Source organism: Nocardia sp. NBC_00881, assembly GCF_045207455.1.
Lineage (GTDB): Bacteria > Actinomycetota > Actinomycetes > Mycobacteriales > Mycobacteriaceae > Nocardia.
Genome location: NZ_CP108798.1, coordinates 6,610,951 through 6,726,293, shown reverse-complemented (window position 1 = coordinate 6,726,293; position 115,343 = coordinate 6,610,951). Strand labels below are relative to the sequence as shown.

Genomic DNA, 115,343 nt, shown 5'->3' with positions numbered 1-115,343 from the left:
CTGCGCCACCCGGCTCCACGGAGTTGTCCAATCTCCCATCCCCGCGGCAGCGATGAGCACGTCCTCACGCACATTCCGCGCGACAGCCTGTGCTTCCATCCGCACCATGGCCGATTCCGGCAGCACCCGATCGGGGAATGTCGCGGCGACTTCGGCCCGCGTCATATTCAGCACCGGGAGTGCGCAATTCCCCACTCCCACCGGGGTTCCCGGACGCAGATAGCCTGCGGTGCCCTGCGGTCCGCCGGGCACGTCGACCAGGTCGATCTGCGCCTGGATCTTCTCGGCCAGCTGACCGGGGCTGCCCGCCCGCAGGAAGCCGAGCGCATCCGCGAGGGCGTTGCCGATTCTGGGGCCGGTGCCGTTCGCGGGCCGGACCCGCCAGTGGCCTGGGTTGTCGCTTTCCAGTGTCAGGGCGATCTCGTTGCCGTCCACCTGAACCGGCAGCGTGACGCTGTCGATCGGGTTGCCGAACGGTTCGTCGAGGTGCGGTTTCTTGCGCAGACTGTCCAGCAGCGCGGCCGCATCGGGGATCGCGATCGGGACGAGACCGAACTGGGCCGCAGCCGGATCCAGGCCGTCCATGTCGAACGGCAGCTCCACCTGTTCCAGCAGTTCCTGCGCCAATACCGGTGCCGCGCAGGCATTCATAGCAATATCGACACCGGGATCGTCACCGACCAGTTCGATCCGCGGCCATGGCCTGCCGTCGAGGTCGGCGCAGAAGTTCAGTGTCCGAATGAGGTTCGCCAGCCAGGCGGCAAGCTGCGGAGGCTGCCGGTTATCGGGTTCGTGCCAGGCGATCACCGCCACTGTCGAGTCGTCCGCCACCGCCGCCCGATAACGGTCGGCGGCCCGATCGATCCGACCCGGCAATGGCTGCGCGGACACATCCACGATCACGCGCGCGGCGCCGCGGGCGTTGCCGAATCCGATCCCGGACGGGCCGACCCCGTGGTGCGGATCTTTCAGGCTGAGCCGCGAAATCTCGACGTCGGGCGCCCCCGGCAGACCTTCCGCGAGCCTTTCGGCCTCGGTCACCAAGGTCACGGTGTCGTCGATATGCCGCAGCCAGTCGCTGTCGCCGAGCGGCCGCAGCCAGAATCGGGCATGGGTCAGTCCGTCCCGCCAGGCCGAGTCGACCTGCTCCGGTGGCACACCGGGCATCAGCGCGACCTTCTCCGGGTCCACGTCGAGCAGGAGTTTCTGAACCTCGTCACCCAGCCCGTGCCATCGCAGCGGGAGCGCGGCAGGCTCCAGCCCGTCGAGCGAGTCCCACACCGGCCTCGCGTTGCCAGTGCGTTCGGTGTCGGCGGGCCGGGAGTCGGTGAGCACTCGGCGCTCCCGGTCGATGGTCAGCCTTACGGCAGCACCGAATTCGCCTTGTTCCGCGGCCGACCGGGCCACCGCGACACCGTCGTGCTGTCCCCCCAATTCCACGGTTCCGGGGTTCCCTGCGGGCCGCTGCTCCGCGCGGGCCGCCACCGATGCCGCAATCCGCTTTGCCAGCGCCGCGCCGGTCACCGCCACGGCGTCGACGGCTCGGGACGCGGCGTCGTGACTCTCGTCGATCCGGAACACCGCAACCAGCGATATGTCATCCGAACCATGCTCCGCGGCAAAGGCTTCCGAGACCTCCCGCACCCGAGCGGCGAGCGTGTCCGGCCCTGACACGGTGCCGAACACACGCCAGATCTCGTGCTCGGCGTTCTCCGCGCCCAATCCGATCGTGAACTCTGAGCGCTCCGGCGCAGTGACTTCCGCGGGCGGAGCGGGAACTTCGTCGTCGATCAGCGCACCGTTCATGTCGATGGCCGGCAGCGAATCGTGCCACAACAGTCGCACCGACACCGCACCCGCCACCCCATCCCGGGCCGTGTCCAGCACCATGTCGGCCCGGTCGAGCCGTCGGGTACGCACGACATCCTCCCCGGCGCGGACCTGGTCTTCGACCAGCAGCTGCTCGTGCAGCGCACCGCGCCGCACCCACGGCACGGTCGCATCGTTCGCGGCCACCCGCTGCGGCCGGTTCGGCTCCCGTTCCAGCAGATCCGGGATGGTGGACAGCTGCGCGTCGAACGCGGCCTCGTCCAGGACGCCCTGTCGGAGAACGGGCTGCAGGGCGTCGTAGCAGGCGACGGCGAACTGCCGTACGGCATCCAGCCGAGCCGCCATATCGACATTGCCTTCATCCAGCAGCTGGTCGCGGGCCTCCCGCAGGCTTTCCGCCAGATCCGGACTCGCGATGGCCCCGGGTTGCTGGACCTCGATGCCGATCCCTTCGTCATCGGCCCGAGCCAGCAGCCGCGCCAGCGCCGCGTCCATTTGCCGTGGGACATCGAGTACCCGCTCGGCCAGTGCGACGAGGTGCGCGCGTGCTTCCTTCAGCTGGTCATGCCACTCCTGCCAGCGCTGCTGCTGCGGTTCGTCGCGCCGGGTCGTCGCCACCTGGAGCTGCGCCTGGGCCCAGCACAGCGCGTTGTCCAACGCCTCGATCCGGTGTGCCCGGGTTTCCGCCGCGATGGCCTTCTGTACGGACTGGATTGCGATGCGCAGGATCCGCAGCACAGCCGGATCGGTATGCTCCCCGGCCTGCAAGAGGACGAGACGAGCCTCCAGCTGCTGCACCATCGTGGCATTCAGCACGCCACCCGAATCGACACCGAATGGCGCACCGTAATCCACCAGCTGTTTACGGTTGTCGCCTGCCTCTATGACCGCGGTGTCGCGGATCGCTATCAGGTCGTCGAATGGGACCGGCTCCAGCGGGATCCTGATGTCCGGGGCGGTCTCGGGACCGATGTCCATCAGTGCCAGCAGCAGCGCGGCATTGTGGTGCCGCTTGTCGCGGTCACGCCGATAGACCTCGTCGATCCGGTCGACCAGCGCCCGAGCCTCGGCGCTGTTGGGATCGGCGGCACGGATCCGCTGTTCGACCTCGTAGGTCGGGAGAATTTCCTGCGCCGGATCCCAGCCGAAGCCGAGTATGTCGAGGCCCAGATCGTCATCCTCCGGCCACAGATCCTCGTCTTCCAGACGCATGGCTTCCGCGGCCAACTCGTTCAACTGGGCCAGCGCGGTCATCAGCGGATGCAGTCGTTCGACCGGCCAGATACCGTTTTGTACCCGCGCCGCGGCGAACGCGACCAGCTTCTCCAGCGCGTTGATCGTCCAGATCTTCTCGGCATGCTCATCGCGTTCGGAGAACAATCGAGTCGATTCGGCGTCGTCGGCGAACCGGATGGCGGCACGCTCCACGAGATCCGAGGCGAGTCCGCGGGCCCGGAGGTCACGCAGCTCAACCGCGGCGCGCACCATCCCCACCGGACCGAACAAAAGCTGCCTCGGCACATCGAGATAGCGGGCGAAGTTGGTCAGTGACTGGTTGTAGCGACCAGTGGCGTGGCCCGGGATCGGCGAGTTGGACGCGAACGCGTTCTTTCCGTATTTGTCCCGCAGCGCATCGGTGAGATTCGACCATGCGATCGCCGAACGGCGACGCAGGCGGATCAGGGCGTCGCCGAGGCCGATCTTGTCCGGTTCATTCACCCGGGCAGCGATATTCGCGATCGGGTAGTCCACGCCGGCGATAGGCTCGTCGGTCGGCGCGTCCTTCGGATCGAGCAGCGGCACGAGCGCGTAGACCTTGGCGATATTGTGCGGCTTGTCCCACCGGTCATAGCGGACGAGTTTCTTGCCGGGTTCGCGGACCCATACCTCGTCGCCGAACTGCAGATAGGTCGCCGCATGCGCGCCCGGTATGCCCTTGCGCTGGTAACCCTTGTACGCGAACGCCACCGTGATGGACTTGATCCCGGCCGCTCTGGTTTTCGGGTCGAGCAGGAAGTCCCGCGGCCCGCTCAGCTCGCCCCAGCCACCGCGATACCAGTAGCCGTTGACCACGCCTTCGGCGATCTCGCCGGGAGTCCCATTGTCCGGCACCACGAATCCGGCCAGGGTATCCGGGACCGGCAGGCCCTGGGCGTGCCACATCTCGGTGGCGGCCACCGGCAGGCAGTTCACCGGATATGGCCGGTGATATCCGGCCAGGCCGTTCCTGCCGTCATCGCTGATCGCTCGGCCTGCCCGCCAGCTGCCGATCGACTCCGGGCGCAGGTCGAGGTGGATGATCTCGTGCCGCTTGGTGATCGCGATGACCTCGACCAGACCCTTGACCGGGTGGCGGCGCAGGTAGTCCGCGACATTCTCCGAGTTGGCATGGCAACGGGACAGGTTGAGCACGATCCGCTGGGTCTGCCCGCTCTTGACTTTGCGCCAGATAGTGCCGCGGATCGATTCGGCTTTATTGGTCCGCGGCGCGTAGTGATCGAATACCCGCAGTTCCTTGCCGATCAGGTAATCCGGGTTCTTCTTCAAGCCCTCGATCTCGGGGTTCTGCGCGACGTCGTAGCCGGCCTGCGCCAAGAACGCGGCGACATCGTTCTCGTCCGTGAGTTGCAGCCACGGAATCAGCGTCCAGCTGTCGGCGACATGTGTCGGAGTTCCGATGGGCTTGGTGTGCACATCGGCAAACCGCGAAGGCGCGGTGAACTCCTCGGTCGAGGTGAATTCCGGTCGCCCCAGCACCGCGGGCCCGCGCTCGGCGAGCACGTCGAGGGCATTGCGCAACAGCACATCGGCTCGCCCGTCGCGCCGCTGTCGCCGTCTGCCCGCCCCACCGGGCTGGATCAGCTGCGGGCTATCTGCATTCGGCACCGCCACCCGGATCACCGGAGCGGATCCGGCGTCCTCGCGCGTGAGGGCGTTGAGATCCGGTGTAGCCGCGCCGATCTCCAGGGTGCCCCAGCCCTGCGGGTTCACCGTTACCACCTCGGGGTCGAACGGGACCACCCGCTTCACGGCGTCGAAGATCACCGCCATCACCCGGACCACCCGGCGCTTATCCTGCGGCAGGGGTGCACCGTGCGCCAATACGAACGCGTGCCCGTCGGCCTCCAGCAGCCCCGGCTCCGGTTCCGGCTTCGGCCGCCGCCAGAGCCGCTCCCACCATTTCTCAGGAACCGTGTCCGCGGGCGGCATGTCCTCGAACACGTTCACCACGGCCGCGTGTGCCCCGGGGCCTGCCAAGTCCAGTGCCGCCTGCAACGCCGCGTGCGGGCCCTCCGGATGCTCCGGATCCACTACCAGCTCGACCAGCGGCACACCCAGGCACTCCTCGATGGCGGCCAAGGTCATGCCCCGGAGCCCCACCTCGTCCTGGCCCGGGACCCGCGCCACCGGCACGCCGAGATCCGCCAGCTGCCGCATCATCACCGGCACGCAGTGATTCGGCACCCTGCGAACATCCGGTACCACCGGGGTCGCGGTCCCGTCGACCCCACGCAGCCAGTCCGGCAGCGGCGGACGCCAGTCGGTGATCTTGCGCAGCCCGTCCGGCAACGGCTCCGCGGACTCCCTCCGTTGGCGACTCCACAGCCGGTACCGCTGACCGCCGGGCTGGTCGCCGGGCACCGAACGGACCACGAGCTGCGGCTCATCTGGGTCATAGGTCAGCGAGACCGCGGTATCGCTCGATTCGCCGATCTCGGCCAGCACCGGGTGACCGGTTACCAAGCGCCGCTGCGTTTCCGGACCGATCCACAGCTGGGTCCAGTTCGGCTGCTCGTTGGTGCCGACATTGACCCGGATGACGAACTGGTCGCCGTCCGGCTGCTCCGGGAACAACATCCCGGACACGACGAGCCGCTCATCTCCCTCGGAGTCGCGCTGGTCACCGTCCGGCTGCTCCGGCCGACCCTCGGAGTCACGCTGGTCTCCGGCCAGGTGCTCCAGGTCCATCAGCCTGGTGACGTCGAACGGACTGTCCTGGCCGTCGGATTCGTACAGGGTGTGGCTCAGCACATCGCCGGGTTCGAACCAGCGCACCGTGCCGTCGCGGTCCCGCCCGAACAGCAGCGGCGGGTCCCCGTCCGCCACGGCAGACTGGAGCTCGGCAACGGGCTGCTCGGGCAACGCCCACCCGTGGTCGAGGTCGACCTGTGCAACCGCCTCGCGCAACCGCTCGATACCGCCGACGGCTGCCAGCAGGTGTCCGTGGGCGGCGATGATCTGTTCCGGCGCATCGCGATACGGCGATCCCGGTCCCTGGTAGAACCCATAGAGCCCGATCATCGTCGCGCCGAGATCGGAAGTCCGATGGCTCGCGCCGGTCTCGATATTGGTCATCTCGTAGTTCCGCGAGCCGGTGGTCCCGTCCCGCCACGGCGACTCCTGCAGCCCGAGACTGCCGTACACAACGACCCGCTGCTGGTAGCCGCCCTCGTCGAGGTAACTATTCACCTCATATTCGTTAGCGAGGTGGATGCCCGTGCGGATCGCCTCGGCGATCTGCGCATGGGTGAGTCCGAGCGCCTGCACCAGGTCGTTGTCTCGGGCCATGATGTCGACCAGATCGTCTTCCGGCCCGAGGAAGCCGTCCCCCGATCCGACGTACACGTACTCCTCGGAGGCGTCGACCGCATCGAGGTCGAACGGCAGCATCCACTTCTTGATCTTCGTCAGCGGTATCCCGTTGACCTGGGTGATCCGCCGGATCAGCTCGGTCGGGTTCTTGCCTGCGACGACGAATCCGCTCGACTCGGTGTGCTGTGGCAACGGACTGACACCGATCTCGGCCGCGGTGATCGGCCGCACCACGGCGGTCTGGAGCGGGACCATGGCCGCGTCGTTGGCCAGCGTGTACTCCAGCCAGCCGTTGCTCAGCCGCAGACCGGTCCGGTCGTCGTCATCGCCCGGCACCGGGCACACACCCACGATCTCGGACTGCGAGATGAGCGTGCGCAGCGCGGATTGCCATACCGGCGTGTGGAATTCGACCAGTCCGGTGAGCCGCAGTTCCACGGTCAGTTCGGTGCCCTGGTGCCGCAGCCGCATGACCCGGTCCGCAATGCGGTGGAAACCAGCGGCTTCCAGCTGCTTCCGCATCGGAACCTGCCTGTCCGCCAGTTTCTGCAATTGCGAACGCACCTCGGCGGGCGGCTCGAAACCGCTACCGGCAGTGCCGCTGAAATAAGTGGTGGTGAGATCCCTGACCTCACCGGACATCGTTTCGATGCGACGGTACAGCGTGATCTGGTCCTCACGCTTGTCCACGACCACAGCCAACACCCGGCGTTCCTCGACGAGGAAGCCGAGCCGGTCGACGCGGTGCAGGCGCAGCCCGTCGCGGAGGTCCTCGATCAGGAATTCCGGGCCCCGGTGCAGGTTCTCGCCCAGCTGCTTGATCCCGAAGACGGTGCCCGGGTCACGGCGGAAGGGTGGTCCCGCGCGCGGTGGCGCGTCGGTCGGAACGCCGCGGATATTCCCTTGCAGCGCTTTGATATCGCGGATCCACTCGGCCCGGTCACGGCCCTCGACGAACGGTGCCAACTCCACGCCGTTGTCGTCGACACCGGCCGCGACCACCTCAACCACAGCGCGATCCAGCCGCGCCACTTCCTCGTCCAGCTTCGCGCCCTCGAACTCCCGCCACACCCCGTCCTTGCCGACATGCCGCAACACCACCGCGAATTCGCCGTCGCGGAGGACGCGTTCCAACCCGATCGCGTGGCCGCCCACTTCCCCGGAGCCCGCCACCAACACCCGCATACCGCCGTTGTGCAACACCTCGTCGACCGCTTCGGCGACATTGTCGAACGTCCGTGCCCAGTCCCCGACCTCCGCTGCCCGCAGGAACGCCTCTTCGGTCACGTGGCCTGCGAGTGCGAGCGCATGCACTGCCAGCCGCGGCATTGCCCGCATCCGCCGACCGGTCACCCGGGTGCGGAACGCACGCGCCATATCCACGACCGGCGGCGCGCACATACCCACCCCGACCGGGGTGCCCGGGCGGGCGTACTCGACCACATCCGGCGCCCAGCCCGGATCGACGCGGAGACGATCGAGTTCGGCCTGGATCTCACGGTCGAAGCGAGCAGTCCAGTCTTCGTGCGATGTCACAACGGCCGCGAACCGCGTCCAGTCCTCCAAGTCGGCGATCCGCTGCCAGAGGTTCATCAGGTAGCGATCGACCAGCGGCTCACGCTTATTGACCACCATGTCGAACACGTTCTGGGCCGATATGGTTTCCAGACCGACATGCAGATATAGCTTGGCCACACCGTCGAGCATCCGAATACGCCGCCCGCGGTCGAGCAGCTCGGCGCGGAGCTCGGCCAACAGCCCCGGCTCCATATCCTGCTCAGCCTCCAGCGCACGCCGATCGGCCGCCCACTGCTCGCGCAATTCCGCGACAATCCTGCGCCACCCCTGCGGATCTCTGGCCACCAGCGGCAGCCCGAGGCCGGCGGCGAGGCTGTTGAGGCGAATCTCCAGCAGACGCCGCACCTCTTCGCGCGACGGCGGCACCGACGGCATCGATTCACCAACGGCGTTCTGCTCCATCGCAGCCAGCCGTTCCTGCACATCGGGATATGCCTCGGCGAAGCCCAATCGCTCGAAGTCGGACTGTATTTCGGCGACCCGTTCGAGGGTCTCCTCGGCATTGGCCGCGGCCGCCTCGGCGACGCGCCGCACGACACGCGGGACGTCGACAGCTCCGATGCCCGACCGGCCTGCGGACGGTTCGGGATCGGTCGGTTCCGCAGCCAGCAGGGCGGCCAGGCCGGCGAGGCGTTCGTCGAACGCCGCTTCGTCCTGGTCGGCCAGGTCGGCGATCTCGAGGTAGGTGACGGCGGCCGCGAGGGTCTTGGCGAGTCCGCGAGACCGTTCGGGGTCACCGGCCGCACGGCCACCCTCGACGATGTCGCGCAGCCTGGCCATCGGCTCCGAGTCCTCGGTGAGGCCCTGCGGTCCATCGACACCGAGCAGGTCCAGGTCGACCCACTGCTCGGCCAGCGCCTCGAAGTGGTCGAAGGCCTGGTAGACGACATCCGGGGTCTGGCGCAGTTTGCCTGCCATCGTGTCGATTTCGCGACGTTCGGTCGCCAGCCGGTCGCGCCATTGCGCCCAGCGGCGCTGCCGCGGGTCGCCTGCCGGCACCGCCCGGAGCTGAGCCTCGGCCCGGCGTTGCGCTTGGTCCAGCGTCTCGATCGCCTGCACCCGGGTTCCCGCGCGGACCACGGTGGTCAGCATGCCGATAATGCCGTCGCGCTCCCGCAGCTCGTCGCCGGTGAGTTCGCCGCGCGAATCCTGAAGCCGGCGCAGCGACTCCGCGTTCACTGCCTGTGCGCCGATACCGGACATGGTCAGTTGCTTACGACGGTCGATGGCCTTCGCGCCCTCGTCGCGGCGCAGCTGGGTCAGCTCATCGCCCGGCACCATCGTGAATTCGGTCGGGATCTCCGTAGCGAATTGCGCGAGAACCTTATTCAGTCGGTCGCGCAATTCCGTGTCGTGCAGTCGCAGTTCGGCATCACGGCGGTAGATCTCGTCGATCACGGCGAGCAGCTGCGGCACCTCGAGGATCAGGTCCTCCAGCGTGGATTTCTCCAGCGCCTCGAATGCACTGGCCGGGGTCTCGAGTTCCGCGAGCCGGGCGGGGGCTTCATCAAGGCGGTTACGCAGGTACTGCTCGATCACGGTGGCGGGCAGAATGTCTTCGGGATCCCAGCCGTATTTGGCCATGAGACCGCGCAACTCCCGCACATTCGGGCGCAGCCCGGTGGCGCGGAGGTCGTTGACCACGTCGGCCAGCTGGTTCAGCCGGGTCGCCGCGGCGAGCAGCGGCCGAATCCGCTCGTCGTTCCAGATCCCTTGCTGTACCAGGGCTGTCGCATTGTGCAGCAGAATGTCGAACCGGTTGGTGAGTTCGACCAGCTCGCCGTGACGATCGTAGTTCTTGAACCTGGTCGCCTGGGTGTGGATATCACGGATCGCGGTTTGCAGCTCTTTCGGCATGGTGTCCTGATGGCGCACGTTCGCCAGCGCCCGCTGGAACGGCAGGTCGCCATCCACCTCCGATGTCCTACAGCCGAGATCGTCCGCCACCGCCTCGAGGCTTTGCCGGTATCGGCGGTCGAGGGTGTCGTGCGCCGTGGACCCGGGGTCCACTTTGTTCGTCTTGTGCACCCGCTGCAGCTCGTGGCGCCGTCTCCACCAGATCTCGTCGCTGCGCCGACGCAGTTCGGCCAGTGCCGCGCCCGGCTCGGCTGCCACGCGCAGCTCATCCAGCTCGCCCGCGATATTCGCGATCGGATAGTCGAATCCCGCGCTCGGTTCGTAGCTGGTATCCGCGATATTGCTGTCTTCCGGCAAGATCACGAACACCTTCGCCACATTGCGCGGCTTGTCCCACTCGTCGAAGGTTCTGGTGCGTTCCTCATAGGTGACGGCTCCGTCTTCGCCTACGACGCGAGCGTAGTAGTGCACCAGGACGACACGGTCGTCGAGTTCGAAGGTCACCATATGCGCACCCGGCTCACCCGGGACCTGGAATCCCAGGTGGGAGTAGATCACCGTGATCGTGGTCAGATCGTTGGTGGGATCGAGCAGCAGATCACGGGGGCCGGTGAAGGATGCCCAGCCACCGGGATACCAGACGCCCTCGGCCAGTTTCCTGGCTACCTGCGGCGGAACACCCTTCCGCGGTGCCTTATATCCCGCCAAGGACAACGGGGCGGGCAGCCCGCGGGCCTCCCAGTACTTGCCGAGGGAATACGGAACACAGTTCCCCGGGAGCGGACGGCGATAGTCGGCCACCGCCGATTCCTCGCGGCCTGCCGGAATCACCGCCCGCCAGACCGGGACATCAGTGTCGGGGTCAGCCCTCAGGTCCAGGTGCATGACCTTGCGGTCCCGAGTGATCAGCAGCACCTCATGCAGGCCCTCGATCGGGTATTCCCGCAGGGCGGCCAGGACGTTCTCCGGGTTGGCCTTGCTGCCGGTCAGGTTGAGCACGATCCGGTTGGTCTGCCCCTTGCGGATCTTCATCACCATTCCGGCGCGGATCATGACCGTCTTATTCGAGCCCGGCGCATAGTGGTCGAAGATCCGGTACAGCAGCGTCTGCCCGGTCGGGTCGTCGGGGTCCCGGTAGCCGATCAGGTAGTCCGGGTTCTTGGCACCCTCCACTTCCGGATTCTGCCAGATCTCCCAACCTTCCTTGGCCAGGAAGGCCGCAGCCCAGTTCTCCTCCTCCAGCTGCCTCCGCTGGCCCTTCTTCCAGCTCCATGGGACGCGAGTCGGCGGTCCCTGCGGGACGGCATTCGGGTCCCTCGGCCATACGGCGGTGGTGAAATCCGTTCCGGTGTCACGCGATATCCGCGGCCGCCCGGACGGTTCCGGCACGGTCATATCGCCGGCGGAAAAGACGCCGCGGAGCTTGCCTTGCAGCGTCTTGGCGTTGCGGATCGCCACCGCGCGGTCGTCCTCGATGAACTCCGCCAACTTGTTTCCGTTGCCGTCGACGCCTGCGACGATCACCTCGGTCACATCCCGGTCCAGGCGCGCGACCTCCTTGACCAGCTTCGCGCCCTCGAACTCCCGCCACCAGCCGTCTTCGTCGACGTGCCGCATGACCACCGTGTCTTTGCCGTCGCGGACCGCGCGTTCCAGTCCGATGACGTGCCCACCCTTGTCGCCGAAACCGACAACCAGTGCGCGCACACCGCCGTTGCGCCACACCTCCTCGACCGCCTCGGCAAGTGGCCCGGCTGCTTGTGCTGGGTCTGGGCCTAGTTTCGTAAACCACAGCGCCCAGTTCCCCACCATGGCCGCGGAGATGAACACGTCCTCGGTCACATTGCCCGCGGCGGCGGCGTCCTCGAGCACCAGCTGCGGCAGCGCGGCCAGCAGCGACCCGGTGTCCGCTCCGACGTGATGCCGGGTCATCGCTGCTACCGGCGCAGCGCACTTGCCGACTCCGACAAAGGTATCCGGCGCGATAACGGCGCCATTGTCCGCCGCTGCTTCCTGTTCGGTGGTGTCGGTATCGGGCTCGGTGGCCATTCCGGCGAACAGGTCGGGCAGCGCTGCCAGCCGCGTGTCCAGGGCCTCGGTGAGCCGATCGACCTTCGTCAGCAGCGTGGCCCGGGTCTTCGCCATCGTGGTCATGGCGCCGAGCTGTAGCGCCCGGTCCATCATCGACAGTTCCTGGGCGGTCATCCGCTCCAGTTCGTCGACCAGGTCCTGGCCGTCACCCAGCCCGTCCAAGGTCGTCTCGGCCTCGTCGGCGAGCTCCTCCAGCTCGGTCCAGGTCCCGTCGAGCTCGGCCACGGTGGTCTGCAATTCCTTGACCACGGTGGCGATTTCGTCGCGCTGGACATTCAGCAGACCAACCCGCGCGGCCCAGCGGCTCGCTTCGAGTGAGTCGGCCTGCGAGGTCCGGAGCTGCGAATAAGATTCGCGCAGACCGTTTTCCAGCATGTCGACGGCGATAATGTGTGCGTTGGCGCGGATCAGCGGGATCAGTTCGGCATTGGCGATATCGAGGTTGCGCAAGAGCAATGCGGTCGCCAGCAGCTCCTGGTTCGGTGCGTGCTCCTGCTCCAGCTGCTCGACCCAGTGCGTCACCTCGTCCGGCGACAGCGAACGCTGCGGTTTGGGGACCGACCGTTGTTGATGCAGCAGGTCGGAGAAGGCTGTGGCCTGCCGGACGCGTCGGACCGGCAGTTCCTGGATGGTGGCGGCGGTCACCGCCTCCGCTGCGACGCCGACCCGGGCCATGACGCCACGCCGGGCTTCACGCTGCCGCAGCGCGTCATTGCGCAGCCGAACCAGCCACTCGCCCAACACAATATCGGTACCGGTCGGGAAATCCTCGGGCAATGTCGCGGTCGCGGCCCGCACCGCCTCGGCGAATGCTTTCCGGCGCGCGGCAAGAGTGGTTTCGCGGGCGTAGATCCGGTCGATCGCGGCTTTGAGCTGGCGGGTTTCCTCGAAGACCACTCCCAGCGTGGCCAGGGTCAACTCCACCCCGCCCGCGTGTTCCGGCCGTACCTCGATGTTCCTGGTCCGCCGCGCCAGTTCCATCGGGTCGAGTTCCGCCGGATCGGTGCCGAGCGCCTCGGTGAGTTTCTCGTGGGCGTCGGTGAAGAGGTCCCGGATATGGGCTTCGATATCCGGTTCGGGCAGTTCATCGTCGGGATGCCAACCGTAGGCACCCATGACGCTCTCGATACTCATACCGCGCACTCGTGCGGGCAGTTCGCTCTCGTGCTCGACATCGAGTACCGCGGCGGCCATCCGGTTCAGCCGCGCCACCTCGGCGAGCACCTGGTCCTGTTCCGCCTGGTTCGCCAGACCGTGCCGTACCCGGGCTCGGGTGTAGTGCGCCAGCGCGTCGACCCGGTCCACCAAGGCCGTGGTGTCGGCATGGGCGTCGTGCTCGGCGAATCGCTGTGCCCGATCATGCGATTCCTCGAACTTGTCGGCCGCCTCGGCCACCGCGTCGGGCAGGTCCGCTTGGCGGCGCAGCCGCGCCAACACCAGCCGAGCCCGCAAGTCACTGGCCAGTTCGGCCGCGGTCACGTCGGTGAGGAAACTCGCCAACGTCACCCGCGCCGCACGAAGCTCGCGGGTGGTGGTCCGCCGAGTGGCCGACCCCCGGCGCACCGGCACTTCATGGTGGTGCTCGTCGACCAACGTGTCGTGTAACCGCTCCCACGCCAGGTGGGCGTGGCGGCGCATCGCCACCAGCGCTGCAACAGACGGTCGGGTGCCGGGAACCAGCGCAGGCTCCGGCGAACGACCGATAGCGAAGTCGTCCTGCGGATCCCAGGCCGGGTCGAGCCCGTCCGGACCGGCCAGCCACACCGGTTCACCGTGCCGGTCCAGCACCATCGCCGCCACTCGCCCCAGGCGATCCTCCTGCTTCGGCACGAAATTCGGGTCCAGGATGTTGCCTCTTCGGTCGCGTAGCTCGGCGAAGACCCGACCGTTCTCGACCCAGCGCACCAGCCAGCGGCCGTGGCCCATATCGCCGTCGCCGCGACGGCCTATGACCTTCGGGTCGAACAGCAAGATGCCGATTCCGTTGCCACTGCCGGGATTCCGGCGATGGCGGTCCTTGCCGACCGCCATCAGCAGGTCATAGGCGCCGCCGATGCCGGCCACCCATTGCGGAGCGACCGGCAGCTCGCCCAGGACGGCCAGATGATCCACGATCGCACTGACCAGGGTGCCCTCATCCGGATTGGCCGGGTCCAAGCCGAGGCCCTCGCGGCCGGTGACGGCGACGACATCATCGACCAGGTCCACCCCGCACTGGTTGCGCAGTGCGATACCCGGCCGCTGGTGGCCGGTGACAGCGTCGCCGCCTGCCGGGGTCCCGCCGCGCAGTGCACGGACCTTGGCCAAGGCCCGTGCGACCACACCGGCCGGCTTCTCCACAACGGGCGGCGGGTGCAGTGGGCGAGGCGGCAGCGTTGCGGGTGCACGTTCGGCCAACAGGGCATCGATCCGCCCTTCGACTCCGGCGAGCAGCACGGTGGATTCGTTGAACTCGACGGCCGCGGCATGCGCGGCGTCGATCCGGTACAGCGCCTCGACCGCCGCGAGGGCCTCGGCGTTCGCCAACCGCGGGTACCGCTGGAACTCCATCAGTAGCTCATGCACCGCTTCCGGAGTCAGCTCCTGCGGCACCTGCCCGCCGAATCGCCGGGCCAGCCAACCGGGATCGACTGCGGCGAGCAGCTGGTCGTGGCGCTGTGCGCGCAGGTATCGGAGCACGCCGGGGCGCTGCGTCGGGCTGCCCCATTCCCGCCACGGCAGCTCCTCGTGGCGAGCCACCGCGCGGATCCGTTCCCGCGCCTCGGCCCGACGGTTGCGCAGCAGCCGCTGTTCGTCCAGCAGCGCGTCGAGTCGACCGGCCAACTGTCCCAGCCGAGCCTGGCGCTTCGGCGCCATCACTTGCCACCATCGGTACTCGGCGGCCTCCAGGTCACCCAGTCCCGTGAGGCGGTCGAGCAACGCTCCGGCCCGCTCCGCGTGCTGGCCTGCGCCCAGCGCGGCGACGCGTCGGCGCAGCACCGCGGTCGTCCACTTCATCTCCGCCAGGCCGAGCAGCTGCGCCAGCTGGTTGCCGACCTCGGCTGCCCGGTCGCGCACCGGGGTCATCTCCCTCGGCGCGTTCGCCAGCACATCGGCGTCCTCGCCGAACACCGCCAGGTGAGCGTCGCGCAGCTGGTTGAACTCCGCTTCGGCCGCGGCCTGTTCCTCCTCCAGTTTCGCCAGATCCTCCAGCAGCGAGCGGATGTCGCCCGCCCGAGCCCGGGCCCGCACCAACTCGTGCGCCAGACGCAGGATTTGGATGCAGCGCAGCAGTTTTCCGTCCGTCGCGGTCCGCGGGTCGCCCGCCAGCAGCTCCAGTTCCCGGATCGCCGCCGGGTCACCGGCCAACACGGCTTCCGACGCGACCCCGAGTTCCACACAGTCGGCGGCCAGCGATTCGATCGCGTCGCGGGCGTTGCCGGCACGGGCGTCGGCGTCGGACCACAAGGCGCGCAGTTCGGTGGTGCGTGTGGTCAACGGCACCCGCACGGCATGTTCGGTCTTGGTGGATCGGACATGCGACTCGTAGCTCGGCCGGAAGGTGACGATCTGGTTGCGCAGGTTCACCGTCGGCGGTCGGGTGTCGAGATCGCGCTGTGCGACCGCCGTGATCTCGGCGGCTTCCAGATGCGTCCGGATATGGAACGTGCCGCCTGCGGCGTACGGAGTCCGATTCCGGTAGTAATCCCAGGATTCCACGACCCCGTCGAGGTCGCGGGCCAACTGGTGGCCCGCCACCGCCGGTGGGGTCTCGGGCGCCAGCCACACCAGCGCACCGCGGGTGTCGTCCCGGTCCTCCAGCCCCATTCGCGCGTACATCAGTGCCTGCGACGATTCGGACTCGGACCCCATTACGGTAGCGGTGATCTCGTTCACCTTCGGCCCGCCGAGGAAGAACATCAGCGCGCCATCCGGATCAGCGGGCCCATCGGCGGCCAGCACATACACCGGACGCCCTGTCCTGGCCGCCCAACCGTCCAAGTCGTGCAGGTCGAGATCCCGGGTTTTCAGGGTCCGCAGTCGTTCCTGTTCGTCGACGCGCAGCTCCCCTCGCTCCTGGGCGGCCAGCAGATCAGCCAGTTCCGCCGCGAACAGCGCGCGGTTCGCCTGGTCGCGCGCATCCCAGGACACGCCCGGTGTCGTGGCCACCCATTCCCGGAGTTCGGCGATCAGCAGGTTCTTCTCCTGCGCAGTCAGCAGGCGCCACCGCCGGTCGATCACCGCGGCGGACCGGCCCGGCTCGATACCGGCGAACAGACCCGCCCAGATCAGGATCGCTTGTTGCCGCGCACTGCGGACGGTCTGCGCCAGAATGGCGTGCCGGGCATGGTCGAGCTCGACCAGCTGCCAGGCGAGCTCCTCGACCGCGTCGACGACGACCTGGACGGTGGACAGGAGCGCCAGCTGTGCGGCCGCGTTCGCGCAGTGCAGCAGTTCCGCGTCGTGCTTCAGCGCATCCTCGACCTCCTGTAGCTCGGTATGACGCCAGATCCCGGTAGGGACGTCGCCGTCGAAGATCACGGCCAACAGCTTCTGGTCGATCCGGCCGATCTCGTCGATCAGCCGCTGCTGACCGTCCCGGCGGATATCGAGCAGGACCGTCGCCCGGTCCCCCAGCGGCGCCAGTCCACCCAGATCGACCCCTAAGTCTTTGGTATACGAGAGAATCTGCGATTCCCGCATCGCGATCTGCTTGCGGATCTCCTCCCGCTCCAGCGCATTGGCCTCCAGCAGGTGGGCGGTGCGGTGCAGCTGCCCGAACCTGGACGAGTTCGTTTGCCGCAGACCTTTTTCCAGTGCCTCGATGGCCTCGGCCCAGGACCGGGCCGCGACGAAGGCGCCCGCGTGATCGATGGTGTCGTCGAGCGCCTGCAGTTGCTGACCCATCGGGTCACCGGTCGGGGTCAGTTCCCGCACCCGCGCCGGGGTCAGCAACGCCGGATTCATCTGGTGCAGCTCGGCGAATCCCGCGCCGAGGCGGCCACGCAGAGCGTGCAGCCGGGCCAGGTCCTCGGGTGCCACAGTCGCGGTATCGACCTCGAAATCGACCTCGAATCGCGCTTCGGTCGCGGCGATCGCAGCCTGCGTCGCTTCCCGCTCCCACGCCGTGATAACGCGGGTCGAGGCCATCGCCGGCCCCAGTTCGCCACGCCGGATCTCGGGCAGTACCACACCCCGCTGGTCGGCCGGGGGGATCCAGCTCGGATCGGCCGGGGTCGCGCCGACCCAGAATCCCTGTGTCAGGGTGAGTTTTTCCGAGCCGGGCAGCAGGAACGACCGGCCGTCCGGGTCGGCGGCCATCGTCCAGACACCCGTGATGTCGGTGCGGTGTGTCCGGCGAGTCCGGAACTGCGCCCACGGTGTTTCGACGCCCTTCTCCTGGACGGTGACCGCACCGTGGTTGTACTCGAGCCGCAGGGTGTGGCCGCCGACCCCGTGCCTGTCGGGCGCCGCATAGCCGATCACCACCAAAACCGAGGCGCCATTGCGTTTGTCGGCGTCCAGTTTGCCGACCTGGCGGCGGAAGGCGTTCACCACCGGCTGCAGCGGGTGCAGCGCGCCGACCGGGAACTGTTGCACATCTGCCCAGGTCATATCGGCATCGGCGATATAGTCGTCGAGCCGAACACCTTGGGGGCCAGTGTATTCCGGCACGATGACATCGGGGTTTCCAGTCCGCTCCCGGTGCACCGTCAGGGTCAGCTGCACACAGTCGTTGCGACCGTCGCCCGAGTCCGGGAAGCGGTGCGCACGGTCGCCGTCCTGGAACTGCTCCGGGGTAGGTGCGGCCAGCGCCTGTGCCAAGGCGGCGTCGATCCGCTCGTCCAAGTCGCGGATCCGGTGGCGCAGCACATCGCAGGTGTTGTCCACCGCGATCATCTCGTCCAGCAGCTGGAGCCGAGCGGCCGCCACACGCAGTTTGTTGGCCACCAGCGTCTGCCGGGCCTGCGCCGCCGCCAACTGAGGCAGCTGCCCGAGTCCCGCGTTGTCGACCCCGACCAGCCGCGCGAACTTGCCGACCAGTCGCAACTGCCGATCCCACTGGTGTGCCAACGCGGCTCCGGTGGCACCGACACCGCTGTCGCGCAGTGTCTCGTTCGCCGCGTCCAGCTCCTGCTGCAGTGCGTGCCGACGGCGAGCCAGCTGTTCGATGCCCCGGATCTGCGCCACCAACTCCGGAGCGGCATCCTCACCGCGCAGATGTGCCTCGTGCAGATCGTCGGCCAGCATGCCGATCTGCCCGGCGCGCATATCGGCGGCATCGAACTGCACCCACAGTTCGATCACCGCGTCCAGCTCACGCAGCGACCGCACCGCCCCTACTACCGCCGAATCAACCAGCTGCGCCTGCAGTTTCGCAATCAGCCCGGTAAGCCGACCCGGCTCCAGGTCCACCGGCCCGATCCCGAGCTCGGTACCGAGCAGCGCGACGAAGTTGGCCGCGATCCGAGCCCGATCCCGTCGCAACTCCCCCAACCGCCCCGCCCCAACCGTCGGGTCGACCCGGAACGGCACTCCGGTTCTTTCCCCGACGCCGAGGTCGGCGGCGGGAAGCTTCGCGTCCTTCAGTGCGGCGCGCAGGTATTCGCGTTCCAGTTCCGCTTCGTCGCGGATCCGGAGCAGTTCCGCGTCCAGTTTCGGTGCGGTCGCCTCGGCCAGGACGAGGTCCAGTTCGGCTTCCAGCTGCGGCAGGGTGACGTCCCGGGCGTGGATCTTGTCGTAGAACCGGACCAGCTCCCGCAGCTCCAGGTATTCGGTGAGCGCCGCCGACCGGTCGATGGTCACCTGCCGTCCGCCGGTCACTACCTGCTTGCGCCATTCCTCCCACGCAGCTCGGTCTTCGGCACGATGCTCATCGGTTATCCCGTAGGCGCGCTGTTCGTCGGTGAGCGGTTCGGCGAGCACACCCAGGCGCCAGTCCACTTGCTCCAGCTCGCCGGTCACCTTGTCCCGGTGCATGACCGGCGCGGCCGCGGCATTCTCCAGTACCTCGTCGGCGATCAGGTCCGGATCGCCGCGCAGCCAGAGCAGCTCGACCAGCCGGGCCTTCGCACGCCGGAACCTCGCCCGGATCTCCGCTTCGTCGAACTGCTCGCCCAGCAGCACATCACCGAGCTGGTCCAGCATTGTGGCGGCGTACAGCACACTGTCCGGCGGCGACGGCACCGCGTCGCGGCGGTATTTCGCCACGTCGACGGCCATGCCGCGGACCCGCCCCAAGGCCAGGTCCTGCAGCTCGATGTCGTGGATGCGCTGAGCCAGCACCTGGAGCCGCTGCACCGCGCGACGCAGCTCTTCCGTGTCCAGACCATTCGAATTCGCCTGGTACAGCAGCGTTTCCAGCTGAGTGATCCGGTCCGCCCGGCGGCGCAGCCAGTCGGCGCGCTGGACTCGAGTCACCAGCTCGTACGGGAATTCCTGCCCGGCACTGTCCCGTTCCGCGGCGAACAGCTGTGCTCGCTCGGCGGAATCGGCGGGCAGCAGCGACCCCAGCACCCGGTCCTTGTGCAGCTCGTCCCACAGCAGCCGGTCTCGTTCGCGCATGCTCCGCAGCGCGGAACCGATATCCGTCGAATCCGACGGCGGCGGAGGTGGCGGTGGTGGTGGGGCAGGCGGCGCGGCAGCCTCGACGGCGGGTGCCGATACTGCCCCCGCGATCAACGAGTCCGGATAGTCCGCAGCGACGACAGCGTCCGAGCGTTGACCTTTGGCGAGCGGGCGGGCTGCCCGACCCGGTTGCCCCTCCTCCAGTGCCCACAGAATCACGATCAAGTGGTTCTTCTCGATCAGCGGGCCGAATAACTCCAGCCACGCCGTGAAGTGGTACAGCTTGCCACGGTCGAGCACCATCACCGGACCGTGCGGATTCTTTCGACCGTCAAGTTTCTTGAAAGTCACCATATGCGATTGCGATCCGGTCCGGTTCGCATTGACGCGGCCACGCCAGGTGACTGCCACCGCCACCGAGGCGACTTCGTTGTCCGGGTCGGCTACCAGATCGTGGGCCTGGTGCAGGGTGAGGCCGTTCTTGTCCCAGTCTGCGCGGGCCGATTCGGCACCGTGTTTGCCTTCTACCCCGCCGGCAGTTTCGACCAGATCGTCCAGTGCGCCTTCGGGTTTGCCGCCCGCGGTAGCCCAGGTATCTTCCATCGACTCCCGGAAGCAGGTCGGCTCGGCAGTCACCGGGATGGCCACCACCGGGCGGATACCGTCCCCGGCGCGCACCACCAGCGCATCGACATCGGCGGGATCCGCGGCGGCAACCATCTGCAGCCGCACCAGCTGACGCCGCTGCCAGAGCGCCGCGTTCTCGGCGACGGCCTCGACCAGATCGTCGTGCCGCATCACCTCCGTGGCCCAGTCCAGCCGATGGCGGTGCTTGACCGCCGCCTTGCCCGCACCAGGCCGCTGGTCCAGCAGCGCCTGCTGAACCCGCTGTACCTGAACCGGATTCAGTTCATCAGGCGGGTTTCCGCCGAAGAATTCGGCCAGCCACTCCGGGCCGAGCTCGGCGATCAGCTGCCGGTGCGCTTCACCACGCACCCGCTGCGCTGTCGCTTGCGCATCCGGATCGTCCAGCCGCAGCTTCGGCCGCAGTGTGCACTCCTGTAGCAGTGTCTCGATCCGCTCGCCCATCGCGAGGTGCTTGCTGCGGACCCGGCGCAGTTCGACCGCCAGAGCATGGTGTCTGTGGGCGCGGGCCAGCTGCTCGGCATCGGATTCGGCGTTCTCCTCGGGCAGTCCGCGCACGCCATGCTTCGCCAATGCGGCGCGGGCGGCGATCAGCACGGCAATGCCATCCCGATGTCCGATGAGTTCGGTGAACGGCCGGGTTCCGGGCCGGGTTCGCTTGCGCAGCGCCTGCAATGCCAGCACAACCTGAGTCAGGTCGTCGGCGGTGGCCTGCACGGTCTGCGGTGGCGCATCGTCGGGCTCGTCGTGCTGGAACATGACGAACATCGCCTCGTTCGGCCCCAACTCCCGTCCGGCGGCGGCCTCAATGACCTCCGACACGACGCGGTGCCGTTCGACCTGCGCATCGGTGCCTCGCGCCACCACCCCGAGCACCCGGGCGGCACCGGCGGCATCACCCACCACCAGACCGACGCGGCCATTCGGGAAGGTCACCAGCCGCACCGGCAACCCCTGCATCCCCTGTTCCCTGACCTGCGTGACTGCCCAGCCCCACAGACTGACCATCGACTTCAGCTGCGCAAGCCGCCTGCCCGCGATCGCATCGAGGGTTTCGTCGTTGGCGCGGTCGTGCAGGACACGCAGCTCCGCATACAGTTCCCGGAACACCTCCTCCCGCCACGGTTGCGCCGGAAGACCTTGCCGCGCATCAGGTGTCGTTTCGGCTACCTCCAACACCGAGGCCATATCGGCCATTGCGGCCTTCAACTCGGCGGTGACCACGGGGTGGAGCGCGTCGAGTGTGGCCAATTCCTGTGCGATCGGCATCATGTCGTCCAGGCGCACCAGATGGATGGCCACCTCGCGGCGCAGCGTGGTGACACTGTCCGATCTCGGGTTCCTGACGAAAAACTTCTTCATCTGCCGGGCCTGCTGCGACGTCAGCTCGGTGGGCAGGTCGCCGCCGAAATTGGTTTGCCACCATTGCTGCCCGAGCAGCTGCAACAACCACTGCTCTTGTTGCCGCCGCATGCGGCTGATAATTCCCGGCCGCCACGCAGGCGAACCCAGTTCGTCCGGCCGCAGGTGGCTTTCCACGATCAGCCTGCGCAGCTGCTGCTCGGCCTCGGCCCGCCTGGTCTGGATCTGGTGCTGCCGCAGGGCTGGGGGCGCTGCCCGGTCCGCCCAGTCGTTGAGCACCACCGGTGTATCGCCACGCCCGATCAGCCGGAACTCCGGCACCCGGACCCCGCGGCGCCGGAAGAGACCGACCAGCGCGGAAATCTCCTGTGCGAGTTGCCCGCCGGTGCCCTGCACCACCAGCACCGGCCTGGCCTGTGCGGGCTGCGACGACTCGTTCCGGTCCAGCGCCTGCTGCCGCTTCTGGTGGTCGAAGCCCCGGAATATCCCGGCGCGCAGTGTCGCGGCAGTCGGCTCACCGTCCAACAGCAGCACATCCACGTGAGTAGGTGCGTAGTCACCGGAGACCGGGTCGAGCGGTCCGAGCGCGACACAGGTCGGCTGCGTCCGGTCGCCGTTCAGGTTCAGCGCGAACGGTTGTATCGGGAGCTGGTTGCCCCAGTGCATCGCCAGACCGAGCACATCCGCGATCGTCTCCAGCCGCGCCAGCCGCCGCTTCTGCCAAGCGGTCAGCGGTTTGCCGGTGTTGTGCAGTCGGGCGATTTCCCGACGCAGCCACTCCCGATTCGCCAACTGCCGGATATGCGGCGGGACGCCCACCAGCTGAGCGATTTCCCTCGGCTTCAACCACACCAGCGCGTGACTCAGGCCGTCATGCGCATCCCACCATTGCGCGACCTCGGGTGCGGTGCGGCCGGTCAACCGCTCCCACGCCGCCTCGGCGGCCCTGGCTTCCACGGCATTGGGCTGGTCGAGCCTCAGGTTCAGCACATTCGGCAGCGGATCCGCACGCGGTGAGACAGGCACCCCATGTGCGTCCCCGTGCGCGTCCACTTGGTCGAGCAGCCGCACGGCCACGGCCGTCCGCAGCTCGAGCCGCTCGGCCGCGTACGAGTACCGATAGGAGTAGAAGATCTCGGTGATCGGTCGGTCGCCGGGCAGCGCCGCAGGCCGATCCACATTCCATCTCCGGACGGTGTCCACCAGCGCGTCGGCGTCCGCCCGCACGGCCGCGTCGTATGTTTCCGCCCGGGCCTGTCCGCTCTCGATGTCGTCGATCCGGAACATCGCGAACATCGCACCGCGATGGCCCAACGCCCATCGTTCGGCAAAGGTTTCGACAACCTCGTCCACCGTCTTGCCCAGTTCGTCGAGGGTCGACACGACGACCGGCGCATAGCCGGTCAACACCGACTCGTGCTCCGGCACACCTGCCACCATCATGATCCGACCGCGCGCGCCTTTATCACCGTGGTGGAAGGACATCAGCCCCATCGGAAGGTCGATCCCGCGCTCAGCGAGCCCGTTACGGAACCGGTCGTTCACCAACGTGACGATGTCGAGTTCCCGTTTGCGCTCTACCTCGACGTCAGCGAGAGGGCCATCCACACCGCGCAGATCGTCCCGCTCGGCATACAGCGCCGAGTAGTTCTCGGCGCACTGTTCCACTGTCCACGGCGGCGCCCGCTCCTGCGGCAGCGCACCGATGAAGTCCGGCGGAGCCTGGCCTGCCGCGACCAGCGCCGACCAGTCCGCCTCCGGGTTGAACGGCACATTCGGCACCACTTTGCCATCGACGCCGATCCTGAAGCCGATTCCCCACACCTTGCCGACCCGCAGCCCGACCCGGGATTCCAGCCATGCCGCCACTTGCTCCCGCCCGCGCCAGTACCGCAGCTTCCCGTATTCCCGCTCCCACACCACCACTTCGCCGTTCTCGTTGCGGATCCCGGCGGCATGATGCCCGCGACGCCCATCGAAGCCCAAGGCCAGCTCGAACGCTCCACCGGCTTCCGCCTGTGCGATCGCCTTTTTCATTGCTGCCCGGCCGCGCCCCAGGTACTCCCAGCCTGCCCGCAACGCCTGCGCCCGCTCCCAGCCCTGGACGCCTTGCATATCGATGCGGATGCTGTCCTCCAGCGGTGTCGTGGACAGCTCGACCCCACCCGCCGCCAGCCATGGCCGCATCTCCTGGTCGACGACCACCACGCAGTTCAGCGGGCCGTAGGCCAGGATGTCCGGCAGCGGCCCTTCGGGGCGCCGGTATTCGACCGCCACGGGATCGTCACCCGACGCGGACACCTGTACACGGTGTCGCGGCGAAATCCTCGGGTCACGACCGAAGAACACCTCCGGCCCATACTTCGGCCCCACCGGGCTCTGCCGGGTCGAACGACCCCACCACGTATCGACCGTCTGCTCCCAGAACGCGTCGACAACCTGCCACAGCCCGAAGTCCGGCCGACTGTGCCTGGTCGACGGGGGTGGCGGCGGCCCGCCCGGCGGCGCGGCCGCGACCATCGGTGCGGGCGCGCCACGCAGGCGTTGGCGCGGCATCGGGCCGGTCGGAATCTCGCCTTCACGGAGGGGGTGGCGCGGAAGGCCGTTCTGGGATTCGATGCCGAAGGAGGCTTCCGCATCGGCCATCTGCCGCTGCGCCCACGCCCGGACGTCGTCCATGCCGGTGTAGAAAAGCTCCTTACCGTCGACCCGCTCCAACACCATGATCGTGTCGAAGTCATGGTTCCAGGTGATGGTGGCGGTGTGCGCGCCCCGATTGCGGGTGTAGTCGATGCCGACCGTCACCGTCAGCCAAATCCCCTGCTGGCCAAGCTTATTGACCTCGTCGATCGGCTGCATGATGCCGTTGTCGTATTGAATCCAGTGGCCGCGCCGGGCGATCGCGACATCGACCGGATCGTCACCGTCGAGGGAGAACTCCCGCGGCTCGGTGGACGGTTCGACCGGGTCCTCGCCCCGGGCCCGGCGGTCCGCGTCCTCGGAAGTCCGCACCGCGTACGACGAGCAGGCGCCCTTCAGGCTGATCGATTCCGCGGTGGTCGGCCGCTGCGGTGTGGCGACCGACCGGTCGTCGACCAGCCCGAGCACCTGGGCCGGCGACTGGGCCAAACCCTCGGTCAGCACCCGGTCCATCGAGCGGACTTCGATGGTGGCGGTGTAGAATGTCTGCTCGGCCGCCAGCATTTGGTGGGCCCACGCGATCGCCCCGAGCCTCGCACGTTCGTCGTCCGCCAGATCCGAACGCGTCAACAACTCCCGCACCCGGTCGGCAGTCAGCTCGGATCTGTTGGCTATCTCCCACTCCGACAAACGATCCGACCCGACCAGGATCTCCAGCTTGTGCTGCTGATCCCGCAACTCGCCCTGAATGCCCGTGCGCACGCTGATGTCGTCGGGACGGTGGCTTCCCGGCCGAACTCCGTTCGCGTCGGGAAGGTAATTCCCCAACGGATACTTGTCCTTGCGGGACGGTGGCGGCTGGTCGGCGAGGTCCTTCAGCCTCTGCTCGGCGTCGTCGCGCAGCGTCACGACCCGAGCCCGCTCGCCCAGCAGGTAGTCGAACCGGCGCACCCGCTCTTCGAGACGTTCGGTCTGCGCGGTCCAATGCTGGTATTCCTCACCGCGTTCCAGCAGCTTGCCGAGGCCGATATACCGGTTGGCGGACCCCTGCCGACCGTGTTCGACCAGATCGCCCGCCGCCTGCTCGAGCAGATACCGCACCCCATCCAGGTCATGCGGTGCAGCCCACAACTCGAACTCGTCATTCGGGAACAGTTTCAGATGTGCCACCCGGGCGAGATCGAACTGCTCGCGCGCCACCACGCAACGGGCATGCCAGCGACGCAGATTCGCTTGCATCTCCTCGATCGCGCGGACGCGCCGTCGCAGGGCGAGCAGGTTGGTGACCGCCTCTTCCACGGTGTGTATGCGCAGCCACTCCTCGGCGCGGCCACGCCGGCCGCGTCCGATGGGCCCTTCGCCCTGTTTGTCACGCCACCGTCGGACCGCGTCCGGGGTCAGCTCCCCCTTCGGTTTGATCTCTTTGCCCAGCGGTTTGCGCTTGCGGGACAGCTTCCGCACGGTCTTGTCGTCGACCTTCTCCGGGTCGACGCCGAATTCCTTGCCCGTCCGCCGCAGCGTGTCGACCAGCTCTGGCTGCTCGTGTTCGGCGGTTTCAGCGTAATTCGGCAGCTCACCACCGAGGGTGTATCGGGAGCCCCGGCTCGATGCCTCGACTGCCTGGAATGCCTCGTCGAGTTCGTCCGCCCGCAGTTGCAGTGTGCGGTCACGCTCCTCGACCCGGTCATTCCAGTTGAGCAGTGACTGGATCTCGGCCCGGGTGCGCTTGTCCGCACTGTCAACGGAACTCCGCAATTCGGCGACCATCCTCGGCCCCATCCGAGGCTGCCGGTCACTGTCCAGGTCGTAGCCGTATCTCTGGATCGCGTCGACGATCACACCGCCGCGCACTCGCCCCGGCAGCACCCACTGGTCGCGCAGCCGCCGAATGTCCGTGGTCAGGATGGCGATTCGATCAGCCTGCTCGGCCAGCCGACGGTAACCGCCGACGGACCCAGCATCCTGCTCGAACAGCGCGTACGCCTCATACAGCTTGTCTTCCAACGCATCGACCCGGGCACACCAGTCCAGCAACTCGCGAATCTCGTCGAGCAGCAGCATCACCCGATGCTTCTCCAGGAACTTCTTCTCCGCCTCTCTGATGTCTTGCCGGAACTCAGCGGAGACCGGTGTCCGGGCGAGCCAGACCCGCAGGTCCGCCCGGGCCCGCTCGACCTTGATGTCGTCGTCCAGATCCTCCGGCGCGACACCCTGCAGCTTCTCGGCGAACCCTTCCCGGCGCCAAGTCAGATCCCGCTCCAGCGCCGCGAAAGCCATCCCGCCTGCCAACAGTTGGTCGACCGTCGCCCCGGGGAAGCCTTCGCTCATCACGGTGCGCAGTCGCTGCACCTCGGCAATCGCGTTGCGACGCAAGGCAACCAGCTGCTCCGGCAGTGCCCCGGCCTGCGCCTGCACCGGCGCGGGCTTGCGGGCCAGCTTTCGCAGGAACTTCCCAGCCCCGCCCGGCCGGCCATGCGCGTGCGCGGCGAAATCCTCCGCCCCATCGCCGCCGAAGGCGTTGAACACCCCGAGCTGCCGCACATCGAAACGAGCACCCTTGGGCAGCCGCTTGGGCACAAACGGCAGCACCTCCGCCGCTCCAGGGGGTTTCGGCGGTGGTGGTGCGGGAGCCGCGGCCTCTTTGTCGAAGTCCTGGATGAGTGTGCCGCGGGTGGTGTCCGTGGTGACCCTCAGATGGTCGCCGACCAGCTCCATCGTCACGGTGCCGTCGGCGTCGACACGCAGCCCACTGGTCCGGTGCTGTACCTCGCCCAGAACCTGGGTGGCCTGCCGTCCCCAGTCGAGCAGGAGCTCCGGGATCAACCGCATCCCCAGCGGCGGCCGGGTGAGCCGATCCTGCACCAGATGCGTGTGCACCGCGACCACCAGCACGCCGTCCGGCCTGCGGGTCACGTCCACATCGACCAGCGGACTGCCATCGCCGTCCAACACCGGGATCTGGCGGCCATTGTCGAGGTCGACCACCGGCCCGAACACAGCACCGTTGCGGCCCAACGCTTCTCGCAGCACCGCGAGCACCCGCGCCTGGGTGGTGGCGTCCGGCTGCAGCGCCTCGGCCAGGGTGTCCTGGATCCGGGCCAGCTGCCGGGCCTGCGTCTCGACCACCGGAGCGGTCCGCGCGTCGACGGGCGCACCGTGCGGCGCGGAACCGTCCAGGTCATGATCTTCCAGTCTCATCCACGTCAGACCGGACCCGTCGTTCAAGGACGGCGGGGGCGGCGGTCCTCCGGGCGGTGCGGGCGGGGCAGCAGGCTGAGCCGGTGGCTGGGGATCCGGCGGATTCGGAATGTTGGCCTTATCCCATGCCGCCCCGTAGAACGCGTCCCAGTCGGCCTCCTGCTCGGCGAGGGCGGCCACGAAAGCCTCGATGCCGTCGATGCGCGCGATCCGCTCCATCGGCTGTTCCGGAATCGCCACCCGGGCATCTCGAAGCTGCTGTGCTGCAGTCATTTTCCGCTGCCTGGCGTCCGACTCTCGCAGGGACATCATGCGGAGGTAATCGGCGCGCTCCCACTGCAACAGGTGTTGGATCGCCGAACCCGTGCCTTGCCGGTGATGATGTTCGACATAGGCGGCTCCCTGCACCAGGGCGAGCATCAGGTCGGCGTCCAACGCCCCGGCATCGATGACCAGGGTGTTCTCGTCCGGGTGGTACCAGGTCGGGGCATTCGACTCGAAGACGATCCGGACATCGTGGTCCAGCAGGATCTGGTTCGCCTCGCGGCCGACGGCGCTTCGGTACAGCCTCTCCCAAACATCCGACAGACGCCGCGCCGCCACGGTCTGAGCGCCCGCACCGGCTGACGCCGTCGGCAATTCGGCCAACCCGACCCCCGGATCAGCATCGGGACGAGGGATGCCGATGACCCGCACGTGCCCGTTCTCGTCAACCTCGAGCTGCAGGTACTCCGTGTCGATTCCCGAATCCGGGGCGAGCTCCGGGATTTCCGGCTCGGCCGCCGCCAGCTCCGCCAGGATCTGGAGATGATCCTGGAAGGGCGACACCACGATCCGCCGGTCACCGGGAACGAGCAGGACATGATTGCCGTATACCCGTCCCCCTGGCTCCTGTGTCTGCCTCCTGGCCAGCACATCCCGCAAGGCCGGTTCATGGAGTTCCCGCAGCGCATCCTGATGCCGAATCCCCGCCTGTCGGATGGCTTCCGCGGCATCGAGCACCATGATCTCGTTGTGTTCCGCGCGTTGCTTCTCAGCCTGCGCTCGCCGGACCATCGCGGCCGCCCGCTCCTGCTCGGTGTCACCGAGTGGCGGCTCGGATCCCTGGAGCATGGCCTGCACCGTCGCCGCCGTGAGATACAACTTGTTCGCCTGGAATTCGGTGATCGCCGTGGCGAGTTCCCGCCCGGTGATCGTCGCGTCGAACGCACGCAGCCGAAGACGCCCCGCGACCTCGTCCGTAGTCGGCCGGTGCCAACCCTGTTCCTGATGGAACAGCTGGTATTGCATTCGATACCGAGCTGTGTAGTAACTGGGGTGGCCAGCGTGCGGCGCCGCCAAAGCCTTCGCCAGCGCCTTTATACCGGCCTCGTGCCCCTTCTCCACCCGCTCAGCCTGCGAGAGCCCCGGCGACGCTTGCTTCATCCATTTCTGCCTCGCCAGGAGGTAGATGAGCCGCAAGGCCACATCCAGGCCGACATGGTCCACCTGATAGCCGAGTTTCAGCAGCTCATCGGTGAATCGGAAGACCCCGGCGAATGCCTCGGCCTCCTCCCGGATGCCCGCGGCGATGTACTCGGCCTCCGTTTGCTTCGCGGCGTTCGGGTTCCGCCCCTCCGCGAAAGCTTTGGCGTGCACTATTTCATGGAGCAGCGACAGCGTCTGGAAAACCAGGTCACGCCCCGTGGTCAAGATCTCGATGGAGAAGTCCGACCGCAGGAAGCTTCCGCGACTACCCGGCGTCGCCAGGGTGTCCCTGAACAGCACCTGGACCGGGGTGGTGTCGAGGAAGTCTGCGAAGCCGCGCCCGAACGCGGTTTGGCGCAATAGCGCACGGGCTTGGCGCTCATGGCGGTCCAGCGCGTAGCCGACCTGCAGTGGCCGGTCCGCGATCCGCGGTCGCTGTCCTGGCGCCAGCGGCTCCTCCGGCGCACCGACGAGCACCGGCGTGCCGTCCGGGCGTTGCGCGTCGGCCTGCGCCGGGCCCTTGAACACGAGCACCTCGACCCGCACCGCATCCTGCGGCTGCTGCCACTTCGCCCACGGCTTCAGCACCCCCACCCGGCCGTCGTGCTCGAACACCCACACTCGGCCGTCCACACCCTTGAACACCTCGATCTGATGCCCGCCCTGGTCCCCGGCACGCTCGAATCCCACGATCCCCAGGCCGCCATGGTCCTCGACATGCTTGGCAACCGCATCGAAGGATGAGAGCCCGCCCTCCCGGTTGTTCGCTCCCACCGCGACCGCGATCCGACCGAAATCCACACCGTGGGCATGGATATCCGAATCATCCAGCGGCAGCGACTGAACGATCTGCACCCCGAGCTGCCCGGCGAACCACACCCCGATCGGACCACAGTTCTTGATCGCCGGACCGGCCTTGCGCGCCGCCACCGCCGCCGGATCCGAGCCATCACCCACCAGCGGAACCGGCGCCCCGGAAATCTCCCGCCCCAATGCCCGAACCACGACACCCATATCCGACACCGCATCGGCGTTGCGACCCATATCCGGCCGAGTCGCGGGCGGCTGCCCGAGAAGGACCTCTTCCTTCTTGTCGAAATACAACCCCACATTGCCGCCGGTGCCCTTGACCAGGACATCCAGATGCCCGTCGGCCAGCTCCATGGTGAGCGTGCCGGTCGAGCCGACCAACTTGCCCTCAGTCCGACGGCCCACCGCAAGGAACACCCGGCCCCGCTGCCGCGGCTCCCAGTCCGGCAGGAACACCGACACCAGCCGATGCGCGAACGCGGCCCGATCCGAGCGATCCTGTTCCAGGTGCACCCGCGCCGTCACAACCCCATCCGGCCAACCGGTCACATCCACATCCAGCAGCGCACTGCCGTCGCCGTCGAGCACCCGAATGTGGTGACCGTCGTCCCGAACTTCCACCGGCGCAACGGTTGCACCCTTGCGCCGCAACGCCTCCGACAACACCGCGGCAATCCGCGCCCAGGTGTCGGGATCCAGGTTCAACGTCGCGTTGAGCACATTCCGCAGCCAGTCGAGCTCGGGCACCTGAACCGTCGGCGTCGGCTGCTCCACCGGCTTCGCCGTGATCCCGTAATCCCCACCCACCTCGACACGAGTTCCCTCGCCCACCCCAGGACGAGACCGAGAGTTTTCTTCGTCCACCCCGGCATGCTTTTCGCCGGGGCCCAGGACAAGCGTTGGCGAGCTCAGTTGTTGCGTAACAATCGAATTAACCTGCCACCTGTCCTGGGCCCCGGCCAAAAGCGCGCCGGGATGGCCGGATGAGACGGGTCGCTGGACGGTGATCGCCCCGTCGGCCTCGGCGACATCGACCACCAGCAGGACGTTGTCGTATCCGTCGACGACCTGAATTCGGTGCACGGGTGCGTCTGCGGTCCCCAGCCGCTTCGGGATCCCGAGATGGGCGCCGTTGCCCAGCCCATTGCTGATCGTCTCGATGAGGCCGAGCCGGGCGGCGGCATCGAGATTCGGTATCCAGCCGACCATCTCTTCCAATCGCGCCAGTTCAGCGGCCTGGGCCCCGGCCAGTCCGGGATGTGCCTGATCCAGTCGCCTGCCGTCATCTTCCTGCTCCTGGAACGCGCGAATCGCCACGTCGGCTTCCACACACGCGGTAGATAGTTGCCGCAGCCGCAACGCATCTTTCGGCGACAGCGGATTGTCCAACAGTCGCTGTGCATGGCCAAGCAATGCGGCTGCCTGGCTCGGGGAGATCGGATCCGTTGTCGTACCGAGGAACTCCGCCAGCTCGGCATAGGCATCGTCCCGCTGGTCATAGGTGTCGATCACCCGGAGCAACAGGCCGACTCGGGCATTCCACCGGTGGTAGGTGTCGATTCGCTCGATTAACATCGCCGACTGCGGATCGGACGCGCGCCGCAGCAGTTCCATCTGCGGCGAGGTCGGTTCATGGTCGGCCAACGCAGTGTCCGACCACCCTGCGAGCGCGGCCCGCGCCTGCGCCAGCTGAGCCCGTGCCTGGGCGAGCTGCGCACCTATCACCTCCACCTTGACCGGCTCGTCCAGCAGTCCTGTGGGCACCCCGCCGTGCGCTGTGTTCCAGAACCCGCGGTAGAACTCGGCGACGGTTTCCCCGGAGTCGCGCGATCCGACGGTTTCGATGAACGGACGCACCGCCGCACGTCCGGCCAGGAACCCAATGAGGTTCTCTCCCGCAGCCGCCAAGTCCTGCCATGGCATCCGGTGAGCGCTCTCCGGCGGGGTCGGGGGGAACGGCGCGTCATTGCCGCCGCGCGCGGTCGCTTCCTCGAACGCCATCCGGTAGGCGTACTCGAGTGGGCTCTCTGGAAGTTCGCGGTTCGCTGCCCGCAGCTGCCGGATCACTTCGGCGGTCCACGCCCGCACATCCCATTCCCGGTGGAGCATCGTCCCGATGAACTCCGGCCGGGTCGAATGCATCAGCTCTCGGACCGCGTCGCGCCTGGTGCGTTCGAGTTCCAGCTGGACCTGGCCCGCGCCCTGCACAATAGCCGCCAGCAGCTCGGTGTCGGACTTGCCGACATCGAGCACCAGCAGCCCCGCGGTCGGGTAGAACCGGTCATCTGCGACATCGAGCCGAATGCGGATTCCATTGTCGAGTAGGAACCGATCGACCGTCTGCCCGATTTCGGTCGCCCGCAGCCGCCGCCGAATCCGCCGCACTCGCCGCGTGGAGGCGTTGTCAGCTAGATTCAGCACCTCGATCTGGACCGGCGGAACGGTCACAGTCGGTTCGGGCAGCTCACTCGAGGTGACCCACATCCGGCCCCGGACATCGACATAGACATTGAGGCATTCGATGGTGATCCCCGCTGCCTGGTGATCGCGGACCAGGCTGTGCAGCTTCTGGACATCGTCACCCGTTCCCCACACGACAACGAGCCGATTCCCGCCGATCAATGCAGCATGATCACCCAATCGCTGTCCGGGCTCCTGCTGAAGCAGACCGTCCAGCACATCGCGAGCAGCTCGGGCAGCCAGCGCCTGACGAGCAGCGCTGACCCGCGCCTCAGCCTGGGCGCGCAATGCGGCCAGGTCGCGAATGATCAGGGTGCTGTGGTCACGGCGGCGTTCGTCCCACTTCGATGCCGGGGCAACCGGTCCCGCGGCCAGCCGTTCGATCTGCCGCTGCGCTGCAAGCCGTAGGTTACGCAGGTCGCGTTCTGCGGCACTGGCTTCCAACGCCTTCAGCCGGATCTTCGTGGCCACTTCAGCCGAGGTCGCCTGTCGGATGTCCTCGATGGGCTGGTTGTTGATCCAGATCCAGTGCTCCAGGTACTGCTCGGTCAGATAGCCGGACGCCTCCAGCTCGTCCTTCAGCGCACGGACACCCTTCTCGTGACCAATAGCCACCAGTTCTTCTTTGGTGCGTTCCGCATTTTCCTTCCCGGCTTCGTCGATGGCCCGGTTGCGGGCGTTCGCATAGATCGGCACATACCACTCGACCGACACGTCGTAGCCCCGCGACGCCATCTTCAGATCGAAGACGGCGTTCTCGGCGAATGCCTCGGCTTCCTCACGGAGAATCTCGTGCAGGAATGCGGTTTGCGTCAGCTTGGTGGCATCCGGAGTTTCGCCGGCGAGGAATTTCGCTTTGTGTTTCTTGTTCTCGTGCCGCTGTGTACTTCCCTGCGCCAGGAGGCTGAGTCCGCCCATAGCGATCGTGGTCGTTGCTGTGGGTGCATCGAAGAGTCCGCGGTCCCCCTCCGCCCGGCCGAAAACATAACGGGTCTCGATCAGGTTGTCACCCAGCAACGCCTGGGACCGCTTGCCGTTGTCGGCTTCGTCATGCAAAGCCTGGATCAGATCGCCTGGCGTATCCATCACCACCGCACCGAACATCCCCGAGCCCGCGTACACCGGCTCGGCTACCCGGCCCTGGTCGTCGACAGCGAGTTCCATCGGTGCAATGCCGTTGCGGCCGAATACAATCCCCTGCACCACACCGGCACGGGCGCCGACCTTGTGTTTCCATACGGTGATCTCGGGGCCGCGGATCAACCGGCCTTCGGCGCCGCCGATGACGATCGGGACACCGATTTCCTCCTCGGCGTTGTCGAAGACCACCACCTCACCGAGCTGCAGATCCTTGATGTCCCGATGTGCCTCGATGAAACGCTCGTCGACCTCGAATCCCAACGCCGCGTGCCCGAGACCCTTCCAGTGGTTGATCGCGAATACGACGATCCCACCGTGGTCGCCCACCTGCTCGAGCCCAAGCTCGATGCCATCGACCCCGGTCCCGAACGGATCCTCGTTCATGTCCGCGACAAAGCCCTTGGCAAGCTGTTTCCCGGAGATCCCTTCGCGCTCCACTTTTTTGGTGCGACGAGCCACCTTCATCTGCGGATGGGCCTTCGACCCCAGCAGCCATTTACCAGCCTTCTGCACCTGGATACCGCAGATCTTCGGCGGCTCCGCCCGAGCCGGCTCCGGCTTCTCCACCGTGTCGGCATCTCCTGCAGGCTGTTTCGCGGTGAAACCGGTGTCGGCCATGGCCTGCCGGATCCGTCGCGCTGTCTGCTCGCTCACCGAAACGGTGGTGTCACTGTTGAGTACCCGGTAGACGGTCTCGACGCTCACACCAACTCGCCGGGCGATGTCGACGACGGTGGTCTGACGCAGCACGCCCTGGTTCTCGTACAGGTCGGCCAACCCTGGTGGCAACTTCGGGGCCACCTGTCTCGCGACCCGCTTCAGCGCCCGGTCGGTCGTGCTGCGGTGCTTGCCTTTCTCGGTCGCGATCTGCGGCGCGGTCTTGCCTTTCGCGAACATCGTGAAGCATTCGATGTCGAATGGGTCGAGCCCGCCGAGATGCGGTTGCACCAGCGCCGAGTTGTTGTTCCAAGCCGCACGCACCAGCACCAGCGCGTCCTGGTCCGCTGAACGACCAGCGCCGCGACGCGCAGACGCGGGTGAAGCGTCGGGATCCCGCACTACCGGCAGCGGCGCCCGGTCCGGATCCGTGGTGCCGAGCAGTCCGGTGGCATCGGCGATTACGGCCGGCCTGCGTCGGCGCACACCGAACCGCTCGGCAACCCGAATGATCTCGGCTGCTGTCTCTTCCGGTCCGTTGTACTCGTCGGCAAAAGCCCGCCTGACGGTTTGCGGGCTTACTCCGACCGCGCCGGCCACATCCAACACCGTGCTGCGGCGCAGTCGGCCGGCGCCGGTGAAGCTCTGCTGCACACCCGCGGGCAATCGCAGGATCAGCTGGTGTACAGCGTGGTGCAGGGTGCGGTGCACGGTGGATTCCGCAACGTCCAGCTCTTCGGCGATATCGGCCTGGGTTTTCTGGTCATGCCCGAAATACTTTTCGTAGCAAGACCATTCGTCATCAGTCAGCACCGGCAGGCCGCGCAACAGCGCGCCAGGGGCATATTCGTGGATGGCTTCCAACAGCAGCAGCTCTTCGGTACTGCTCAAGATCGGCGCTTCCGCGTTCGGCAGCGGCCGTTCACCAATCGCCAGGCCAAATGCGGTGTCCCGGGAAACATCGTTCGCCACAGGCTCTTCGGTGCCGCCCGATTCCTCGCCTACCGGGGCTTCCGCTGCGCGCCCTGCCTGGGTGTAGCGGTCTGCCGGCACCACAGGTGCCGCCGCCGGCGGTTCTTCCAACTCGCTCCAGTGCAGGTCGAGGAAGGCCTCGATCAACTCGACAACATGCACCGCCTTCGGCGGACGGCCCAGTTCGTCGACCAGACGCCGCAATTCAGGCAGCCGATGCGAAATCGGCCCTTGCTCTGGCCGCCGCAACATCGGCAGAGCGAGCATTCTCATCAGATCCCGGCCCACCGTTGCGGCCGTGGCACGCCACTGCTCTTGCCACTGCAGGCGCATTGCCTCCCGCGCCACCGGATTGTGCTGCCGTTCGGCATTGTTGTCCGCTATCGCCGCCGCTTGCGGCCCCCACTCCAGCTCGATCTGGTGCCCGAGCCATTCCACGAATTTCGCAAGCTTGCCTTGGCTACGTGCTCTCGCCCATTCGCTGTCGGTCAATGTGCGCAACTGGCCCTGCAAGATGGACACCGCCGAGCTCAACCGCTGCCTACTGAGCATCATCGGCCGGATCCCGAGCAGCCCGGTCAAGTCACGAATCAACTGAAGGGCTCGGCCGTACACCACTTCGTTGAGCTGCTGCACTTCCGCATTCCGCCGGTCGTATTCGTCGACGAGCCGCTGCAGCCGGAACAGAGCCGAAAGCTCGAGGAGCAATGCGCGTAACACACCGGCAGGCAATGCCGGCACCGCGGCATCGGCCTGTGCGCCGACCTGCGCGCGGATGAAGCCCCTGACGGTCCACTGTTCCGGTGGCTGTGCCGCCAGTCGCTGCGCCAACTCCGCATCCACGTGCGGTGCGGCGCCGAGGATTTCCTGGATAACCGCAGCGATCCGGTCGGGCAACTCGGCCGGATTCGCCAGCTCGATTTCCCACGACCCGGCGAGGTTGTCGCGCTGTTGCTGAACCTCGTGGCGCGCCTGAACAGCCTCGGCGAGCTGCTGTCGCTGCGCGGCACGCGCCACCGGGTCGGCCAGATCATTGACCCGCGCCGCTTCACCTTCGGAAGCGTCGAGCAGCCCGGCAACATCCTCGACCGGTCGGCCGATCGGGCCGAGGCGTCTTGGGATTAGGTCATTTTCGGCTGCGGTCAGTTCCTCGATCTGCCTGGTTTGTTCGATCAGCCGGTGCAGCTGCAGGAATCGCTCGGCGGCCTGCTCCAGGTGCACCAAATCCGGCAGCCCGGCCGATTCGCCCAGATGCCGCAATGGTTGATCATGCTGCGTGGGCTGTTCGGATTTCGACGCGCGATGATTCCCCGATTCCGGAACATGCAGCAGCACTGCAATTTCCGCAGCCAGGTCGTCGGCTTGCTGACGCAGCTCCTCTTGATCTTCGCGGGCTGCCAGACCGAGACGGGCCAGCTGCTGGGCCGCGGCATCAAGCTCGAGCCATCGTCTCATCCAATCCGGGACCTGCCGCAGTCCCGGCAGTTGCGCCGCGAATTGCCAGCCTGCCCGGAACAGACCACCGCGCAGCTCGAGACGCACCATCCCGAGTGCTTGGCGGACTGCGCCCGGCAACGCCGGGTTGTTCGGGTGGAATTCCATACCCAGCAGCGCGCCCAGCTCCGCACCCGCCTGCTCGAAGTTCTTCGCGAGGTTCGTGACCTGGACTCCGAGTTCGGCGGCCAGATCATCACGCTCCCGAACACGCTGTTCGACCGGAGGAGCGCGTTCGGTGTCGCCTGGGATCGCGCCGACACGTTCGGGGATTTCGTCGGCGGGGACCAGGCGGTCTTTGCCGGTCAGGAAGAGGACTTCGGCGTAGCCCTCGGCGTCTGCGCCGTAGCCGAAGATGCCGCGCAGTCCGCGGCGGTGCTGCTCGAGCAGCCACTGTTCGATCGCGGCATGGCCGAAGATCGGTGGCAGTGGCTCGCCGGTTTCCTTGTCGACGTCGCAGATAACCAGCTGTTTCTGTTCGTCGGTCTCGTCGGCTTCGGCTATCTGGTCGATCTCGCCGGCCGTGGCTAGCTCGGCGATCTCGCGGGCCGTGGCCATCTGGGCGTAGAACAGGTGGCCCATGTCTCGGACGCCGCGGTAGAGCAGCAGGCCCAGCATCGCGCCACCGGTGGCTTTCAGATGGTCGAACATGTCGCGCAGGTTGCGGAATCGCTGCCGTTCCGCGTCGCCGGCCCGGGCGACCCGGATCTCGGTTACCCCGGATGTTTTGGCTGCCGTGGTGTTGGCCAGTTTCGTCCGCGAGGACAGGGTATGGCCGCGATTCTCGCGGTAGGTCCGGAACCGGTTCGTCGCGTGCACGGCGCAGTTCAACGGTCCGGTATGCGGCTGTCGCACCGGAACTTTCGCAGTGTCGCCGTTGTTCGGGAGTTCCAAGCCGTCGGTGAGTTCGTCGATGATCAGCGCGAACTGCTCGTCGAACCACTGCTGTATTTCGGTGTTGTCCTGCGCTTGTTCCGCGCGGGTGTCGACCAGGTGCATCAGCCGCTCACCGCGGTGCATCAGCCAGAATAGGCGGTTGTCCGCGCGGTCGCGGGCATCCACGGCATGGACCACCTCGCGCAGCGCGAGATACTGCATGGCCCGATTTCTGCGCTGGTCTCCCGCGTGCAATTCCTTGATCTTCCGATTCAGGAATCGCTGGGTCAGCTCTGATGGGAGCACCTCGAAGTCGTCGGCCAGTTCGCGGTGCAATGTGGTGCGCAGCACCGACAATGGCCGCAGCGCCGGGTTCTGGGCGCGTGCCTCGGCCGGGAGCTGGGCGTAAACCGGGAGCCTGGCTTCATGGGTGCGCTGCACTGCGATTATCTCGCGCCGCTGCCGCACCTGCTCGGCGTGGACGTCCCGCAGCTCGGTGAGCAGCGCATCCGCTACCCGCCACTCGTCGGGTACTGCGGCGTCCTGGTCGCCGACCTGATGGCGGAAGAAGCGGGTTTCGACATCGGCGATCTCGAACTTCGGGACCAGGATGTTCAGCCGCAGAAGTCCATCCTTGGCCTGCGCCACCCCGCCTTCCAGCAGATCGTTCAGCTCGTCGATCCGGGCACGGTTCACCTCGTGGAGGTCCACCACCATGCCCGCTTCCCCGGCCAACTCGGCGATCCGGGCCGCAAGCAGCTCGCGCCGCAGGACCGCGGCATGCAGTTCGTTCCGCAAGTCGAGATTCGCCCAGCGCTCCGGACCGTGAGTGCTCAGGTACTCGTCGAAACTCTCGACTCGGGCGTCGTTGAGGGTCTTGTGCTGTTGGCCGGGCCGCCACGCGATGGCTGCGTCCATGCGCCGCCGATAGATCTCCTCCGTAGGGTTCGGGAACCAGAAGTAGTCGTCATTGTCGCGGGCCGAATCGATGTCGCCGGCCACTTCGCCCGCTGCCACGACGTGGCGCACCGCGGCGCTACCGGTACCCATGCCGAACAGGTTGTTCTCCGGGCGCTGCTTGTCCGGATACAGGACCTGCTCGCCTGCGACTTCCGCCGCGATCTCACCGGCCATCGCATTGGCGTCGACTTCAGCTGTGTTTGCGTTGAAACCTTTGGGCGCCAACCGGACCACATAGAAATCGGACGTTTCCAGGTTCCGCCGTTCGTGGAAACCCATGACGAGGTGTCTGGTGAGCCCGCCCAGACGAGCCTCGGTGTCCATGGTTTGGGTTTCCCACCACGTCTGCTTGGTCACACCGGAAGGAGACTTGATCGCGAATCGGATCTCCAGTCGACCGTCCGGCAACCGGCGAACCGCCAACAGATGAGCCCGGATTCCGGGCACTTTCTCCTTCAATACGGCATCCATGGCGTTGATGTGGCGTGCCGCCATACCGAATTCGGCGTTCGACTGCTGCACCGCGATCCGTCCGGCCACATCCCGCGCCCGGTGCGGCCAACCGACGAAATGCAGTACGTCCTGCGGGCATTCGTTCGCGAACGCCGCACGGACATACGCGGGCAGTCGACGCCAGATCGCGGCATTGCGCGCCCCCAGCTGCCGTGCCTGTTCGACCGTCATATCGGGGCGCAGAACCAGGTCTTGGACGCCGGCCAAGCCTTCCCAGCGCAGTGCCGCCCGCACGATCGCCGCATCGTCACCGGCCGGTGCAGGCTTCTGCTCATCGACTGCTTCGGTGGCCGCGACTTCCAGGGTGTGCGGCGGCAGCTGCGCCAGCAGATGCCGCGCGCCCTCCATCATCCGCACGCCGTCCTCGTGCACGATCAGTTCCAGTTCCAGCTCCGCCGCATCGAGTTCCGCGATCAGCCGCTGGATATCCCAGAACAAGGTGGTGACATGCGCCCCGGACCACCATGCCGAGACAACCGGCCGATCGGGTGCGGCCGTGGTCAGATCGGTCATCACCGTGTCGACGGTGTGTAACGTGCCGCGGTCGTAGTGACCGTCGAACCAACGGTTTCCGTTGACATGCACGATCAGCTTCGCCCGCTGCCGCTTGACCCGACGCCGGTCGCCCGCGATGAACATGGTGCGCTCGTCGCGGCCGAACAGCCGGTGCCCCCGCAAGGTCACCGTCGGATTGCCCAGATGGGTAGCCCAGCGTTGGGCGACCTGCAGCCGGTGCTCCCAGTCGGTGATCTCCCGGAATTGCCACAGGTCCTCGGCGTCGAACGCACCCTCGCCGCGCCGCAACGTCTTCGCGATCTGCGTCCGAGTCAGCGCGTCCGCCATCGAATCCGACAGATCCGCCGCAACGGCCACCGGCGCGAACCCGTTGTTGTCGGACAGGTAATCCATCAGCAGCAGCTGATCCTGGTCGGACAGGCGCTGCCATTCCTGGTCGAGCAGCTCCGGACGAAGACGCTCCGCCGCGGTCGAATCCAACCCGCCGAGCGCGCCGTCCAACTCCTGCCGCAACTCCAGCCACAGCTGCTCGGCACGGTCATGCTGCTGCCGACCGTCTTCCTCGGGTAGCAGTTCGGGCAGCGCCGGTTGGGGCTCGACGTATTCCGGTTGTGCGACAACGCGACCCGCGATGGCGACATTGTCGTAGTCCAACCCGGCGATCGCCTGCGACTTCCCGTCGACCAGCGGGCGCCGCGGCGTGCCGCCCCGCATGATCTCGAACCCGGCGACACTGCGGATGCCCTTCTGCTCAGCTGCCCACTGCCGGAATGGGATCCATTTCCCGTGGTCGAAGACCATCACCTTGTCGCCGTCACGCACCATTCCGACGGCATGTTGACCCGGCCGAGCGGGATCGACGAATCCGAGCTGCGAAATCAGCAGTACGACACCATCACCGGTGTTCCACACATGGTCTCTGGCCTCGTAGATATCGCGGTACCCGTTCTCCCGCAGATCGGCTTCCATTAGTTCCGGCGCCAGCGGGGCCGGTATGCCCCGGGTTGCTGTCGGGTAGCGCCGCAGCCGGGCCGACACCTCGCCCCCCACCTTCTGCCGCACCGCCTCGTTCGCCTGCAACAGGCAATCCACCGCGCCGTCGACCAGATGCAGCACCAACTTGGAGTGGGGCTGCTGATAGTCGGCCAGGTCCGTCACAGTGGCCGAGCCGATGACCTTCACGACATCGACGGCCAATCCGACGGCCAACGCCTGGTGAATGCGGTCGAGTTGGGCTGCGATCCTGTCGAATTCGGCGACATCGGCGATGAGCTGTTCCAGCTCCCGGAATCGAGCGATCCGCCCGACCAGGCCGATGCGATGACGCCCGGCGAACATCTCGGGTCGGTTCGCCATCAGCTGATTCAGCTGCGCCCAAGTCAATTCCGTCTCGGAAAGCCCTGCATCGGCCAGGACATCGCGACCGATATCCACCGTCAAAACGGTCCGCTCAGTGCGCTGGAATCGGCGCAGCTGCTCCGACCGCTCGGCATCCGGCCCCAACCAGTCGAACTCGAACCCAGCTTGCACACGGATCCGCTTGTTGCGTTCGTCGAGTTCCCGTCGCAGCCGGAAGTGCTCACCCGCAAGAGACGTGAACTTGAAGTCCAGCTCTTTGAGCCACTGGATCCGCCGATCCCACAGCTGCCACTGTTCAGCGACCTCGAGCATCGTCGCCAGCGAACTCTCGATGTCGCCCAGGGCGGCCATTTCCTCGGGACGGAATTTGCGCTGCTTCGCCGTGTCCAACAGTCGCCGCAGCCGTGCGGCATCCGGTATGCCATCCGAAAGCCCGAATCCGTTGTCGGCGAGCCATTCCCGATCGGCATCAGCGAGATCCACCAGGTGCCGTCCCAACACCAGCAGCCGCGCGTTCGCCCGGGCCAGCGCCGCATGCAGCCGGTCGACGCCGCCCTGACGCTGCTGTACCGCGACGAACTCCGTCGCGTCCGGAAGCAGCCTGTCGTATGCCCGGCATTTTTCCGCGGCCGCAAGGCGCGCCTGGTCATGCTGCTGCTTCAGCTGAGCCGTCATCCCCGCGACCCGGGCCGGAGTTAGCTGCTCGGGGTGGCTGCCCACCAGCAAACCGAGTGCGGCGGCGGCCTTTTCCCTAGCTGCCCGTAACCGTTCCGGTGTGTGCGTGGAAAATGTATTCGGGTGTACGGCAACATCTTTGCGACTGCCATGCTTCAACAAAATCTGATGTAGCTGGGATCGGCGCAACGCATCGGCATCCGCGAACGCGATCAGATCCGCGCCAAGCACAAACTGCGCGCCGACTCCCTCCTCATCGGTGATCTCCCTGGCGTTGCGGAGGGTCGCCGCCAGCTCGTCGTCGAATTCTTGGTCGAGTCGACGCAGCTCCTTCGCCGTCGATTCCCGATTGCTCGCATTGATCTCTTCCGACACTTCCGCCAAAGCACGGATCCTCAGTGCCTTCTCGCTGAGCGCGACCACCTGTGCGTTAAGGGCGTCGAATTCCTCCGCGAGCAAGACTTCCTGCTCGAACCACGCTTGCGCGTGGAACAGGAGGACTTCCAACTCGTCGATCAGCCCGGGCCGCATTGCGTACCGGCCCGCGTCCATGATCATTGTCACCGAGTCGTACAGCGAGACGTAATCCGTGGCCCGCCCCCGCACCTCGGCAGGCGTATCAGACTTCTCGATCAGAGCCGCGGCATAATGCCGGAGCGTTTCATCCTCACCCGGCGGGTTGCCCGCCGTCTGGATAAGAACGTCCCTGGCTTGGATCAATTCGTCCCGCCAGAAGTCCCGCAGCGTCCCGGGCCGCACCAGATCGGCCACATTCGTGTCGGGGAACCGGTTTTTCAGTTCGGCAATCAGCTCCGGATGCCGCGCCCGAGCCAAGCGTCGCATCGTATTCAGCTCGCCGAGCCCGGGTTCAACGGGGGCCGGTCCGGCCGTGGCCGGCGCTGCGGACTTGGGGCGCCGGTTCAACGGTGAACGGCGGGAAACCCAGTCCATGGCCCGCTGGATGGGCTGCGGCAAGGGCTCGTCCGGGACGTGCTTCGGCTTCGGCAAATGGGTGAAGGCGTCGCGGTGCTCGTTCAGCCGGTCGTCATTCGCGGCGGCGAACAACAGTCCTCGGCCGCCCGGTTTCTCCGGGAACAACTGAATTTTCCGCTCCGCAGCGGTCGTGTCCGCACGGTTCTCCGCGAGCTCGACAAGGTCGTCGGCCAACTGTTGCCAATTGTCTTCCAGCAGCAAAACCACCGCGGGCGACTGGCCTGCGCGCTGTCGTTCCACGAATGTCTGTACTGCCTGGTGTAACCCTTTGAGCAGCGAGGCCGTGGTAGTCCCTGCGAATATCCACGCCACGACCTGATCGGCAGTGCGCGGATCACCAATCCAGAACTGCCCGGATGGCTCGACCGACCGAACGTGCAGTTCAGGTGCGCCGGGCAGCTCCGCTAGCCACCGCGTCACCCGATCGGTGATGTCCTCCGGCTCCAGGCGCGCAGGCATAGCGCCCTGCCGAACCTGCACGGCGTCGACACCATTGCCGTGCAGCTGCGCCGCTACCGCCGCCCAGGCCTCGACGCCGGGAGTGTCACCGCGGGAGACCAATTCGATGAGCGGCGGCTCATTGTCCTGGACCGCCCGGTTGTCCCGCGCTCCGTTGGAAGACGAAACCCGATGCACCACCGCCTCGCCGGCGAAAATCTCCCGGTCTCGCAGACCTGTGGCATCACCGTGCCGGTGCACCACCCGGGTAGAGGCCACTCGAGTGGGCCGATGCTCGGTTTCAGCGAAGTCCGCGCCGACGTGCGCGGAGACGGCAATCTCGTCCAAGTCACCGGCATGTTCCGGGACGAACCAGATCACGTCCTGCGCGATAAGTTCCTGGTCACCGTACTCGACGATGACACAGCCAGGACTGCCGAGCCCGTTGCCGCGGTCGAACGACAGCAGATGGAACGGCACCCCCATCTTCTGAGCCCGCTTCTTGCCTTCCGCGACCACGACACGGAAAGCCGCCAGGTCGCGCCTGCGGGGATCGTCCGCACTACGCCGCTGCCATTCCTCTTCCAGCGCTTTTTCGTTCAGTTTGCTGCGGATCGGCCCCGGAATGCCTTCGGCCTCGCCGAGAACGTCCGGGTGGAGTTCCTGCAGCGCCCTGCGCTGTTCGGGGGTCGAGAAATCCCACAGCACGGTGTTCGCGCGGCCCTGCGCATGCGCCGCCACCGGATCAGGGATTTCGCCCGCGTGATGCACCAACTGGGCGATATCACCGATCCCTGCCTGCTCCAACGCCTCCCGCACCAGCACCGCGTTGTCGGCCGGTTCCGTCGCGCCGACGAAGAACGGCCGGGGCCGCGGCGGCCGGGTTTCCACGCCGGCCAGGTCGTCGATGGCGTAGCCGTCGGCGCCGACGAATATCGCCACCGCGATCTGGCCTTCCGGATCCTGCGCGGGCGGTCGGAAGTCGCGGATGATCTCGTTGGTCTTCGGATCCCGCTGCTCGACCCGGATGTTGTCGCCCTCGACGACCGCCACCCAGAGCACCGCGTGCCCGAGACCTTCCGGCGGTGCGGTCGCCACGACCATCTGCAGGCCGTTGCCGCTGCCCTTGTGCTGTGCCTCGCGCGCGGCTACCTCGGCCTCGAGCCGGCCGAATCCGTCCTGCAGACCGTGCAGCTGATGTGCGAGCACCGGTTCGTGCCCGGGCCGGTCCAGCCACTCCTCGGCGTCCGCGAGATCCGCGCCCATTCCCGGGACGGCGGCCCGGATTCCGGAGCGATCACGCTTGGCGCGGAAGGCGATGTCCGCCGCGATCGCGGGCCAGCACTGGTCGGCCAACAGCGGCCTCGGGTCCCGCCGCACGAAGGTAGCCATACCCTCGGCGTCCGGGGCCGATGTCTGTGGCCGGGCAGGATGGTCGGGCACCTCGGTGATGCCGTCGGTGCGGCCCGCCGCCGGATCCGGACGAGTGGCGACCGGTCCCGCAGCCGCGAGCCGGGTGGCGGCGGCCAGGTCCGTGCGCAGCTGTTGCTCGAGCGCCCGGATTCGATCGGACAGCTCGTCGAACTCCGCGTCAGGCCGGGCGGTGTCTCGCAGGTGTTCGGTCTTGGCGGCACGCAGCCTGGCTGCTACCACCTCGAGGTCGGTGGCCGCCAGGTCCAAGAAACCGAACCGCTGCTGCCATTGTTCGTGACGTTCGGCGATGACGATCAACTCGGCCAATCCGGCGGCTCGCTCCGGATCCGCACCCGATGCCCGGCTGCGCTCGGCGTGAAGCTGCTCGAGTGCGTCCACGCCAGGCGCCACAATGCCGAGTCGGAATACGGTGTTGGCGAACTGGTTCCGCGCGCTCAACCGGTTCACGTGCGCTGCCTTCAGTGCGGCAGCGAGCAGGTCCAGCTCGGCGACCATAACGCCATCATCATGGAAGTCGCCGGGTGCCATCAGACGCGCCCTGGCATCGATATGCAGGTGAGTCAGGTTGTGGCCCAGTTCGACTCGCGGCGCAGGTGGCAGCTCTCGGGCCGTCCGAAATGCCACATCCAACCTGTCGCGCAGCAGTGAGTCATACTGTCGCAGCAGGTCGACGGCATCCTCGACCCGGTTCAGTTCGTCGCGCAGCGCGCGAATCTCCAGCAGCATGCGCGCCATCGTCGCGGCGAGCTCATCCAGTGCGGCCCACTGGCTTTCGTCCATATCCGCCGGGTCGACACCTGCGCCGATCAGGACGTCCAGCACTTCTCTGGTGGCGGCTTCGTCGGCAGCCAACTGCCGCACGACGGTACGGGCTTGGAACCCTTGGCCAGGTGTCAGGCGACGCAGGTTCTCCACGACTGCGCCGCGCACCGACGGCGGCCGGAAACCCACCAGGCGTTCGGCCGTGGCCACCGCGCGGGCCGTCTCGTCGAGTTCGTGGGCCCGCTGCGCGAAGTCGTCGAACATCTCGCCGGTGTCCAGCTTCCGGTCCCGCCGGAATCGGGTGTCCCGCAGCGTCTCGTGCAGCACGATGAGCTGCTCGATCAGCTTCTCGGCCCGCCGGATCTTGGCAACCTGCTGCACGATTTCGTGCGCATTGACGAAATCTTCTTCATCCGAAGACCATTCGTCCTGCGCCCGCAGATCCGCCAGATCCGCCAGCTTCTGCCCGATGAGCAGATCATTGGGGACCACCATGTCGGGCAGTACCGTCGTGCATGCATGACGAAAGAGCTGTTCCCAGTCCTGCAGTCCCGGTTCATCCCCCGCCAGCAGACGTTCCACATCTTCCGGAGTCCGGCCCAATGCGACACCGAGGGCAGCCTTCTCGAGCGTCCGGTGCACAACCGCATTGCCGAGCACGGTCACCAGCCAGCTGCCCAGCTGGTCACCATCACTGCCGCGGTCGCCGTGTGCGTGGATCTGGACTGTGAGCGGCGCCAGGCCGGGCTGTTCACCGGTCAGCAGGCGCAGCTCGAGAACCGCGGTCAGTTCGTCGACCAGCCGCCGCAGGTCCGCGCCACGGAACATCAGCGACGCCAACTTCAGGCCCGGGTTGGCACCCTTGGCGGCCTGATACCGGTCGACGGTGCGCTGCAGCCCCTCGTCCAGCGTCACCGGACTTTCCTCGCCGACAACCAGATTGACATCGATCAGGTCAGCCGTGGCGCTGACGCCGATGGCGACGAACGGATCGTTCAGCGACAGCACCGCCGAAGCCGGTGCACCGGGCAGGTGGGCGACCGAACGGCGGAACCGGTTCAACGCCTGCACGGTCCGGCGCAGCTGGGTCAGCCGCTGGGTGGCCGCCTGGACCCGGTCCTCCCGGTCCTCCCGGTCTTCCCGCTCGACCTGTTGTTCGGCACCTCGAAGCGCTTGGGCGAGCAGCGTGATGGTGGCGACATGGCGGGAGTGGTCATCGGCGCCGAGCAGATCGGCGATCCTGGCCGGGTCGACTCCGACGAGGTCGGTGATCCGATCCTGGTGCGCGGCCAGCACCATGGCCACCTGCCGGACCGTGGGCACCGGACCGAGCTCGTCCAACGCCTGCTTCAGCTGCTCTGCGCCCGCCAGCTGGTCGGCGGTTTCCTCGGCGAGCCCGACCTCCGCCAGCACATCCCATGGGGAGACCACGTCGAAGGCGTCGTCGAGTTCATCGGCCAGCTGGGGGAGCGCGCTCACCGCGGCAACCACGTCGATGCGGTCGCCTTCGCCGTCCAACAACACTTCCTGCCGGTTTCCGGCGCGCAGGCGGCGGGCCGCGTTCAGCACCACAACCTGCTCGGCATGCCTCGAGACATCGGTGCCGTGCCGGTCGTCGAGAATGGCGGCCCAGCCGACCGTCGGCTTCCGCAGATCGACCGTGACGGTCACGATCATCGTCACCGTGCCCGGCTCGGCCAGGTGGTCGGTATAGATGTCGGTGATGCGCCGCAGCACCTCGAACAGTTCGGCCGAGCTGCCTACGGTCTCGGCTGCGTGCCAGATCACGGTGTCCGCGTCCGGCGAGCCGAGCCGGAACTGCGCCTGGACGCGCCCACCTTGGTCCGCGGGCCCACCGTCCGGGCCGATATCCGGCAGATGCGCCGCCGTCAACAGCGGTATCGGTGCCTCCATCGCCTCTTCGAAGGCGGTGTGCATCGCCTCCACCATTTCCCTGGTGGTCTGGTCGAATGCGCCGCCAGGTTCCATCGCGGCATCGACCGCCTGCTCCAGCGCCTCGTCGGGCACCGCGCCGATCAGGCCGCCCAAGGCCGGATATCGGGCCAGCAGCGCCTGCCACATCTCCGGCTGCCGCGCCGCTTCGTCGAACAGCTGGGCCACCACCCGTCCGCGCTGGTGCGCCACCCCCAACACACCCGCTCCCCGGGCAGGCTGCAATAGCGATTCCAGATTCTGGAGTCCATTGCGCTGCAACACATCCGCGAGCAGCTGGGTAGGGTCGGGTTCGGTCAGCTCGAACCAGACGACCTTGCGCCAGTCGCCGTCCATCCGCTGCAGGCCCGAACTCCGCAGCGGCGCCTGGGCGGCGTTGCCGGGCATCGGCACCGACACCAGCGAGCGGTCGGTGTCGTACATCGTTACCCGCAGCCGCCCGGCACCGAGCTGCAGCATCCCTTCGATGTCAACGTTGAAGCCGGGCCGCTGCACCATCGCGGCCAACTCCGCCATGACATCGTCCAGCTGCCAGACGAACCAGCCGTTCTTCATCCGCCGCGACAGCCAGGTGCGCACCTTCGCGAGAGTCCGCCGGATGCCGATGTCATCGGCCGGGAACAGCATCGGCAGTTCCTGTGTGGGCTCCCACTCGACCGGATCAGGCTCTGGTCCGGCGACGTTCGCTTCGCCGATCACCACCCCCGACCGAGCCAGCCACTCGGCGGTCCGCTCGGTCAACTCGATGTAGACCGGTCCGGTCCGCTCCGGTTCCGACCCCAGATCGAACTCTCGCCAATATGCCGTGGTTTCACCATCGACGGTGCGCAGTTCCAGTACTGCCCACGCGGGCTCACCCCGAACGGGTTCGATGCGCAGCGTGATGAGCATGCCGTGCGGCGTCGACTGCACCTGCTCGACATCCAGCGAGAAGTCGTCCCCGTCTACGTCGCCGAACCCGGTGAATATCTCCTCCGAGCCGCGACCGTGCCGCTCCAGCAACGTCGGAACCGGCCATCCCAGGGAATTGTCATCCCACAGCGACCCTTGGTATTCCACGTTGACGAACAACGCGGGTTTGGGATCGATCCCGTTGCGCCGCAGTTCGGCGCGGAGATTGGCGACGTTCTTCGGGTCCGATAGGTCGAGCGGGAACGCCCCACCGTAGGGTATGACCTCGACCAACCGCCCCGCCTTGATCTTCCAGAGACCAAAGGCCGCCGGTCCGCCTTCCTCCTCGGCGTACGTCATGCACAGATTGGTGTGCGTCCCCTCCGCGTCGGTGCGGAACCCTTTACCGGGTATCGAGTCCATCGTGAAGCAGTCACCGCTCGCCCGGGTCGTGCTGTACGGCTCGTTGTCCGGTCCGACGACGAACAACGGCTTGCCACCGTCCTGGATGATCCGCACCCGTCGCATCGTCTCCCGTACCGCCATACCCTCCGGGTTGGTGACCGGGACCACGTCATAGGTCGGCTTGCTCGGTTCGACCAGGCCGAGGCGGATATTCGTCTCGCGGACCGGGCGCGACGGGAGGCCTTCCGGTTCGCGGTCGGCGAAACCGTGCCGGTTGGGCAATGCCAGTACCGGTTCCCGCAGCTGGGCCTCGGTGAGCTGTTCGGGCACGAAGTCGCGGATGACCACGCGGCGACCGGCATCGACCAGATCGACGCGGGCGACCCCGTTCTCGACGACCAGCACCAGTGCGATCAGGTGCGCCAGCGGGCCGTCCAGGTTCTGCGCAACGAACATCTCCAGCCCGTCGCCCGCGTTCTCGTCGTCCGGGTTCCGGCGTTTGAGCTCGTCATGCCAGGCCATCAGCCGGTCGAAAGCCTCGCCGATATTGTCCAGCTGCTCGAACAGCACCGGATCCTGATCCGGCCCGGCCGCCCACTCCTCGACCGTACTGATCCAAGTGCCCGCCAACGGGTTTGCATCCTGGATGCCACCCGGGTCCCGGTTGTTGCGGATCGCGTTGGCACGCATCGCTTCGGGAGCACACTGATTCGCCTGCGGCCGCTCCGAATCCGGTCGTGCGTGTCGGGTATCGCCCTCGACCTGCGGCAGGTCGTCCGGCTGCCGCACGATCCGACGCAGGACCTCGCCGGCCCGCGGTGCGGTCGGCTCGGTGCTCCTCGGCGTCGGGCGCGCCGAATCCTCAGTGCGCGGCGGGCCGTCGGCGACCTCGCGCAGGGCGGCGTCCACCCTGCCGTCGAGACCGGCCAGCTGCACCGCGATGCGCCGGATCTGGTACGCGGCCCCGCCCATTTCGTCGATCCAGTACAGCCGGTCGGCTGCCGCGCGCACCGGCCCGAACTCCGGGAGGACCTGCCGCAGCCACCGCACCTGGTGCGGTGGCACCGACAGCCGCCCGTCGTCACCGAGCAGCCGGCGCCGCAGATCCGCCAACAGCGGGTCCGCTGACAGCAGCTCTGCCAGTCGCGACTCCGCTCGCTGCCGTTGCCCACGCAACACAGCGATGCTCTCTACCCAGGTACGACGCAAGTTCAGGCCGGCGAATTCAGGCCGGGCGGCGACCGAGTCGAACAGCGCCTCCAACCGGCCTTGGTCCGCTTCCAGATTCCGCCGCTGATCAACCAGATCCGTGAGCCGATCGGCCAGCCCTTGCAGCCGGGTAACCTCATCGATGGCCGCGCGGTGCCTGCCCGCAATGGCATTCAGCTCTTGCAGACCACGATAGCGATCCTGAAGTCGCCCAGCCAGATTCGTATTACCAGTGCTTGGGCCGGCGGCGGCCCCCGGCCTGCGCGGATCGAAGATCCGGCCGAGTCCGCCGGTCGCGCTCCGCGCCTGGGACAACAGCTCGGCCACGTTCGCCGTCGTCACCTCATCGTTCCGGAAGTTCTCCCAATGGGCCCGGCTGCGTCCCCTGAACTCACGCAGGGTGTTCGCGGCAAGGGTTTCGGCTCCGGCGAGCGCGGTTTCCAGGGCGGCGATGCCGTCGCGACGCGCATCGGCCCTGGCGACGTCGAATGCCCGCAACCGTTCCTCGGCGTCGGCACCCAGATCCGCCAGTCCCTCCCCGGCGGGCCGTCGATACTCCGCCGTCGGCGACGCATCCGGAGTCACCATGCGGATGGTGAGGGCCCCTACCTGACTGCTCTCCGATAGCCGCAAGATACCGATACCGCGTTGCACGGTCGCGAGGATCGCCGAAGCGCTGCCATGCGTGACGAATTCGAATGTCGGCGCGTCGTCCCCGCGGCCCCGGCCCTGCCAGTGGTCCCAGGCTCCCACCAGGCCGTCGACGATATCGGCGGCCAGAAGCAGCCCCGCGGCCTCGAGCGGCCCCTCGGGCGCGAACCACACCACCACCGCATGGCCAGGATCCTGCGCATCCAGCCAATCCATAGCGGCGCCGAGGCCCCTCGACACCGAGGCCCCGACCCCGCGCCCCACGACCTCCACCCGGATGGTGTGCGCCTCCGGCGAACCGATGATGGCCATCACCCGGCCATCCGCGCCACGCGGCACATCGGTCAGCACCGCCAACGGCCTGCGGTCTGCCGCGGCACGCCTGCGCAGCTCGTCGAACTCCAGGGTGCGGTCCTGCAAAAGCTGAGGCCAATGCGGTTCGGTGCCACCATGGCCCTGGTCGATCAACCGGGTGCGTTCGGCCTCGACCGTATCGGCATCGGCCAGGCCCCGATCCGACCATGTGATACCGGGAGTCGCCGCCACCCAACCAGGCAGCTGCTCGATCAGCAGCGTCTGCTCGGTAGGCGACAGCATGCGCCACTGTTCATTCACCCGGCTGCCGCGGATGTGCGGCAGGTTCCCGCCGAACGCCCGAGCCCAGATCAGCAGCGCGGCGTCCCGCCGTCCGACACCCTGGGCCAGCAACGAGAAGACCCCGTCTTCGGCAGCGTCGATCCCGCGCCCCCCGGCGACTTCCCGCTCCTCTGCCGTGAAGAGGGCCACCCTGAGTTTGATGACCTGGAGGTACAGCCAGTTGTACCGTTCCAGCCATTGCTCCTGGTTCGGGTCATCATCGTTGATTCTGTGCCTGAACGCCTCCGCATAATCACGTTCCAGCGTGTCGATACCGCGGGCGAGTACATCGGCGCGCAGGAACATCCGCGCATGCCCGAGCACGCCATCGAGCTCAGCCAGGAATTCCGCAGCGGAACGGCCATGTCCCCCACCGGCCACCAGGTTCCGCACTCGCTGCCCGGCCAACCAGTTCGGCGGTTCCGAATTCCCGGCAGCGATATGGTCGGCCAACTGACGGCGCAAAATCGTAAGTTGCGCGATCTCCTCCGGACCGATGTTCGCCGGATCGCGCAGAAACTGCGGTCCCGCCGTGGTGAGGGCGGCAACGGACGCGGCCCGCCGCAGCAGCGTGTCGTTCCGCAGCTGAGTGATTTCCGGCCCGAGTCCCTTGCCGGACGATGCGCCGACGTAGATCTCGCCCTGCGGGATGGTGTCCGGGTCAACCGGGTTCGGGTTGTCGAACTGGACCGGAACCCCACCGGCATCCAAGTGCAACACCATCACCGGCGGACCACCCGGATCCGGCGTCCAGTCGTACCTGAACTCTCCGTTGATCGGGTCGCGGTACTCCAGGTGCTGGACACCGTCCACGACATGCCGGATCACCCAGACCAGGTGATATCCAGGCCCGCTCCTGACTGTTCCGGGCTGTTTCGGGATGGCCACCAGCATCTTGATCCCGTTGCCACCCGGATTCCGGCTATCCGGCCGTAGCCGATCCAGGTTCCGCCCACGGAACTCGAAGTCATCGACCGCCTCGTCGAGGTTCGCCCACCACTGCGGCTCGATGGGATCCTCGCGCTGTTCGGCGGTGGCGAACTCGGCCACGCCCTCACGGAATGACTTGCCGCGCAGCCGATCAGCGGCTGTGATCCGCATGTCGGTGCGGCCGGTGACCCCCGCGACATCGGCCTGCACCACCGTGAAGCACTGGTTGGGTTCATCCACCCACATCTCGCGCGGGCGCTTGTATTTCAGCGCGCCATCGGCCAGGCCCGAATTCAATTCGGCGTCGAGCTCATCCAGCCGATCGTGCAGGACGTGGTATTCGTCCACCACCTCGGCCATCGCGGTGAAGTGCCGGGCGAGGTCGATTGGGGTCGCGATCAAGCGCTGCCGCGGATCGCGCCCGATCTGATCGGCCTTCTGCCGCAAGGCATTCGCCCATCGCGCGGGCGTACCCAACGTCGCAATGTCGACTTTGCCGAATGTGGCCATGACGTCAAGCTGCCTGCGCTTGTCCTTGACCTGCCGCCAGACCTCGTGGTGTTCCCGGGCCTTGGCTGCCATCCGCTGCGCCTGCCCTGGCTCGGTGGGCTCGGCCTGCGCCGGCTGGGCCTCGGACGCGGCGTCCGCGATGGTCCGCATGGGGCGCAAGGTGCGGCGGTGGCGGGTCGCCGGGCGTGGCTTGTGCCGCAGGGCGGCGACGGTGATGTTGTCCTTGCTCTTGACCAGCGCCAGGTTCATCAACGCGGTGACGAGCTTCTCCGGATCTTCGGCATGCTCCTCGAGGGCGTTGTTGAAATCGACCGGAGCCACGCAGTTCAAGCCGTCGGTGTACACGGTCACAGTGACCTCGCCGGACACCTCCACGACTTCGGTGTACTTCGCCCGGCCCTTCGGGGCGCCTACCCCCGTGGTGATGGCATGCTGAAGCGCACCTGGTTTGGCCCCATTGCGCTTCAGATGCTCCGCCGCCTCGACGTCGGTCAGGTCGTCCAGTTCCCTGACCAAGGCGAGCATGCTCGGTCGCATCCCGTATACCCGCAGGCGCTCAACCACCTCGGTATCGGTCAGTTCCTTCATATCCCGGAACCAGTTGAGAACCGAGTGATCCCGGGTCACCAGTTTCGACCCGACCTTTGCCCGACTGTCGCCGACCCAGGTGACCGTGACCAGCCCCTGCTGGACCATAACGATCACAATGGTGCTGGCGGGCGGATTCTGGTCGCTCCGGTACCGGTCGTCGGCTGCCAGCCTTTCCGCGATGTCCTGGGCCACGTCGACCGCCTCTTCCGACGCGGCTTTCGCGACGAATGCCCCTCCCGCAGAGTCCTTGACGACCTTCCCGATGTGACCCATAGCCGCCGCCGCGACCTTTTCCGCCAGGACACCCCCACCCGCCGAAGTCGACACGCCGTCGCAGATCACCGCGACCTCGATCGGTTCACCGTCGTGATCGAACACGGCCAGTCGCATCGCATCCTGATTGCCGTGACCGTGCCGTTCGGGTATGCCGATATGGCTGATCCCGGCACCCGCGGGCCCCAGGTCCACCAGGACATGCGGCTCGTTGCCCGTGAATGCCGCGGGGAGCAGCGCGCGAGATGGCTCGTTCGCTGCGACCCCCGAATCCGTGCGGTGTTCGGTTGGTAGCTGGAACCGTTGCCGGGCTTCGGATTCGGGCGACAGCGGATGCTCCGACAGCACCCATTCGCCGGGTGGCGCCGCCGGCGGCGGCGGAAACGCCGCAATCCCGCCGGTAGCATTGTCGGGCCCGCCGTCGACCAAGGCCTGGTCGGCCAGCGTGACCGCGATCGCCCGCAGATCATTCGGATGGGCGGCGACCACATCGGCGAACGCGTACAACGGCATACCGTCGGTCAACACCCCGATGACCCGGTTGCCTTCGATGGCGAACGTTTTGATGTAGCTCGTCGGATCCGCCGGGAGTTTTTTCTCCGCGGCGAAATAGTGGTGCTCGATATCGGTGGGATCCACCGGATCCAGTATTTCGGCGCCTGCCATCGGATCATCCGGGTCCACCGAAAGCACTTCGACGTCACCGAATTTCCCGACAATGATCTTTCCGGGCAGGATGATCGCCGCCGCCGCGGAAGCCCCGGGCGTCCGCTGCCCCGGGTTCAGGTTCGCGTACTCGGCGGCGGTCAGGTTTTCGATCGCATCCATGCCCTCCTCGAACGCCAGCTGCATCGCCGCTTCGGGTGCGATACCCGCCTGCAGCTGTACTGCCAGGGTGTCGCGGATCGTCTGCACGACGAGTTCCGATGCCTTCTCTCCATGCTTCCGCGAGGTGACCCCATCGCCGGACACCAACACGGTCGCCGGTTGACCGTCGAACGCACCGACCGCGAACGCCATCGCGTCCTCGTTGCCGTGGCCGTGCTTGGCGGTATCGCCGTTATTGGTGATCAGGACGGCTGCGTCCGGCCCCCACCGCGATCGCGACCTCGAGTGCGCAGCCTCGACGACATGTCGTTCCCATGGCGCACCGAACAGCAGGGTGTCCTCGCGGGGCATGTGCACGCCGTGCAGTGCGCTGGGTTCCTCGCCTGGTTCGAGGGGGTGTTCGAGGACACCGTTGTGGGATTTGATGAAGGTGGCCTGGTGCGGTTCTCCCGCGAAAAGCCGGAGGAATAGGTCGATCGCGGTGGTGCCCTGGTGGGTGTATTCGCCGTCGCCGTTGTAACACTGCTGGAGGAGGTATGCGTCGACTTCGTTCATGCCCTCGTGGGGGTACCTGCCGCCGCTGTAGCTGTGTTTGATCTCGACCCCGTGTACCGGGTCGTGGGCGATGTAACCGGTGTGTCCGATACCGTCGCGGTATTCGACGACGAACGCTGCTCGCATACCGGGGGTATTGCGCACCAAGTTGACCAGCTGCGCCATCGTCAGCTGACCGTGATGGTTGCGGTCGAAGTTCGCGCCCACTTTTTTCGCGAGATTGATCGCGGTATCGCCGGCCAGCCGGTTGCCGCGCGGTGGTTTCACCGGTTGTGGACCGACCCGGCCGGTGGCATCCCAGTTCGCCCATGCGAAGGCCCAGTCCGCAAAGGTCGCGCACTCGCCGACCAACAGCGGCTGGTCCGCGTCGCCGTCGGCGATGCCGGTGTTCGGGGTCGTGCCGTCCTGCGCTGCCTGCTCGGTGAGGAACTCGACGGTCTCGGCCAGCTCGGCCGTGAGGTTCTCGATTATCCGGATCTCGGCCTGCAGAGCTGTGATGACCGCGGGATCGGCGCCGGGCTCCTGGGGCTGCTTGTCCCGGTCTTTGTCCCGCTCATCGCCGAGTTCGATCCGCTTGTGGTCCAGCGCGGTACGGGAGGCGAGGGTACGGACCGCCGCGGGCAAGCCCGCGGCCGCCAGTACCGTGTCGGGATAGGCGGTAATGAACGCGGCCCGTTCGTCCTCGGTCAGTCGCGGCCACAGCACCCCGAGTTCCCGAGCCCGGGCCCGCCGGTCGGCCTCGAGATCACGTACCCGGCCCGCACCGGGCACCAGGTCCGCCAGCCGCGCCCCTTCGCGCTCCAACGCTTTCGCTACCACCGCGCGCGCACGCCGCACCGCCCGCGCGCGCTCGGCCCGCATCCGGGCGCGGCGAGCCGCGCGACCGGGCAACCCGCGACCGGGTGCACCGAGGGCTGCGGGCCGATCGGCGCCGGTCGCATCGGGTTCGGCAGCGCCGGTCCCGGCCGCGGTGGGCTGGGGCAGGCCGGCCAACGCCGCGGGGTCCGGTGTCGACAGCGCCGTCGACCCACGACCCGGCGTCGCCACCGGCGCAACCGCGGGTGCTGTCGGAGGCTGCGGACCCGTATCGGGGGCCGCGGGTGTGCTCGGCAGCGGGTCTTCGACCGTGTCGACCTTCTCGGCGGTCGCAGCGTCATCGGCCACGGTGGTGTCCGATCGCAGGCCGTCCCCACCGTTCAACGCGGCTACCGCGTTCTGCAGGATGTCGATCTCGGCCTGCAGGGTTGTGGCCAGCAGACCATCCGGGTCTGTCTCCCGCACTTCGCCGAGTTCGATCCGCTTGAGATCCAGTGCCGTACGAGCCGCGCGCAGCCGAAGAGGGTCGGGCATATCGACCGCGCCCAGGAGCGTTTCCGGGTACGCCGTGGCGAAGGCGTCCCGTTCCTGCGGGGTGAAGCCGGTGTCCCACACCTGCATGAGCAACCGGGTCCGTGCCCGGAAGTCCGACCACACATCACGCACTCGCCCCGCACCCGGGATCAGGTCCGCGAGCCGCACCCTTTCGCGCGTCAACGCCGCCGCCACGATCTCACGTGCGTCCTGCACTGCCTGCTCACGTTCGGCCCGCAGCCGAGCCCGCCGAGCCGCGCGACCGGGCAACGCATCATTGGGCGCGCCCACCGCCGCAGGCTGATCGGTATCAGCCACATCGGGTTCCGCGGCAGCGGGCCGCGCCGGAGTCTGGTGCTGCAGGCATGCCAACGCCACCGGATCCGGCGTCGTCAGTGCCGTCGACTCACGCCCCGCAACCAGCACCGGCGCAGCAGGGTCCGCCGCAGGAGCAGTTGGTCGCCGCCCCCGCGTGTCGACCGGAGCCGCATCAGAATTCGTCGGCAGGGCGGCCGCAGCATCATCGACCGTTGCATTGTCCGATTGTGGTTCGTCCGCCGCGGCCAGGGCGGCGGTCAACTGTTCCACCCGCTCGATGTGCGTCTGCAGTGCGGTGATCAGCGCGGTATCCGGGTTGTCTTTCGTTTGCTCGTCGCCGAGCTCGATCCGAATCAGGTCCACCACCGTATGGGCTGCCCGGATCCGATCGGTATTCGGCAGGCCCGCGGTCCCCAAAACCGTTTCCGGATACGCCGCGATAAATGCCGCCTGCTCCTGCGGGGTCAACCGCGGCCATAGTGCGACAAGTTGCCGGGCCCGGGCCCAGGCGTCGGCCCGAACATTACGCACCCGACCCGCACCTGGCACCAGATCGGCGAGCCGTACTCCTTCGCGCTCCAGCGCCGCGGCCACCACGTCACGCGCCTGCTGTACCGTTCGCTCACGCTGGGCACGCAGCCGGGCCCGACGGGCGGCACGACCGGGCGAAGCAGCCGCCGCCGGTTGTCCGGTGGAGCCGTCGACAGCCGTCGAATTCCCCTCCGCGGCAGGCTGATCGGCACGAGCCACATCGAGGTCGATGATCTCCACGCTGTGTCCGAGGCTGTCTCCGGCCGCATCAGGAGCTGTCCCGGACCGGTCCGGCAGCTGTTCGAACGCGGTGTCCAACATCGCCGGGTCCGGCGTGGTCACGGCGGTGGCTTCGCGACGCGGGATCGCCACCGGCACAGTGGCATGTGCCGTCGGGCGCGTGCTGCGCACGACCCACCCCCACGAGCCGGTCGGGCCGGTAGCGGAATCCGCCTCAGTGGTATCGGTGTCGGTGTCGGTTGCCGCCGTCGACACCTCGGGCTCCGGCTCCGATACCAGATGTGGACGGGGTTCCCGGTCTGGATCGAACCCCGGATTCGCGACAAACACCTGAACAGCCGGCATGTCCGCTATGGCCGGCGCAGCAAGGTCGTTCTCGAACCGACCCAGGAAGAACTGCGGAGCGATCCCACCCGCGAACACGTGCATATGCCCCCACACGAACCTCCCCCGTGTTCCCTGCACCAGATACATCCGAGCCGTCGCACCCGCAGGCCCCAACGCCGCCCGGGCCGCCTCCGGTGAATCGTGCGCTACCACCACACCGTCGATCCCCAGCAGATTCGGCATCGCATCCGGATGCACACCATCCACAAACGGCGCCACCGTATTTCCCTCCGGCACCGCTACATACGCCACTCCCTGCGCCACGTACTGCACCGGCGTCGACGACTTCCCCAAGCGCCCCAACAGACCCGCGATATCCACCCCCTTCTTCTCCACCGCCCCAGCCAACGGATCCTGATCAACCGTCAGGCCCGTCGCCTCCATCCCCTGCTGCACCTCCTGCGCCGTCGGTGCCGATGGCCTATCCGCCCAGCGCGCGGCCGCCGCGCGGGCAGCCTCCGCTCGCTGGGTCCCCCGCTCCTGGCGGAACTCCCGCATATCCGCCACCAATGCCGCAACCTGCTCGGACAGTGACGGTTCCGGCTCGGCCAGCTCGCGGGGCTCCCGCTCCGGATCGAAAGCGGAATTCTCCACGTAAATCGACATGTCCCCGGAAATTTCATGCCACCCCAGCACGAAATTCTCCGCGAAACCGCCCACGAGCAATGCCATCGTCGGATTCGGTGAAGATCCCGCCCGTATGAAGCCCGGCGCCTTCACCACCACCACGCAGCCAGCGCCGAACGCCTCCGCTTGCTCCAGTGAGGTGAACCCGGATACATAGCCCCGATCCCCCGGGGTAATCCCCTCCGCCAAAACCTTCGCCAAATCCGACACCGGGATAAATGCCTCGACCCCGTCTTGCACCCATGTCACCGGGGCCTGCTCCCGGCCCCACGTGGCCAGCACCCGGTCCACGCCCACCGTCGCCCGCCCCTCCGGCGTTGCCGCAGGCATCGGATCCGCCCCATCGGGCAACCCGGAAATCGCCCTCCCCAACGCCGCTTCCGCCGTGAATTGCTCCAGCGCCGCTGTCTTCGACTCCGCAAGAACCTGATCTGCTGTCAGACCCGAGCCGGTCGCCGCTGTGCCGGACTGTGCCCGTTTCGCCAGGCGCGCGGCCGCCGCACGCCGGCGCCGCTGCGGATCTGCGGTATGCGGCGTCGCACGCTCCCCGTCCTGCGCCGATGCCGGCTCGGCGGACGCCGGGCGCACCGGTTGCGGCCGTGGCCTGGGGTTGGGGTCGAACCCCGGATTCTGCACGAACACCGCAACAGCCGGCATGCCCTCGAAATCGGGGACATCCAAATCCGCGTCGTCGTCTTGGTACCGGCCCATGAAGAACTGCGAAGCGATCCCACCCACAAACAAGTGCGCATTCCCCTGCACGAACCTTCCCCGGCGCCCCTGCACCAGATACACCCGAGCTGTCGCACCCGCAGCCCCCAACGCCGCGCGCGCCGCCTCCGGCGAGTCGTACGCCACCACCACACCGCCGACTCCCAGCACATCCGGGTGCGCACCATCCACAAACGGCGCCACCGGATTCCCCTCCGGCACCGCTACATACGCCAGACCCTCCTCCACATACCGCGCCGGCGTCGACGACTTCCCGAAGCCCGTCAACAATGCCGCCATATCCACCCCGTCGGCCACCACCGCCCCGGCCAACGGATCCTGATCAACCGTCAGGCCCGTCGCCTCCATCCCCCGCTGCACCTCCTGCGCTGTCGGCGCCATCGGCGGGGCCGCCTCGGCCTCTTTTCGCGCAGCAGCCTCCCGCGCAGCCGCCTCCCGCTTCCGCTCCTCCTCCCGGAACTCCCGCATATTCGCCGCCAAATCCGAAATTTGTTCGGACAGCGACGGCTCCGGCTGCGCCGGCTTCGTTTCTTTCCGCGGCACCCGTCCCGCAACAAAGCCAAGGTTCTGCACAAAAATCGAGACTGCTTCCACCCCCTTCCCGGACACCACGTGTTTGCCCACCACATATCGGCCGGCCACACTGTCCAGGAGCATCACCACCCCCGACGCCTCGTCGATGAACCCACCCGGCGCGTCCACCACGGCCACGCACTCCGCGCCGAACTCCATCGCTTTTTCCAGCGAGGTCAACCCCAACACCGCCCCCGCGGTATCGTCGCCCACCATCCCGGTCTCGAACAACACCTCCTCGCCCTTTACCAACGGGACATACACAACCGGCCCCGTCTGCTCCCCCAACCAGCGCACCCGACCCGGCGCATCCGGATTCCCCCAGGACGCGGGAAGCGTTTTCGGATCAACCGCCCGACCATCCATTGCCGCGGGCGCCGGATCCGCCCCCGCGGGCAACCCCCTGGCCTCCATCCCCCGATACAATTCCTGCTCCGAGGGCCGCAACGCATCCGCGAGCCACGCGGCAGTTTCCTTGTCCTGCTGCCGCTGCCACTTCCGATCCGCCGAGTTCGGTATCTGCGCAACCCGGTCGGTCTCCTCCAGCGCATCCGGCACCGCGGGCTTGGGCTGCGATTGCCGGTCGGGGTCGAACCCCGGATTCGGCACGAACGCCGCAACATCCGGCAAGTCCTCGAACTCCGGCACATCCAGCCCGATGTCATTATTCGATTGGAGACGGCCGAAGAAATTGTGCGCAGGTATTCCCCCCACATACAGATACGCCTTGTCCCCATTGGGAAGTTCCTGCTCGAACCTGCCTCGCCGGCCTTGCACCACATACACCCGGCACTGTCCGCCCTCAGCCGCCCGCGCGGCCTCGGGGGATTCGTACGCCACCACCACGCCCGAGGTCTTCGACGTCATACCGTTCACGAAGGGCGCTTGCGGGCTCCCCTCTTTCACGGCCACATACGCCACCCCGTCGTCGGTGAACGTCGGCGGATTCGCCGACTTGCCGAAACCCGCCAGCAGATGGTCCAGCTTCACCCCGGTCAGATCCGCCGCCCCCGCCAGCGGATCCTTATCGGCCGTCAGCCCGGTGACGTCCTTGCCTCGCTGTATCTCCTGCGGCGTCGGTGGCTTCGGCTTCTCGGTCGGCACAACTTGCGCCTGCTGCGGGCGGGTCGGCGCATCGGCCGGGCGTGGTTTCTGCGCCGGCGCCTCCGGCCGCCCAGCATTCACCGGCTCCGGAGATGCCGATTTCCGCGCCGGATCGAAACCGGAATGCTCCACATAAATAGACATATCCCCGGAAATTTCATGCCACCCCGCCACAAAATTCTCCGCGGCCCCACCCACGAACAGCGCCATCGGCTCCCCCGAAATCCCCTCCCGAATGAAGCCCGGCGCCTTCACCACAACCACGTTGCTCACACCGAACCTCGTCGCCTGCTCCAACGACGTGAACCCGGAGACATAACCCGAGCGACCGGGCGAAAATCCCTCCGCCAGGACTTTCCCCAAATCCGACACCGGGAAAAACGCCTCAGTCTCTCCCACCCAGGTCACCGGCTTGTCACCATGCCCGAAGTCGGCGAACACTCGGTCCAGACCCACGGTCCGCTGCCCCTGGGGCGTCGCCGCGGGCATCGGATTCTCCCCCTCCGGCAACCCCGTCGCCGCCCGCCCCAACTCCGCATCCACCCGCAACCGCTCCAGCGACGTCCGCTGCAGCTCCGCCAGAAACTGGTCCGCCGTCTGCCCCGAACCGGCATTCGGGTCACTGCTCGGTCGCCCCGGCGCCTCCCCGGCTGACGGAGCCGAAGCATCAACCGGTACAACCGGGCCGCCATCGGTTTGATCCCCAGCCGTAGCCGGCCCACCCGCCTGGTTCACCGGCGTAGCGGGCGTCGCAGGCGCAGCGGGCGGCGCCGCCCCCGCTTGCGGACCCGCCACCACACCGGCACTTGCCGGCGGGGTCCGTGGCACGACCGGCCGCGCACCACTCTGCGATGGCCGATCGAGCGCCGACCCAGTGCGTGAATCACCCTGTACCGCAGGCGATCTCCCGCCGGAGCCGGGGTCCGGCGATGCGGCCCTCGGTGCGCTGTCCGCGCCGGTCCGCGTGGTGGTGTCCGGGCGCGGCGCAGTCCCGTCGTGCAATGCCGACCCGGACGTATCCCGCGCCGTGGTCCACTCCCCCTGAATCTTCCTCAGCTGCGCGACGTCACCCGTCTGGTACATGTTGCCGCGCCCATTGGCATTCGCCTCCTGGTGCACCTCCCCGATCCGGTCGAAGAACCCCCTGGCCTGCTCACGAGCCGGGCCCTCCGGGAACTTGTCCGGGTGCATCTCCCTGGCCAACTGCCGAAACAGCAGCCGCCCCTCCTGACGCGACTCAGCAGTCAGCTCACCCCGATCCCACGCCAACTTCCTCCCACCCTCGAAACCCGCCTCCCCGGCACCCCGAACCTCCGGCACCGGACGCATCCCGCCCAACGCACCCAAACCCGCACCCGCGAACAACATGTGCGGATCGGCCGCCGCCGCGAACGCCTGCCACGCCACCGTCCCATGCAGCGCCGACTGCATCACCGCACCGCCGAGACCCATCCCCACCATCGCCGCGGTCCCCGCCACCGCGCCCGTCGTGATCCGCTGCGCCAACGCCGGTATCGCGAACCGCCCCATAAAGTTCTGCATAAACCGCGCCGCAGGCCCACCCGCCAACGGCCCCGCCGCGAAAGACGCCCCCATCGTCAACGCCGAATCCCAGTGGAAACCGTCCCCCGACGCCAAACCAGCAGCCGTGTCGACCCCGAAACCCACCAGCCCCTGCTTGCCCGCCGCCCTCACCAGATTACTGCTCAGCAACTTCGCCAGCGTGCCACCGGAAGTCTCCCGCAAAGCAGGCAACACCCCGAACCGCTTCAGCAACGGCTGCAGCATCCCCGCGGCCCGGGCCTCCCCCATCGCCGCCGCCGCCTCACCCAACCCACGCAACGCCTGCCCCCGAACAAGCTGCTTACCCTCCTGGATGATCAATTCCTCGACCACCGGCAACGCCGCCCGCCCCCACGGCGTGAACCCCAACGCCGCCCGCGCCGCCCACAACGCATACAGCGTCACCGCCGCGAAACCCCACATAATCAACTGTGTTTTCGTGACACCATTCGCCGTCTTCACCAACGCGTTCCCGAATTGCGTCATCGCATCAGCGAATTCGTCGAACGAAAACTCCCCCGACTCCAGCAACCCCAACGCCTTCAACAACGGCTGGGTCGCCTCACCCACATAAATATCCGCAACATTGCCCTGCGTATTCCGAACCGCCTCGGTCAACGCCCGCACCCGCGGAGCCATCCCCAACAAACCACGCTGAGCCAACAGCTCCAAATCCCCCGCCCTGGTATCAGGCAGCTCCATACCGAAATTCAGCAGCTCCCCGATACCCCGCAACAATGCCGGGCCCTCGACATTAAACGCCACCACACACCCCCAACCGGCGCACCATCATCACCAAGACGAGTCAGTCACCCCGGACTGCGACGCATCCCGGACGGGCTGCTCCGTATCAGTGAATTCCATAGCCTCGGACTCAGCCGCGAGCCGTTCCGGCGAGCCGAGCGGCGCGAGAGAAACCCGCGGCGCCGCAGGCACCAAATCAAGGATATCGAGAGCACCAGGCGCAAGCTCGGAAAGCTTCGGAACCTGAGAGCTCTGCTCCTGCAGCGAAGCCGTCAATCCCGCGGTTTTGCGCTGCATTTCTGTGGTGGCATTCTGCGCGGCTTCGGTGACGGCTTTCGCGATCTCCGCATAGCTCAAGTCGCCGATATCGTCGGCAAAATGGGTTTCGATGACCGTGCCTTCGGCGTTGATCGACACCGTGACACGCTTGTTCGCCGCCGATCCCGTCGCGGTGAGCAGCATCCACTGCCGCTGCATATTCTCGATCGACTTCATTCCGGCCTGCACAGAATCGACCAGATCCGTCAACCGAGCCGCCGACATCTCCTCATTGTCCACGCCTGGCTCGCTCACTTCCGTAGCTTGCCCGCGCGCTCGAGTACTTCTCCCCTGCGCTCGAGCGCTTGCCTGGCGCGGTCGAGCGCTTCTCTGCTCTGCGACTGATCACGCACTTGCTCGTTGAATGCGCGTATATCCTTGTTGTACTCGAGTATTTGCCTATTGTGCTCTTCCATCGCGATGAGCTTCTTCTTGGCTTCCCCGAAAGCCGGCCCAAACCCCTCGGGACCGTTCGCGAAATCCTCATAGGACTTGAAGACCTCAACCTGGCTTTCATAGCCAGCGATCAGACCGTCATTCTTCTCGCCGTGAGCGATGGTGCGACCGGTCTCGCCGGTGCCCCAGCATCCCCAGTACTCCTTGAACACCGACTCCATCTCCACCTTGACCGCCTCGACCTCATCGGCGAGATCCACCATCTGGTCCTGGATCTTCCCCGCGTGCCCGCTTTTGAAGGCGAACGTATCGGCCATGGCACCCACCTCGATCTGTCAGGCTTAGCTATTTTGCACTATTTTTACATGAACCAACCCATGGGGGTTCCCACATGAGGGAACGATCAAACCCTCACCATGGTTCAACGGCGCATTCTTCCCCGCCGAGCACTGTCTGAATGCGGCATATGTTCACTCGCCGAATGCCACATCCAGACAGCTCGGGACCAGGTCAGGCGCGGGAACCTTGCCGTTCCTGGTAGCGCTGTTCGAAGCCTTCGACGAAGGTGGTCGGGGCGACGGACGAGGACGAGTGCTCCAGGACGCCGTCGTCGGCGATGTAGAAGATGGCCCGGCCGATCGCAATCTCGCCACGAGGAACCGGCACGTACACCATCCAGCCGCAGCTGAACCGGTCGGCGACCAACTGCTCCAGCGGATAGCCGGTGGTGTCCAGCTGACGCCCCTCGATGTACTTGCGAACCCGGAAGATGGCCTCTTCCTCCGGCATTCGCTCCGGCAGCGACATGACCACACCGGCCAGCGACAGCTGGTACATGGCGCCGTCGATGTCGTAGCGGCCGTCGTCGCCGAAGACGTTGGTCACCGTGTCCCTGGTGACCACACCGACTTCCGCGGCTGAGATCAGCGCCGCGGCGGCGGCACGCTGCGCGGCGGTGGGCTGCTGCGCAACCAGGCCCGCGACAATCCCCGCGACCGTGTCGGCGGTCCACACACCGGGTACCGCGGTGGCGCAGTGCTCCGCGGCCGGTGATTCGCCGCGATACCAGCGGCCGGCGTCCCACCAGTAGCAGAACGACATCAACCCGGTGGCAGCACGCGGGTTGAGCACCGGGTTGGCAACCCAATCCGGCGCTCCGGCATAGAAGTTCGGCATATCGGCGCCATCGTTGTAGGTGGCGTTCAGGTTCGGCGACTCCCATACGCCACCGGACAGCACTGCCCGCCCGTCAGGCAGCGAGTACAGCGTGGACCCGCCGCGGCGAGAGCTTTCGAACCAGCCCATCGACGGCATCACCCGTGGGCCCCAATCGGATCCGGCCGCGACGAACGACGCGGAGATCACCGCCCATCGCGCCCACATCTCCGGGAAGTCCGGAAATTCGTTCTCCGCCAACACCGGCCACACCCGGGCAGCCCGATCGGCGCGCGCGTCCTCGGCGGCGTCCTGCGGGGTTCGCGACTGCCGGTTGTTGTGGCCGACATAGGCTGCCAGCCATACCGGCAGGTCGTCGCGCGGATACTCGTCCAGGTCCGCCCGGTAGGCTTCCGGCTCGAACAGCTGACCGTCCGGGAACGGCTCGTCACCGAAGTCGTAATCGACCTCGAACTCGCCGTCCGCACTCAGCCGCAGCAACAGCCGCCACCACGGTTCACCGTCCTGCTCGGCCACCAGCGCACGCTGCTGCCGCACCAGCTCCAGCACCGCTGCCGGCGGCTCCACCCGCACCGACCGTTCGCCATCGGCGTAGACGACCTGCGCCACCTCGGACGCGACGGTCAGCGCGAACACCGCGTCCAACTGCTGCCACCCGGGCGGTCCCACCTCGGCGAGCCCGTCGGCGGCGCGGCGCGCCAGCACCTGCGCCTCGTCCTGCGGCTCGGAGGCTACTTCTTCGTCGGCAGCGTCCTCGACGGCCTCCGGCTCAGCGGGCTCCGCCGAATCATCCGGGGCGAGGCTGAAGCCCACATCCGGCGCCTCGGCTTTGTCCTCCGGGCCTGGGTTTTCCTTGTCTTGATCGCTCACTACTCAGATCCTGACCGCGCGTGTGATGCATTTACTGGAACCAAAACAGTACGAGAGAGGATTTTCGCGCCGTCTTCCGACCTCTTCGCCAGCCACTGGCCCCGAGCACGACGCCCTCCTCATCCACCGAACCAGTGGCCCAGTTTACATAGCCTGGCCAGGATATTTCCCAACAGAGGGAATGCGCGGACCCCGACCGGTTCGACCTCGGCGCGACGCGAAGAAGCCGGGGTCCGACGGCGCCCGGCCAGATCATTGCGATATTCCGGACACCGGGATACCGGAGTCTCCGGCCGCCGCCGAGATGACGATGGCCCGAACAACATAGGCGGCGCAAGCACGAACAATTTCGACAGCCACTGGCCCGAAGCACCGCCGATTCGCTCAAATCTCCAGCTGCAGGGTGACTGGACCGTCGTTCACCAGCTCGATCCGCATATGCGCGCCGAACCGACCGGTGGCGACCGTGGCGCCCAGTTCACGCAGTGCCTGCGCGAAGACATCGACGAGGGGTTCCGCGGTGGCGCCGGGAGCGGCCGCCGACCACGAGGGGCGCCTGCCCTTGGCGGTGTCCGCGTACAAGGTGAACTGACTGACCACCAGGATCGGCGCGCGTAGATCCGCGGCCGAGCGCTCGCCCTCCAGAATCCGCAGCCACCACACCTTGTCGGCCAACGCTTTCGCGGTCGCCGCGGTGTCGGAGTGCGTCACGCCGACCAGAACGAGCAGACCGTGCGGGACGCCTTGGCCCGCCGGGTCGATGCGACCGACCACTTGGTCGTCGACGGTCACCTGCGCCGAAGTCACGCGCTGCAAGAGGGCTCGCACGACTCCCGATCATGCCTTGCCCCAGAGCCTGAGCGGCCGCATGGGTGACCTGCGCCGGCGGACAGCAGCGAATCCAAGAACGACATCGCCGAACCGCACAGCGTCAACCTGGCCCGCGAGCGGAGCCGTTCGGCCCGGCGCCGGCTGGATGATACCGACCGCGTCGCCGTGCTGCCTCGACGCGCGGTGCACCACCGATGCGGCGTCAGTGTTCGAGTAGTTCTCGGAGCAGGAGTTCGGTCTTCGGGGTGAGCAGGTGGGGTGGGTAGTGCTGCGCAACGGAGTCGAGTGCTTCGTCGATGGTGCGGAAGCCGCAGAGCCGGTAGAGGAATTGCAGATCTTCGGCATCGCGCTCGATGCGGGCGGCAGCGGCTTTCATCGCGAATAGGTAGGGAGGAGAGGCGATACGGACGCTGATGCCCGGTTGTTCGAACAGGGTGGTGGCGTTCGGGTCCGGTCCGGGGAGAAAGCCTTTGACGGCGTCGTTGAGCCAGTCGTCGGCGAGGCCATGAGCGCGGGCGATGTCTTTGGCGGCGGCGTAGACAGTGTTCTTCGGTTCGAAGACAGCGTCGAGGTCGCGGGTCGCTCGACGGGTGCTGTAGGCGAGTGCCATGGCGCCGCCGCCGACGACGAACAGGTCGGCATGCTCCCCCTTGGCTGCCAGCGCGGAACCGAGATCGGTCAGTAACGCGATGATGGTGTCGCGGTCGAGCAGGCTCATACACTCACCAAGGACGAACGGTCGAGGAACACGCCTCGGTTGGCCAGTTCCGGTGGCGCCGAGACGAATGCGGCGATATCCAGGCCCGGTGTGGGCCGACCGAGGATGTCTTCGATGACGAACCAGAATCGTCGCAGGAAACGGCCGGGGGACGCAGCCCAGCCGGGGACGGGGAGTTCGGCGCGGTGGCTGACATATTCGGCGATGCCGCCCAGCAACGCGTCCCAGCGATGGTCGCCGACTGTGTCGGGTTCGCTCCCGATCGCCTGGCGAATCGTCGGATTGTCGAGGGGGGCGATGTCGTCAAGGAACTGGACGATCTGCCGCAGCGCCTCGCCGGCGCCCGCACCGGCAAGGGAAACGCGCACCTCGCCTGCGGTGCGGTCCAGTGACGGTATGGATCGGGTGGTCCGCGCATCGAGTTCGGCTCCGACTGCGTCGGCGTAGCGAGTCATCGTGCTCAGCCGAGGATCGGCAGCCCCGGATTCCAGCCGGGCGATGGCGGACTGGGTCGTCCCGATGCGTGCGGCCACGTCGGCTTGGGACAGGCCTCGCCGCAGGCGTGCGTCACGGAGATGGGTCAATAGATCCGGTGGCGTGGTCACACTCAAATTATAGCGTATACGCTATGACACCGGCTCGACCGAATCTGCTGTCGGCCGCCGCGGCAACACCGCCGATGGTGCCATCGCTGTTCTTCCGGTTGCACTCGTACTGCAACATGCCATCACCGCGGCTACCACGGGGGTCGACGTTGACACATTGCTGCACCATGCTGCGACGAGCACCCTGGCGAGGACCTGCCGGTGTGGCTGGCGGCAGACATGGGCCGCGGCGACCGGCAGTCGCGCACTCCGCAGCAGGCTGCCGAGTCGGCGCGAGCCGACCGGGCCGCGAAGGTGTGACCGCTATCGCGGTGTGCCTGTTGCTCGTTCGCTGCGCTCACTCCTGAACGGGCCTACCAGGCCGCGACGGATGCAGGTGCGCGCGGGCGGCAACCGTGACAGACTCGCTCAGAAAAGAAGCGTTGCGCGGGCCGCCGCGCGTTGGCGGAGGATCATGCTGGAAACGAGGATCGCGATGGATCTGGACGCGCTGGAGCGCCGGATCGGCGACGATCGGTATGCGGCCCTCGACCGTTCGGTCGAAGCCGATCTGCGGCTCGCCACCTCCCTCGGCGAACTCGCCAAGGGCCTGATCGCCACCAAGACCAATGGGTCGGTCCGGGATCGGACCAGGGAGGCGCTTGCGCCCGCCGAGGAAGCGGTGGCGATCCGCCTGCGCCTGCTCTCCAGGGGCCAGGTTCTGACGGCACGCCTCGCGGGCGAGCTGAATGATGCGCTCCGATCCTTCGAGCAGGCAGCGCGGCACAGCGGTCGCAGAGAACTCGCGACGACGACGATTCGCCGCGCATGCGACGTGTACCGGCACGTGGCCAGGGCACATCCGGAAGTCGCCGGTCCCTGCGCCGACGGGCTGTCCAAGTGTGGCGTCTGGCTGGGCAGGCTCGACCAGGGCGCCGCGGTGGCGGCGACCGAGGAGGCGGCCCGCATCCGCGCCGCACTCGCCGCAGCGAATCCGGACCTCTCCGGCAAGTACCTCGCCAGCCTGAGCACCCTGCTGCGGACGCTGATGGTCGGTCGCTCGCGCAAACAAGCCATCGCCATGTATCGCGAACGGTATTCGGTCCTGACCTCCACGAGCATGTCGATCCGATTGCGCGCGTGCGGGATTCAAGATCTGGATCTCACGCCCAAATCGCATCGCGCTCTACTCGAGCTGGGCTGCCGCACGCTCGAACAGGCCGGGCGGCTGACCCAGCAGCAGGTCATGTTCAAGTCCTCCGGCGACCTGTCGACCGTCGAGGAGATCAACTGGAAGTTGGCCCTGGTCGGCCTGCGACCGCTCACGCCGGGTGCGGAGCCGGACCCGCCTTCGATGCCGGTACAGATCGGCGCCACCTTCGGGGCGCTGAGCGTGTACTGCCCGGAACGCGACACCGTCGCCCAAGTGCGCGCCGCGATCATCGCGGCGTACGCAATCGACGACGCCTACCCTGTCGACCGTGACAGTTACCTCGGTGCGCACGGGGACAACTGGAAGATCGCCGATCCTCAGATGAATACCGCGAGCGCCCTCGGCGACGACATCGTGCTGATCGATCAGCCTTACGGCGGCTGGGTGACGGTGATGAGCCTGAACTGGGAGCTCACGCCGGTGGCGAAACATCCACTGGCACTGCGTCTTTCCCAGGACTGGCCGGTGGCGGCGATCACGGTCACCGAGAACGTGGCCTACGAGCTGTGCTGGTACGAGCACGGCGCGGCCACCCAGTATGCCGCGCTCGGCCGTCCGGCCGGGCAGGCCCCGCTCGACAAGCCGCTCGCGCCACTGGACTTCAAGACCCTCTCCGACTACAACGCCGACCGGGCGACCGAGACCAAGCTCCGTGCCGCCTTCGGCAACACGAAGATGTTCTCGAACCTCACCTACCTGCCCGACAGCGGCCTGCGGCAGATCAGCGTCACCACGCCACTGGCCGAGCACGGCGACCGGGCGCTGTTCTTCCGAACGGCGCCCTGAGCCGGGCCGCTGGATGTCGCGGCAGACGGGAATTCGCGCCGATCTACACCAGTCACCACTCTTTCCGGCCGCCTGAGCGCAGAAATTTTTCGAGAACAAATTGAACGGAATGTTTATCCCGTTCCATCGAGTGCTCTACTGAGACAGCGCCCGGACGGTGCGCCGGATCACAGCACCGACGCCGCAGCACCGACCGGACGGCCTGAGAAGACAGACGAAGCTAGCCGAGGCCCCATGGACCAAATGGCGTTAGCGGATACACCGACCGCACGATGCGCCTACTACCGACACACCTGCGATCTGCCCGCCGGAGTCCACCCCGAGATCGGCCGAATCGTCGTCCGGGCCGGCTTCGTCGGTGCGATCACGATGCCCGCCGCGCTCGGGCAGCAGGTCCGCGACGAACTCGCCCACCGCCGAATCGAATGGGGCCCGATCATTTCCCACGTGCGGTCCGGACGATGGACCTTCCTGATCCGCCCCGATCTATCCGACGACGTCCGGCTGTTCGCCGAACTGTTCCGTCTCAACGTGTCGATCGTGCCCAGCGGCGGCGAGATCGCACTGCCCTCCCCCGTCGATGCCCACGTCGAGTACCGGCGATGGATCGTGCCTCCGCAGAACGGTTTCCGCCCTTTCGGCTCGTCCATCGTCGAAACCGTCCGCTCGTGCATGAGAGCAGGGAAACGATAACGATGGCGTCCCTGCCCGCAAAACATCAAGTACTGCAAGCGTGCAGAGGCGAACTGTCGGAGGGTAACCCGCTGCTGCGCTGCGCGCACAAACTGACGACACTGCATGAGCGCAGGCTCGCCAGGGGCGATGCGGACACCGACGAGATCGACGCGTTGCGCGCGAGCCTGATCCGCGATATCGATCGCTGGATCACCGTGCAACTACCGCCCGCACACGGCGGCGCACACGTACACACCGAGACCCTCGGCGCCGTGATCGACCGCCTGGCCAAGTTCACCGCACACGCCTACGCGGCGCTCGCCAGCGCCTCCCACTGGGACCTCTGGGAGGCCTGGCAGCGCCTCGGCGAGCTCGCCGTCGGCTACGACGATCTGGCGGCCGAAGTCTGCGCGGGCATCCGGCGACTACCCGGCGCATCCTAAGGTCGGCCGCCGCGTGGCAGGCCGGAGACCGCCGAGGCGAATTCGACGTGGGGTGCCGCGCTCAGGCGTTGGCCGGCGCGGTACTCCCGGTAGCGGCGTGTCGCGACCAGGCGGAGGCCATAGGCGGTGATCTGCCAGTAGGTAGGGACCCTGTCGGTGCTGGAGATCCACCCGTCGTGGGTGAGGGATGTCGCGGCGGTCCGCGCAGTCGTCGCCGCGAGGCCCGTCCGCCTGCTCAGCTCCCGCGTCGTCATCGGCTCGCCCTGGGCGAGGGCGCCGAGCACCTCGGCTTGGTTCTCACTGAGTGCCATCTGATTTCCTTGGCAGTGCGCGCAGGCCGTCACGCACCCGTTCGAGCCGCTCCAGGGAGTTGCCGTATTTGGCATCCCTGAACAGCTCGACGGTTTCCTCTGGGGTGTAGGGCCATCCGTCGGCGCCGATGATCGACAGGGTGCCGTCGATGTGGCTTTGCCGGATGCCGATGGGCTCGTTGTCACGAGTCATGGTCGGCTCCATCTCCGGAGCCCATGATGTACGCCATCGCGCCGACGTACTGCCCGCACATGTGGCCGTAACCGGCGTGAATGTTGATGACGAACTGCGCCTGGTCCAGCGAACGGAATATGGGATCGCTGTGGCAGTTTCGGTGAAAGTGACGCCACTGCTCGGCGTCGGCGAGGGTGGTCACCGGACGGACCGCCACGGCTTGACGATCTTGGCTTCGATGAGGACGTCGAGTGCGGCAGCCTTGTCGGCGCACGTTTCGGTGTCGCAACCGATTCGGGTCTGCCACACCAGGTGTGCATCCTCCGGCGTGTACGGAGTATCCGGTGCGGGATGGCACGTCTCGGCGCTTCTCACGGGCCGATCGAAGATGCAGATAGTGCCGTAGAGGAGAGCGGCCACCGTGAAAGCGATCAGTAGAGCGATGGGCATTCGGTCTATACCCCTGGGCGCGTCGTGTGGGTGTTCCGTTGGTGGGCACCCGACGCCGGGGGAGTTCGGGGGCTCACCCCGGCGCCGCGTGCTGGATTCAGCGTGACCCGCGCAAGGGGGTTCGAAGCTGTTCGCTCGTTCTTCTGTGTTCGTCTGTGTTTCTCGGTTATCGTCTGTATGTTCGATTCGGTGCGGACCTGGGGGATGACAGGGGGGCATGGGTGAGTCACAAACAGGGGGTGCGTTTCGAGCTCGCTCCCGATCCGGAGCACGCCGTGATAATGGGTCGGCATGCCGGGTTGTCACGGGTGGTGGAGAACTTCTGCCTGGAGACGGTGGCCAAGAAGTGGGCGCAGCGTAAGGCCGAGGAGTCCTACGGTTTCACCGGTGAGCAGTTGACCAAGGTGCCATGGACCGCGCCCGCGTTAGAGAAGGAATGGCGCGCGACGCATCCGACCCGGTTCCCATGGTTCACCGAGAACGCGTTGTCGTCGCGGGTGCCCAAGGAGGCATGCCGGGTACGGGCGGCCGGGTTCGCCAACTACCTGAAATCCAAGACCGGTCAACGCAACGGCCCGCGAGTCGGGTTCCCGACCTGGCGCAAACGCAAGGACGGCAGCCGGTTTCGCTACGACGCCGACCGCGCCAAACCCCTCGGCCCCCGCAGCGTATGGTTGCCCGGGGTCGGACAGGTGGCCACACGGGAGGACATGTCCTGGCTCACCCACAGAGTGACCGACGGGCGTGCCCGGATTCTCGGGTCCACGGTGCGCGAACAGGCCGGGCGGTGGTGGATCTCGTTCCAGCTCGAGGTCGACCGCGACGAACTCAACACCCGCCGCCGCGTGCCCGCCGACGCCCCGAAATCCGGGATCGACTTGGGGTTGAAGACCTTCGCGGTGATTGCCGACGACGACGGAACCTACGAGGAGATCCACGCGCCCAAACCCCTGGCCCGAGCGCAGCGGGCGTTACGCCGCGCGAACCGGAAACTCGCGCGCTGCCAACCGAAGTCGAACAATTGGGACAAGACCCGGGTGCGGGTGGCGCGGCAGCATCTGCGGGTCGCCGACCAGCGGAAGGATTTTCTACACAAGACCACCACGAGGTTGGCGAGAACCAAGACGGCCATCGCGGTGGAGACATTGAATGTCAAAGGTATGGCCGCCAACCGGAGACTGGCCCGCGCGATTTCCGATGCCGGGTTCGCCGAGTTCGTGCGTCTGCTGGAGTACAAGGCCGGCTGGTATGGGTCCAGAGTGTGGAAAGCCGACCGCTGGTTCGCCTCGTCGAAGACCTGCGGGGCCTGCCGGCGAGTCGAACATGGCTTGACCCTGAATGACCGGACCTGGGAGTGCCGCGGCTGCGGTGTGGTGCATGACCGTGACCACAACGCGGCCCGCAATGTGCTGGCCGCGATGCTCGCCGACACCGAACCCGAACATGTGGTCCTCGCCGGGAAGTTCCCTGGAGAGGTGAAACGCTTCGCCGAGACCGCGTAAGACCACGGCCCTTCCGGGCCGGGCAGCAGTCGATGACGCAGGAACAGCCTCAGCGCTGACAAGCGTTGAGACTCACGCAACGGTAGAAGAATTACAAGGCGGTCAACCTGCACGTTTGCCGGTTGACCGCTGTTTTATGGCTCCCTCGCCTGGGGCTTTTCGTAGTGGCCGCCGACCCGGACTATGACGATATCCTCGCCGGTGACCTGGTAGACGATTCGATGTTCCTGAGTGAGCCGCCTCGACCAGAACCCGGCCAGCTGGTGCTTCAACGGCTCGGGTTTTCCGATGCCGTTGAATGGATCGCGCACAATGTCGGCGATCACCGCGTTCGCGCGCTTCAGAACAGTGCGGTCACGCTGAAGAAAGGACGTGTACTCCTCCCACGCAAGCTCCGTGAAGACGACTCTCACTCGAGCAGCTCATGCTCGTGAACGCGGCCCGCGCGGGCCTGCGCGATCGACTTCAGCAGCCTCGGCCCGTTGTCGCTCAGCAACTCCAGCGTGGTGATAAGGGAGTCGTAGTCCTCTTTGGACATGAGGACAGCATTCCCCTGCCCCGACTTCGACACGATCTCGACCGTGTCGTGATCCTCATTTACCCGCTTTACCAATGGAAACAGATGCTTCCGTGCCTCGCTGACGGTAATTGCCTCGGCCATGTCACCTCCCTGCAGTGGTACGGAAAATGGTACCACTGCAGGTTGTGCGGCGATCGATGTCAGTCAGTCGGTAGTGCCTACTCCGGGCGAAGCGTGAGGATCCTGGGGCCGTCCTCGGTGACGGCGACGGTGTGCTCCCAATGTGCCGCACGACTGCCGTCGAGCGTGACCACGGTCCAGTCGTCGTCGAGCACCTTGGTCTGGGTGGTGCCGAGGGTGAGCATCGGCTCGATCGCGAGAACCGATCCCACTACGAGTCTTGGGCCCTTGCCCGGCTCGCCTTCGTTGGCGAGGAACGGGTCGAGGTGCATCTCCCGACCGATGGCGTGACCGCCGTAGCCGTCGACGATGCCGTAGCCACGTCCGTGCTCCTTCTCGGCGGCGCGGGTGCCCAGCTCGATGGCGTGCGAGACGTCGGTGAGCCGGTTATCGGGCAGCATTGCCTCGATACCGGCCTCCATCGACAGCTTGGTCGCCTCGCTGAGCAGCCGGTCGGCCTCGATGATCGTGCCGACGCCGAAGGTCCAGGCCGAATCACCGTGCCAGCCGTCGAGAATCGCGCCGCAGTCGATGGAGACCAGATCACCCTCGGCGAGGATCTCCTCGGCACCCGGAATCCCGTGCACCACACGGTCGTTCACCGACGCGCAGATCGACGCGGGGAATCCGTGGTAGCCCTTGAACGACGGCACCGCGCCCGCATCTCGGATCACCTGTTCGGCGACCTCGTCCAGCTCGAGGGTGGATGCCCCGGGCTTGGCGGCCGCGCGCACGGCGACCAAGGCACGGCCGACGATCGCGCCCGCCGCCGCCATGGCGTCCAGTTCACCTGCCGTGCGAAACGGCACTACCTTCTTCTTGCGGTGGAAGACCATCCCGGCCTCAGCGCTTCAGCCCGAGCGGCATCAGTGGCCCAGGGCGCGCAGCGCCCGCGCGTTGACCTCGTCGACGTCGCCGACGCCGTCCACCGTGACGACCAGTCCGTCGTAGTGCTCCAGCAGCGGCTCGGTCTCGTCGCGGTATACCCGGAGCCGGTTGCGGATCACGCTCTCGTTGTCGTCGGCACGGCCACGGGCGAGCATCCGCCCCACCACCGTGTCTTCCGGCACGACGAAACACAGCACCGCGTCGAGCGTGGTGTCCATGTCCTTGAGGATCTTCTCCAGCGCGTCGGCCTGATCGACCGTGCGCGGGTAGCCGTCCAGCACGAAACCGTTGACGGCGTCGGGCTCATTGACCCGCGCCTCGACCATGCGGTTGGTCACATCGCTCGGCACGAGATCGCCCGCGTCCATGTACTTCTGCGCTTCGCGGCCCAGCGGGGTCTGCTGGCTGATATTCGCGCGGAACAGGTCCCCGGTCGAGATGTGCGGGACGCCCAGCTTCTCCGACAGCAGGACGGCCTGGGTGCCCTTGCCGGCACCCGGCGGACCGAGCAGTACAACTCTCACTTGAGGAACCCTTCGTAATTTCGATTCATCAGCTGGCTCTCGATCTGCTTCACAGTGTCCAAACCGACGCTCACCATGATCAGCACCGCGGTACCGCCGAACGGAAGGTTCTGGGGGCCACCGGAGGAACCGATGTCGAGGAACAGGTTCGGCAGCACGGCGACCAGACCGAGGTAGATGGAGCCGGGGAGGGTGATGCGGCTCAGGACGAAGTTGAGATAGTCGGCGGTCGGCCTACCGGGTCGGTACCCCGGGATGAAGCCGCCGAACTTCTTCATCTCGTCGGCGCGTTCCTCCGGATTGAAGGTGATCGCGACGTAGAAGTAGGTGAAGAACACGATCAGACCGAAGTAGATCGCAATGTAGACCGGGTTCCCCGGATTCACCAGGTATTTCTGGATGATGTTCTGCCACCAGCTCGGGTCCGGGTTGTTCTGCGACGACGTCAGCTGCGCCACCAGGTTGGGCAGGTACAGCAGCGACGACGCGAAGATGACCGGGATGACGCCCGCCTGGTTCACCTTCAGTGGCAGATAGGTCGAGGAGCCGCCATACATCTTCCGCCCCACCACGCGCTTGGCGTATTGGACCGGAATCCGGCGCTGGCCCTGCTCGACGAAGATCACGGCGGTGATGATCGCCATGGCAGCGACACACACCAGGCCGAACACCAGACCACCACGGCTGTCCAGGATCGACTTGCCCTCGGTCGGGATGCGCGCGGCGATACCGGCGAAGATCAGCAGCGACATACCGTTGCCGATACCGCGCTCGGTGATCTGCTCGCCGAACCACATGACCAGCGACGCGCCCGCCGTCATCACGAGAACGATGACGATCATGCCGAAGACGCTGGTATTGGCGAGGATGTCCTTCTGGCAGCCCTGCAGTAGCTGGCCGCGGGCCGCGAGCGCGACAAGACCGGTCGCCTGCAGAATCGCCAATGCCACCGATAGATATCGGGTGTACTGCGTCATCTTGGTCTGGCCGGATTGGCCTTCCTTGCGCAATTCCTCGAACCGCGGGATGACGACGGTGAGCAGCTGGATGATGATGCTCGCGGTGATGTAGGGCATGATGCCGATCGCGAAAACCGACAGCTGCAGCAACGCACCACCGGAGAACAGGTTGATCAGCTGATAGATACCGGCGGACTCACCGCCGGAGACCAGGTCGATGCACTCCTGGACCGCCTTGTAGTCGACGCCGGGGGACGGCAGCGAAGCACCGGCGCGGTACAACGCGATCAACCCCAGCGTGAAGAGAATCTTCCGCCGTAAGTCCGGAGTCCGGAAGGCCGATACGAAGGCGGAAAGCACTGATCCTCCTGGCGAACGACATGGTCATGACATGGATATTTCAGCGATGTCCAGTTCCCTGATTCCGCTCGGGAGGGACGCCGAAAAACCACGACGAGGCTTTGGCAGACAACAATTGAACTCTAACAGTGGCATCGGACGAGCCTTCACTCGTCCGATGCCACTGCTTGCAGAGTACCGTCAGCCCAGCTCGGTGACGGTGCCACCGGCCGCGGTGATCTTCTCCTTCGCGGAGCCGGTGACCTTGTCCACGGTCACTTGTACCGCGACGCCGATCTCACCGTCGCCGAGGACCTTGACCAGCTGGTTCTTGCGAACCGCACCGGCGGCGACCAGCTCGGCCTTGCCGACCTCGCCGCCCTCGGGGAACAGCTTGGCGATCGCGCCGACGTTCACGACCTGGTATTCCGTGCGGAACCGGTTCGTGAAACCCTTGAGCTTGGGCAGCCGCATGTGGATCGGCATCTGCCCGCCCTCGAAGGCGGCCGGGACGTTCTTGCGCGCCTTGGTGCCCTTGGTACCACGGCCCGCGGTCTTGCCCTTGGAGCCCTCACCGCGACCCACCCGGGTCTTCTCGGTCTTGGCGCCGGGAGCCGGACGCAGGTGATGCAACTTGATGGTCATCGTGAACCTTCCTGCCCGACTTCTTCAACGGTCACGAGGTGGCGCACGACGTTGATCAGGCCCCGGTTCTGAGGGGTGTCCTCACGAACCACGGTCTGCCGGATCTTGCGCAGACCGAGCGTGCGCAGGCTCTCACGCTGGTTCTTCTTGGCGCCGATCGTGCTCTTGATCTGGGTCACTTTGAGATCTGCCATTACCTGGCACCTCCCGCTGCCTGAGCGCGCGCACGCAGCATGCCCGCAGGGGCAACGTCCTCGAGCGGCAGGCCACGGCGAGCCGCGACCTCTTCCGGACGCTGCAGCATCTTGAGCGCGGCAACGGTCGCGTGCACAACGTTGATGGCGTTGTCACTGCCGAGCGACTTCGCCAGAATGTCATGAATGCCGGCGCATTCCAGCACGGCACGCGCCGCACCACCGGCGATCACACCGGTACCCGGGGAGGCCGGGCGCAGCATGACCACACCGGCCGCCGCCTCGCCCTGCACCGGATGGGTGATGGTGCTGCCGATCATCGGGACGCGGAAGAAGCCCTTGCGAGCCTCCTCGACACCCTTCTGGATGGCCGCGGGAACTTCCTTGGCCTTGCCGTAGCCGACGCCGACCAGACCGTTGCCATCACCGACGATCACGAGGGCGGTGAAGCTGAAGCGACGACCACCCTTCACGACCTTGGAGACACGGTTGATCGCGACGACCCGCTCGAGCTGGTTCTTCTCGGCGGCGTTGTCGCGGCGGTCGCCGCCACCACGACGGTCGCCGCCACCACCGCGACGATCGCCGCGGCCGCCCTCGGGGGCGCTGCCATTCTGTCCGGCGGGTCCGTTTCCGCCGTCACGCCTCTGACGTCCCGGCATCAGACGTTCCTTCCGTTCATTCGAGTCTTGAGCAGTGTGGTCATCAGAACTTCAACCCACCTTCGCGAGCGGCATCGGCCAGGGCGGCGATCCGGCCGTGGTAGTCGTGACCACCACGGTCGAACACGACGGCCTCGACACCAGCGGCCTTGGCCCGTTCGGCCAACAGCTGGCCGACCTTCTTGCCCCTGGCCGACTTGTCGCCGTCGAGCGCACGCACGTCGGCCTCGATGGTCGAGGCGGCGGCGATGGTCTTGCCGATCGAGTCGTCGACCAGCTGCGCGTGCAGGTGACGCGAGGAGCGGTTGACCACCAGGCGCGGACGCTCGGTGGTGCCTGCGACCTTCTTGCGCAGGCGGAAATGACGGCGCACCTTCGACAGGCGGCGCGTGGTCGAGGCATCTTTGCCACGCGGGATGCGCTTGATCTTCTGGTTTTCGGTTTGCGCCATGATCACTTACCCGTCTTTCCGACCTTGCGGCGAACGACCTCGCCTGCGTAGCGGATGCCCTTGCCCTTGTACGGGTCGGGCTTGCGCAGACCGTGGATGACCGCCGAAATCTGGCCGACCTTCTGCTTGTCGATTCCGGACACGGAGAACTTGGTGGGCGATTCCACGGCGAACGTGATGCCCTCGGGCGCCTCGATCGGCACCGGGTGGCTGTAGCCGAGGGCGAACTCGAGGTTCTGGCCCTTGAGCGCCACACGGTAACCGACGCCGAAGATTTCCATCTTCTTCTCATAGCCCTGGGTCACACCGACGATCATGTTCGACACGAGGGTGCGGGTGAGGCCGTGCAGCGAGCGGCTGCGGCGCTCGTCGTCCGGACGGGCGATCTCGAGCTGGCCGTCCTCGCCCTTGGCGACGGTGATCGGCTCGGCGATGGTCAGCGAGAGGGTGCCCTTGGGCCCCTTCACCGCCACATCCTGTCCGTCGACGCTGACGTCGACGCCGGCCGGAATTGCGATGGGCTTCTTACCAATACGCGACATTTGTCCTGACCTCCCTTACCAGACGTAAGCGAGGACTTCGCCGCCCACGCGCTGCTTGGCCGCCTGCTTGTCGGTCAGCAGGCCGGAGGACGTGGAGATGATCGCCACGCCGAGGCCGCCGAGCACCTTGGGCAGGTTGGTGGATTTCGCGTACACACGCAGACCGGGCTTGGAGACACGGCGCACACCGGCGAGGCTGCGCTCGCGGCTCGGGCCGTACTTGAGGTCGACGACGAGGGTCTGGCCCACGGTCGCCTCCTCGGTCCGGTAGTCGGCGATGTAGCCCTCACGCTTGAGGATCTCGGCGATGTTCGCCTTGAGCTTCGAGTGCGGAGCCTTCACCTGATCGTGGTACGCCGAGTTGGCGTTGCGCAGACGGGTCAGGAAGTCTGCGATCGGATCAGTCATGGTCATGGTTCGACCTAGACACCTTTCTTGCCGCGGTTCCCATACAGCACCGACATGCACGTCGGCATGCGCGGCGGTGGGCCTACAACAATTCGGATGGTCCGGCCGACATTTGCCGACCGGATGAGGTTCGATCGCCCGGGCACACGGTACGCATGCGGACATGGAGGTGCCCAGGCAACCGCTCTAGTGTAGGCAACGCCCAGCTAGCCGCCAAATCCGGCCTGGTCGGCGCGCCCTCGGCCGACCCGGAGTACCTGTTATCGGCCCGGCACGAAACAGCAAATCGCTTGGGTGCGTTCGTGACAGCGTCGCACGGTGCACAGCGAGCCCGCACAGATGCACGCACCAGCGGACCGTAATGACGGCAAAGGCAGATGAGTTCTGGGACGACATCGAGGCGCTTCGCAAGGAAGCCGACGCTGTCATGTCCACCGACTGGCTCGGCGAGGCGGCCGATACACATGCCGCATCGTGGACCGAGCGGGTGGATTCCGCTCGAAAGGTCGCTACCGCTCTGAGCGAGGACGCGGCGTTGATACACCAGGCCGCTGACCGGTACACAAAGACCGATGACAGCAATGCGAACGCTATTACGTATGTTCAGTTCAAACCTGGACAATCTGTGATGCCGGCCTACGTGGCAGGCACCGAACGGAACGCACTACCCGAAAACCGACCCTGATCTCCCCGCCACACGGGCGCGCCGGCAAGCCAGAGGTGTCGCCGCTCGGGACTACCATGACACCATGTCGAGTCCGCGAATCGATCGGCCGGACCTCCCCGAGTTCATGACCTGGGAGGAGCTCGAGCAGCTGCCCGAGGAGATCGCCGGGCAGATCGAACTGTGGAACGGGCGGGTTGTCTGGCTACGGCGGGGGCCTGCCGAACATCAGGAGTTCACCAACCTCCTGTGGAGTGGTCTGCGCCGGTGCGCCCGCGAGGAGATGACCGCAGACCCACAGCAGTGCTGGCGGGTCCACACCGAAACAAACGTATTCTTCGGCCGATCCGGAAAATCCGATTTCGTGACGCCGGACTTCCTGATCAGCCGCTGCCTGCCGGACGCGTACCAGGATCTTCGCGCCGCCGATGTCCAGCTGGTCGGCGAGGTACTTTCTCCGTCGAACACCCAGACCGACATGGACGACAAACAAGCGCGTTACGCCAAAGCGGGCATCCCCTGGTACTGGGAGGTGACGCTGGAGCGCGAGAAGAGTGCCATCGCGATGGTCCGCGCCTACGCACTGGAGACCAGCCACGGCATGCTCCCGCCCGGCGTACACCCACTGCACCCGGCTAACTACCTACTTACCGGCAAGTGGTCACCGAAAGATTCCGAGGCCATAGCCATCGACTTCCCGTTCCCGATCCACATCCTTTGGTCGGACCTCGAGTTCTGAGTCCCGCACAGGCCAAGCACACCAGGCAACGGGATTCGGCGCACCTTCGGGCACGATGCCAGCGACCCTGCCTGCCTGATCAAGCGGGGCCCGCACACCGTCGTGCCGTAGACAGAGGCGCAACGAAAGCCGCTGTGCCCGACCGTGTAGGTGTCCGTTATCCACCACCTCGAGAACGGCGCAGCACTTCTCCGCAAGCGCCGACGGGGGTCACCCTGATCCACGCCGCCGCCGAGGTGCGCACATATGCCACGGTGCTCATATGCCTCTCGAGCGAGACCAGCGGTCAATGCGTCGAGGTCGCCCGCGTGTTTCACGGCCTCCTCCAAAACTTGGCTTAGCTGAGCGAACGAGCCGGTACGCGCGCTCTTCGACCTGTTGATCGTGCAGGCCGATCGAGGTCCGGCACGCACCCGACTACAGCCGCAGGTCCCGCCGATGGCAAGGCACACGCACGGGAATCCGCATCCCGGACACTGTGGAGCGGTCGGACAAGACCCCGGCACCAACAATGCAGATACCGACAGCTAACCAGGAGCGGGAATTCGCCGCTGTCCCTGGGCGTGTCCACCGGGTTATCGTGTCGTCGGTGAACATGGTGGTGCCGATCGTCGGCACTCCCCGTGCCGCCGTCTTGTAATGCCGGAAACGAAATCGTCGACGGCAAATCCCTGAAGGGAAACAACATGATTCGCACAATTGCCAGATTCGTCGGCATTTCGCTCACCGCCGCAGCCGCCATCACGCTCTCGGCGACATCTGCCTCCGCGCAAAAGAGCATCGCCGTTCCGACCCCGGATGCCAACGTCGCCGTCTCCCACTGCTCGATGACATCGTTCATTCATAGCCAGTTCCTGGACTGCGTTACTGCGGCCCTCGCGCACCCGACTCAGCCTGCTGGCGGGAATTCCTGAACTCGACATGTTCAGGCGTTCCTGCCAGGACCGATAATGACACACGGATATCGAGCGATACGAGCCGGCTGATCCGGAGTTCTCGGACGCTTTCTTAGACTTGGTGAGCGTCCGAGAACTCTCGTCAGCCGTAGCTGGTGGTCAGTTGTCGGCGGATTCAGTCGTGCTGGGCTCGGTGCTCCCGGATCGGCGAATGTGGCTGCGGGTGAATGAGGTTCAGTCCGGCATGGCGTAACTGAAACACGTTTTTCCCCGTGCGGACCGATCTGTCCAGCCGTCGCGGTCGCGTCCATGGGCACCGAACCGCACGGCGGCGGACGGACTCGCATCCTCCCACGGCCGAGTAGCGATGACTGATCGCGATCCTGACCCGGTGTGTATCGCCCGTTCGTCGCAGCGCGCTCGCCCGGTGGTCGGCCCGTCACCAGGCCGGTCTGTCGGCCCCTGGTTCACCGTCAGCTCCTCGATGTCTGGAACCGTCTAGCCGATCGAGTCGGATCACGTTCGCTCGTGGCGTTGATCGCGTGTACTCGAGATCTTGACGCACCTCGGTTCCAAATATGTTCTTTTGCGTCGCAGTTTCATTGTGGGGCAGCAATTCACGGTTCCGGTCGTTCGGTGTGCCGCTGAGTCCGACACTGGGCGGGCACACGTCAGCCCTGTCCGTGTGTGACCGCCGCACCATGGGAGACAACATGACCGAGCCCGTCACTCAGCTGCCTACCGCCGGAGAGTCGGTTTTCGAGACCTTCGACAGGATCGGCCGGCGTGGTCCGATCGTTCCGATCGAACTGCCCGGCAATGTCGTGGCCTGGTTCGCGGTGAGCCACAAGGCGGTGAGCGAAGTCCTCGCCGGTGACGGCACCGTGTTGAGCAAGAATCCGCGCAACTGTCCTGCCCTGCAGGACGGTACGATCCCAGCCGACTGGCCCTTGCGCGCACTCACCGATATCGACCACATGATCAACAAGGACGGCGACGATCATCGACGGCTGCGGAAACCATGAGCCAGGCGTTCACCCCCCGCAGAGTCGCCGCGCTAGAGCCCCGAATCCAGCAGATCGCCACCGAGCTCATCGACGATATTCCCGACCATAATGCCGAAATCGACATCGTCTCCGGCTACACCACCCCTCTGCCGGTTCGGGTGATCGGCGAACTGTTCGGTGTACCGGCATCGGAACAACGACAATTCCGGCTCTGGGCGTCCACGGTCATGTCGCATCTGAGCACCGGCGACGAGATTCAGGCCGCGATGACAGGCATGCTCGGGTACCTCGCCGAACTCCTCGACCGCAACGGCACGCACCTGGCGACGACCTCACCTCCGCCCTGCTGGAGGCCAATGTAGAGAACGGTTTGACCGACGACGAACTGGTCAACATGTTGTGGTTGGTGCTGATGGCCGGACACGAAACCACCGTGCACCTGCTCGGCAACGCGGTCGTCACGCTGTGCGCCCATCCCGAGCAGCTCGCCGAAGCCCAGGCCGAAGACCGATGGAAGAACGTCGTGGAGGAGATGCTGCGCTTCCAATCTTCGGTGGCCGTAATTATTCCCACTCGGTATGCGCTGCAAGACGTCACCATCGCCGGTGTAGAAATTCCCGCGGGAGCCATCGTGGGATGTATGGCGGCGTCGGGCGGGACCCGGAGCACTATCCGAACGCCGATGCCTTCGACATCGACCGAGATCACCGAGACCAGCTGGCGTTCGGCCGGGGACCACATGTCTGCCTCGGCGCTCATCTGGCCCGGCTGGAAAGCCGCATCGCCTTGTCCACGCTGTTCAACCGATTCCCGCGATTGCGCCTGGCTTGTGACCCCACCCAGGTCTACAGTCCGAATTTCATCACCTGCGGGCCCCGCACACTTCCCGTGCTGCTCGAACCCGATACGGCGAAACACCCCCGAGATTTCCAGAAACGCCGGTCGAGGGAACTGACCGATCGACTGGCATCGGGCATTGACGGACCTCATCCAGCCGAACCCGAAGCGGATGATGCGGCCGGGGGGCTCATGGCGACCGTGCGCCGCTACGCCACGATTCCGCCGCCCGCGCGTTCTTCGACATGGTCGGGCCAGGTCGGCACCGCGCTGGAAGACGCCCTGGCCGAAGGTACGCTCTCGCTGGCGCAGGTCGCCCGCCGCCTCGAGGTCGGGCCACGGACATTGCGACGCCGGTTGGCCGATGAAGGAACGACATGGAGCCGAGTACTGGACCAGGCACGCCGACGGAACCTGGACAACACCACCGCGTAGGCCTGCCGAGCAGCTCGCAACAGGCCTAACAGCTGTAGAAAAGAAAAACGAGGGCACGGACTCGGTGCGAGTCCGTGCCCTCGGCGTCTTGTAATCCAGGTGCGCTCACTGCGAGCGCGAACTCACCAGGAGCTCTTGTGCACGCCGGGCAGCTCGCCCCGGTGCGCCATTTCGCGGAGGCACACGCGGCACAGACCGAACTTGCGGTACACCGCGTGCGGGCGGCCGCAGCGCTGGCAGCGGGTGTAGCCGCGGACCGCGAACTTCGGCTTGGCGTTGGCCTTGTTGACCAGTGCTTTCTTTGCCATGTGCTCAGTTCTCCTTGAACGGGAAGCCGAGGTGCTTGAGCAGGGCACGGCCTTCTTCGTTGTTGGTCGCGGTGGTCACCACGGTGATGTCCATGCCGCGCGGGCGGTCGATCGAGTCCACGTCGATCTCGTGGAACATCGACTGCTCGCTCAGGCCGAACGTGTAATTGCCGTTGCCGTCGAACTGCTTCGGCGACAGGCCGCGGAAGTCGCGGATACGAGGCAGCGCGATGGACACCAGGCGGTCCAGGAACTCCCACATCCGGTCACCGCGCAGGGTGACCTTCGCGCCGATCGGCATGCCCTCACGCAGCTTGAACTGCGCGATGGACTTGGTCGCCTTGCGGATCTCGGGCTTCTGACCGGTGATCAGGGCCAGGTCGTTGACGGCGCCGTTGATCAGCTTCGCGTCGCGGGCGGCGTCGCCGACACCCATGTTCACGACGACCTTCACCACGCCGGGGATCTGCATCACGTTGGCGTAGTTGAACTCGTTGTTCAGCGCGTCCTTGATCTCGGCGCGGTAGCGCTGCTTCAGGCGCGGCTGGATCTTGTTCTCAGTCGTGGTCATGTCAGATGTCCTTCCCGTTCTTACGGGAGATCCGGACCCGCTTGCCGCTCTCCTCGTCGGTCCGGTAGCCGATACGCGCCGGCTTGCCATCGGAGTCGACGACCATCACGTTGGACACGTGGATCGGGGCTTCCTGGGTCACGATGCCGCCCGAGGAGGCGCCGCGCTGGTTGGCGGAGTTCGCGACGTGCTTCTTGATCCGGTTCACGCCCTCGACGAGAACCCGGTTCTCCTTCGGGTAGGCCTGGATGACCTTGCCCTTGGCACCCTTGTCCTTGCCCGAGATGACGAGCACGGTGTCGCCCTTGTGCACCTTCATGGTCAGAGCACCTCCGGCGCCAGCGAGACGATCTTCATGAACTTCTTCTCGCGCAGCTCGCGGCCGACCGGGCCGAAGATGCGAGTGCCGCGCGGGTCGTTGTCCGGCTTGATGAGCACGGCCGCGTTCTCGTCGAACTTGATGTAAGAGCCATCGGCGCGCCGACGTTCTTTGGTGGTGCGCACGACGACGGCTTTGACGACGTCACCCCGCTTGACGTTGCCGCCGGGGATGGCGTCCTTCACGGTAGCGACGATGATGTCGCCGATACCGGCATAGCGACGCGACGAACCACCGAGAACGCGGATGCAAAGAATTTCCTTCGCACCCGTGTTGTCGGCGACGCGCAGTCGCGACTCCTGCTGAATCACTTCAGCGTCCTCCTTGACCTGGACGAATTAGCACGCCGGATTGCCGACCCGACGGGCATGGTCAGTCACCCTCCGGACGCGCGCCTGCCAGCGGTTTTCCTTGGTCTGAGCAAGAAAACGCAGAACCAAATCGCTGGGGGTTCACTGCCGGATTGCGGGCATAGCTCCCGCAGGCAACCGGTTCAGTGTAGGGGAATCCGCAGGTCGTTCCCAAATCGGGACGTGGTGACGGGGCGCGGGCGGTCCGGTCCGAGGTTATCCGGCACGAATCCGGGCTCGACCGGCGCCGCGCCGGTAGCCTCGATCCGAGCAGAGACTGCTTCTACGTTCATCTGCGGCGATGCCGCGTCGGGGAGAGGATTCTCGTGACATCAACCGATCGTCCGGTCCAGCTGGGCCGTCGTGGCTTTCTCATCGCACTCGGGGCGGTGCCGACCGCTGCCGCGCTGGTCGCCTGCTCGAACGACACCGAACCGGCGAGCAAGACGCTCGTCGGGGTCGATCTGAGCGGGGCGGACCAGACGATTCGACCGCAGGACGATCTGTACCGGCACGTCAACGGGAAATGGCTGCGGGAGTACCAGCTGCCGCCGGACAAGGCCGCCTACGGCTCGACCAGCGAGGCGGCCGAGCGCACACAGCAGCAGTTGCGGGAGATCATCGAAGGCATCCGCGATCCGAAAGAGGGCTCGGAGGAGCAACAGATCCGGGATTTGCACGACGCCAGGGTGGACTGGGATGAGATCGAACGGCTCGGCATCACTCCACTGGCAGGCCTGTTCGCCAAGATAGACGGGGCGGCCGCCAAGTCGGACCTGGCCAAGGTGATGGCCGAGCTGCCTATCGGCGGGCTGATCGGTATCGGTATCGGCATCGACCGGAAGAACTCCAGCGCCTACATCCCCTCGGTCGGCCAGTCCGGGCTCGGTCTCGGAGAGCAGTACTACCGGAAGCCGGAATACGCCGAGGTACTGGCGCAGTATCGAGTCTTCCTCGAACGCGTCGCCGCGGGCGCCGGATTCGCCGATCCGGCGGGCATGGCACAGCGGGTGTTCGATCTGGAGAAGCGGATCGCCCCCGCGCACTGGGACAGCGTGCGCAACCGCAACACCGACGCGACGTACAACCTGTACAGCTGGGCCGATATGGTCGCGCTCGCGCCAGGGTTCGACTGGGACCCGTGGATGACGGGAAACACCGACCGCCCGCGCGAGCTGTTCTCGACAATGGTGGTCAACCAGCCGTCCTACCTCACGGCGGTGGGGCAACTGTGGAGCGAGGTCGACATCGCCACGTGGCGTGACTACCTCAAATTGAGCGTGCTGCGGGACTTCGCGCCCTATCTGCCCAAGGCCATCAACGACGCGAACTTCGACTTCAAGGGCAAGGTGCTCAATGGTCAGGACGAGCGCCCGGAACGCTGGAAGTACGGCGTCGGGATCGTCGACGACCACCTCGGCGAACAGCTCGGGAAACTCTATGTGGCCAAACACTTCCCGCCCGAGGCCAAGCAGCGCGCCAAGGACATGCTGGCCGACGTACTCGCCGCCTATCGGGAGAACTTCACCAACTCGTCGTGGATGTCGCAGGCAACCAGGGTGGCGTCCATCGCGAAACTGGACAAGATCGATCCCAAGATCGGGTACCCGGACAAGTGGGTCGACTACTCGAAGCTGAAGATCACCAGGGGCAAGCTGGTCGAATCGCTGCTTGCCATCAACCACTTCGAGAGCAAGCGGGCGTTCGACCGGCTCGGGACCCCGGTCGACAAGTCCGAATGGGGAATGTCGCCGCAGACGGTGAACGCCTACTATTCGGCGACCTCCAACCAGATCGTGTTCCCCGCCGCCTACCTCCAGCCGCCGTTCTTCGACAAGGACGCGGAGCCGGCCGTCAACTTCGGCGCGGTCGGATCCACCATCGGCCACGAGATCGGCCACGGCTTCGACGACCAGGGCTCCAAATACGACGGCGACGGCAACCGCCGCGACTGGTGGACTCCCGAAGATCGAGCGGCGTTCGACGCCAAAACCAAACAACTCATCGACCAGTTCAACGTGCTGGTTCCCGAGGGTCTCGACCCGAGCCAGCACGTCAACGGCGAACTCACTGTCGGCGAGAACCTCGCTGACCTGCGCGGACTTCAGATCACATTGGCCGCCTTCCGCATTGCGGAGAAGCGCCGCGGGATCGACAACCCCGACTATCGCACGATGTTCCTGTCCTGGGCCCGCAGCTGGCGTGAGAAGCAGACCAAGGAACTCACCGTCCGCTATCTCGCGGGCGACACTCACTCCCCCGCCGAATTCCGCTGCAACCAAGTCGTTCGGAACCTCGCGGAGTTCTACCACACCTTCGAGGTCAAAGAAGGCGACAAACTGTTCATGCCCGCCGATCAGCGGGTCACGTTGTAAGCCGACCCGAAGCTCCGCGCCACAATGACCTGTACCAGCACGTCAATGGCACATGGTCCGTCGAACGGAGGGAAATGGTGGTGCACCAAGCGCCGACGGCCACCATTTCACTGCCCTCGACCGAGGGCGTGCCGGATCGGGGTGGTGAAGTGGTGCGGGTGGTGGTAGACGTCGGCCGCCGTGGCGTAGTAGATGGTCCAGCCTTCGGTGCTGAGCCAGTTGTGGCGGGGGTTGTCACGGCGCGCCGCGGTTTCCCCCGATGCCATACGGTGCTGTCGTATTCCAACCCGATTCGCCTGCGCCGCCAGCCCAGGTCGATGCGGCGGAGACCGTTTCGGGTCTGGACCTCTATTTGCGGCTCCGGAGGTGGGAGGCCCGCGTCGATGCAGCGCAGCCGGGTGCGTGATTCCATGGGGGACTCGGCGCGGACGTCGGCTAGTCCAATCAGCTGGGCGGCTTGTCGGCGGCCGCGCCGTCCGGCCTGCTTTTCGAGTTCGGCGGTGAGCGCGGTGGACGAGACTCCCGCGCGGAGTGCGGCGTCCAGGGTTGCCAGGGCGTCCAATCGGGTCAGGGTGCGCGCGACATCCACCGCCGTGCGGGCGGCGTTCGTGGTCAACGTGCTCCACACCGAGTCGCATCTCCTCAGCCTGGTTAGCCCGCCGCCTCGGTCCCGGCGCCCAGCCAGGCACATCCGCACCCCTGTGCATAACCCACCGGGTGTGGATTCTTCAGCGAGCGTAGTGAAATGGTGGCTCGGAATGGTGCCCGAGGCACCATTCCGACTCCGCTCACGGCGCCTGGAGCAGGCCGGTTACCAGGGCGCGGCGGCCGCTGGCATAGGTGTCCTGGGTGGCGGGTGTGAGGAAGCGGGGCCCGAGGGCGGCCAGACGGGGAAAGGTTTCGGCGTCCAGGTCGGCGAAGACCTGTGCGCGGAAAGTGGGGCGGTTTTCGGCGGCGCGGCGGGCGGATCGGTGGCTGGCAACTCGCCGCCTTCCACGTCGAAACCGATGCCGACGTGCACGCCGATCGCTGGGAGATGTACCCCGCCGCAGACGAAGCAGTCTGCTGCCTGACCGGCGGAATGCGCCTGTATCTACGCCCGGAACATCCGGAGGAGCCAGAGTCGATGGTGCGACTGCCACCCGGCACGGCGTATGTCGTGCCACGCGGCCGTTGGCACCGCATCGAACTCGACGAGCCCTCCGACCTGAGGTCGATCGGCGTGCGCGACGGCACCCGCCAGGATCCGGTCGCCGCCCGCGCCGCACACTGATCGGCTCCGATTCCCGCATACGCTTTGGTTTTCCCGCACCCGGATTCGCATGCAATTCGGTACGGGGGAACTCAGGGGGTATGCCTCGGATGGGTAGCGCACGGAGGAAAGCGACGTCCGATTATCGCCGGTCTCGTCCGGTGTGCGCTGGGCAGACTGGCCGCATGACGCGAACAACAGATCCAATGACCGTGCTGACCGGCATGTACGCGGCCGAGGCGGAGTACCTGGCGGCAGGCGGCCCGGGCCGCGCCTCGTTCCAGCTGCTCGCACCGTTCTTCGCTCCCTGTGTGGTGCTGCATCAGGCGGACGGGCTGCCCTACGGCGGAACATGGCGTGGACACGAAGGCATGGAACGCTTCTTCCTCGCCATGAGCCGCACGTGGCAATCGTTCGACCTGCTGGAACAGCATTTTCTGGCGACCGGCGAGACCGCCGTGGTACACACTCGCGTGCACGCCCGCGCCCGCGCGACCGGCCGCGAACTCACCTTCCCCATCCTGCAGACAGTCACCCTCACCGACGGCCGCATCGGCGAGGTGCACCCCTTCTATTGGGACACGGCGGCGATCGCGGACGCGTGTGGCCTCCCAGAGGCTTAGGCTGACCCTGCTCGTGCGGGGCTCGATCGAGTCAGCCGCGACGTTCCTCGGCGTGAAGGGTCCGGCGGTGAAGTCTGTTCGGCTGGCTCGCGTTGCGACGCTCGCAGTGATTGTCGGCACGATGCTGCTCATGGTTTCCGCGTGCACTCTGCCGACCAGAACGCGAGACAGGTACGAACCCGTCACGGTCAGTCACATGCTGGGCACGACGACCGTCGACAAGTTGCCGAAAAACGTCGTCACCCTCGGTAATCAGTGGACGGACAACGCGCTGGCGCTGGGCGTGACGCCGATCGGTGTCATCGCGCCGGCGGTCGGCGACGCCACACCGTGGACACATGCGGCAGTCGAATCGGCCGAAACCCTGGACACGAGCGGCAAGCTGACCGAACAGATCGCGGCACTGCATCCCGACCTGATCCTGGTGGACGGCTTCATAGCCGACCGCAAGACCTACGACGAGCTCTCGCGAGTAGCCCCAACGGTCCCCGCCCTCAGCGCGGAAGCATCCTGGCAGGACCAAGTGCGGACGCTGGGCCGAATCCTGCGCAAACAGGATGCCGCCGACACGCTGATCACCGACGTCGACAAGACGATCGCCACCATCACCCGGGCCGCCCCGGCGCTGCCTGGCAAAACCTTCGTCGCCACCTGGCTGGCCAGCGACACCCAGCTCATCGTGCTGGCGGCGCCGAACAACAACCTCACCCTCTTTACCCAACTCGGCCTGCGCCCCCTCGAACACCTCACCGAACTCCCGACGTCCCTCCCGCCGGACCAGGTCAGCGAACTCGACGCCGACCTCCTCCTGGCCGGCTACTCCCCCGGTTTGGACAAGAAATATCGCCGACTCCCGGGATACGCCGATCTGCCAGCAGCGCGGAAGAACTCCGTCACCTTCCTCACTACTCAGGAGCTGAGCGGGATAGCACAGCCGACCGCCTTATCCGTCCCCTACCTACTCGAAAAACTGAAACCCGGCCTCACCAACGCGGCGAAGTAGAGCTGGGACTGCCCGACCTAGTCGTGAGACCTGCAGCGGTGGCGGGGCGCGTGGCCACCTTTGTCACCGGCGAAGTAGGAAGCGGCGACCGCCAGGAACATCATCACCGCCGCCGCGACGAACACGATTATCAGACCGGGGTGGAACGAACCGGTGAGCAGGCGCTGGAACAACTCCTGTCCGATGCGGGTGTCGGCGTTGACGCCAGGCTCCGCCAGTCCGCCGGTGGGACCGAGCAATTCGTGGCCACGCACATGGGATCGATCATCGAGACAACGGGCGTACTTAGGTTGGTTAGGCTAACCTGTCTTTCTATGAGCAAAGGGTTCAATGGACTGATGATGAAGGCATGGCGGGCAGACGATTACCGGCTGACTGTCACCTCGGTCAAGAGCATCACCGACAACTACCGCCGCCTCGGCTTCTCCGCGGACGGCTTGTTCGATGACCACCCGGTTCACCCCACACAGTGGATCCGCATGTGGTTCCAAGACCACGACGGGAAGGAACGCCAGCGCGGCTACACACTCGTCGATCCCGATCCGGCCACAGACAGTTTCGATGTCGAGTTCGCGCTGCACCACGGCCCAGCCTCACGGTGGGCAGGGAATGCTGCAGTAGGCGATGTCATCGAGGCCAGCGTGATGGGCAAAGGTGTGGGCGCATCGAAGTTCGCGGTCCCTGATCCCAAGCCTTCGGAGTTCGTCATCTTCGGCGACACCGCCTCCCTTCCCGCGATCAACTCGTTGCTGGACGCCATCGGCGACATCCCCGCCCGGGTATGGCTGGAATGGCAATACGAATCGGACCCGACCTTGCCGGTGCGGTCCGGCCCGGCCACCGAGGTGACCTGGCTGCAACGGATCGATGACGGGCGACTGCTTCGTGAACAGGCGGAATCGCTGACCTGTGCGCCGGACGCGTTCGGCTGGGTCGCCTGCGACGGTACGACCACTCGCGCGATCACCAAGACGCTGAAAACGAAACACGCACTTCCCAAAGAGGCGATCAAGGCACAGGCCTACTGGAGATAGCCGGAATTCTCGCTGCGGCGCCCCGGTTACGGCGCGAGCGCGGTCGGGTGCGGGCATACACAAGGGTCGTCGGCCGACATCGACGGCCGGCTCCGATCTGGTCCGGCCGCTGACCGATGTCGGCCCGACTCGCATGCGGCCCGGCCGTGTGACGACTCATCGTTCGACGCGGCACCAGCAAAGCCATCATGGTGGGCGGGTTCGACGCGGCACAAATCCACGTCGACCTCGAAGCAGGCTGGCAACGGGTGGTTGAACTAGCCGTCGGTCCGCGAAGTGTCAGTTACCTCCGGCTCATCGACCGGCCGCCTGGCATGCGGTTCACGCAATCCGTACCGGACCGTCCGAACCTTTCTGGTCGTCCACGGCGGTAACCGAGTCGTCGAAAAGGTCGCGTTCGATCCCCGACCGAATATCGGCATGCAGCGCGCGCAATCCATCCCGATCGGTCCGCACCTCGATGACGCGCAAACCGCCGACGGACTCCGCACCGGAGCCGAGGACCTCACCCAGATCGGCGACGCCCGCGGCAATGTGCGGGACGCCGTGCGCGGCACACAGCATGGCGATATCCGTACCGTGCGGTGTGCCGAACACCCGTTCGAAGACATCCGCGTACTGCGGGCCCCCTTGCTCGAGCAAACCGAAGATCCCGCCGCCGTTGTCATTCGCCACCACGATCGACAGGTCACGCGGGACCGGTTCCGACGGACCGACCAGCAATCCGCCACTGTCGTGGGCGAAGGTGAGATCGCCGAGCAGCGCAACTGTGCGGTCGCCCGCCAACGCGACGCCCACCGACATCGACACCAGTCCGTCGATCCCGGCGACTCCCCGATTGGACACAACTCGAACGCCGGTGGTGTGTTCCCAGGTCATCGACACATCGCGCACCGGATTCGACGAGCCGACGACGAACGTGTCTCCTACTCCGAGTTGCCGCGTGATCGCCCGGGCCACATGCATGCCGGTCACCTGGTCGGTTTCGTCGAGCGCCCGGTGCACCGCGGAGAACGCGATGCATGTCGCCACGCGGCAGACATCGACCCACGCCTGCGCAGGTCGCCCGGTCGCCCGGATGCTGCGCCCGACCGCGCTGGCCGTTCCAGCAACATCCGTCCATGACCGTTCCGGGGCCACGACGATTACCCGGATCGTCGGTGACGCGAGCAGTTGCACGACGGACCGATGCAGTGTCGGTCGCCCGACCACGATTACCTGCTCGGGATGCAACTGACGGATCACGAGCGGATGCACCGTGCAGTCCGTCGGCGGGGCCGACGGCTCGGCGACCGTCGGAACACCCGCCAGCTCGGGCAGCACCGGCGCGCCCTGCCCCGCCACGACGAGCGTATCCAGGCCGAGATCGACCTCCACTGGCGCGTCGATGATGGTCGGCTCGACAACTGTCCACGGTCCACCGTCGCGCCGGCCCGGCGGAGTCTCCCAGGCACGTGGTCCGACCAGCGGTTCGGCGAACGGAACGTCCAGATGAACCGGGCCGGGATTGCTGTCGCGAAGGCCGAGGGCAGCCGCGGTGAGTCGGCCGACCGTGGCCCTCCAGCGCGCGTTGTGTTGGGCAAGCCGGTCGCCACCGGGCGGATATCGGTGGTCCGCTTGGGCGAGCACCATCGCGGAACGCACGGCGAGACCGAATATGTCGGGCTGAACTATGGTCTGGCTCGCCCCGGTGCCCTGCATCTCCCCCGGCCGGTTCGCGCTGATCACCATCAGCGGGACACCCGCGTAGCTCGCCTCGAGAACTCCGGGGACCAGATTGGCGACGGCCGTTCCGGACGTAGTCACCACGGGGACCACGGTGTGGCTGCCCGCGGCCATACCGAGCGCGAGGTAGGCGGCACTTCGTTCATCGATCCGAACGTGCAGGCGGATACGCCGATCGGCGTCGGCCCGGTGCAGCGCGATAGCCAAAGGGGCGTTGCGAGATCCTGGACAGAGCACGGCCTCGCGCACACCGCACCGAATGAGCTCGTCGACGATGACACCGGCCTGTATCTGCGCCGTGCTGGGCGCTGTGCCGTTGACCCGATCAGCGTGCATGAGCTTCGACCAGGCTCATCTCCAGCGGCAGGCCCTTGATCGACACGAGCTCGAATCCGGCGCTGGCGAGCAGCCGCCGATATTCCTCGTCCGTTCGTTCCCGGCCGCTGGTCATCACGAACATGTGCATATCGAACGCGGTGGCGACCGGGGTGGGCCGCAGGTCGGACACGACCCGCTCGATGATCAGCAGGGGCGAGCCAGCACGCATCGCCGCCCGGCAATTCTCCAGGATCGCGCGTGCCCGCTCGTCGTCCCAGTTGTGCAGAATTCGGCACAGCACAGCGACATCGCCGCCCGCGGGGAGGGGATCGAAAAAGTTCCCCGCGAACACTTCACACCGTTGCTGAGCGATATATTCCTGCAACCGGTCCACTGCCGCAGAAACCACGGCCTGTCGTTCGATCAGCCTTCCGGTCGAATCCGGGACCGCCGCCAGAATGACATCCAGCAGGGTGCCGTCACCTCCGCCGACATCCACGACGCATTTCCCGCCGAAGTCGTACACATTCGGCAGGTCGGCGACGAACATGCTGCCGACCGCGATGCCCGAACCGTAGACCGCGAGTGCGTCCGGTCGGCTGCCCAGATAGTCGAATACGGTCTCGCCGTGTGCTCTGGTGAACGGCTGTTCGCCGTCACGCAGCGCTGGCACCAGCTCACTCCAGGCATCGGCGAAGTACTGTTCCTGATAGAGCCGTACCAGGTTTCGCATGGACTGCGGATGGTCAGAGCGCAACAACTCGCCGATCGGACTCAACGAGTACCGCCGATCGTCGTCGCGCACGACAATGCCGAGCGCACGCAGCATCCGCAACAGGCGGGTCAGCGATTCCGGCGCCACGCCCATGGCCGCCGCCACGGCCTCGCCATCCATCGCCCCCCTGCGCAGAAGATCAGCGAGGCCGAGATCGACGGCCGCGCCGATACTGCTGCTCACCCACCCCCCGATGAGCAGCTTCAGCAACTCGGACTGACTCGTGGTGACATTCGGTTCATCGATCGACCTCAACGCTGCTCACCCGATTCTCTGATGATCTCGAACCATGCTGCGAGAGTTGGTGTTTCGGCCAGAACACGCAGAGGAACGTCGTATCCACCTGCGCGCAAGGCGCCGGCCAACCGCATCATCCGCAGCGAATCCAGTCCGTGCTCGAACAGATCGGCGTCGTCCGGAAGGGACCATGTCGCGAATCCGAGCGCTTTCGCTGCGGCATTTCGCAGGTCTTCTATCGTCCACCTGTCCGCGGCCGCCGCAACCGATTCGTCCTGTGCCTCGTACATGTCAATTCCCTTCCGCAACAGTGCGGTCCGCATTGTCGGCGAGTTCGGACTCGACCTGGTCGTCGCTGAGTTCGAGGATCTCCAGGTAAATTTGTGCGATCTCGTCCAGCCGTCCCGGCGATTTCTCGCGGGCCTGCAGGCTCCGCGCGAGTTCGCCGAGCGTCGGCGAAGCGAGCAGCAGGTGCAGGTCGATGGTCGGGTCGGCCAGCACTTCGCGCAGCTCTCTCGTGACGTCGACAGCAACGACGGAGTCTCCGCCGAGCGCGTAGAAGTTGTCGCCGATGCCGACCGCAGGGACGTGCATGACCTCCTGCCACACCTGGGCAAGCACCGCTTCGAGCGGCGTCGCCGCACCGTCTCGCCGCTCGGCCGGACCGGCAGCTTCGGCGGCTGCCGCGACCAATGCGCGGTAGTCGACCTTGCCATTCGCAGTCAGCGGAAGCGACTCGACCAGCCGCATCGTGCCGGGCACCATATGGGACGGCAGCACAGCCTCGATATCGCGACGGAGCTCCTCGACGGCGGATTCGCGGTTCACGACGACGTGCGCGACGAGTGCCCGCGAGCCACGACCGTCCGTGGCCGGTACCGGCGTCACCACCGCCGCGTCGACCTGGGGCAGCGAAGCCACTGCGGCCTCGACGTCGCCCAGCTCGATGCGGTGCCCTCGCACCTTGACCTGCCGGTCCCTGCGGCCGACGAACTCGATCTCCCCACTCGGCAGCAAACGGCCGAAATCTCCTGTGCGGTAGAGCCTTTCACCGGTGCGGGGGTAGATCGTGAAGGATGTCCCGGTGCGCTCGGGATCATCGAGATAGCCACGGGCGATACCCGGCCCGCCGCAATACATTTCACCGACGACGCCGGCCGGCACCGGACGCATCGCCTGGTCGAGGAGCAAGTAGCGGGTGTTCGCGATCGGCCGCCCGTACGGTACCGATCGCCAGGCCGGATCGATGTCGCCGACCGCATGCCAGATATTCCACAGCGTGGTCTCCGTCGGGCCTCCGATGCTGACCAGCCGCGCGCTCGGGCACTGCTCGCGCAGCTGGTCCACCAGCGCAGGCGCGACCCAGTCACCCCCGACCAGCGCCAGCCGCATGGCGGTCAGTGGTGTCCCACCTTCGGCGCGCAGCATCTCCAGCATGGCGGGCACCGAACACCACACCGACACCGCGTATTCCGCGGCCAGGCTGCGCCAGTGCCGCGGGTCCCGCCGGCGATCGGCGGCCGGCACGACGACCGTCGCCCCGGCACACAGCGTGACGAACACGTCGAATCCGGACATGTCGTGATGCAGCGCCGATACCGCGAGCGACCGGTCCGCCGGACCTATCGCGAGGCTCGTCATCGTGTCGACGACGCAGTTCACCACGCCGCCATGCTCGATCATGACCCCCTTCGGCTCCCCGGTGGAGCCGGAGGTGTACAGCACGTAGGCGAGATCCGCACGGTCGATCGATATGTCGGGAACGAGCGTGCTCGATGCACGGACCGCGACACCGTCGACATCGACCAGTGCCAGGTGTGGCAGGTCTTCGACAACCGCGCGCACGGCGGCGGGTGTCGCGTCACCCGTCAACGCGGCCACCACACCAGAACGCTCGAGCATGCCGCGAATGCGTTCCGGCGGAGCGGAAATATCGATCGGCAGGTATGCCGCACCCGACAGCAGCACGCCGTGCACCGCGGCGAACTGACGCCACCCCTTGTCCAGCAGAATGGCAACGATCGGCTGATCGTCGCTCGGTCCGCACGTCGCAGCGAGCCGGTTCGCGATGCGACAGGCATGGTCGAGCAGAGCACCGTAGGTGATCGTCACCGAACCGTCGATCAGCGCGGGATGATCGGGCTGGCGGCGCGCACGCTCGACGAACAGCTCCGGCACGAGTGCCGCTGCCGTGTCGACCTGCCGTCCGGTCACTTCGGCGTCCGCCAGCGGCACGATCGACAGGTCGGCCTGCTGCCAGACCTCGGCGGAACCCGCGAGGCGTTCGAGCAGCTGGCGGAACGCAGTGAACATGGCATCGATCACGCCGGGCGCGAAGGCGGAATCGACGGTGTCCCAGTTGTAGTACAGCTCGTCGTCGTGTTCGTGGATCTGTACGTCGAGGCTCACCTGCGGAGTCTGCGACAGCGCGTACACCTCGCGAACCTGGCCGTCGAACGGCGTCCTGGCACCATCCGACCAACCGAGTGTGCTGGTGAGCACGATCGGCATTCGCGCCCGATCGGAACTGCCGTCATGGCGGGTGAGCTCGCGCATGAAGCGCAAGCCGCTGTAGTGGCTGTGCTCGAGGTCGTCCCAGAGAGTTGCCTGGATGCGTTTCGCCCGCGCGGCGAAGGTCGCATCGCGATCGTGGTCCACCGCGAGCGCCGAGATCGAAGCGAACTCGCCGACTACCGCCTCGACCTGCGGGTGCAGCGGAATCCGGTTCATGCTGGGGATGTTGAGCGCGAACCTGTGCTCGCCCGACCAGACCGCCAGGACCTCACTGAAGGCGGCAATCATCAACGCTGAGGTTGTCAGCCCTTGTGCGCGTGCGTGTCTGGTCAACTGCCGCCATTGCGCGGGAGGCATACCGGCCTCGCGGCGGGTGAAGCGAGTCGCCGAGATGTCGGTAGAACGATTCGCGGGCAACTGCGGCGCCGCGGGAAAAGTAGCGACGCGATCGGTCCAGTACCGCTGCGAGCGCCGGTAGAGTTCGGCGTTCTCGAGTTCCGAGAGGGCACCGACGTAGTCGCGGAAGGTGAGCGACAGCTCCGGCAGTTCGGCGGCTGGGTCACGGTAGCGCAGACTCAGCTCGGCCAGCAGCAGTCGCCAGCTGAGGTAGTCGAAACACAGCCCGTCGAAGCCGATGTGGATCCGGCTGCTCTCGTCATCGAGGCGGCTCACCGCGATATGGAACAGCGGCCACGTCCCGGGGTTCGGTACCAGATGCGAGTACGTATCGCGAAGCTCCGCGAGCAGGGCCGCACGCGCGCTCTCGGTGAGCCCGCGCAGATCGTGCACAACCGGATGGAACGGCGGAACCGATTCCAGCACCCGCTGTTCGCGCCGTTCGATATCGATGGTCAGGCGCAGCGCATCATGCCGTTCGACCAGCGAGCGCCACGCGGCCGTGAACCGGTCGATGTCGATGGCGCCTTCGTATTCGTAGTACCCGTGCGCCGCGACACCGCCGTAGTGGTAGGCATCGTCTCGTCCCAGCACATACGCCAATTGCGTGTCGGTCAACGCAAACGGCCGGAACCGGTCGTCGGGCGCGGGCCGGACTGTTGGAAAACCGGTGGTCACCGCGTTACCTCCTCTTGCCGCAACTTCTTCTTGTCGACCTTTCCGATGGCTGTACGAGGCAGCGTGTCCGCGATGCGGATCAGATCCGGTATCTTGTACGCGGCAATTCCGCGCTCGGTGAGAAATCGAGCGATTTCCGGTTGCTCGGGTGCGGCGCCATGCGGCACGAGCACCGCGCAACTGCGTTCACCGAGTATTTCGTCCGGGACCCCGATCAGCGCGGCATCGCGAACTGCCGGGTGCGCGAGCAGATGGTTCTCGACCTCCTCGGCCGCGATCTTCTCCCCGCCCCGGTTGATCTGGTCCTTGACCCGGCCCTCGAACACGACCTGCCCGTTCGGCAACAGGCGGACCAGATCCCCGGTTCGATAGAAACCATTGTCGGTGAACGAGGTTCGGTTGTGGACACCACCGCGGAAGTAGCCGCGGACCGTGTAGGGCCCGCGAGTCAGCAGTTCACCGATTTCCCCCGCGAGTACCGGATTTCCGTAGTGATCCACGATCAGCAACTCGTCGTCCGGCGAGACCGGCCTGCCCTGGGCGTGTAGCCGCGTCTCCAGATCGTCGTCCGAGTCCTGGAATCCGCACAGGCCCTCCGCCATTCCGAATGCCTGGTGCAGCTGGCAACCCAGCGCAGGCTCGACGCGACGGGCGAGTTCGAGCGGAAGCTTCGATCCGCCGATTACGACTCGGCGCAGGCTCGACAGGTCGGCGGAGCCGCCGGGTGCGAGTTCTACCCATACCAATGCGACTCCGGGCACCAGTCCGGTGTCGGTGACGCGATGGCGCTCGATCAAGTCGAAAGTTATTCCTGGATCAGGACTCTCGGCGAGGATCAGCGTGCCACCGACATCGAACGTGGCGAGCAGCCCGTGGGTGAGAGTCCAGTTGTGGCCAAGAGGCAGGCAGACCATATGGCGCGTCGTCGCGTCGTAGGAGCACGCCGCGGCGACGGCGCGTCCGCTGTAAGCCCAGTCATCATGGGTGCGCGCGACAAACTTGGGCAACCCCGTCGTGCCACCGGAGAGCAGGAGAATCGCGACGTCCGACGGGTCGGCTGTGGGATGCTCGATCGGCTGCTGTCGTAACGAGTCCAGCGGAATGAACTCGGCGGCGGCGCCGAAGATGATCACGTGCCGCAGATTCCCGGTCTGCCCACGGACCGCGCGTGCGAGTTCGCGATGGTCGAAACCGTCGATGACGTCGGCCGTCACGTATGCGACCGCGTCGGTGCTGTCGACGAAATGGGTGATCTCGGCGGCCCGATGCGCGGGCAGGGCGAACACCGGGATCGCACCGACTCGCAGCAGCGCATACATGACGGCGATGAATTCGCCTCGATTGGGCAGCTGCACGACCACCCGATCCCGCGACCTGATGCCAAGAGCGTGCAGGCCGGCCGCATAGTGGTCCACCTCGGCATCCAACTCCGAGTATGTCCAGCTGCGGTCGGAATCCACGACGGCTGCGGAATCGCCGAATGTGCTGCCGTAGCGCCGAAGAGCGGCGTCGAGTGTCTCTCCGCGCCAGTATCCGAGGGAGCGGTACCGGGAGGCGAACTCCACGGGCCAGGGAACAAATCCATCAAGCATGGGCCCAACCTCACCTACCTGTAACCGTGAGCCTGGTGTGGACCAGACTCGCTTAACTTAGCGAATTAGGTTAGGCTATGCAAACTTAGATGTTGATGCCGAGATGTCCGGCGCCACATTCGGACCCACAAAGCCACACAGGGGCGACGAGCGCCCGAGGGGCATCACCCGGTCCGAAATGCCGCTTATCAAGACCAGAAGCCGATGATAGATTAGGCCAGGCTTACCTACTTAAATGGAACCACGTCGCCGGCAGTCTGACAACCGCGGCGCCCGATGTAGCGACGTAGCCGTGAGGAAACGAGGAATCAATGAGTAGATCACGCAAGCGCTTCGCCGGAGCCGCGATCGTATCGGCGCTCGCCGTGGCGGTCGACGTACTCGGGACGACGCTGACGGCCGCGGGCGCCGCCGCCGCCCCGTGGACCGAGCCAGGCGTTCAGCAGCCCGCTGTGGCACAGCAGATTCAGGACCCGGTCGCACCGAGCGTCCCGAATCCGACACCAGCGGAACTCACCGCACTGGTCAACAGAGCCACCAGCGTCAACACTTCGGACGCGGAGAAAGCGAACTCGGCTGTGGCGGGCAGTGCCGCCGTGCCGATCTTCAACAAGGCGGCGGCACAGCGTGCATTCGTCTCTCCGCCCGGCTCACCGGAATACATCCACTTCGCCGTGTCCGACATCGACGTGAACGGCCACACCGCGACCGGGATCCTGCACGCCAACTACACCGGACCGCAGATCCCAGGGTACGGTGAGCAGTCGTCGTTCGACTTCGACATGGACTTCCGGTACCTCGACGGCCGGTGGAAGCTCGATCGGACCGCAGTCTGCAGCATCGCGCAGATGTCCATGAGCGAGTGCACCATCTGATGGGCGGCAATGTAATTCAGCCGAGCGGCCGACCACCCCAGCAGCGCCCGCTGCGCCGATGGTCGTTGCTCGCGACGCTCGCCCTCGCCGTTTCCTTCGGCGCCGGGTGCGGCTCCGAGTCCGCCGAGTCCGCGGACTCGACGGCAGGGAACCCGATCACCGTGACCCACCGACTCGGCGAAACGGTGGTCACCGGCACACCGAAACGCATTGTGGCACTCGACGCCCAGTGGCTGGACGCCACGCTGGCGTTGGGCGTCACGCCCGTCGGCTACCTCGACAACATCAGCCTGATCACCGGCGGCAAGCGCCCACCGTGGGAACCTGAATCGCTGCCGGATGCCAAGGCGCTGACGACAACCGGCGATCTCGCCGAACAGGTGGCAACGCTGGAGCCCGATCTGATCCTCGCATCGGCGTTCACCACCGACCAGGCCCAGTACGACAAGCTGTCCCGACTCGCACCGACCATCCCAGCGCTGAGCAGCATGCAGGTCGATCGATGGACCGATCAGGTTCGGACGGTCGGCAAAATTCTTCGTAGAGAAGGCAAGGCGACGGAGGTCATCGACGGCGTGTACCGCCAGATCGATGACGTCGCGAGACGGCACCCAGGCCTGTCGGGCAAGACCTATCTCACCTGCTGGCTGGCAGGCCCGAACCAACTGATGGTGCTGGCCGACCCCAATGACGGGGCCGCGGAGGTGTTCACCCGGCTCGGGCTGAGGCTACCGAAGCACATGGTCGACGAGGCGTCCAATGGGGGACGGCTGTCGCTGTCACCCGAGCGACTCGGCGACCTCGATTCAGACCTACTGGTGGCGACCGGGGAGCCACTGAAGCAACTCCCGGGATACGGCACGCTGCCCTCGGTGCGGAAGGGGAGCATCGTCTTCATCGATCTCGTCTCGGGTAGTGGCCTCAATCAGCCGACGGCGCTCTCGCTGCCCTACATCCTGAATGAACTGGAGCCCGCGCTCGCCAAGGCGGCCACGTAAATCGGCACCAGGCACCGGGCTCCCGCACGCAGATCGACGCGAGCAGGAGCCCGGTGCGGGAACGGCCACTCGGCGATCGACAACCCGGTGGGCGCTGTCCGGCAGGCCGCATTGCCTTGGCCGCCATTACTGTTCATCGACCGACGACCACCCTAACGATTTGATTTATGATAGCCTTACCTAACTTCGCTCGACGTCGTCGCGACGGAACACGTCGACGAGCTCATGGATTCGATCCTGTCGCTCGCGTGCCCGTTCCGACTTTGCCGGGTCGTCGAACGGAAACAATTGAGACGTGGAGTAAGTAGCATGCAGCACAGACCGGGGTGGATCAGACAATTCCACAAGCCGAATTCACCTGAGCGCCTTCCACTATTGATCTTTCCGCACGCCGGCGCCGGCGCATCAGCATACCGCACTTTGTCCAAGGCATTCAGCGATAGTTTCGACGTCATCATCTTTCAGTACCCAGGGCGCCAAGACCGAGTCGGCGAGCCGGGATTGACTTCCCTCCCCGAGATCGCCGCCGGCGCATTCGCCGCATTTCGGGCATCGGGACACCATCGCGGCTTTCCGATCACCACCTTCGGCCACAGCATGGGTGCGCTGGTCTCATTCGAATTCGCCAGGCTCGCCGAAGCAGCGGGAATCGCCATACGACAGCTCACGATCTCGGCGGCAGTCGCTCCCTGCCACGTCGCGGACAAACCGCCGCATCCGACAGATGACCAAGAAATCCTCGACCATCTCGGGGTGCTCGAGGGAACCAATGCCGATGTCTTCGCGAACCGGGAGGTCATGAAGATGGCGCTCCCGGTCATCAAGCGTGACTACCACGCCTTCGATACTTATTCTTGCGACGAAACCGTCAAGATAGCGGCGCGAATTCACGCGATCTGCGGTGATCAGGATCCGGTCGTCACGATGCGGGATCTCTACGGCTGGGGCAAGCACACCGACGATATCCACGTCACGATGTTCGACGGTGGGCACTTCTATCTGAACGATCATGTCGACGCTATCGCAGAATTGTTGACGCCCAGGGCACAACATGAGCGGTCAGCATGAATACCGAGGGCCAGCGATGACATTATCGACCAAGCAAGACCGCGATCATATCGTCATTTCCGGAATGTCTGTAGAAGCGCCCGGCGGAATCGAAAGCCCTGCATCCTTCTGGTCGGCACTCGCGGAATCGAGAGAATTGATCAGCCCGTTCCCGCGAGATCGTGGTTGGCCGATCGACGATCTACTGTCTGTTTCCCGGCACGACGGCTGGGGAAAGGTCTCCGATGCGGGCGGATTCCTCGACGGCGCCGCGGCATTCGACCCGGCCTTCTTCGGCATCACCCAACGCGAGGCCATCGCCGCGGACCCACAGCAGCGAGTGGGTATGCGGGTGGCGTGGCAAGCGCTCGAGAACTCTGGAATCAACCCGGGCGCCCTCGATGGCGCGGACGCCGGCTGCTTCATCGGTGCGTCGCCGATGGAATACGGCCCGCGAGCCGCCGAGGTCAACCCCTACAGCGGACACCGGGCCGTCGGCCTCGCGTCACTGAGCGTGGCCGGCCGGATCTCGCACAGCCTTGGCCTGACCGGTCCATCGATGTGCGTCGACTCCGCGTGCGCGTCGTCCTTGTCCGCTCTGCACCTGGCTGCCACAGCAGTACGAGGCGGGGAGTGCGAGTGGGCGCTCGCCGGCGCGGTGTGCGTGATGGGATCGCCGCTGGCGTTCTACGAGTTCGCCAAGAACAACGCCCTTTCGACCGATGGACACTGCCGGTCCTACGCCGATGACGCCACCGGCACGCTGTGGGGTGAAGGCGCGGGAGTGGTACTCGTCGAACATGAATCGCGCGCTCGCCGGCTGGGACATCGGATATACGGCCGCATCCTCGCCACGTGCACCAACCACAATGGAAAAGGCAGGCCGATACTCGTCCCGCGAGCGCACGCACAGGAACGGCTGGTTCGCAAAGCCATCGATATCGCTGGCATCGATCCGGCCGATGTGGGAATGGTCGAGGGTCACGGCACCGCCACCCGGGCCGGCGATCCGGCCGAGCTCACCGCGCTGCAGAACACTTACGGCGCGGCGGGATCCAGCCCGCTGCTCGGTTCGGTGAAGTCGAACGCCGGACATGCGCAGGCAGCCGCGGGACTGCTCGGATTGATCAAGCTTCTGCTCGCGGGCCAGCACGGCTATATCCCGCCCAGCCTGTTCTCCGAAAACCCGACAACGAAAGTGGACTGGGACCGGTCGAGCCTGCGACTGGCCACGAAACTGCAACCGTGGGAACCGAATAACGGCGTCCGCTATGGGGCTGTTTCCTCGTTCGGCGCAGGGGGATCCAATGCGCACGCAATCATTGCGATGCCCGTCCGTGAGGAGAGCGACGATTTCTAGCTATCGACTGCCCGATGGCACCGTTCCGGTCCTCCTGTCGGCGGATACACCTGACCTGGTGCGCAGCGAGGCTGCGGCCATTCTTTCGTACGTCGCTGATCGCCCCGCGGTCTCGCCGTCACGCATCGCCGAAATGCTGTTCCGAACACGGGTCGCACGCCGATATCGAGCCCTGGCGATGGTTACCGTCCGCGACGAGCTCAGCGCTGCACTGCGCGCGATCGCCGAGGGCGGTGCGCACCCTGCGGTGGTGCACACGACCGCACCCGCCGCGGCTCATCGACTCGCCTTTGTGTTTCCCGGACAAGGCGGGCAGCGCCCAGGAATGGGCCTGCTCTATTACGAGTCCGCCCCGGCATTTCGGGCCGAAGTGGACCGCTGTGACGCGATGTTCCGTGAGCTGTTCGGCGAGTCGCGGCTGGCCTACGTTCTCGACGACAAGGCTCCGGCCGACGACAGCGCGCGAGTCGTCCAGCCGGCGCTGTTCCTTCAAATGGCCGGGCTTGCCGCGATGTGGCGGTCGGTGGGTATCGAGCCCGCTGTCACCATCGGACACAGTCAGGGCGAGATCGCCGCGGCATACGTGTCGGGCAAGATGACGCTGGCCGATGCGGTCCTCATCGTCGGGACACGGGCCAACGCCGTCGACAAGATCGCATCCGATGAGTACGGAATGGCGGTTGTCGCCGCAGACCGCGACGAAGGTGAGGAATTGCTCGCACGGCGATCGGGCTGGGCGCAGCTGTCGGTGGTCAATTCCCCGCACATGGTGGGCATCTCGGGCGAGCGTGGCACCGTGCAAGACATCGTGGACACGCTCACCGACCGCGGCCGGTTCGCCAGGATGATCCGCGTCCAGTATGCAGCGCATACCGGACTGGTCAACAGTCTTCGCGACGACATACGCGAAGCATTGAAGAGCCGGCTGGACAACCAGTACTTCCTCGAGACCCACACCGATTGTCTCGGAGCCACCCTCGGCGGCGCGATCACTTCGGACCTAGCGGTTGACGAATATTGGTTCTGGAACCTGCGCAACACCGTTCGATTCGACCGGGCTATGGCCGCAGCGGTCACAAGGGATGTCGATACCTTCGTCGAGCTTGCCGAACATCCGACCCTGCAGCTGGCGATCCAGGAGAACCTGGGTGTCCTGGCAGACGAGCAGACCACCACCGTGACCGGCACCTCCAGCCGGACCGCAACCGATCTGCGCGAATTCACCCGCAACCTTGCCGTTCTCGCGGTAAACGACCTCGACTATCCGTGGGATCGACTGCGCGAGCGATCCGATGATGCCATTCGGCCACCACTGCCCGACTTTCCGAACGTGCGGATGAACGAGCTGAGACTGTGGTTGCCGTACAACTCACCGCCCGCTCGGCAGCTCCAGTCCGCCGCCGGCCAAGCCGCCACCGACCCGAGCCCGGACACGACAGCACCACAGCTGCTGGTCGAGGAGTGGGTCCGGCTCGTTCAGCGCTCGCTGGTGCCGCCGCGCGCCATCGGGATCATCGATCACATGCACGGCTGCGCGGAACTCGCCGCCGCCCTGTGCGCCGAAGCGGAAGTCCACGGTGCAACGGCACGCGTGATCGATGTCGAAAACTCCGGCGACAACAGCGACCTCGACACCATCGTGGTGCTGCTACCGCAGCTACCGCAGCTGGACGGCCGCGCCGCCGCCGCCGAGGTCGCGGAATTCTTCGGTGATCGACGGTGGTGGCCCGGGCTGACCGGTGCGGCGGCCGATTGCTGGCTCGTGACCGTCGGCGGTGAGGCGGTGCTGGCCGACGATTCTCCACCGCATCCGGTACACGCCGCAGCCAGTGCGGGATTTCGCTGTATCGGCACCGAATATCCCAGCGTGACGTTCCGTCATCTAGACCTTTCGCCTGAGCAGGCGCGTCCGGAATCAGCGAATGCGATCGTCACGGCACTACATACGGCCGACGAATCGGAACTGGCGTTGCGCGGCGACAATCTGTACGCAAAAAGACTTGCCGAGGCCGCCCGGATCGTTCCGGATTCGGACAGCGCGGCGCCGAAGAATGTCGTCATCATCGGTGGCACAGGCAAACTCGGTTTAGAGTTCGGCGAGCACTTCGCTCGTCAGGGCGCGCAGCGGATCACGCTGGTGAGCAGATCGGGTGCGACCGCGGCGACCGCCGACCGGCTGCGCCGGATTCGTCAGGCCGCTGCCGCGGAAGTCAGCGTCATATCCTGCGATGTGAGCGACACCGATGCCGTGGTGCGGTTGGCGAACGAGCTCCGTGACGCGCCCGCGAACTTGATAATCCATGCCGCAGTGGACTATTCGGATATCGCGCTCGCAGACATCACCACCGAGCAAGTCGACCAGGCATTGCGGGCGAAGGTCATCGGCATCTCGAATGTGCTGGATGCACTCGCACTTGCCTCGGACTGCCGCGTGATCCTGTGCTCCTCGCTGGCGGCGACACTCGGCGGCCGCGGCCAGATCGTCTACGCGGCCGCCAATCGAATGCTCGACGCGCTCGCGCACCAGCTTCGTGCCGACGGGCTCGATTGCGTGTCGGTGCAATGGGGGCAATGGACGGTCCACCTCGACCTCGGCGCCTCGGGCGCGGCGAAACTAGCCGGCGCAGGCGCTGTTCCGATGCGTCCGGCGGACGCGATCTCGTTGGGTTCGAGTGGATTCCGGAAAAACGTCATCGTTGCCGCGTTCGACTGGACTCGGGCACACGCGGTGCTGGGTGCCTACGGCTACGGGCCGGTGCTGTCGCAGCTGGTGGCACCGGTCACTCGCCACCAGACGCCGGTCGCCGAGGCGAATCTGCCGTTCCGGGTGGTGCAACTCCTCGGCGAGGTCATCGGTGTCGATCGGGTCGACACGATCGACACGACGCTGCCCATGGTGGCGATCGGTTTGGATTCGTTGCAGGCACTGGAATTCCGTCGACGTGTCAAAGCGGAGTTCCATCGCGATTTCCCCGTCGCGCAGCTCCTCGGCGGAGCTTCTGTCGACGATGTCATACGGGCGTTCGGTGCGCACCCGCAGGCGCCGGCGAAACCGATGGACATCGGCGAGCGCGCGCGGCCGGCAGCTGAGCAAGCCGTTCCAGACGACATCGATTCCGACCGAATCCGTTCCGCTCGCCGCGATTTGGATACATTCGGGCTACGCGCCATGATGCGCGCGCTGGACCCGGTGCTGCGCGACGGCGCGAAACACACCGCGGACGAGATCGCCACGCGGCTGGAATTCGCGCCGCGGCATCACTGGCTGTTGCGCGCATGGCTCCGGGAACTCAGCACGCACGGCTGCCTCGACTACGACCCGGACCGTGGGTACCGGACACGTCGCGCGGTACCGTCACCGGCTCGGTCCGACCTGTTCGAGGTGTGCGCCGACCTCGGCTACTCACGCGAGTTCGCGACCTTCCTGCGCAGCGCCGACGAACACCTGACCGAACTCGCCCAGGACCGGGTCCGCGTCCAGGAACTGCTGTTTCCCGACGGTGACATGTTCACCGCGGAAGCCGCCTACCGAGACAACGTCATCAGCCGCTACCTCAATCTCGCGGCCCGCGAAGTCGTCGCCGAAATCGTCGCGCGGCTGGAGAGTGACCGATCCCCAGTCCGCATTCTGGAGCTGGGGGCGGGTGTCGGTGGTACCACCAGCGATGTCGCGGCCGGTCTCGCCGGGCTGTCCGTCGACTACCATTTCACCGACTTGTCGACCTTCTTCCTCGCCGCGGCTCGCGAACGATTCGCCGAGCATCCGTGGATGCGTTACGGAATCGTGGACATGAATGCCGACCTCGATCAGCAGCCACGCTATGACGTCGTCCTCGCCGCGAATGTTCTGCACAATGCGCATCATGTCGGGAAGACTCTCCGTCAGCTGTACGACCTGCTCAATCCGGGCGGTGCGGTCGTCTTCATCGAGGCTTGCCGGGCGCACTGTCAGTTGCTGACCTCCATGCACTTCCTGATGTCGCCACGCCCCGGTCAAGCGCACCCGGGCTTGTCCGATGTCCGAGCTGGCACGGACCGGATTTTCCTGGAAGAGAGCGAATGGCTGGACCAACTCACCGCGGCCGGGCTCACGCCGATGCTCATGCTGCCCGATGCCGACCATCCGCTGTACTTGCTCGACCAGCGAATCTTCGCCGCGGTACGCGACGCAGCCGCTTGACGCCCACTCAGCACCAGGAGAGAACCATCGTGACCGACCGATCCGACCGGTATACGTTGCGACCTGCCGGCACCTGCATAGTTGTTCCGACCGGCCAAGCAGTGCTGCTGGCGGGACCACGCCGGGAAAAGTTGACAGGATTGTCAGCCTCGCAGCTGCATGCGCTGCGAATGTTGAACTCCGGAACGGTGACGACAGCCGATATCTCGACGGCAGGCGATTCCGCTGTCACCGCGCTGATCGACCAGCTCGTCATAGGCGGCTGGCTCTCGGTGACCGTGCGATGGGGTAGCGAAGACTTGTACACAATCCGCCCGTTCGCCACTCCCCGAGCGCGGCCGGACGCCGTCTCTGCTGCATCTGGAGAGCTGTCGAAGTTCACTGTGCTCCATCGAGAGCAGGGCGAGATGATGCTCGAGCACCCCCAGTCATGGTGCGACATCGTGCTGCATCACCCTGAAGCGCTCATTGTGGCATGTGGCTCGAGGTCGGGGACGAAGACAGACCTGCCCTCGGAGCTGGCGGCACGAATGATCACGGATCTGGCCTGGGCCGGCCATACGACAGCCGATCCAACCATCGAGCAGCGCGAGTTCGGGCCACGCAGCTGGAGCGCACCCGATCTGTGGTTCCACCGACGCAGCACGGCCGGTGACCGGGTGCTGACCGGGGAACATCTCGGCCCGACCAAGTGGGCGAAAGGTCAATTCCCGCAACCACCTGCCCGTAAGGCACAATGCTCGGCCGATCCGATTCCGCTGTTCGCGCCGGATCTCGAAGGGCTCCGTGCGACGGGACCAAGCGTCACCACGGTGATCGAGGACCGATACTCCTGCCGCGATTTCGACGACGCTCGCCCGATGAGCCGAGACGAACTCGGTGAGCTGCTCTACCGATCCGCCCGCACCCGCAGCAGCCGCACCGGTGACGGCGAGGAGCTCGTGTCTCGCCCCTACCCGTCCGGAGGAAGTCTGTACGAGCTCGAACTGTATCCAGTGGTGCGGCAGGTGGACGGGCTGGCGGCTGGTATGTACCACTATGACTCGTTCGATCATGCCTTACGCCGTGTGGTCGATGAAGACCATCCAGCCGTCCAACAGTTGCTCCGGATGACCTCGGCCACCTTGACCAATGCCCAGCTGCCCCAACTGATGCTCGTCATCGCGGCCCGGCCCGGTCGAATCATGTGGACATACGAGCACATTTCGTACTCGGTCATTCTCAAAGACGTTGGTGTGCTGACGCAAACCCTGTACCTCGTTGCGAACGCCATGGGTCTGGGTGCGGTCGCACACGGTTTTGTCGACACGGCCGCGTTCACCGAAGCTGTTCAGGTCGATGAACTCGAGGAATGCGGCGTGGGCTGCATGATCATCGGCTCGCCTGCAAAGACCTGATACATCAGCGCACCTGTCCGCCGCCCACCTCCGAGTTTCCACTGTTGCCTCAGCCCAGGTGTCACGTCGCCGGGCTGAGGCAATACTCAGTCGCGCACAGCAGCGGCCAGCGTGACGACGCTGCGCTGCCAGAGCGCTGCCAGTCGCTCTGCATCGCTCGCGACGAACAGGCGGTCACTCCAGCGCCAATTGGTGATCAGCTGCGGACCGTCTGCCGTAGGGCTGATACTGGCGATGATGTCGAGGGCATAGCGAAGCGGCAGATCGGGCTCGGGATCGAGTGGAAGCGCATCGAGCAAGCTACCGCCGGGCAAGGACCAGGCTCTGCCACCACGACCGGCCAGATCCATGCGGCCCAGGTAGTTGAACTCGACCTGTGGTTGCGGGGCCGCCACCAATTCCGGACTACGGTCGACGTATCGCAACAGTCCGTAGTCCAGTCCCTGATTGGGGATCGCCGCGAGGTGTTCGGCAACTGAACTCAGCAGTGCCGTGGCCGCGCCCGGATCCGATTCCGCCTGCCGTATGCCGACCGCCGCACCCACGCCGAGGCGTACCGGGAACACACTAGTGAACCAGCCGACAGTGTTTGTCGTATCGGTTCCGAGGGTCGCGTCGGCACGGCCGTGTCCCTCCAGGGCGATCAAGACACCGGAGTCTGCATCCTGCCCCTGCTCATTCCGCCAACTCGTCAGCGTCATCACCAGAGCAGCAAGAAGGAACTCCCGGACACCCTCCTCCTTGGTCGAGCTGGCAAGGATCCGCTCGGTGATGTCCACGGATGTCGGCGCTGACGTATTTCGCAAAGACGACCACGTGTCAATGGTCGGATCCGGAAACCGACGTCCGAGCACCGGATCCGGCCTGACCAGCTGGCGAGTCCAATAGTCGCGCTGTGCGAGTACTTCCGGCTCGACCGCACGTTGCCACATCAGATCTGACCACTGTCGGTACGAGGTGAACTCCGGCAGCACTTTGGGGGAAGCACCGGATTCGATCAGGGCCCATGCCTCGGCCAGGCCGGTCGAGAGGATATGCCAGGACACCACGTCCACAGCTAGGTGATGAATCGTCAGCAACAGAAGATCACCATCGGCACCCGCAATCCACACCGCACGAAGCATGTCCCCGGTGCTTGGATCGATCTCGTCGAAAGCCCTGCGCGCGGCAGCACCGATCGTCGCTTCGAATTCTTGCGACGTTTCGGACTCGACGCGGGTCAAGATATCCGCCGCACGAACACAACCTCGTTCACGGGTGATCAGTCGCGGACCGTCGGGGGTGTCGGATAGCCGAGATCTCAGCGTGTCATACCCATCGAGCAGCGCCTGCAGCACCGCCTCCAGTTCGGCGCGATGGATGCCAGCCGGCAGCTGCAGCAACCCCGTCTGAGTGAACCGACGGAAGTGACCGAACTCGAACATCCAGGACACTACGGGCAACGGAAGCACTTCGCCGTGCGCAACCATGTCGGTGTCAGATCCGGACACCGCCGTCGTTCCGACAGATGCCGCGAGTTCCCGGATCGTGGGTGCGGCCAGCACCGTCCGCGGGCTCAGCTGGATTCCCTGCCGCCGTGCCTTGGTGACGAGCGAGATCGCCACGATGCTGTCCATCCCGAGCGTGAAGAAATCCGCATCGATGTCGGGCGTCCACCCATCGAACAGCTCCGCGAAGATCTCGCACAAGACGTGCTCGGTCGCGGTGTTCGGTGCTGCCGGATGCTGCCTGTCATCGCGCGCACCCGCCAGAAGTACTCGCTCGGCGAGTGCGGTGAGTTCGCGGCCGTCCAGCTTGCCGTTCGCATTCACCGGCAACTGCGGCAGCACGCTGATGCGGGCCGGAATCATGTATGCGGGCAAACGCTCCGCGAGGGCAACGCGCAGCGATGCCGGGTCTAGATCCTGTCCCCGCTGGCACACCACGAAACCAGCCAGGCTGGCACTGCCCGCTCGGCGAACCACGACGACAGCGGAACTGTCCACACCGGGCACCCGCCGCAAGGCCGTTTCGACCTCTCCGATTTCGATACGGTACCCACGGATTTTCACCTGATCGTCTGCGCGGCCGAGATACGCCAGGCTGCCACCGGGCTGGTGACGCACCAGATCGCCGGTGCGGTACATGCGTCGCGCCGGTTGGAATGGATCGGCCACGAAGCGGCTCGCGGTCGCACCCGGTCTGGCGACGTAGCCCCGGGTCAGCTGCCCCCCAGAGAGGTACAGCTCTCCGACAGCACCTCTCGGCACCAGGCGCAACCTCGAATCCAGGACGTAACAGGACATTCCGGCAGTCGGACCACCGATGGTCGGGCTCTCGGAATCACTGGTCGAGGCGATGACGGCTTCGACTGTTGTCTCGGTCGGCCCGTAACAGTTGTACACAGCGGTATAGGGCAGTGCGCGCAGTTGCGCCCAGAGTGCCGGGTTGATGGCCTCGCCGCCCAACGCGAGAACCGCCAGCTCCCGATCGAGCAGCCCGGCCGCTGCCAGTTGCGTGAACATAGAGGGAGTCGTGTCGATCATGTCGACCTGGTACCGAGCCATCCCTTGCACGAGGAGATGTGCGTCACGCATCTCCTCGGCATCGAACAGATGGATCGTCTGCCCGGCAAGCAAACCCGCCATCGGCTGCCAAGACGCGTCGAAGCTCAAGGACCACGCGTGCGCAATCCGCAGCGGTCGACCGAGACGGGCCATGGCGGGTCGGTAGACACGGTGCTGGTGATCGGCACAGTAGCTGGTGAGCGCGGAGTTCGTGCCGACAACACCTTTGGGCTCACCGGTCGAACCGGAGGTGAAGATCACATACGCGGGCTGTTCGGGATGACGTCGCACCGGCCGGACAACCGCAGGTCGCTGCGAGATCCGTTCCGAAACCAGCGGGTCATCGAGAACAAGTAGCGGAATATCCTGCCCGTACAGCAGTTCACGGTTGTCGTTCACGGTGACGAGCAGGATCGGCCCTGCCTGTCGCAAGATCGACGCTATCCGCGCCTTCGGCAGCGAAACATCCACCGGCACATAAGCTCCCCCGGCACCCAACACTCCGAGTAGACAGGCGACGGCCTGAACCGATCGAGGTAACGCAAGTGCCACAACCGATTCCGGCCCGACACCGAGCTCGCTCAGTTCGACCGCCAAACGACTGGCCGCGGCGTGCAGCTCGCGGTAGGTGCATTGCCCTCCCGATCCGGTGGTCAGCGCCACCATATCCGGTGTCTCGTGAACCCGAAGTTCGAACAGTTCCCAGACCGAATCACTACTCGGACGTGCCTGCATGCCGGCGGGAACCGTGAACTCGGTTCGCTCAGCAGTCGTCAGAACGTCAAGCGCGTCGGGAGTGGCGTCGCCGCAGTCGGGCAGCTGACGCAGCACCGCGAGCAGACGCTCGCCGATCTCCGCGGCCGGGAAATACGGCATCGCCTCGGCGATGGACTCCACCAGAACGATCAGATCACCTTCGAGCAAATGCGACACCACAGTGAGCGGATAGTGGGTCAGGCTCTCCATTTCGAACGGGATGAACCTGACGCCCTCGCTGGTGACGACGGGTTCGATCGTATCGCCGATCGGCGCGTTCTCGAACACGAAAAGGGTGTCGAAAAGTGTCGCGTGCCCAGTCGCGCGCTGCACCGTCGATAGGCTGAGGTAGCCGACGTCGCGCATAACCGCGGCTTCACGCTGCAGCGCCACACACTGGTCGAGCACGCTCGCGGAACTATCCAGGCGATGGAAGACCGGCACCGTATTGATGAACAGACCGAGCATCCGCTCCACGCCGGAAAGCTGATCGGGTCGGCCGGAGATTATGGTGCCGAACACCACGTCACGACGGTCGCTGAGTCGCCCGAGCAGCACCCCCCAGGCAAACTGGACGGCGGTGTTCAGTGTCAGCCCATTCGTACGACACCACTGCTGTAACCTCGCGGTCTCGATCGCTGGCAGGGTGAGCCGTGTCTTATCCGGCACCGCTGTGCCGCGTGCGGCAGGCGTCCCTTCAGCGATCATCAGTGGACCGCTGAGGCCCCCGAGATAGTCGACCCACGCCCGGGTCGCCGCCGCGGTGTCCTGCGCAGCCAGCCAACCGATGTAGTCCCGATACGGTCGCGACTCGGCCAGGCCAACTGCCGATCCATCGGCTTGATAGACCGCAAACAGCTCACCGAAGAACACGGCGAGAGACCAGCCATCCATCAGGATGTGGTGTGCGGTGACGACCATACGCCGACGGCGCTCGGTCTCGGCCGTCGCGGAAGGCACGGTCAACAGCACGATGCGCAGTGCCGGGCCCTGACTGAGGTCGAAGGGGCGACACCGTTCCGACTCTGCAATTGCGTCGAACTCTTCGGGCGACGCATCGCGTTCGGACCACGGCAGGTCGACCCGTGTCGGCACAATCTGCACCGGCCTCGGCACGTCCTGATCCCAGAACGAAGCTCGCAGGTTGGGGTACCGGTCGAGCATCGCCTGTCCGCTGCGGCGCAGCAACGCCACGTCCAGCGGACCATCGATGTCGAAGACGAACTGCATCGCGTATGGATCGGTTCCGTCGCCTGCCAACTTCGCCAGGGAGAACAGGCCCTCTTGCAGGGGGCTGAGCGCGAGGACGTCCTCGATCTGCGGCGCTTCGTGCTGAGTACCCGCGCTCATGACCTGGCCTGCCAGGACGCGGTCAAAGCAGACAGAGCGTCGCTGTCCAGGCCGGAGACGCTCATCGGCGCATGACGCTGGTCGTCCGGCGAGCCATCCGACTCCGGCACCAGTTGATCCGATGCGGCGTCGACCGCGGCGGCCAATTCCGCGATGGTCACGTATTCGAACACCATCTGCGGCGTCAACGCCAGGCCGAGCTCGGCGGCACGGGCAGACCACTGGATGGATTGCACGCTGTCGCCACCGAGGGCGAAGAACCCGTCGTCGGGGGAGACCCCATCGATCTCCAGTAGCTCCTCGAGCAGCGAAATCAGTGTCCGTGCGGTCTCGGTCGCCGAACCCGAGGTGGCACGCGGGCTCTCGCTGTCGCCGGTCGATAGCGAAACCGGGAGGGCAAGCAGGCGCTGAAGTTGTGCCGCTGGGACCACCTCGAGCTCCGAAACGGTCCGTTCCGGGGCGGTGGCGAACGCATCGAGCGTCGCCATGAGCGCATCGACGATGAGGTGAGCCGTCTCCGGCTCGTAGAGATCGGTATTGACTCCGAGTCGCACATCCATGCTGCCGTCCGGCTGCACGTCCAGGCTCAGGTTCAGATCCCGGAACGCGATATCGAAGGTCACCGGCAACGGTGTGATCGTCGTACCGTTGTCGGTGAGTTCGACGGGCTCCGGCACCCAATCCGCGCCTCGAAAGTGGAACATCACCTGATACAGCGGATGCCAAGATCGCGACCGCACCGGGTTCAGCACCTCCACCAGACGCTCGATGGGAAGCTCTTGATGGTCGAACGCATCAAGCACGACGCTCCGGCCGCGGGTAACCAAGTCGCGTAAGGTCGGATTGCCGGAGAAATCGTTGCGCAGCACAACCATATTCGCGAACAAGCCGACCAGA

At 66.2% G+C, this 115,343-nt stretch carries 54 protein-coding genes and 2 pseudogenes (2 of these 56 only partly in view); 21 read left to right on the top strand and 35 right to left on the bottom strand.

All coding sequences use genetic code 11. The features are described from left to right. The 7 genes from OH799_RS28730 to OH799_RS28700 form a co-directional block, all read right to left on the bottom strand. A protein-coding gene (locus OH799_RS28730) for a GNAT family N-acetyltransferase (RefSeq protein WP_406270362.1) crosses the window boundary here: on the bottom strand, window positions 1-62,490 show its start. Its footprint begins 115,338 nt before the window's first position; 62,490 of the gene's 177,828 nt are visible here — the first part of the coding sequence; the start codon lies at window positions 62,488-62,490; its stop codon lies off the left edge, out of view. 27 nt (window positions 62,491-62,517) lie between these two features. Next, window positions 62,518-63,027, bottom strand: a complete 510-nt coding sequence (locus OH799_RS28725; protein WP_406270357.1) for a YbaB/EbfC family nucleoid-associated protein — start codon at window positions 63,025-63,027, stop codon at window positions 62,518-62,520. An 11-nt stretch (window positions 63,028-63,038) separates the two neighbouring features. Next, entirely contained in the window at window positions 63,039-63,500 is a 462-nt protein-coding gene (locus tag OH799_RS28720; RefSeq protein ID WP_406270355.1) for a hypothetical protein, read from the bottom strand. A gap of 193 nt (window positions 63,501-63,693) precedes the next feature. Next, window positions 63,694-65,229: a hypothetical protein gene (locus tag OH799_RS28715; protein ID WP_406270352.1), complete on the bottom strand. Its 1,536-nt coding sequence runs from the start codon at window positions 65,227-65,229 to the stop codon at window positions 63,694-63,696. Between the two features lie 384 nt (window positions 65,230-65,613). Then, window positions 65,614-66,057, bottom strand: a complete 444-nt coding sequence (gene dtd / locus OH799_RS28710) for a D-aminoacyl-tRNA deacylase (protein ID WP_406270349.1) — start codon at window positions 66,055-66,057, stop codon at window positions 65,614-65,616. A 205-nt stretch (window positions 66,058-66,262) separates the two neighbouring features. After that, window positions 66,263-66,778, bottom strand: coding sequence for a hypothetical protein (locus OH799_RS28705; RefSeq protein WP_406270346.1), 516 nt, complete (start codon window positions 66,776-66,778; stop codon window positions 66,263-66,265). Next, on the bottom strand, window positions 66,775-67,383 hold the full coding sequence (locus OH799_RS28700; RefSeq protein ID WP_406270343.1) for a helix-turn-helix domain-containing protein: 609 nt from the start codon (window positions 67,381-67,383) through the stop codon (window positions 66,775-66,777). The genes OH799_RS28705 and OH799_RS28700 overlap by 4 nt, the downstream gene beginning before the upstream one ends. A gap of 454 nt (window positions 67,384-67,837) precedes the next feature. Here OH799_RS28700 and OH799_RS28695 point away from each other — a divergent pair, with 454 nt between their 5' ends. The 3 genes from OH799_RS28695 to OH799_RS28685 all read left to right on the top strand — a co-directional run bounded on the left by OH799_RS28695 (window position 67,838) and on the right by OH799_RS28685 (window position 70,479). Beyond that, entirely contained in the window at window positions 67,838-69,361 is a 1,524-nt protein-coding gene (locus tag OH799_RS28695; protein WP_406270340.1) for a hypothetical protein, read from the top strand. 243 nt (window positions 69,362-69,604) lie between these two features. Continuing rightward, window positions 69,605-70,054 (top strand): DNA-directed RNA polymerase subunit beta, encoded by a 450-nt coding sequence (locus tag OH799_RS28690; protein ID WP_406270337.1) that lies wholly within the window; start codon window positions 69,605-69,607, stop codon window positions 70,052-70,054. A 2-nt stretch (window positions 70,055-70,056) separates the two neighbouring features. After that, window positions 70,057-70,479 carry a DUF4254 domain-containing protein gene (locus OH799_RS28685; RefSeq protein WP_406270334.1) on the top strand — a complete coding sequence of 141 codons (423 nt, stop codon included), beginning with the start codon at window positions 70,057-70,059 and terminating at the stop codon, window positions 70,477-70,479. On the opposite strand, the gene OH799_RS28680 is transcribed toward OH799_RS28685, so the two are convergent. Genes OH799_RS28680 through OH799_RS28665 form a run of 4 tightly spaced genes read right to left on the bottom strand, consistent with a single transcriptional unit; the run spans window position 70,476 to window position 71,415 of the window. Then, window positions 70,476-70,790 (bottom strand): helix-turn-helix domain-containing protein, encoded by a 315-nt coding sequence (locus OH799_RS28680; protein ID WP_406270331.1) that lies wholly within the window; start codon window positions 70,788-70,790, stop codon window positions 70,476-70,478. The two genes, OH799_RS28685 and OH799_RS28680, sit on opposite strands and share 4 nt — an antisense overlap. Beyond that, window positions 70,777-70,983: a hypothetical protein gene (locus OH799_RS28675; RefSeq protein ID WP_406270328.1), complete on the bottom strand. Its 207-nt coding sequence runs from the start codon at window positions 70,981-70,983 to the stop codon at window positions 70,777-70,779. The genes OH799_RS28680 and OH799_RS28675 overlap by 14 nt, the downstream gene beginning before the upstream one ends. Then, window positions 70,973-71,182 carry a hypothetical protein gene (locus OH799_RS28670; protein ID WP_406270325.1) on the bottom strand — a complete coding sequence of 70 codons (210 nt, stop codon included), beginning with the start codon at window positions 71,180-71,182 and terminating at the stop codon, window positions 70,973-70,975. The genes OH799_RS28675 and OH799_RS28670 overlap by 11 nt, the downstream gene beginning before the upstream one ends. Continuing rightward, the gene (locus OH799_RS28665; RefSeq protein WP_406270322.1) at window positions 71,164-71,415 is read right to left on the bottom strand and encodes a hypothetical protein; all 252 of its coding nucleotides are present in this window, start codon (window positions 71,413-71,415) and stop codon (window positions 71,164-71,166) included. Before OH799_RS28665 ends, OH799_RS28670 begins: the two co-directional genes overlap by 19 nt. 221 nt (window positions 71,416-71,636) lie before the next feature. On the opposite strand from OH799_RS28665, the gene OH799_RS28660 reads away from it, so the two are divergent. Then, the gene (locus OH799_RS28660) at window positions 71,637-72,917 is read left to right on the top strand and encodes an RNA-guided endonuclease InsQ/TnpB family protein (RefSeq protein WP_406270319.1); all 1,281 of its coding nucleotides are present in this window, start codon (window positions 71,637-71,639) and stop codon (window positions 72,915-72,917) included. A gap of 134 nt (window positions 72,918-73,051) precedes the next feature. Here OH799_RS28660 and OH799_RS28655 read toward each other — a convergent pair whose 3' ends face one another. The 11 genes from OH799_RS28655 to rpsH all read right to left on the bottom strand — a co-directional run bounded on the left by OH799_RS28655 (window position 73,052) and on the right by rpsH (window position 79,235). After that, window positions 73,052-73,330 carry a Txe/YoeB family addiction module toxin gene (locus tag OH799_RS28655; RefSeq protein WP_406270316.1) on the bottom strand — a complete coding sequence of 93 codons (279 nt, stop codon included), beginning with the start codon at window positions 73,328-73,330 and terminating at the stop codon, window positions 73,052-73,054. Beyond that, window positions 73,327-73,578, bottom strand: a complete 252-nt coding sequence (locus tag OH799_RS28650; protein ID WP_327112605.1) for a type II toxin-antitoxin system prevent-host-death family antitoxin — start codon at window positions 73,576-73,578, stop codon at window positions 73,327-73,329. The genes OH799_RS28655 and OH799_RS28650 overlap by 4 nt, the downstream gene beginning before the upstream one ends. Before the next feature lie 77 nt (window positions 73,579-73,655). Beyond that, window positions 73,656-74,453: a type I methionyl aminopeptidase gene (gene map / locus OH799_RS28645; RefSeq protein ID WP_406270313.1), complete on the bottom strand. Its 798-nt coding sequence runs from the start codon at window positions 74,451-74,453 to the stop codon at window positions 73,656-73,658. 30 nt (window positions 74,454-74,483) lie between these two features. Then, the gene (locus tag OH799_RS28640; RefSeq protein WP_406270310.1) at window positions 74,484-75,029 is read right to left on the bottom strand and encodes an adenylate kinase; all 546 of its coding nucleotides are present in this window, start codon (window positions 75,027-75,029) and stop codon (window positions 74,484-74,486) included. Beyond that, a complete protein-coding gene (gene secY, locus OH799_RS28635) occupies window positions 75,026-76,348 on the bottom strand; it encodes a preprotein translocase subunit SecY (protein WP_406270307.1) in 1,323 nt (440 codons plus the stop codon). Before secY ends, OH799_RS28640 begins: the two co-directional genes overlap by 4 nt. Window positions 76,349-76,528: 180 nt before the next feature. Continuing rightward, window positions 76,529-76,972: a 50S ribosomal protein L15 gene (rplO, locus tag OH799_RS28630; protein ID WP_327112598.1), complete on the bottom strand. Its 444-nt coding sequence runs from the start codon at window positions 76,970-76,972 to the stop codon at window positions 76,529-76,531. Then, entirely contained in the window at window positions 76,969-77,166 is a 198-nt protein-coding gene (gene rpmD, locus OH799_RS28625; protein ID WP_327112596.1) for a 50S ribosomal protein L30, read from the bottom strand. The genes rplO and rpmD overlap by 4 nt, the downstream gene beginning before the upstream one ends. Then, the gene (gene rpsE / locus OH799_RS28620) at window positions 77,166-77,828 is read right to left on the bottom strand and encodes a 30S ribosomal protein S5 (protein ID WP_357269539.1); all 663 of its coding nucleotides are present in this window, start codon (window positions 77,826-77,828) and stop codon (window positions 77,166-77,168) included. Before rpsE ends, rpmD begins: the two co-directional genes overlap by 1 nt. Before the next feature lie 43 nt (window positions 77,829-77,871). Further along, window positions 77,872-78,279 (bottom strand): 50S ribosomal protein L18, encoded by a 408-nt coding sequence (rplR, locus tag OH799_RS28615; RefSeq protein ID WP_406270302.1) that lies wholly within the window; start codon window positions 78,277-78,279, stop codon window positions 77,872-77,874. Window positions 78,280-78,281: 2 nt separating this feature from the next. After that, entirely contained in the window at window positions 78,282-78,821 is a 540-nt protein-coding gene (gene rplF, locus OH799_RS28610; protein WP_357269546.1) for a 50S ribosomal protein L6, read from the bottom strand. 15 nt (window positions 78,822-78,836) lie between these two features. Beyond that, window positions 78,837-79,235 (bottom strand): 30S ribosomal protein S8, encoded by a 399-nt coding sequence (gene rpsH / locus OH799_RS28605; protein ID WP_357269550.1) that lies wholly within the window; start codon window positions 79,233-79,235, stop codon window positions 78,837-78,839. A gap of 355 nt (window positions 79,236-79,590) precedes the next feature. Between rpsH and OH799_RS28600 the strand changes: the two genes are divergently transcribed. The 5 genes and pseudogenes from OH799_RS28600 to OH799_RS28580 all read left to right on the top strand — a co-directional run bounded on the left by OH799_RS28600 (window position 79,591) and on the right by OH799_RS28580 (window position 83,807). Continuing rightward, window positions 79,591-79,914, top strand: coding sequence for a WXG100 family type VII secretion target (locus OH799_RS28600; RefSeq protein ID WP_406270298.1), 324 nt, complete (start codon window positions 79,591-79,593; stop codon window positions 79,912-79,914). A 64-nt stretch (window positions 79,915-79,978) separates the two neighbouring features. Then, on the top strand, window positions 79,979-80,632 hold the full coding sequence (locus OH799_RS28595) for a Uma2 family endonuclease (protein ID WP_406270295.1): 654 nt from the start codon (window positions 79,979-79,981) through the stop codon (window positions 80,630-80,632). A gap of 1,609 nt (window positions 80,633-82,241) precedes the next feature. Continuing rightward, a complete protein-coding gene (locus OH799_RS28590; protein ID WP_406270292.1) occupies window positions 82,242-82,553 on the top strand; it encodes a hypothetical protein in 312 nt (103 codons plus the stop codon). Next, complete coding sequence (locus tag OH799_RS28585; RefSeq protein ID WP_406270289.1) at window positions 82,550-82,897, top strand: hypothetical protein; 348 nt, start codon at window positions 82,550-82,552, stop codon at window positions 82,895-82,897. Before OH799_RS28590 ends, OH799_RS28585 begins: the two co-directional genes overlap by 4 nt. An 8-nt stretch (window positions 82,898-82,905) precedes the next feature. Then, window positions 82,906-83,807, top strand: a pseudogene (locus OH799_RS28580) (cytochrome P450). 122 nt (window positions 83,808-83,929) lie between these two features. On the opposite strand, the gene OH799_RS28575 reads toward OH799_RS28580, so the two are convergent. The 4 genes from OH799_RS28575 to rplN are packed head-to-tail and all read right to left on the bottom strand — an operon-like array spanning window position 83,930 to window position 85,376. Then, window positions 83,930-84,115, bottom strand: coding sequence for a type Z 30S ribosomal protein S14 (locus OH799_RS28575; RefSeq protein WP_153338789.1), 186 nt, complete (start codon window positions 84,113-84,115; stop codon window positions 83,930-83,932). 4 nt (window positions 84,116-84,119) lie between these two features. After that, window positions 84,120-84,686 (bottom strand): 50S ribosomal protein L5, encoded by a 567-nt coding sequence (gene rplE / locus OH799_RS28570; protein ID WP_357269583.1) that lies wholly within the window; start codon window positions 84,684-84,686, stop codon window positions 84,120-84,122. 1 nt (window position 84,687) lies between these two features. Then, window positions 84,688-85,005 carry a 50S ribosomal protein L24 gene (rplX, locus tag OH799_RS28565; protein ID WP_040864865.1) on the bottom strand — a complete coding sequence of 106 codons (318 nt, stop codon included), beginning with the start codon at window positions 85,003-85,005 and terminating at the stop codon, window positions 84,688-84,690. Window positions 85,006-85,007: 2 nt separating this feature from the next. Continuing rightward, on the bottom strand, window positions 85,008-85,376 hold the full coding sequence (gene rplN / locus OH799_RS28560) for a 50S ribosomal protein L14 (RefSeq protein ID WP_357269585.1): 369 nt from the start codon (window positions 85,374-85,376) through the stop codon (window positions 85,008-85,010). Between the two features lie 365 nt (window positions 85,377-85,741). Between rplN and OH799_RS28555 the strand changes: the two genes are divergently transcribed. Continuing rightward, window positions 85,742-87,790 (top strand): M13 family metallopeptidase, encoded by a 2,049-nt coding sequence (locus OH799_RS28555; RefSeq protein WP_406270283.1) that lies wholly within the window; start codon window positions 85,742-85,744, stop codon window positions 87,788-87,790. A 107-nt stretch (window positions 87,791-87,897) separates the two neighbouring features. On the opposite strand, the gene OH799_RS28550 is transcribed toward OH799_RS28555, so the two are convergent. Next, entirely contained in the window at window positions 87,898-88,056 is a 159-nt protein-coding gene (locus OH799_RS28550) for a hypothetical protein (protein WP_406270280.1), read from the bottom strand. Window positions 88,057-88,715: 659 nt separating this feature from the next. On the opposite strand from OH799_RS28550, the gene OH799_RS28545 reads away from it, so the two are divergent. The 3 genes from OH799_RS28545 to OH799_RS28535 all read left to right on the top strand — a co-directional run bounded on the left by OH799_RS28545 (window position 88,716) and on the right by OH799_RS28535 (window position 90,668). Then, window positions 88,716-89,063 carry a cupin gene (locus OH799_RS28545; RefSeq protein ID WP_406270277.1) on the top strand — a complete coding sequence of 116 codons (348 nt, stop codon included), beginning with the start codon at window positions 88,716-88,718 and terminating at the stop codon, window positions 89,061-89,063. Window positions 89,064-89,227: 164 nt separating this feature from the next. Continuing rightward, a complete protein-coding gene (locus tag OH799_RS28540) occupies window positions 89,228-89,665 on the top strand; it encodes a nuclear transport factor 2 family protein (protein WP_406270274.1) in 438 nt (145 codons plus the stop codon). 196 nt (window positions 89,666-89,861) lie between these two features. Continuing rightward, a complete protein-coding gene (locus OH799_RS28535) occupies window positions 89,862-90,668 on the top strand; it encodes an ABC transporter substrate-binding protein (protein WP_406270271.1) in 807 nt (268 codons plus the stop codon). A 17-nt stretch (window positions 90,669-90,685) separates the two neighbouring features. Here OH799_RS28535 and OH799_RS28530 read toward each other — a convergent pair whose 3' ends face one another. Continuing rightward, a complete protein-coding gene (locus OH799_RS28530) occupies window positions 90,686-90,922 on the bottom strand; it encodes a hypothetical protein (RefSeq protein WP_406270268.1) in 237 nt (78 codons plus the stop codon). 60 nt (window positions 90,923-90,982) lie between these two features. Here OH799_RS28530 and OH799_RS28525 point away from each other — a divergent pair, with 60 nt between their 5' ends. Beyond that, complete coding sequence (locus OH799_RS28525) at window positions 90,983-91,702, top strand: siderophore-interacting protein (RefSeq protein WP_406270265.1); 720 nt, start codon at window positions 90,983-90,985, stop codon at window positions 91,700-91,702. 321 nt (window positions 91,703-92,023) lie between these two features. Here OH799_RS28525 and menD read toward each other — a convergent pair whose 3' ends face one another. The 5 genes from menD to OH799_RS28500 are packed head-to-tail and all read right to left on the bottom strand — an operon-like array spanning window position 92,024 to window position 99,937. Then, on the bottom strand, window positions 92,024-93,763 hold the full coding sequence (menD, locus tag OH799_RS28520) for a 2-succinyl-5-enolpyruvyl-6-hydroxy-3-cyclohexene-1-carboxylic-acid synthase (protein ID WP_406270262.1): 1,740 nt from the start codon (window positions 93,761-93,763) through the stop codon (window positions 92,024-92,026). Further along, the gene (locus tag OH799_RS28515) at window positions 93,753-94,775 is read right to left on the bottom strand and encodes a methyltransferase (protein WP_406270258.1); all 1,023 of its coding nucleotides are present in this window, start codon (window positions 94,773-94,775) and stop codon (window positions 93,753-93,755) included. Before OH799_RS28515 ends, menD begins: the two co-directional genes overlap by 11 nt. Then, entirely contained in the window at window positions 94,772-95,047 is a 276-nt protein-coding gene (locus OH799_RS28510) for a phosphopantetheine-binding protein (RefSeq protein WP_357269611.1), read from the bottom strand. Before OH799_RS28510 ends, OH799_RS28515 begins: the two co-directional genes overlap by 4 nt. Window position 95,048: 1 nt before the next feature. Then, complete coding sequence (locus OH799_RS28505; RefSeq protein WP_406270255.1) at window positions 95,049-98,345, bottom strand: non-ribosomal peptide synthetase; 3,297 nt, start codon at window positions 98,343-98,345, stop codon at window positions 95,049-95,051. Continuing rightward, entirely contained in the window at window positions 98,342-99,937 is a 1,596-nt protein-coding gene (locus OH799_RS28500) for a (2,3-dihydroxybenzoyl)adenylate synthase (protein WP_406270252.1), read from the bottom strand. The genes OH799_RS28505 and OH799_RS28500 overlap by 4 nt, the downstream gene beginning before the upstream one ends. 311 nt (window positions 99,938-100,248) lie before the next feature. Between OH799_RS28500 and OH799_RS28495 the strand changes: the two genes are divergently transcribed. The 7 genes and pseudogenes from OH799_RS28495 to OH799_RS28465 all read left to right on the top strand — a co-directional run bounded on the left by OH799_RS28495 (window position 100,249) and on the right by OH799_RS28465 (window position 109,794). Beyond that, window positions 100,249-100,812, top strand: coding sequence for a hypothetical protein (locus tag OH799_RS28495; RefSeq protein WP_406270249.1), 564 nt, complete (start codon window positions 100,249-100,251; stop codon window positions 100,810-100,812). Beyond that, window positions 100,812-101,810 carry an ABC transporter substrate-binding protein gene (locus OH799_RS28490; protein ID WP_406270246.1) on the top strand — a complete coding sequence of 333 codons (999 nt, stop codon included), beginning with the start codon at window positions 100,812-100,814 and terminating at the stop codon, window positions 101,808-101,810. The genes OH799_RS28495 and OH799_RS28490 overlap by 1 nt, the downstream gene beginning before the upstream one ends. Before the next feature lie 309 nt (window positions 101,811-102,119). Beyond that, window positions 102,120-102,878: a thioesterase II family protein gene (locus OH799_RS28485; RefSeq protein ID WP_406270243.1), complete on the top strand. Its 759-nt coding sequence runs from the start codon at window positions 102,120-102,122 to the stop codon at window positions 102,876-102,878. Between the two features lie 16 nt (window positions 102,879-102,894). Continuing rightward, window positions 102,895-104,217: a polyketide synthase gene (locus OH799_RS28480; protein ID WP_406270240.1), complete on the top strand. Its 1,323-nt coding sequence runs from the start codon at window positions 102,895-102,897 to the stop codon at window positions 104,215-104,217. A 55-nt stretch (window positions 104,218-104,272) separates the two neighbouring features. Beyond that, window positions 104,273-107,248, top strand: a pseudogene (nbtC, locus tag OH799_RS28475) (nocobactin polyketide synthase NbtC); the annotation flags it as partial. Window positions 107,249-107,272: 24 nt separating this feature from the next. Beyond that, window positions 107,273-108,397 carry a class I SAM-dependent methyltransferase gene (locus OH799_RS28470; RefSeq protein ID WP_406282697.1) on the top strand — a complete coding sequence of 375 codons (1,125 nt, stop codon included), beginning with the start codon at window positions 107,273-107,275 and terminating at the stop codon, window positions 108,395-108,397. Window positions 108,398-108,426: 29 nt separating this feature from the next. Next, a complete protein-coding gene (locus tag OH799_RS28465; protein WP_406270237.1) occupies window positions 108,427-109,794 on the top strand; it encodes a SagB family peptide dehydrogenase in 1,368 nt (455 codons plus the stop codon). Window positions 109,795-109,880: 86 nt separating this feature from the next. On the opposite strand, the gene OH799_RS28460 is transcribed toward OH799_RS28465, so the two are convergent. Both OH799_RS28460 and OH799_RS28455 read right to left on the bottom strand, forming a co-directional pair. After that, window positions 109,881-114,446: an amino acid adenylation domain-containing protein gene (locus OH799_RS28460; RefSeq protein WP_406270234.1), complete on the bottom strand. Its 4,566-nt coding sequence runs from the start codon at window positions 114,444-114,446 to the stop codon at window positions 109,881-109,883. Next, window positions 114,443-115,343, bottom strand: the final stretch of a protein-coding gene (locus OH799_RS28455) for an amino acid adenylation domain-containing protein (RefSeq protein WP_406270231.1). It continues 4,208 nt past the right edge of the window; 901 of the gene's 5,109 nt are visible here — the last part of the coding sequence; the start codon falls outside the window, past its right edge — the gene reads right to left on this strand; the stop codon is at window positions 114,443-114,445. Before OH799_RS28455 ends, OH799_RS28460 begins: the two co-directional genes overlap by 4 nt.

Excerpts from the sequence above, each read along its gene's own strand:
- rpsE (WP_357269539.1), bottom strand. The coding sequence starts at position 77,828 with ATGCCGGGACGTCAGAGGCGTGACGGCGGAAACGGACCCGCCGGACAG.
- OH799_RS28595 (WP_406270295.1), top strand. The coding sequence starts at position 79,979 with ATGTCGAGTCCGCGAATCGATCGGCCGGACCTCCCCGAGTTCATGACC.
- rpsH (WP_357269550.1), bottom strand. The coding sequence starts at position 79,235 with ATGACCATGACTGATCCGATCGCAGACTTCCTGACCCGTCTGCGCAAC.
- OH799_RS28535 (WP_406270271.1), top strand. The coding sequence starts at position 89,862 with ATGCTGGGCACGACGACCGTCGACAAGTTGCCGAAAAACGTCGTCACC.
- rplO (WP_327112598.1), bottom strand. The coding sequence starts at position 76,972 with ATGACCATCAAGTTGCATCACCTGCGTCCGGCTCCCGGCGCCAAGACC.
- OH799_RS28490 (WP_406270246.1), top strand. The coding sequence starts at position 100,812 with ATGGGCGGCAATGTAATTCAGCCGAGCGGCCGACCACCCCAGCAGCGC.
- OH799_RS28525 (WP_406270265.1), top strand. The coding sequence starts at position 90,983 with ATGAGCAAAGGGTTCAATGGACTGATGATGAAGGCATGGCGGGCAGAC.
- OH799_RS28485 (WP_406270243.1), top strand. The coding sequence starts at position 102,120 with ATGCAGCACAGACCGGGGTGGATCAGACAATTCCACAAGCCGAATTCA.
- OH799_RS28575 (WP_153338789.1), bottom strand. The coding sequence starts at position 84,115 with ATGGCAAAGAAAGCACTGGTCAACAAGGCCAACGCCAAGCCGAAGTTC.
- rplF (WP_357269546.1), bottom strand. The coding sequence starts at position 78,821 with ATGTCGCGTATTGGTAAGAAGCCCATCGCAATTCCGGCCGGCGTCGAC.
- OH799_RS28690 (WP_406270337.1), top strand. The coding sequence starts at position 69,605 with ATGGCGTTAGCGGATACACCGACCGCACGATGCGCCTACTACCGACAC.
- rplE (WP_357269583.1), bottom strand. The coding sequence starts at position 84,686 with ATGACCACGACTGAGAACAAGATCCAGCCGCGCCTGAAGCAGCGCTAC.
- map (WP_406270313.1), bottom strand. The coding sequence starts at position 74,453 with ATGGTCTTCCACCGCAAGAAGAAGGTAGTGCCGTTTCGCACGGCAGGT.
- OH799_RS28720 (WP_406270355.1), bottom strand. The coding sequence starts at position 63,500 with ATGGCCGATACGTTCGCCTTCAAAAGCGGGCACGCGGGGAAGATCCAG.
- OH799_RS28675 (WP_406270328.1), bottom strand. The coding sequence starts at position 70,983 with ATGACTCGTGACAACGAGCCCATCGGCATCCGGCAAAGCCACATCGAC.
- OH799_RS28540 (WP_406270274.1), top strand. The coding sequence starts at position 89,228 with ATGACGCGAACAACAGATCCAATGACCGTGCTGACCGGCATGTACGCG.
- OH799_RS28650 (WP_327112605.1), bottom strand. The coding sequence starts at position 73,578 with ATGGCCGAGGCAATTACCGTCAGCGAGGCACGGAAGCATCTGTTTCCA.
- OH799_RS28585 (WP_406270289.1), top strand. The coding sequence starts at position 82,550 with ATGAGCCAGGCGTTCACCCCCCGCAGAGTCGCCGCGCTAGAGCCCCGA.
- OH799_RS28460 (WP_406270234.1), bottom strand. The coding sequence starts at position 114,446 with ATGAGCGCGGGTACTCAGCACGAAGCGCCGCAGATCGAGGACGTCCTC.
- OH799_RS28665 (WP_406270322.1), bottom strand. The coding sequence starts at position 71,415 with ATGCCCATCGCTCTACTGATCGCTTTCACGGTGGCCGCTCTCCTCTAC.
- rpmD (WP_327112596.1), bottom strand. The coding sequence starts at position 77,166 with ATGGCAGATCTCAAAGTGACCCAGATCAAGAGCACGATCGGCGCCAAG.
- OH799_RS28680 (WP_406270331.1), bottom strand. The coding sequence starts at position 70,790 with ATGGCACTCAGTGAGAACCAAGCCGAGGTGCTCGGCGCCCTCGCCCAG.
- OH799_RS28510 (WP_357269611.1), bottom strand. The coding sequence starts at position 95,047 with ATGTACGAGGCACAGGACGAATCGGTTGCGGCGGCCGCGGACAGGTGG.
- OH799_RS28685 (WP_406270334.1), top strand. The coding sequence starts at position 70,057 with ATGGCGTCCCTGCCCGCAAAACATCAAGTACTGCAAGCGTGCAGAGGC.
- OH799_RS28495 (WP_406270249.1), top strand. The coding sequence starts at position 100,249 with ATGAGTAGATCACGCAAGCGCTTCGCCGGAGCCGCGATCGTATCGGCG.
- OH799_RS28590 (WP_406270292.1), top strand. The coding sequence starts at position 82,242 with ATGACCGAGCCCGTCACTCAGCTGCCTACCGCCGGAGAGTCGGTTTTC.
- menD (WP_406270262.1), bottom strand. The coding sequence starts at position 93,763 with ATGCACGCTGATCGGGTCAACGGCACAGCGCCCAGCACGGCGCAGATA.
- OH799_RS28600 (WP_406270298.1), top strand. The coding sequence starts at position 79,591 with ATGACGGCAAAGGCAGATGAGTTCTGGGACGACATCGAGGCGCTTCGC.
- rplX (WP_040864865.1), bottom strand. The coding sequence starts at position 85,005 with ATGAAGGTGCACAAGGGCGACACCGTGCTCGTCATCTCGGGCAAGGAC.
- OH799_RS28500 (WP_406270252.1), bottom strand. The coding sequence starts at position 99,937 with ATGCTTGATGGATTTGTTCCCTGGCCCGTGGAGTTCGCCTCCCGGTAC.
- OH799_RS28470 (WP_406282697.1), top strand. The coding sequence starts at position 107,273 with ATGGACATCGGCGAGCGCGCGCGGCCGGCAGCTGAGCAAGCCGTTCCA.
- OH799_RS28550 (WP_406270280.1), bottom strand. The coding sequence starts at position 88,056 with ATGGCATCGGGGGAAACCGCGGCGCGCCGTGACAACCCCCGCCACAAC.
- rplR (WP_406270302.1), bottom strand. The coding sequence starts at position 78,279 with ATGGCGCAAACCGAAAACCAGAAGATCAAGCGCATCCCGCGTGGCAAA.
- OH799_RS28480 (WP_406270240.1), top strand. The coding sequence starts at position 102,895 with ATGACATTATCGACCAAGCAAGACCGCGATCATATCGTCATTTCCGGA.
- OH799_RS28695 (WP_406270340.1), top strand. The coding sequence starts at position 67,838 with ATGCTGGAAACGAGGATCGCGATGGATCTGGACGCGCTGGAGCGCCGG.
- OH799_RS28705 (WP_406270346.1), bottom strand. The coding sequence starts at position 66,778 with ATGAGCCTGCTCGACCGCGACACCATCATCGCGTTACTGACCGATCTC.